Origin of the sequence: Nesterenkonia pannonica, from assembly GCF_019575955.1 — a bacterium.
GTDB lineage: Bacteria > Actinomycetota > Actinomycetes > Actinomycetales > Micrococcaceae > Nesterenkonia > Nesterenkonia pannonica.
This window is the reverse complement of sequence record NZ_CP080575.1, coordinates 594,459-700,063: the sequence shown is the minus strand read 5'-3', so window position 1 is coordinate 700,063 and position 105,605 is coordinate 594,459. Positions and strand designations below refer to the sequence as shown.

Annotated in this window: 123 protein-coding genes and 42 pseudogenes (2 of these 165 cut by a window edge); 46 read left to right on the top strand and 119 right to left on the bottom strand. The window is 66.3% G+C overall.

Translation table 11 applies throughout. The annotated features are described in order from the left end of the window. From modA to K0H76_RS05370, 3 genes and pseudogenes are all read right to left on the bottom strand, one after another. A pseudogene (gene modA, locus K0H76_RS05380) lies at nt 1–416 on the bottom strand (molybdate ABC transporter substrate-binding protein); it reaches 330 nt to the left of the window's first position. A gap of 7 nt (nt 417–423) precedes the next feature. After that, nucleotides 424–816, bottom strand: a complete 393-nt coding sequence (locus tag K0H76_RS05375; RefSeq protein WP_258934732.1) for a TOBE domain-containing protein — start codon at nt 814–816, stop codon at nt 424–426. Nucleotides 817–854: 38 nt separating this feature from the next. Next, nucleotides 855–1,157 (bottom strand): hypothetical protein, encoded by a 303-nt coding sequence (locus K0H76_RS05370; protein WP_258934731.1) that lies wholly within the window; start codon nt 1,155–1,157, stop codon nt 855–857. 41 nt (nt 1,158–1,198) lie between these two features. On the opposite strand from K0H76_RS05370, the gene K0H76_RS05365 reads away from it, so the two are divergent. Both K0H76_RS05365 and K0H76_RS05360 read left to right on the top strand, forming a co-directional pair. Then, a complete protein-coding gene (locus K0H76_RS05365; protein ID WP_258934730.1) occupies nt 1,199–1,654 on the top strand; it encodes a hypothetical protein in 456 nt (151 codons plus the stop codon). 202 nt (nt 1,655–1,856) lie between these two features. Continuing rightward, the gene (locus K0H76_RS05360) at nt 1,857–2,144 is read left to right on the top strand and encodes a hypothetical protein (protein ID WP_258934729.1); all 288 of its coding nucleotides are present in this window, start codon (nt 1,857–1,859) and stop codon (nt 2,142–2,144) included. Between the two features lie 77 nt (nt 2,145–2,221). Here K0H76_RS05360 and K0H76_RS05355 read toward each other — a convergent pair whose 3' ends face one another. From K0H76_RS05355 to K0H76_RS05345, 3 genes and pseudogenes are all read right to left on the bottom strand, one after another. Next, a complete protein-coding gene (locus K0H76_RS05355) occupies nt 2,222–2,677 on the bottom strand; it encodes a hypothetical protein (RefSeq protein WP_258934728.1) in 456 nt (151 codons plus the stop codon). Continuing rightward, nucleotides 2,674–2,913, bottom strand: coding sequence for a helix-turn-helix transcriptional regulator (locus K0H76_RS05350; protein WP_146339931.1), 240 nt, complete (start codon nt 2,911–2,913; stop codon nt 2,674–2,676). The genes K0H76_RS05355 and K0H76_RS05350 overlap by 4 nt, the downstream gene beginning before the upstream one ends. A 124-nt stretch (nt 2,914–3,037) precedes the next feature. After that, nucleotides 3,038–4,351: pseudogene (locus tag K0H76_RS05345) on the bottom strand (23S rRNA (adenine(2503)-C(2))-methyltransferase RlmN). A 92-nt stretch (nt 4,352–4,443) separates the two neighbouring features. Between K0H76_RS05345 and K0H76_RS05340 the strand changes: the two are divergent. The 6 genes from K0H76_RS05340 (at nt 4,444) to K0H76_RS05315 (ending at nt 7,638) form a co-directional block, all read left to right on the top strand. Next, nucleotides 4,444–5,277, top strand: a complete 834-nt coding sequence (locus K0H76_RS05340; RefSeq protein WP_258934727.1) for a type I restriction-modification system subunit M — start codon at nt 4,444–4,446, stop codon at nt 5,275–5,277. 44 nt (nt 5,278–5,321) lie between these two features. Next, nucleotides 5,322–5,969 carry an SAM-dependent methyltransferase gene (locus K0H76_RS05335; protein ID WP_258934726.1) on the top strand — a complete coding sequence of 216 codons (648 nt, stop codon included), beginning with the start codon at nt 5,322–5,324 and terminating at the stop codon, nt 5,967–5,969. Continuing rightward, nucleotides 5,966–6,904 (top strand): hypothetical protein, encoded by a 939-nt coding sequence (locus K0H76_RS05330; RefSeq protein ID WP_258934725.1) that lies wholly within the window; start codon nt 5,966–5,968, stop codon nt 6,902–6,904. Before K0H76_RS05335 ends, K0H76_RS05330 begins: the two co-directional genes overlap by 4 nt. Nucleotides 6,905–7,110: 206 nt before the next feature. Beyond that, nucleotides 7,111–7,242, top strand: coding sequence for a hypothetical protein (locus tag K0H76_RS05325; RefSeq protein WP_258934724.1), 132 nt, complete (start codon nt 7,111–7,113; stop codon nt 7,240–7,242). Between the two features lie 111 nt (nt 7,243–7,353). Continuing rightward, nucleotides 7,354–7,449, top strand: a complete 96-nt coding sequence (locus K0H76_RS05320; RefSeq protein WP_258934723.1) for a hypothetical protein — start codon at nt 7,354–7,356, stop codon at nt 7,447–7,449. 24 nt (nt 7,450–7,473) lie between these two features. Beyond that, nucleotides 7,474–7,638, top strand: a complete 165-nt coding sequence (locus K0H76_RS05315; RefSeq protein WP_258934722.1) for a hypothetical protein — start codon at nt 7,474–7,476, stop codon at nt 7,636–7,638. A 718-nt stretch (nt 7,639–8,356) separates the two neighbouring features. On the opposite strand, the gene K0H76_RS05310 is transcribed toward K0H76_RS05315, so the two are convergent. Both K0H76_RS05310 and K0H76_RS05305 read right to left on the bottom strand, forming a co-directional pair. Next, nucleotides 8,357–9,541 carry a DUF4143 domain-containing protein gene (locus K0H76_RS05310; protein WP_258934721.1) on the bottom strand — a complete coding sequence of 395 codons (1,185 nt, stop codon included), beginning with the start codon at nt 9,539–9,541 and terminating at the stop codon, nt 8,357–8,359. Continuing rightward, on the bottom strand, nt 9,538–9,660 hold the full coding sequence (locus tag K0H76_RS05305) for a hypothetical protein (protein ID WP_258934720.1): 123 nt from the start codon (nt 9,658–9,660) through the stop codon (nt 9,538–9,540). Before K0H76_RS05305 ends, K0H76_RS05310 begins: the two co-directional genes overlap by 4 nt. An 882-nt stretch (nt 9,661–10,542) precedes the next feature. Here K0H76_RS05305 and K0H76_RS05300 point away from each other — a divergent pair. From K0H76_RS05300 to K0H76_RS05285, 4 genes are all read left to right on the top strand, one after another. Next, entirely contained in the window at nt 10,543–11,379 is an 837-nt protein-coding gene (locus tag K0H76_RS05300; RefSeq protein WP_258934719.1) for a DUF4145 domain-containing protein, read from the top strand. Nucleotides 11,380–11,509: 130 nt separating this feature from the next. After that, nucleotides 11,510–11,803 (top strand): DEAD/DEAH box helicase family protein, encoded by a 294-nt coding sequence (locus K0H76_RS05295; protein ID WP_258934718.1) that lies wholly within the window; start codon nt 11,510–11,512, stop codon nt 11,801–11,803. A 153-nt stretch (nt 11,804–11,956) separates the two neighbouring features. Beyond that, a complete protein-coding gene (locus K0H76_RS05290) occupies nt 11,957–13,291 on the top strand; it encodes a DEAD/DEAH box helicase family protein (RefSeq protein ID WP_258934717.1) in 1,335 nt (444 codons plus the stop codon). Between the two features lie 289 nt (nt 13,292–13,580). After that, nucleotides 13,581–13,997 carry a hypothetical protein gene (locus K0H76_RS05285; protein WP_258934716.1) on the top strand — a complete coding sequence of 139 codons (417 nt, stop codon included), beginning with the start codon at nt 13,581–13,583 and terminating at the stop codon, nt 13,995–13,997. Here the strand turns inward: K0H76_RS05285 and K0H76_RS05280 are convergent. The 16 genes and pseudogenes from K0H76_RS05280 to K0H76_RS05205 form a co-directional block, all read right to left on the bottom strand. Further along, nucleotides 13,898–14,782: a siderophore-interacting protein gene (locus K0H76_RS05280; RefSeq protein WP_258934715.1), complete on the bottom strand. Its 885-nt coding sequence runs from the start codon at nt 14,780–14,782 to the stop codon at nt 13,898–13,900. The genes K0H76_RS05285 and K0H76_RS05280 overlap by 100 nt on opposite strands. Nucleotides 14,783–14,908: 126 nt before the next feature. Beyond that, a complete protein-coding gene (locus K0H76_RS05275) occupies nt 14,909–15,052 on the bottom strand; it encodes a hypothetical protein (RefSeq protein WP_258934714.1) in 144 nt (47 codons plus the stop codon). Continuing rightward, the gene (locus K0H76_RS05270; protein ID WP_258935338.1) at nt 15,052–15,540 is read right to left on the bottom strand and encodes a hypothetical protein; all 489 of its coding nucleotides are present in this window, start codon (nt 15,538–15,540) and stop codon (nt 15,052–15,054) included. The genes K0H76_RS05275 and K0H76_RS05270 overlap by 1 nt, the downstream gene beginning before the upstream one ends. A gap of 11 nt (nt 15,541–15,551) precedes the next feature. Then, nucleotides 15,552–15,740 carry an ABC transporter substrate-binding protein gene (locus K0H76_RS05265; RefSeq protein WP_258934713.1) on the bottom strand — a complete coding sequence of 63 codons (189 nt, stop codon included), beginning with the start codon at nt 15,738–15,740 and terminating at the stop codon, nt 15,552–15,554. Next, nucleotides 15,737–16,069, bottom strand: coding sequence for a hypothetical protein (locus tag K0H76_RS05260; RefSeq protein WP_258934712.1), 333 nt, complete (start codon nt 16,067–16,069; stop codon nt 15,737–15,739). The genes K0H76_RS05265 and K0H76_RS05260 overlap by 4 nt, the downstream gene beginning before the upstream one ends. Before the next feature lie 62 nt (nt 16,070–16,131). Then, nucleotides 16,132–16,951: pseudogene (locus K0H76_RS05255) on the bottom strand (ABC transporter ATP-binding protein). Further along, nucleotides 16,948–17,603 (bottom strand): annotated as a pseudogene (locus K0H76_RS05250) (iron chelate uptake ABC transporter family permease subunit). The pseudogenes K0H76_RS05255 and K0H76_RS05250 overlap by 4 nt, the downstream one beginning before the upstream one ends. A 17-nt stretch (nt 17,604–17,620) precedes the next feature. Further along, entirely contained in the window at nt 17,621–18,004 is a 384-nt protein-coding gene (locus K0H76_RS05245) for an iron chelate uptake ABC transporter family permease subunit (protein ID WP_258934711.1), read from the bottom strand. 61 nt (nt 18,005–18,065) lie between these two features. Further along, nucleotides 18,066–18,904 (bottom strand): annotated as a pseudogene (locus K0H76_RS05240) (iron chelate uptake ABC transporter family permease subunit). A 502-nt stretch (nt 18,905–19,406) separates the two neighbouring features. Next, nucleotides 19,407–19,526: an AraC family transcriptional regulator gene (locus tag K0H76_RS05235; protein ID WP_258934710.1), complete on the bottom strand. Its 120-nt coding sequence runs from the start codon at nt 19,524–19,526 to the stop codon at nt 19,407–19,409. A gap of 14 nt (nt 19,527–19,540) precedes the next feature. Continuing rightward, a complete protein-coding gene (locus K0H76_RS05230; protein WP_258934709.1) occupies nt 19,541–20,188 on the bottom strand; it encodes an AraC family transcriptional regulator in 648 nt (215 codons plus the stop codon). Nucleotides 20,189–20,198: 10 nt separating this feature from the next. After that, complete coding sequence (locus K0H76_RS05225; RefSeq protein ID WP_258934708.1) at nt 20,199–20,540, bottom strand: DUF202 domain-containing protein; 342 nt, start codon at nt 20,538–20,540, stop codon at nt 20,199–20,201. Between the two features lie 7 nt (nt 20,541–20,547). Beyond that, nucleotides 20,548–20,923 (bottom strand): annotated as a pseudogene (locus K0H76_RS05220) (DUF202 domain-containing protein). Then, nucleotides 20,910–21,119, bottom strand: a complete 210-nt coding sequence (locus K0H76_RS05215; protein WP_258934707.1) for a hypothetical protein — start codon at nt 21,117–21,119, stop codon at nt 20,910–20,912. Before K0H76_RS05215 ends, K0H76_RS05220 begins: the two are co-directional and overlap by 14 nt. A 46-nt stretch (nt 21,120–21,165) precedes the next feature. Next, entirely contained in the window at nt 21,166–21,720 is a 555-nt protein-coding gene (locus K0H76_RS05210; protein WP_258934706.1) for a sulfatase-like hydrolase/transferase, read from the bottom strand. Continuing rightward, nucleotides 21,717–22,412: a sulfatase-like hydrolase/transferase gene (locus tag K0H76_RS05205; protein ID WP_258934705.1), complete on the bottom strand. Its 696-nt coding sequence runs from the start codon at nt 22,410–22,412 to the stop codon at nt 21,717–21,719. Before K0H76_RS05205 ends, K0H76_RS05210 begins: the two co-directional genes overlap by 4 nt. A 399-nt stretch (nt 22,413–22,811) precedes the next feature. Between K0H76_RS05205 and K0H76_RS05200 the strand changes: the two genes are divergently transcribed. The 3 genes and pseudogenes from K0H76_RS05200 to K0H76_RS05190 all read left to right on the top strand — a co-directional run. Continuing rightward, nucleotides 22,812–23,036: an SUMF1/EgtB/PvdO family nonheme iron enzyme gene (locus tag K0H76_RS05200; RefSeq protein ID WP_258934704.1), complete on the top strand. Its 225-nt coding sequence runs from the start codon at nt 22,812–22,814 to the stop codon at nt 23,034–23,036. Then, nucleotides 23,030–23,284 (top strand): formylglycine-generating enzyme family protein, encoded by a 255-nt coding sequence (locus K0H76_RS05195; RefSeq protein WP_258934703.1) that lies wholly within the window; start codon nt 23,030–23,032, stop codon nt 23,282–23,284. Before K0H76_RS05200 ends, K0H76_RS05195 begins: the two co-directional genes overlap by 7 nt. Nucleotides 23,285–23,324: 40 nt before the next feature. Continuing rightward, a pseudogene (locus K0H76_RS05190) lies at nt 23,325–23,381 on the top strand (hypothetical protein); the annotation flags it as partial. Nucleotides 23,382–23,572: 191 nt separating this feature from the next. On the opposite strand, the gene K0H76_RS05185 reads toward K0H76_RS05190, so the two are convergent. The 6 genes and pseudogenes from K0H76_RS05185 to K0H76_RS05160 form a co-directional block, all read right to left on the bottom strand. Further along, on the bottom strand, nt 23,573–23,857 hold the full coding sequence (locus K0H76_RS05185) for an amidohydrolase family protein (protein WP_258934702.1): 285 nt from the start codon (nt 23,855–23,857) through the stop codon (nt 23,573–23,575). Between the two features lie 190 nt (nt 23,858–24,047). Continuing rightward, complete coding sequence (locus K0H76_RS05180; RefSeq protein ID WP_258935337.1) at nt 24,048–24,287, bottom strand: hypothetical protein; 240 nt, start codon at nt 24,285–24,287, stop codon at nt 24,048–24,050. A gap of 36 nt (nt 24,288–24,323) precedes the next feature. After that, a complete protein-coding gene (locus K0H76_RS05175; RefSeq protein WP_258934701.1) occupies nt 24,324–24,650 on the bottom strand; it encodes a hypothetical protein in 327 nt (108 codons plus the stop codon). A 645-nt stretch (nt 24,651–25,295) separates the two neighbouring features. Then, entirely contained in the window at nt 25,296–25,700 is a 405-nt protein-coding gene (locus K0H76_RS05170) for a DUF4143 domain-containing protein (RefSeq protein WP_258934700.1), read from the bottom strand. Further along, nucleotides 25,607–26,566, bottom strand: coding sequence for an AAA family ATPase (locus tag K0H76_RS05165; protein ID WP_258934699.1), 960 nt, complete (start codon nt 26,564–26,566; stop codon nt 25,607–25,609). Before K0H76_RS05165 ends, K0H76_RS05170 begins: the two co-directional genes overlap by 94 nt. Nucleotides 26,567–26,676: 110 nt before the next feature. After that, nucleotides 26,677–30,242 (bottom strand): annotated as a pseudogene (locus K0H76_RS05160) (bifunctional proline dehydrogenase/L-glutamate gamma-semialdehyde dehydrogenase). 89 nt (nt 30,243–30,331) lie between these two features. Here K0H76_RS05160 and K0H76_RS05155 point away from each other — a divergent pair. Further along, a pseudogene (locus K0H76_RS05155) lies at nt 30,332–30,844 on the top strand (LysR family transcriptional regulator); the annotation flags it as partial. 65 nt (nt 30,845–30,909) lie between these two features. Further along, nucleotides 30,910–31,230 (top strand): LysR substrate-binding domain-containing protein, encoded by a 321-nt coding sequence (locus K0H76_RS05150; RefSeq protein ID WP_258935336.1) that lies wholly within the window; start codon nt 30,910–30,912, stop codon nt 31,228–31,230. Nucleotides 31,231–31,252: 22 nt separating this feature from the next. On the opposite strand, the gene K0H76_RS05145 is transcribed toward K0H76_RS05150, so the two are convergent. From K0H76_RS05145 to K0H76_RS05135, 3 genes and pseudogenes are all read right to left on the bottom strand, one after another. After that, nucleotides 31,253–31,555 carry a hypothetical protein gene (locus K0H76_RS05145; RefSeq protein ID WP_258934698.1) on the bottom strand — a complete coding sequence of 101 codons (303 nt, stop codon included), beginning with the start codon at nt 31,553–31,555 and terminating at the stop codon, nt 31,253–31,255. Continuing rightward, on the bottom strand, nt 31,531–31,914 hold the full coding sequence (locus K0H76_RS05140; RefSeq protein WP_258935526.1) for a hypothetical protein: 384 nt from the start codon (nt 31,912–31,914) through the stop codon (nt 31,531–31,533). The genes K0H76_RS05145 and K0H76_RS05140 overlap by 25 nt, the downstream gene beginning before the upstream one ends. Nucleotides 31,915–32,092: 178 nt before the next feature. After that, nucleotides 32,093–32,287, bottom strand: a pseudogene (locus tag K0H76_RS05135) (alpha/beta hydrolase); the annotation flags it as partial. Nucleotides 32,288–32,764: 477 nt separating this feature from the next. Between K0H76_RS05135 and K0H76_RS05130 the strand changes: the two are divergent. Then, complete coding sequence (locus K0H76_RS05130) at nt 32,765–33,184, top strand: LysE family transporter (protein ID WP_258935335.1); 420 nt, start codon at nt 32,765–32,767, stop codon at nt 33,182–33,184. Nucleotides 33,185–33,236: 52 nt separating this feature from the next. Here the strand turns inward: K0H76_RS05130 and K0H76_RS05125 are convergent, their stop codons facing one another. The 5 genes and pseudogenes from K0H76_RS05125 to K0H76_RS05105 form a co-directional block, all read right to left on the bottom strand. Next, on the bottom strand, nt 33,237–33,878 hold the full coding sequence (locus tag K0H76_RS05125) for a DMT family transporter (RefSeq protein WP_258934697.1): 642 nt from the start codon (nt 33,876–33,878) through the stop codon (nt 33,237–33,239). Further along, nucleotides 33,782–34,144: a hypothetical protein gene (locus K0H76_RS05120; RefSeq protein ID WP_258934696.1), complete on the bottom strand. Its 363-nt coding sequence runs from the start codon at nt 34,142–34,144 to the stop codon at nt 33,782–33,784. The genes K0H76_RS05125 and K0H76_RS05120 overlap by 97 nt, the downstream gene beginning before the upstream one ends. Nucleotides 34,145–34,231: 87 nt before the next feature. Continuing rightward, a pseudogene (locus K0H76_RS05115) lies at nt 34,232–36,543 on the bottom strand (heavy metal translocating P-type ATPase). Continuing rightward, nucleotides 36,540–36,728, bottom strand: coding sequence for a heavy-metal-associated domain-containing protein (locus K0H76_RS05110; protein WP_258934695.1), 189 nt, complete (start codon nt 36,726–36,728; stop codon nt 36,540–36,542). The pseudogene K0H76_RS05115 and the gene K0H76_RS05110 overlap by 4 nt, the downstream one beginning before the upstream one ends. 168 nt (nt 36,729–36,896) lie before the next feature. Continuing rightward, nucleotides 36,897–37,319, bottom strand: coding sequence for a hypothetical protein (locus K0H76_RS05105; RefSeq protein ID WP_258934694.1), 423 nt, complete (start codon nt 37,317–37,319; stop codon nt 36,897–36,899). Nucleotides 37,320–37,530: 211 nt separating this feature from the next. Here K0H76_RS05105 and K0H76_RS05100 point away from each other — a divergent pair, with 211 nt between their 5' ends. Further along, entirely contained in the window at nt 37,531–37,764 is a 234-nt protein-coding gene (locus K0H76_RS05100) for a hypothetical protein (protein ID WP_258934693.1), read from the top strand. Between the two features lie 204 nt (nt 37,765–37,968). Here K0H76_RS05100 and K0H76_RS05095 read toward each other — a convergent pair whose 3' ends face one another. Continuing rightward, entirely contained in the window at nt 37,969–38,388 is a 420-nt protein-coding gene (locus K0H76_RS05095; RefSeq protein WP_258934692.1) for a hypothetical protein, read from the bottom strand. 169 nt (nt 38,389–38,557) lie between these two features. Between K0H76_RS05095 and K0H76_RS05090 the strand changes: the two genes are divergently transcribed. Beyond that, nucleotides 38,558–38,929, top strand: coding sequence for a winged helix-turn-helix domain-containing protein (locus K0H76_RS05090; RefSeq protein ID WP_258934691.1), 372 nt, complete (start codon nt 38,558–38,560; stop codon nt 38,927–38,929). Nucleotides 38,930–39,061: 132 nt separating this feature from the next. On the opposite strand, the pseudogene K0H76_RS05085 reads toward K0H76_RS05090, so the two are convergent. The 16 genes and pseudogenes from K0H76_RS05085 to K0H76_RS05010 all read right to left on the bottom strand — a co-directional run bounded on the left by K0H76_RS05085 (nt 39,062) and on the right by K0H76_RS05010 (nt 51,535). Beyond that, nucleotides 39,062–39,939 (bottom strand): annotated as a pseudogene (locus tag K0H76_RS05085) (hypothetical protein). A 218-nt stretch (nt 39,940–40,157) separates the two neighbouring features. Then, on the bottom strand, nt 40,158–41,741 hold the full coding sequence (locus K0H76_RS05080) for a BCCT family transporter (RefSeq protein WP_258934690.1): 1,584 nt from the start codon (nt 41,739–41,741) through the stop codon (nt 40,158–40,160). Between the two features lie 88 nt (nt 41,742–41,829). Continuing rightward, complete coding sequence (locus K0H76_RS05075) at nt 41,830–42,099, bottom strand: hypothetical protein (protein WP_258934689.1); 270 nt, start codon at nt 42,097–42,099, stop codon at nt 41,830–41,832. Nucleotides 42,100–42,236: 137 nt separating this feature from the next. Beyond that, a pseudogene (trmB, locus tag K0H76_RS05070) lies at nt 42,237–43,003 on the bottom strand (tRNA (guanosine(46)-N7)-methyltransferase TrmB). Further along, nucleotides 43,003–43,326, bottom strand: a complete 324-nt coding sequence (locus tag K0H76_RS05065) for a penicillin-binding transpeptidase domain-containing protein (protein WP_258934688.1) — start codon at nt 43,324–43,326, stop codon at nt 43,003–43,005. The pseudogene trmB and the gene K0H76_RS05065 overlap by 1 nt, the downstream one beginning before the upstream one ends. Before the next feature lie 117 nt (nt 43,327–43,443). Continuing rightward, nucleotides 43,444–43,776, bottom strand: a complete 333-nt coding sequence (locus K0H76_RS05060) for a penicillin-binding transpeptidase domain-containing protein (protein WP_258934687.1) — start codon at nt 43,774–43,776, stop codon at nt 43,444–43,446. A gap of 199 nt (nt 43,777–43,975) precedes the next feature. Then, nucleotides 43,976–44,917 carry a hypothetical protein gene (locus tag K0H76_RS05055; protein ID WP_258934686.1) on the bottom strand — a complete coding sequence of 314 codons (942 nt, stop codon included), beginning with the start codon at nt 44,915–44,917 and terminating at the stop codon, nt 43,976–43,978. A 58-nt stretch (nt 44,918–44,975) separates the two neighbouring features. Then, nucleotides 44,976–45,404 carry a helix-turn-helix transcriptional regulator gene (locus K0H76_RS05050; RefSeq protein WP_146339984.1) on the bottom strand — a complete coding sequence of 143 codons (429 nt, stop codon included), beginning with the start codon at nt 45,402–45,404 and terminating at the stop codon, nt 44,976–44,978. Between the two features lie 48 nt (nt 45,405–45,452). Then, nucleotides 45,453–46,369, bottom strand: a pseudogene (locus tag K0H76_RS05045) (DnaJ domain-containing protein); the annotation flags it as partial. A gap of 99 nt (nt 46,370–46,468) precedes the next feature. After that, the gene (locus K0H76_RS05040; RefSeq protein WP_258934685.1) at nt 46,469–46,975 is read right to left on the bottom strand and encodes a nucleotide exchange factor GrpE; all 507 of its coding nucleotides are present in this window, start codon (nt 46,973–46,975) and stop codon (nt 46,469–46,471) included. Nucleotides 46,976–46,994: 19 nt separating this feature from the next. Continuing rightward, complete coding sequence (locus K0H76_RS05035; RefSeq protein ID WP_258934684.1) at nt 46,995–47,264, bottom strand: hypothetical protein; 270 nt, start codon at nt 47,262–47,264, stop codon at nt 46,995–46,997. 11 nt (nt 47,265–47,275) lie between these two features. After that, nucleotides 47,276–48,675 (bottom strand): annotated as a pseudogene (locus K0H76_RS05030) (Hsp70 family protein). 116 nt (nt 48,676–48,791) lie between these two features. Then, nucleotides 48,792–49,142: pseudogene (locus K0H76_RS05025) on the bottom strand (Hsp70 family protein); the annotation flags it as partial. Between the two features lie 179 nt (nt 49,143–49,321). Continuing rightward, a complete protein-coding gene (locus K0H76_RS05020; RefSeq protein WP_258935334.1) occupies nt 49,322–49,783 on the bottom strand; it encodes a thioesterase family protein in 462 nt (153 codons plus the stop codon). Between the two features lie 207 nt (nt 49,784–49,990). Beyond that, nucleotides 49,991–50,719, bottom strand: a pseudogene (locus K0H76_RS05015) (3-hydroxyacyl-CoA dehydrogenase NAD-binding domain-containing protein); the annotation flags it as partial. After that, nucleotides 50,719–51,535: pseudogene (locus K0H76_RS05010) on the bottom strand (3-keto-5-aminohexanoate cleavage protein). The pseudogenes K0H76_RS05015 and K0H76_RS05010, both read right to left, overlap by 1 nt. A gap of 504 nt (nt 51,536–52,039) precedes the next feature. Here K0H76_RS05010 and K0H76_RS05005 point away from each other — a divergent pair. Next, a complete protein-coding gene (locus tag K0H76_RS05005) occupies nt 52,040–52,774 on the top strand; it encodes a LysR substrate-binding domain-containing protein (RefSeq protein WP_258934683.1) in 735 nt (244 codons plus the stop codon). A 119-nt stretch (nt 52,775–52,893) separates the two neighbouring features. Here K0H76_RS05005 and K0H76_RS05000 read toward each other — a convergent pair. The 9 genes and pseudogenes from K0H76_RS05000 to K0H76_RS04960 all read right to left on the bottom strand — a co-directional run. Then, nucleotides 52,894–53,528, bottom strand: a pseudogene (locus K0H76_RS05000) (aldehyde dehydrogenase family protein). 145 nt (nt 53,529–53,673) lie between these two features. Then, nucleotides 53,674–54,027 (bottom strand): annotated as a pseudogene (locus tag K0H76_RS04995) (aldehyde dehydrogenase family protein); the annotation flags it as partial. 56 nt (nt 54,028–54,083) lie between these two features. After that, on the bottom strand, nt 54,084–54,791 hold the full coding sequence (locus K0H76_RS04990) for a GntR family transcriptional regulator (RefSeq protein ID WP_258934682.1): 708 nt from the start codon (nt 54,789–54,791) through the stop codon (nt 54,084–54,086). Nucleotides 54,792–54,812: 21 nt separating this feature from the next. Next, nucleotides 54,813–55,031: a hypothetical protein gene (locus K0H76_RS04985; protein WP_258934681.1), complete on the bottom strand. Its 219-nt coding sequence runs from the start codon at nt 55,029–55,031 to the stop codon at nt 54,813–54,815. A gap of 8 nt (nt 55,032–55,039) precedes the next feature. Further along, entirely contained in the window at nt 55,040–55,495 is a 456-nt protein-coding gene (locus K0H76_RS04980; protein ID WP_258934680.1) for a heterodisulfide reductase-related iron-sulfur binding cluster, read from the bottom strand. 55 nt (nt 55,496–55,550) lie between these two features. Then, nucleotides 55,551–56,267: a (Fe-S)-binding protein gene (locus K0H76_RS04975; RefSeq protein ID WP_258935333.1), complete on the bottom strand. Its 717-nt coding sequence runs from the start codon at nt 56,265–56,267 to the stop codon at nt 55,551–55,553. Then, the gene (locus K0H76_RS04970; protein ID WP_258934679.1) at nt 56,189–56,791 is read right to left on the bottom strand and encodes a hypothetical protein; all 603 of its coding nucleotides are present in this window, start codon (nt 56,789–56,791) and stop codon (nt 56,189–56,191) included. Before K0H76_RS04970 ends, K0H76_RS04975 begins: the two co-directional genes overlap by 79 nt. Before the next feature lie 14 nt (nt 56,792–56,805). Next, on the bottom strand, nt 56,806–57,165 hold the full coding sequence (locus K0H76_RS04965) for a hypothetical protein (RefSeq protein WP_258935525.1): 360 nt from the start codon (nt 57,163–57,165) through the stop codon (nt 56,806–56,808). 104 nt (nt 57,166–57,269) lie between these two features. Continuing rightward, nucleotides 57,270–57,578 (bottom strand): annotated as a pseudogene (locus K0H76_RS04960) (FAD-dependent oxidoreductase); the annotation flags it as partial. Between the two features lie 226 nt (nt 57,579–57,804). On the opposite strand from K0H76_RS04960, the pseudogene K0H76_RS04955 reads away from it, so the two are divergent. Further along, a pseudogene (locus K0H76_RS04955) lies at nt 57,805–59,062 on the top strand (aminotransferase class III-fold pyridoxal phosphate-dependent enzyme). 126 nt (nt 59,063–59,188) lie between these two features. On the opposite strand, the gene K0H76_RS04950 reads toward K0H76_RS04955, so the two are convergent. Then, nucleotides 59,189–59,686: an SGNH/GDSL hydrolase family protein gene (locus K0H76_RS04950; RefSeq protein WP_258934678.1), complete on the bottom strand. Its 498-nt coding sequence runs from the start codon at nt 59,684–59,686 to the stop codon at nt 59,189–59,191. 348 nt (nt 59,687–60,034) lie between these two features. On the opposite strand from K0H76_RS04950, the gene K0H76_RS04945 reads away from it, so the two are divergent. The 3 genes from K0H76_RS04945 to K0H76_RS04935 all read left to right on the top strand — a co-directional run bounded on the left by K0H76_RS04945 (nt 60,035) and on the right by K0H76_RS04935 (nt 62,097). Further along, nucleotides 60,035–60,364: a response regulator gene (locus K0H76_RS04945; protein WP_258934677.1), complete on the top strand. Its 330-nt coding sequence runs from the start codon at nt 60,035–60,037 to the stop codon at nt 60,362–60,364. A 72-nt stretch (nt 60,365–60,436) separates the two neighbouring features. Then, on the top strand, nt 60,437–61,357 hold the full coding sequence (locus K0H76_RS04940) for a LytTR family transcriptional regulator (RefSeq protein WP_258935332.1): 921 nt from the start codon (nt 60,437–60,439) through the stop codon (nt 61,355–61,357). A 284-nt stretch (nt 61,358–61,641) separates the two neighbouring features. Further along, nucleotides 61,642–62,097 (top strand): ATP-binding protein, encoded by a 456-nt coding sequence (locus K0H76_RS04935; protein ID WP_258934676.1) that lies wholly within the window; start codon nt 61,642–61,644, stop codon nt 62,095–62,097. Here the strand turns inward: K0H76_RS04935 and glf are convergent. The 18 genes and pseudogenes from glf to K0H76_RS04845 form a co-directional block, all read right to left on the bottom strand. Continuing rightward, a pseudogene (glf, locus tag K0H76_RS04930) lies at nt 62,050–63,198 on the bottom strand (UDP-galactopyranose mutase). The gene K0H76_RS04935 and the pseudogene glf sit on opposite strands and share 48 nt — an antisense overlap. Continuing rightward, complete coding sequence (locus K0H76_RS04925; RefSeq protein WP_258934675.1) at nt 63,188–63,613, bottom strand: hypothetical protein; 426 nt, start codon at nt 63,611–63,613, stop codon at nt 63,188–63,190. Before K0H76_RS04925 ends, glf begins: the two are co-directional and overlap by 11 nt. Next, nucleotides 63,577–64,224 (bottom strand): glycosyltransferase family 2 protein, encoded by a 648-nt coding sequence (locus tag K0H76_RS04920; protein WP_258934674.1) that lies wholly within the window; start codon nt 64,222–64,224, stop codon nt 63,577–63,579. Before K0H76_RS04920 ends, K0H76_RS04925 begins: the two co-directional genes overlap by 37 nt. After that, on the bottom strand, nt 64,221–64,631 hold the full coding sequence (locus K0H76_RS04915; RefSeq protein WP_258934673.1) for a hypothetical protein: 411 nt from the start codon (nt 64,629–64,631) through the stop codon (nt 64,221–64,223). Before K0H76_RS04915 ends, K0H76_RS04920 begins: the two co-directional genes overlap by 4 nt. A 23-nt stretch (nt 64,632–64,654) precedes the next feature. Then, a complete protein-coding gene (locus K0H76_RS04910) occupies nt 64,655–65,014 on the bottom strand; it encodes a hypothetical protein (protein WP_258934672.1) in 360 nt (119 codons plus the stop codon). Then, nucleotides 65,011–65,214 (bottom strand): hypothetical protein, encoded by a 204-nt coding sequence (locus K0H76_RS04905; protein WP_258934671.1) that lies wholly within the window; start codon nt 65,212–65,214, stop codon nt 65,011–65,013. The genes K0H76_RS04910 and K0H76_RS04905 overlap by 4 nt, the downstream gene beginning before the upstream one ends. 159 nt (nt 65,215–65,373) lie before the next feature. Continuing rightward, entirely contained in the window at nt 65,374–65,610 is a 237-nt protein-coding gene (locus tag K0H76_RS04900; RefSeq protein WP_258935524.1) for a hypothetical protein, read from the bottom strand. Nucleotides 65,611–65,675: 65 nt separating this feature from the next. Next, nucleotides 65,676–65,729, bottom strand: a pseudogene (locus tag K0H76_RS04895) (hypothetical protein); the annotation flags it as partial. Between the two features lie 175 nt (nt 65,730–65,904). Continuing rightward, nucleotides 65,905–66,255, bottom strand: coding sequence for a glycoside hydrolase family 3 C-terminal domain-containing protein (locus K0H76_RS04890; RefSeq protein ID WP_258934670.1), 351 nt, complete (start codon nt 66,253–66,255; stop codon nt 65,905–65,907). A gap of 442 nt (nt 66,256–66,697) precedes the next feature. Further along, nucleotides 66,698–67,414: pseudogene (locus K0H76_RS04885) on the bottom strand (hypothetical protein); the annotation flags it as partial. A 69-nt stretch (nt 67,415–67,483) separates the two neighbouring features. Continuing rightward, the gene (locus K0H76_RS04880; RefSeq protein WP_258934669.1) at nt 67,484–67,849 is read right to left on the bottom strand and encodes a hypothetical protein; all 366 of its coding nucleotides are present in this window, start codon (nt 67,847–67,849) and stop codon (nt 67,484–67,486) included. Nucleotides 67,850–67,871: 22 nt separating this feature from the next. Beyond that, a complete protein-coding gene (locus tag K0H76_RS04875) occupies nt 67,872–68,354 on the bottom strand; it encodes a hypothetical protein (protein ID WP_258934668.1) in 483 nt (160 codons plus the stop codon). A 137-nt stretch (nt 68,355–68,491) separates the two neighbouring features. Then, nucleotides 68,492–68,734 carry a hypothetical protein gene (locus K0H76_RS04870; protein ID WP_258934667.1) on the bottom strand — a complete coding sequence of 81 codons (243 nt, stop codon included), beginning with the start codon at nt 68,732–68,734 and terminating at the stop codon, nt 68,492–68,494. 87 nt (nt 68,735–68,821) lie between these two features. Then, nucleotides 68,822–68,944: a hypothetical protein gene (locus tag K0H76_RS04865; RefSeq protein ID WP_258935523.1), complete on the bottom strand. Its 123-nt coding sequence runs from the start codon at nt 68,942–68,944 to the stop codon at nt 68,822–68,824. A gap of 15 nt (nt 68,945–68,959) precedes the next feature. Further along, nucleotides 68,960–69,061: pseudogene (locus K0H76_RS04860) on the bottom strand (fibronectin type III-like domain-contianing protein); the annotation flags it as partial. A 224-nt stretch (nt 69,062–69,285) separates the two neighbouring features. After that, nucleotides 69,286–69,699, bottom strand: a pseudogene (locus K0H76_RS04855) (glycoside hydrolase family 3 C-terminal domain-containing protein); the annotation flags it as partial. Beyond that, nucleotides 69,699–70,385: a glycoside hydrolase family 3 C-terminal domain-containing protein gene (locus tag K0H76_RS04850; RefSeq protein WP_258934666.1), complete on the bottom strand. Its 687-nt coding sequence runs from the start codon at nt 70,383–70,385 to the stop codon at nt 69,699–69,701. The pseudogene K0H76_RS04855 and the gene K0H76_RS04850, both read right to left, overlap by 1 nt. 285 nt (nt 70,386–70,670) lie before the next feature. Beyond that, nucleotides 70,671–71,798 (bottom strand): annotated as a pseudogene (locus K0H76_RS04845) (glutathione S-transferase C-terminal domain-containing protein). 79 nt (nt 71,799–71,877) lie between these two features. Between K0H76_RS04845 and K0H76_RS04840 the strand changes: the two are divergent. After that, nucleotides 71,878–72,717, top strand: a complete 840-nt coding sequence (locus tag K0H76_RS04840) for an SDR family oxidoreductase (protein ID WP_146340010.1) — start codon at nt 71,878–71,880, stop codon at nt 72,715–72,717. Between the two features lie 55 nt (nt 72,718–72,772). Here K0H76_RS04840 and K0H76_RS04835 read toward each other — a convergent pair whose 3' ends face one another. From K0H76_RS04835 to K0H76_RS04820, 4 genes are all read right to left on the bottom strand, one after another. Beyond that, nucleotides 72,773–73,210 carry a hypothetical protein gene (locus tag K0H76_RS04835; RefSeq protein ID WP_258934665.1) on the bottom strand — a complete coding sequence of 146 codons (438 nt, stop codon included), beginning with the start codon at nt 73,208–73,210 and terminating at the stop codon, nt 72,773–72,775. A gap of 39 nt (nt 73,211–73,249) precedes the next feature. Beyond that, nucleotides 73,250–73,474, bottom strand: a complete 225-nt coding sequence (locus tag K0H76_RS04830) for a mechanosensitive ion channel family protein (protein ID WP_258934664.1) — start codon at nt 73,472–73,474, stop codon at nt 73,250–73,252. Continuing rightward, nucleotides 73,450–73,629 carry a hypothetical protein gene (locus K0H76_RS04825; RefSeq protein ID WP_258934663.1) on the bottom strand — a complete coding sequence of 60 codons (180 nt, stop codon included), beginning with the start codon at nt 73,627–73,629 and terminating at the stop codon, nt 73,450–73,452. The genes K0H76_RS04830 and K0H76_RS04825 overlap by 25 nt, the downstream gene beginning before the upstream one ends. Before the next feature lie 292 nt (nt 73,630–73,921). Beyond that, on the bottom strand, nt 73,922–74,059 hold the full coding sequence (locus K0H76_RS04820; protein WP_258934662.1) for a hypothetical protein: 138 nt from the start codon (nt 74,057–74,059) through the stop codon (nt 73,922–73,924). A 164-nt stretch (nt 74,060–74,223) separates the two neighbouring features. On the opposite strand from K0H76_RS04820, the pseudogene hisD reads away from it, so the two are divergent. Continuing rightward, nucleotides 74,224–75,544, top strand: a pseudogene (gene hisD, locus K0H76_RS04815) (histidinol dehydrogenase). Here the strand turns inward: hisD and K0H76_RS04810 are convergent. Continuing rightward, complete coding sequence (locus K0H76_RS04810; protein ID WP_258935331.1) at nt 75,541–75,840, bottom strand: Rieske 2Fe-2S domain-containing protein; 300 nt, start codon at nt 75,838–75,840, stop codon at nt 75,541–75,543. The pseudogene hisD and the gene K0H76_RS04810 overlap by 4 nt on opposite strands. 64 nt (nt 75,841–75,904) lie before the next feature. Then, nucleotides 75,905–76,302: pseudogene (locus tag K0H76_RS04805) on the bottom strand (S4 domain-containing protein). A 432-nt stretch (nt 76,303–76,734) separates the two neighbouring features. Between K0H76_RS04805 and K0H76_RS04800 the strand changes: the two are divergent. From K0H76_RS04800 to K0H76_RS04790, 3 genes are all read left to right on the top strand, one after another. Beyond that, the gene (locus K0H76_RS04800) at nt 76,735–76,965 is read left to right on the top strand and encodes a hypothetical protein (RefSeq protein WP_258934661.1); all 231 of its coding nucleotides are present in this window, start codon (nt 76,735–76,737) and stop codon (nt 76,963–76,965) included. Nucleotides 76,966–76,969: 4 nt separating this feature from the next. Continuing rightward, complete coding sequence (locus K0H76_RS04795; RefSeq protein ID WP_258934660.1) at nt 76,970–77,152, top strand: SH3 domain-containing protein; 183 nt, start codon at nt 76,970–76,972, stop codon at nt 77,150–77,152. A 136-nt stretch (nt 77,153–77,288) separates the two neighbouring features. Beyond that, complete coding sequence (locus K0H76_RS04790) at nt 77,289–77,576, top strand: hypothetical protein (RefSeq protein ID WP_258934659.1); 288 nt, start codon at nt 77,289–77,291, stop codon at nt 77,574–77,576. 48 nt (nt 77,577–77,624) lie between these two features. Here the strand turns inward: K0H76_RS04790 and K0H76_RS04785 are convergent, their stop codons facing one another. Further along, nucleotides 77,625–78,263 (bottom strand): hypothetical protein, encoded by a 639-nt coding sequence (locus K0H76_RS04785; protein ID WP_258934658.1) that lies wholly within the window; start codon nt 78,261–78,263, stop codon nt 77,625–77,627. Nucleotides 78,264–78,356: 93 nt separating this feature from the next. Further along, entirely contained in the window at nt 78,357–78,737 is a 381-nt protein-coding gene (locus K0H76_RS04780) for a hypothetical protein (protein WP_258934657.1), read from the bottom strand. Between the two features lie 37 nt (nt 78,738–78,774). Between K0H76_RS04780 and K0H76_RS04775 the strand changes: the two are divergent. Both K0H76_RS04775 and K0H76_RS04770 read left to right on the top strand, forming a co-directional pair. Then, nucleotides 78,775–78,870 (top strand): annotated as a pseudogene (locus K0H76_RS04775) (transglycosylase family protein); the annotation flags it as partial. Between the two features lie 49 nt (nt 78,871–78,919). Next, a complete protein-coding gene (locus K0H76_RS04770) occupies nt 78,920–79,048 on the top strand; it encodes a hypothetical protein (protein WP_258935330.1) in 129 nt (42 codons plus the stop codon). Nucleotides 79,049–79,237: 189 nt separating this feature from the next. Here the strand turns inward: K0H76_RS04770 and K0H76_RS04765 are convergent, their stop codons facing one another. The 4 genes and pseudogenes from K0H76_RS04765 to K0H76_RS04750 form a co-directional block, all read right to left on the bottom strand. Further along, nucleotides 79,238–79,948 (bottom strand): hypothetical protein, encoded by a 711-nt coding sequence (locus K0H76_RS04765; protein WP_258934656.1) that lies wholly within the window; start codon nt 79,946–79,948, stop codon nt 79,238–79,240. Beyond that, nucleotides 79,945–80,706, bottom strand: a complete 762-nt coding sequence (locus K0H76_RS04760) for an AAA family ATPase (RefSeq protein ID WP_258934655.1) — start codon at nt 80,704–80,706, stop codon at nt 79,945–79,947. Before K0H76_RS04760 ends, K0H76_RS04765 begins: the two co-directional genes overlap by 4 nt. Next, the gene (locus K0H76_RS04755; protein WP_258934654.1) at nt 80,666–80,857 is read right to left on the bottom strand and encodes an ATP-binding cassette domain-containing protein; all 192 of its coding nucleotides are present in this window, start codon (nt 80,855–80,857) and stop codon (nt 80,666–80,668) included. The genes K0H76_RS04760 and K0H76_RS04755 overlap by 41 nt, the downstream gene beginning before the upstream one ends. 13 nt (nt 80,858–80,870) lie before the next feature. Then, nucleotides 80,871–81,230: pseudogene (locus K0H76_RS04750) on the bottom strand (GntR family transcriptional regulator). A 144-nt stretch (nt 81,231–81,374) separates the two neighbouring features. Between K0H76_RS04750 and K0H76_RS04745 the strand changes: the two are divergent. Then, nucleotides 81,375–82,201: pseudogene (locus tag K0H76_RS04745) on the top strand (HAD-IIA family hydrolase). On the opposite strand, the gene K0H76_RS04740 reads toward K0H76_RS04745, so the two are convergent. From K0H76_RS04740 to K0H76_RS04710, 7 genes and pseudogenes are all read right to left on the bottom strand, one after another. Beyond that, entirely contained in the window at nt 82,196–83,383 is a 1,188-nt protein-coding gene (locus tag K0H76_RS04740; protein ID WP_258934653.1) for an MMPL family transporter, read from the bottom strand. The pseudogene K0H76_RS04745 and the gene K0H76_RS04740 sit on opposite strands and share 6 nt — an antisense overlap. Continuing rightward, nucleotides 83,343–84,740, bottom strand: coding sequence for an MMPL family transporter (locus K0H76_RS04735; protein ID WP_258934652.1), 1,398 nt, complete (start codon nt 84,738–84,740; stop codon nt 83,343–83,345). Before K0H76_RS04735 ends, K0H76_RS04740 begins: the two co-directional genes overlap by 41 nt. A 79-nt stretch (nt 84,741–84,819) precedes the next feature. Continuing rightward, nucleotides 84,820–85,092, bottom strand: coding sequence for a hypothetical protein (locus K0H76_RS04730; protein WP_258934651.1), 273 nt, complete (start codon nt 85,090–85,092; stop codon nt 84,820–84,822). Beyond that, entirely contained in the window at nt 85,077–85,403 is a 327-nt protein-coding gene (locus tag K0H76_RS04725; protein ID WP_258934650.1) for a TetR/AcrR family transcriptional regulator, read from the bottom strand. The genes K0H76_RS04730 and K0H76_RS04725 overlap by 16 nt, the downstream gene beginning before the upstream one ends. Continuing rightward, nucleotides 85,400–86,365 carry an MMPL family transporter gene (locus K0H76_RS04720; protein ID WP_258934649.1) on the bottom strand — a complete coding sequence of 322 codons (966 nt, stop codon included), beginning with the start codon at nt 86,363–86,365 and terminating at the stop codon, nt 85,400–85,402. The genes K0H76_RS04725 and K0H76_RS04720 overlap by 4 nt, the downstream gene beginning before the upstream one ends. Next, a pseudogene (locus K0H76_RS04715) lies at nt 86,362–87,037 on the bottom strand (MMPL family transporter). The gene K0H76_RS04720 and the pseudogene K0H76_RS04715 overlap by 4 nt, the downstream one beginning before the upstream one ends. A gap of 465 nt (nt 87,038–87,502) precedes the next feature. Further along, complete coding sequence (locus tag K0H76_RS04710) at nt 87,503–88,168, bottom strand: hypothetical protein (RefSeq protein WP_258934648.1); 666 nt, start codon at nt 88,166–88,168, stop codon at nt 87,503–87,505. Nucleotides 88,169–88,400: 232 nt separating this feature from the next. On the opposite strand from K0H76_RS04710, the gene K0H76_RS04705 reads away from it, so the two are divergent. Then, on the top strand, nt 88,401–89,018 hold the full coding sequence (locus K0H76_RS04705) for a chorismate-binding protein (RefSeq protein ID WP_258934647.1): 618 nt from the start codon (nt 88,401–88,403) through the stop codon (nt 89,016–89,018). Beyond that, complete coding sequence (locus K0H76_RS04700) at nt 88,915–89,562, top strand: chorismate-binding protein (RefSeq protein WP_258934646.1); 648 nt, start codon at nt 88,915–88,917, stop codon at nt 89,560–89,562. The genes K0H76_RS04705 and K0H76_RS04700 overlap by 104 nt, the downstream gene beginning before the upstream one ends. Here the strand turns inward: K0H76_RS04700 and K0H76_RS04695 are convergent, their stop codons facing one another. The 3 genes and pseudogenes from K0H76_RS04695 to K0H76_RS04685 all read right to left on the bottom strand — a co-directional run bounded on the left by K0H76_RS04695 (nt 89,563) and on the right by K0H76_RS04685 (nt 92,198). Beyond that, the gene (locus K0H76_RS04695) at nt 89,563–90,417 is read right to left on the bottom strand and encodes a hypothetical protein (protein ID WP_258934645.1); all 855 of its coding nucleotides are present in this window, start codon (nt 90,415–90,417) and stop codon (nt 89,563–89,565) included. A gap of 1 nt (nt 90,418) precedes the next feature. Then, a pseudogene (gene cls / locus K0H76_RS04690) lies at nt 90,419–91,938 on the bottom strand (cardiolipin synthase). Continuing rightward, nucleotides 91,938–92,198, bottom strand: coding sequence for a hypothetical protein (locus K0H76_RS04685; RefSeq protein WP_258934644.1), 261 nt, complete (start codon nt 92,196–92,198; stop codon nt 91,938–91,940). The pseudogene cls and the gene K0H76_RS04685 overlap by 1 nt, the downstream one beginning before the upstream one ends. Before the next feature lie 262 nt (nt 92,199–92,460). Here K0H76_RS04685 and K0H76_RS04680 point away from each other — a divergent pair, with 262 nt between their 5' ends. Together K0H76_RS04680 and K0H76_RS04675 are read left to right on the top strand one after the other, a co-directional pair. Further along, nucleotides 92,461–92,649: an aminotransferase class IV gene (locus K0H76_RS04680; protein WP_258935329.1), complete on the top strand. Its 189-nt coding sequence runs from the start codon at nt 92,461–92,463 to the stop codon at nt 92,647–92,649. A 118-nt stretch (nt 92,650–92,767) separates the two neighbouring features. Beyond that, a complete protein-coding gene (locus tag K0H76_RS04675; RefSeq protein WP_258934643.1) occupies nt 92,768–92,974 on the top strand; it encodes a hypothetical protein in 207 nt (68 codons plus the stop codon). 25 nt (nt 92,975–92,999) lie between these two features. Here K0H76_RS04675 and K0H76_RS04670 read toward each other — a convergent pair. After that, nucleotides 93,000–93,807, bottom strand: a pseudogene (locus tag K0H76_RS04670) (carbon-nitrogen hydrolase family protein). A gap of 56 nt (nt 93,808–93,863) precedes the next feature. On the opposite strand from K0H76_RS04670, the gene K0H76_RS04665 reads away from it, so the two are divergent. After that, the gene (locus K0H76_RS04665; protein ID WP_146340071.1) at nt 93,864–94,136 is read left to right on the top strand and encodes a DUF4235 domain-containing protein; all 273 of its coding nucleotides are present in this window, start codon (nt 93,864–93,866) and stop codon (nt 94,134–94,136) included. Here K0H76_RS04665 and K0H76_RS04660 read toward each other — a convergent pair. The 12 genes and pseudogenes from K0H76_RS04660 to K0H76_RS04605 all read right to left on the bottom strand — a co-directional run bounded on the left by K0H76_RS04660 (nt 94,112) and on the right by K0H76_RS04605 (nt 101,375). Next, a complete protein-coding gene (locus K0H76_RS04660) occupies nt 94,112–94,357 on the bottom strand; it encodes a hypothetical protein (protein ID WP_258934642.1) in 246 nt (81 codons plus the stop codon). The genes K0H76_RS04665 and K0H76_RS04660 overlap by 25 nt on opposite strands. Nucleotides 94,358–94,406: 49 nt before the next feature. After that, nucleotides 94,407–94,810, bottom strand: a pseudogene (gene mnhG, locus K0H76_RS04655) (monovalent cation/H(+) antiporter subunit G). Further along, nucleotides 94,810–95,394, bottom strand: coding sequence for a monovalent cation/H+ antiporter complex subunit F (locus K0H76_RS04650; RefSeq protein WP_258934641.1), 585 nt, complete (start codon nt 95,392–95,394; stop codon nt 94,810–94,812). Before K0H76_RS04650 ends, mnhG begins: the two are co-directional and overlap by 1 nt. After that, complete coding sequence (locus K0H76_RS04645; RefSeq protein WP_258934640.1) at nt 95,391–96,236, bottom strand: Na+/H+ antiporter subunit E; 846 nt, start codon at nt 96,234–96,236, stop codon at nt 95,391–95,393. The genes K0H76_RS04650 and K0H76_RS04645 overlap by 4 nt, the downstream gene beginning before the upstream one ends. Nucleotides 96,237–96,320: 84 nt before the next feature. After that, nucleotides 96,321–97,792, bottom strand: a pseudogene (locus K0H76_RS04640) (Na+/H+ antiporter subunit D); the annotation flags it as partial. Nucleotides 97,793–97,978: 186 nt separating this feature from the next. Next, nucleotides 97,979–98,366 (bottom strand): annotated as a pseudogene (locus K0H76_RS04635) (Na(+)/H(+) antiporter subunit C); the annotation flags it as partial. Next, complete coding sequence (locus K0H76_RS04630) at nt 98,363–99,106, bottom strand: hypothetical protein (protein ID WP_258934639.1); 744 nt, start codon at nt 99,104–99,106, stop codon at nt 98,363–98,365. The gene K0H76_RS04630 and the pseudogene K0H76_RS04635, both read right to left, overlap by 4 nt. After that, complete coding sequence (locus K0H76_RS04625) at nt 99,046–99,411, bottom strand: hypothetical protein (RefSeq protein WP_258934638.1); 366 nt, start codon at nt 99,409–99,411, stop codon at nt 99,046–99,048. The genes K0H76_RS04630 and K0H76_RS04625 overlap by 61 nt, the downstream gene beginning before the upstream one ends. A 31-nt stretch (nt 99,412–99,442) precedes the next feature. Continuing rightward, the gene (locus K0H76_RS04620; RefSeq protein ID WP_258934637.1) at nt 99,443–99,571 is read right to left on the bottom strand and encodes a hypothetical protein; all 129 of its coding nucleotides are present in this window, start codon (nt 99,569–99,571) and stop codon (nt 99,443–99,445) included. Between the two features lie 5 nt (nt 99,572–99,576). Further along, complete coding sequence (locus K0H76_RS04615; protein WP_258934636.1) at nt 99,577–100,140, bottom strand: hypothetical protein; 564 nt, start codon at nt 100,138–100,140, stop codon at nt 99,577–99,579. After that, nucleotides 100,137–100,915: pseudogene (locus K0H76_RS04610) on the bottom strand (hypothetical protein). The gene K0H76_RS04615 and the pseudogene K0H76_RS04610 overlap by 4 nt, the downstream one beginning before the upstream one ends. 211 nt (nt 100,916–101,126) lie before the next feature. Further along, entirely contained in the window at nt 101,127–101,375 is a 249-nt protein-coding gene (locus K0H76_RS04605; protein WP_258934635.1) for a hypothetical protein, read from the bottom strand. A 36-nt stretch (nt 101,376–101,411) separates the two neighbouring features. On the opposite strand from K0H76_RS04605, the gene K0H76_RS04600 reads away from it, so the two are divergent. The 3 genes from K0H76_RS04600 (at nt 101,412) to K0H76_RS04590 (ending at nt 102,842) form a co-directional block, all read left to right on the top strand. Continuing rightward, nucleotides 101,412–101,813 carry a hypothetical protein gene (locus K0H76_RS04600; RefSeq protein ID WP_258934634.1) on the top strand — a complete coding sequence of 134 codons (402 nt, stop codon included), beginning with the start codon at nt 101,412–101,414 and terminating at the stop codon, nt 101,811–101,813. Nucleotides 101,814–101,916: 103 nt separating this feature from the next. Continuing rightward, nucleotides 101,917–102,432: a hypothetical protein gene (locus K0H76_RS04595; protein WP_258934633.1), complete on the top strand. Its 516-nt coding sequence runs from the start codon at nt 101,917–101,919 to the stop codon at nt 102,430–102,432. Nucleotides 102,433–102,437: 5 nt separating this feature from the next. Then, entirely contained in the window at nt 102,438–102,842 is a 405-nt protein-coding gene (locus tag K0H76_RS04590; RefSeq protein WP_258934632.1) for an MFS transporter, read from the top strand. Here K0H76_RS04590 and dcd read toward each other — a convergent pair. Continuing rightward, nucleotides 102,832–103,408, bottom strand: a pseudogene (gene dcd, locus K0H76_RS04585) (dCTP deaminase). The gene K0H76_RS04590 and the pseudogene dcd overlap by 11 nt on opposite strands. A 74-nt stretch (nt 103,409–103,482) precedes the next feature. Here dcd and K0H76_RS04580 point away from each other — a divergent pair. The 5 genes and pseudogenes from K0H76_RS04580 to K0H76_RS04560 all read left to right on the top strand — a co-directional run. Continuing rightward, nucleotides 103,483–103,677 (top strand): annotated as a pseudogene (locus K0H76_RS04580) (AEC family transporter); the annotation flags it as partial. An 88-nt stretch (nt 103,678–103,765) separates the two neighbouring features. Continuing rightward, complete coding sequence (locus K0H76_RS04575) at nt 103,766–104,638, top strand: AEC family transporter (protein WP_258934631.1); 873 nt, start codon at nt 103,766–103,768, stop codon at nt 104,636–104,638. Next, complete coding sequence (locus K0H76_RS04570) at nt 104,620–105,075, top strand: hypothetical protein (protein ID WP_258934630.1); 456 nt, start codon at nt 104,620–104,622, stop codon at nt 105,073–105,075. The genes K0H76_RS04575 and K0H76_RS04570 overlap by 19 nt, the downstream gene beginning before the upstream one ends. After that, on the top strand, nt 105,072–105,215 hold the full coding sequence (locus tag K0H76_RS04565) for a hypothetical protein (protein ID WP_258934629.1): 144 nt from the start codon (nt 105,072–105,074) through the stop codon (nt 105,213–105,215). The genes K0H76_RS04570 and K0H76_RS04565 overlap by 4 nt, the downstream gene beginning before the upstream one ends. Next, nucleotides 105,212–105,605 carry the beginning of an HAD-IC family P-type ATPase gene (locus K0H76_RS04560; RefSeq protein WP_258934628.1) on the top strand. It continues 1,580 nt past the right edge of the window, so the window shows 394 of its 1,974 coding nt (coding positions 1–394); it begins with the start codon at nt 105,212–105,214; the stop codon falls past the right edge of the window. The genes K0H76_RS04565 and K0H76_RS04560 overlap by 4 nt, the downstream gene beginning before the upstream one ends.

The following is a 105,605-nucleotide window of genomic DNA, read 5'->3' as shown; positions in this document are numbered from 1 at the left end:
GGCACCGCCTCCGCGCAGAGGACTGTATCCACCGTCGCGTCCGCAAGGTCTTCAAAGGTCTCCACCTCGGCGGGGTTTCCGGCAGGGACTGCGATCACCAAAGTGTTGGACGCGAAGAGCTCGGCGTTCCCGGCGAGGAGGCCGCTTTCGGCGGCCCGTTCCATGCTCTGCTCGTCTGCAGTCGCGAACACATCGGCGGGCGCACCGTGCTCCAGCTGCTCGACCAGGCCGGAGGACCCCGCGACGCTCAGCTCGACCTCGGTGCCGGTCTCCTGCGTGTACAGGCTCCCGATCTCTTCGAACGCTTCGTTGAGACTCGCAGCCGCGAACACCGTCACCGTGTCCTCATCCGAGGCCTGGGCGCAGCCCGTCAGAGCCAGGGCGGCCAGAGGCAGCAGAGCAGTTCGCCGCCTCATCCGCGCCTCAGGACCTTTCGACGCTGACATTCGTGGCCTTCATCGACGCGGTCGCCACGACTCCGGGTTCCAGGCCCAGGTCTCGGACGGCCTCCGTGCTGATGAGCGAGACGACGCGGTAGGGCCCGCACTGCAGCTCCACCTGGGACATGACGGCGTCGGAGGTCACCTGGGTGACCAGCCCTACGAACCGGTTGCGGGCCGAGGAGGCGCCCTCAGGGTGAGGAAGCTGGGCGCTGCGCCTTAAGCGTGAGAAGCGCGCGAGCTCCGCTCCGTCGACCACCTTCCTGCCGGCATCGTCGGTCAGCGCACTCAGGTCCCCTGATGAGATCCAACGCCTGAGGGTGTCGTCGCTGACGCCGAGGAACTGGGCGGCGTCACTGATCCGTATATGCGGCACGAATAAAGACTATCAGCCGCATATGCGGAGGTGACCCGTCAGAGGCAGAGGCCCTCGTCGGTGACACCCCTGCGGCAGAGATTCGTGGCCTCCACCTGAGTGAGCTCATAGCCGTCCGCACTCTCCTCAACGTAGATGAACAGGCGATCGCCCATCTGCGCGTCGTCCCGCAGGCCGGTGGTGTCGACGCGGTAGAAGTCCTCGCCATAGTCCTCCGGGGCAGAGATGACCGTCCAGTCAGGTCCTGCCTGCTCTCCGTCGTCGACATCCTGGATGTCAGCCCCTAGGGAGCGTTCGGCCACGCTTTCCGCGATCACCTGGGGGTCTTCAGTAAGCGGCACGTCGTCGATGTAGTTCGACGTGACATCGTCAGTTCCCCGAAGTGGCTGAGGTCCCCCTCGACCCAGCCATATCCGTCAGCGAGTTCGACCTCAGCCCACGTTCCGAAGTCGTCGTCACCAGGGCTATGACGTTCGCGGTAAGCCATGATGACCGCATCGGTGGGCTGCAGCCCGCCGACTACCTCAGCCTCACCGTCGGGTGCGGGCGCGGCGTAGACCTCCAGGGGCGCATCCTCCGGATCGAGTCCCGCGACGCCGAGCTCATCGCCCTCCTCCCCGTAGAACAGGGTTTCCGGCTCTCCATCGCCGGGCAGCTCCTCGTCGGGGACCCGCTCCGCACCGCCCTCCGGGTAGCCCTGCTCCTCAGGCGGCAGGTCACTGCGGTCCGGCGGCTCCTCTGCCTCGGCTTCGGTCGGCTCGGCCTCCGGCTCCTCGGTGACCGTCTCCGTCTCGGCTTAGCTCCTGAGTCTCCGGGGCCGGTGCGGCTGTCTCGGTGACGGTCTCCTGGGGCTCTTCGGGCTGGGCGGCCTCCTCGTCGGGTGCGCACGCGGCGAGCGTCACGACACTGACGACCCCGATCCCGGCGGTGATGCTTCGCGTCATACATTCCACCGTCCCACTCGAGCACCTCGGCCTCAATACCCCATGCCCCCGCATCCGATAGCGTGCAGACATGACACTGCTGGCTGCGAGCCCCTGATGCCCACCGCTGTGGAGACCCTGATGCTCGTCGCAGCGGTCGCGGCAGCAGGCTGGGCTCTGCTCGCGCTGGTCCTTCGAGCCAAGCACCTCAGCTTCGCCAACAAGTTCGCCCTGGGCGTCCTCAGTGTGATGCTGCCCCTTCTCGGACCTATGCTGACTCTGATCGTCGCCTATGAGAAGCCCAGTGAGCTCATCCCTATGCAGGAGCGGGAGGAGCAGCGGCTGCAGCGCATGCGCTCAGCGCAGCACAGCCCCACCGAGCAGGGCGCGCCCAGAGAGGACTGAGCCCTGGCACCGTCACTCGTCCTGATCAGAGCGCTCGGCCCTGCGAATCCTGTGCCGCTGGAGCTGCATCCACAGAGTCAGCACGAGACAGGAAAGAACCACTGCCCAGAGGACGAACGTCGAGTCAGTGGGCCGCGCGTCAGCGGCGATCCCTGCGTCGAAGATCGGGCGGTCAGCGAAGATGGGGCGCTCCACGCCACGAACAGCAGAGCCATCATCACGATGGTGCTCCACACGATGAGCTTGTCCCATGCGCTGTCGCGCAGCTTCGTGGGATCCACTCCGCGGCGCATGGAGTACCAGGCCGCCGCTGCTTCCGGGATGGCCATGGTGAGCAGCACCGCGAAGGAGGCGACAAAGTGCCCGACGCTCGCGAGCACGAGACTGACCACCAGTGCGACGAGGATGCCCAGAGTGTTGGCGAAGGTGGCAGATTCGCTGTAGACGGCGCGCTCGCGCTCGTCGAATCGTGACCCCTCACGGGTGTCGGCCAGCCTGGCGGCGGCCCGGTCGATCGCGTTCAGCTTGGTCACGGGTGATCCCCTTCAGTGGACGGCGCTCCGCCGAAGAGCTCTTCGACTGTGGATCCCAGCTCGGCTGCGATGCGCAGGGCGAGGTATACCGACGGCGCGTAATCACCGCGCTCCATGGCAATGACGGTTTGGCGGCTTACACCCGCCGCATTCGCCAGCTGAGCCTGAGTCAGCCCGCACGCCTTGCGCGCTGCCCGCACTCGCGGGGCAGCTTTCTCAGCGACCTGCGAAACCATGACTCCATGTAAAGCTTCTTTGACACCGCATGTCAAGAGACCTTGTCATTCGCAGAGGCTCGAAGGTGAGGGGCGCCGCCTGCTCCCGGCGCCTCCGGTCACCCCATCAGGGTGCCGCAGAGGCTCAGTCCTCGGCTGCGGCCAGCTGCCCGCACGCGCCGTCGATCTCCTTGCCGCGAGTGTCGCGCAGCGTCGTCGGGACCCCGGCGGCGTTGAGACGGCGGATGAACTCTCGCATGACGGCGGGCTCGGACGAGGTCCACACGGAGTTCGGCGTCGGATTCAGCGGGATCGGGTTCACGTGCACCCAGCCCCGCCCGCGGGCGTTGAGCTTCTTCGCCAGCAGATCGGCCCGCCACGGGTGGTCGTTCATGTCTTTGATCAGGGCGTACTCGATGCTGACGCGGCGGCCCGTGCGCTCGTAGTACTCATAAGCGGCGTCGATCGCCTCATCGGCCTTCCACCGGTCGTTCACGGGGATCAGCTCGTCCCGCAGCTCGTCATCCGGAGCGTGGAGGCTCAGGGCGAACGTGATGGGCAGATCCTCCGCGGCCAGCTTCCGGATCGCGGGCACCAGGCCCACGGTGGAGATCGTGATGCCGCGGGCGGACATGCCCAGCCCGTCGGGGCCGGAGAGACCATGCGCCGGACGGCGTTCATCACCCGCTTGTAGTTCGCCAGCGGCTCCCATGCCCATGAAGACGATGTTGCCGACCCGCTGCGGACCAGACCGATCCCCGTCTGCGGAGGCTGCCTGCCCCTGCTTCAGCGGCGAGATCTCGGAATCGGCGAAGTCGGTCTCCTCGCCCAGCCCGGCGTGGTCGACCTCCTCTGCGACCTCGGCCGCGTTGGGAGCGTCGAGCTCGCGGCGGCGATGACCCGGTTGGCCTGCACAATCTGGTCCACGATCTCGGCTGCGGACATGTTGCGGGTCAACCCGTTCTGGCCCGTGGCGCAGAAGGGCAGTTCATGCCGCATCCGCACTGGGATGAGATGCACAGCGTGATGCGGTTGCGATACCGCATCAGCACCGATTCCACCATCGCTCCGTCGAAGAGCCGCCACAGGAACTTGATGGTGGCGCCGTCGTCGGTCTTCAGCCGCCGAATCTCGGTGAGCAGCGGCGGCAGGAACTCCTCGACGAGCTTCTCCCTGTCAGCGGCCGGAAGGTCCGTCATCGCATCCGGATCTGCGGTGTAGTGCTGGAAGTAGTGGACGCTCAGCTGCTTGGCCCGAAATCCGGGCAGCCCCATCTCCTTGGCCTTGGCGATGCGTTCATCCAGGCCGAGGTCGGCCAAGTGCGTCGGCGGCTGCTTGATGCGCTTGGACTGGGCAAACTGCAGCTTGGGCCTGCCCTCGGCATCCAGGGCCTGGGTCCAGCCCTCGGCTTGGGGCGGACCTGGGGACGGGCGTCAGAAGTCTCAGACATCCTCGCCATTGTCCCACGGTCACGCGCTGGGGCTCCCCGCAGGCGGATGACCTTCGCGGTGGACGTTGCCGGTTAAGGTATCGCTAATGGTTACGGGTGACGTGCGCAGCAAGGTGGACCGGCTCTGGGATGCGTTTTGGTCCGGTGGTATATCGAACCCTCTAGAGGTGATCGAGCAGATTACCTATCTGCTGTTCATCCGCAGGCTGGATGAACTGCATTCTTTGAGACTCAAACGGGCCCAACGGACTGGCGAACCGGTGGAGAACCCGATCTTCTCCGCAGACCAGGATCATCTGCGCTGGTCGAAGCTGAAGGAGCTGGATCCAGGCACGATGCACCAGGTGATGGCGGAGGAGGTCTTCCCGTTCCTTCGTGCCTTGGGTGACAATCAGTCGTCGGCTGGGGCTTCCACGTATTCGGACCATATGCGGGATGCCCGGTTCACGGTGCCGACGGCTGCGCTGCTGGGCCGTGTGGTGGACATGGTGGATGGGATCCCTATGGAGAACAGGGATGCGACGGGTGACTTGTATGAGTACATGCTGTCGAAGATCGCGACGTCGGGCACGAATGGGCAGTTCCGGACGCCGCGGCACATCATCGAGACGATGGTGGCGATGATGGACCCGAAGCCTGGGGACCGGATTATTGACCCTGCGTGCGGTACGGCTGGTTTCTTGGTGAGCGCGGCTGATCACATTCGTGAGCATTACTCAGCGGAGCTGATGCGCCCGGAGAACCGTGAGCAGTTCCATGCGCAGATGTTCCATGGCTACGACTTTGATTCGACGATGCTGCGGATCGGGTCGATGAACATGATGCTGCACGGGGTGGAATCCCCGGATATCCGGTACCGGGATTCGTTGTCTGAGGGGGCTGTTGGGGAGTCTGAGGACTTCACGATGGTGCTGGCGAATCCACCGTTCGCCTAAGCAGCCTGGACTATGAGTCGACGTCGCAAGATCTGCTCTCGGTGGTGAAGACGAAGAAGACTGAGCTGCTGTTCATGGCATTGTTCCTGCGCCTGCTGGCTCCAGGTGGCCGGGCTGCGGTGATTGTGCCCGACGGTGTGCTGTTCAGTTCCTCTAAGGCGCATAAGAACCTGCGACGAACCTTGGTGGAGGACCAGAAATTGGAGGCTGTGGTGAAGCTTCCTTCGGGGGTGTTCAAGCCGTATGCCGGTGTGTCCACGGCGATCCTGTTCTTCACCAAGACCGATACCGCTGGCAGCGAGTCCTCCACAGACCAGGTGTGGTTCTACGACGTCGCGGCGGATGGTCTGAGCCTGGATGACAAGCGTCAGCCGCTGCTGGATGTGGAGAAGCTCGGACCCCACGCTGAGATCGACGATGCCGAGCACGCCAAGAACAATCTGCCGGATCTGGTCCGCAGGTGGCGGGAGAAGGACGACGCCGAGCGTGAGCGCGCCCGTACAGATCAGTCCTTCACTGTGCCGCGTGAGGAGGTCGCTTCGAACGATTACGACCTCTCCATCAACCGCTACAAGGAGGTCGCTTTCGAGGAGGAGGAGCACGAGGACCCGCTGGAGATTATCGCCGAGCTAGAGAAGCTCGACGAGGAAATCCGACAAGGCCTCGCCGACCTCAAGGAGACCCTGAAGTGAGCGGTGCTGCCGAAACGCTGCGCATTGGCGACGTACTCGAGGAGTTCAAGGAGACTTTCGGCGCTTCCACGGACGATGCTCCCGTCCTGACCCTGACGGAGCACAACGGCTTCGTTCCTCAAGAAGAACGCTTCAACAAGCGTCTCGCGACCACCGACGTTTCGAGGTACAAGGTCATCCGCCACGAAGACTTCGCTTTCAACCCATACCTGCTCTGGGCTGGTGCGCTCGCGCAGAATGATCGCTTCGACGTTGGGGTGATCTCTCCGCTGTACCCGACATTCCGCGTGCGAGACGGGTTCGATTCCTCGTACCTGCGCCACATCCTTCTGTCCCCCTCAATGGTTCAGAAGTTCGACACCATCGCATTCGGATCGGTTCCTCGGCGCAAGCGATCATCCGTCAAGGACTTCCTGAATCTCCAGCTTCCGGCGGTCCCACCCCTCCCGAACAACGCCGTATCGCCGCCATCCTCGACAAGGTCACAAGTCTCCGCTCAAGAGCTGACTCGGCACCGGAACTTTTCGATGCGCTCATCGTCGCGGAGTTTCGTAGACGATTCGCCTCTACAAAGAGGATCTCCCCTAGGAGATCTCGTCACAGTTCAAAGCGGCTCTACTCCCAGCCGCAAACAGCCTCACTATTACGGCGGATCTACTCCCTGGATCAAGACCGGAGAGGTGAGTGGAGTGATTAGTGAGACGGAGGAACACGTCACTGAAGCTGGAATCGAGGCCTCATCCCTACGGATTTTCCCTCCGGGATCTGTGGTCATCGCCATGTACGGACAAGGAAAGACACGCGGCCAAAGTGGGCTCCTGGCGATCCCTCAACGACGAACCAGGCCTGTGCAGTCATTCCTCCTAACGGCCATTTCGTCCCCGAGTTTCTTCACGCGCAACTCAAGATCGGCTATGACCGGCTTCGCGCCCTAGGCCAAGGCGGAACGCAACCGAACTTGAGTGCCAAGCTCGTCAAGAGCTTCCCAGTGTTAGTACCTCCACGGGAAGCGCAACAGCATTACGCCCACTGGCTTTCCACCCTGGAGCAACAGCGTGAACTGTACGTTCACAAGCGAACGGCCCTGAACACGGTAAGCGCCTCCCTACAGTCCCGCGCGTTCCGCGGCGAACTCTGACCCATGGCGGTCCCTGAATCAGACCTGAAGCTGATCGCCGCCTGGTGTGAAGAGCACACCCCTGAGTATGTTCGGGACCAGGTGTGGACCGACTACGACGTCACCCACGCGATGTGGACATCATGGGGTGCTTAAGCCGGACTGGATAGACCCGCAGAACCGCCCGACCATGCGGTTCCCCGTCGCCCTCTGCGGTACACCACCCGCACCGGGCTGTGGACCATCTACTGGCGGGACCGGAACCTGATGTTCCACCTCCACGGATCCTCCCGCCCCATCCTCAACGCCCGTGAAGTCCTTGCCTTCCTCGACGAACCCGACAGCGCCGTCTTCTGGGGATGAGTCAGGCGAAGAAAGAAGTGCCTCATGAGTGACACAATCCGCAGCTGGCCTCTGTACGCCGTCCTCGATCTCCGTGACCGTGATGGGGTGCACCTCGGGCCAGTCACCGAAGGCGACAAGTCGAGCATCGCATACCCCCACCCGAAGAGTTCTCATCGCTCCCTCTGCCCGACGAGATCCGTGACGTGATGAGCTTCTGGTTCAACGAACTGCAGCGCGAAGTCGAGGCAGCCAACGGCCGCGAACAACGGTGCTGTCCCCGTGTCGGCAGGCCGCATGGAATGGCGCCTGGTACTCCACAACAAAACCTCCGCATCGGGCCGCCCGACTTCACCCTCAGAGCTGAGACTGTCTGCCCCGACCCGCCTCGAATCAGCTCTCCTCGAGGCCCGCGCTGCGATAGATCGAACTAAGCCAACCATCTGCGGAGACGCTTACGCCTCTTATAGTGTCAACGGCCTTCAGCAGCGCCTGCGAAACCGGGGACAGCCTGCGAGACATACGAGGCAGGGCTCGAGCGATCGTCTCCATCTGCTCCAAATCTGAATCAGGAGCCCGCTGGTCGATTGTTCCAGGTCCGCAGCAAGCGTACGCAACTCCGCAGCGGGCACGTCCTGCCCCGTATCATTCGCAATAGCAACGAAAGCAGCAATATCCTGAGTCATCTGGTCCCAGCCCTGCTGAACCTTCGCCGCAGCAGACTCCAACCTCTCCGAGGGCCCCTGCAACGAATGTCGAGCTCGCTCAGCCCAGTTCAGCAGCTCGCGCGCGTTGGCCGTCTTCGACAACGGCTGCTGCGTAGTCGTCATCTGGAACCCGAGGCTTAGCTCCTCAAAAGACTCACCAAACTTGACGAGATCAGCCTCGAAGTTGGACTGAAGCTCTTCAATCGATTCCAGAACCTCCGCTAAATCTCGTGAATCCTCCGGCAGGGGCTCACCCCGTTGTCGGCAAGAGCACTTTGGGCCCGTTCATCCAGAATCCGAGCCAGACCCTCAGCGACGGTAGTAACGGCCGCGAGGTACTCCTGAGAGCCCCGGGGCTTTGCCCGCGCCTCCATCACCTCGATGAAGAACGTGCTGCGTACGCGGTCAAGGACAGGGTCACCGCTCGACTGCTCCCGGAAAGCCCTCGGAGGCGTCCAGATCACAGGCAGAACAAGGTTCGTCGCCTCTGATCGAAGTGGAACATTGGCACGAGCGGCAGCGTCACTGAACTGTACGAACTCTCGGCGGCACCATTCACTGCGGATGTAGGAAGGCGAGATGAATGGAATGAAGAGCGCGGAATCCGCCAGTTCCTTCTCGATCCGCGCCTCAAGATCGTCACCCCAATTCATAAAAGTTGCATCCCAAACGATTTTTGCTGACCATTCGTGCTCGACCTCGAGCACCTCACGGACGTCCTCTACAAACTGGGTGACCTTGCCCTCATAGAGTCCTTCGTTGTCCCGGTGCGCATAGCTGACGAAAATTTGGGTGTCTGAACTTGGTTGGTCATTCTCTGAATACAATGAGGAGCTAGGGCTCATTCCAACCTTTTCAACTTGTTCGGTGTTCGTTCGTTGTGAGTGAAGAGACTCGGGCATAGAAGTAGGCAGGCGGAGATTCTTCCACGCATCCACGTCACGGAGAGCTACCACAGGCAGCGACCACAAGTCCTCACCGAATTTCGCAGGAGAGCCTGCCGGAGAGATGACGAAACCGCGCGCGAAACGGTCAGGATACTGCTCACGGAAGTTTCGAATCCCGTTGAAATCCTGTGTGCGAGGTTTCAACGAGGACTTCATCTCGATGGCTGTGAGCGATCCGTCCGTTGCCTCGATAACAAGGTCGACTTCCTTCGTTCTGCCCTTCCGCGTATCGCGCCAGTGGTAAAGAGCCACACCCTGAGTCGACCACGTCAGATGCGCACGCAATTGCTGAGCAACGAATGCTTCGAAGAGGTGCCCTCGCTGATCGTCATCAAGCTGTTCATAAGACTGAGCAGCAAGCCACTCAGCACTGAGCGACGTATCAGCAGGATAGAGTTTCGCCGTCACACGAGATGACGTCTTGGACGAGCGCAGAAAGTTGGGAAGCTCATGAGTCAAGAACCGCCTCTCAATACATCGAGGTAGCGGTTGACGCTTCTGGGGTCGATCCCAAGCATGTCGGCAATGGTCTTCGCTTTGACCTCTTCGGCAGGCTTGCGGAGAACGTAATCCAGCACCCGTTTCGCATTCGTGAGGTCAAACCTCTCCCCGGGAGCACATCATCCGTGAGAATTGCCTCCACACCCGCCCGAATTCTGCTGGATCGCTGCCGACGCGCACTGCGGCTCTCATCGAGCCGGTTGTAGGGCATCCCACCTTCCCAGAGGCCCGCTTTCCACCACGACGGATCTTCGACCAGCGCATTGAGTTGGGGCTCTTGAGTAATCAACGCATCAACTACAGACCAAGGCCCAGCACCAGAGGACTGAGAATCCTCAAGAGAATGGATCTCGGCCTCAGTCAGAGGTTCGAGGCGAATACGCTGTGCTCGCCTCGCCAGAGGATCACTGCCCCGAATCCCTTCCGACCGATTTCGGCTGATCCCGTGAGAAGCCCGCTCAATTGGTCCTGTCGTTCATCGAGGAGGCGCTTTAGCGCCAACTGCAACTCGGGAGGAGCTGCGCTTCATCAATCGCAAAGGGCTCCGTGAGCGAACGAAGCCAACCGTCGATGTCGGTCTCCGCGGCGTTTCGCACTTCAGGATTCGTCAGTGACTGAACCGTATTGATGTGGCCACGCTCTCGGAGCGCCAACAGCAAGCTCGTCTTACCAATGGCTCGAGCACCCTCGAGAATCACGAGGACTGGTCCCGAAGGGCCTCGACAACGAAAGGCTCGATGAACCGATGCACATACGCCATGCGTAGAGGATCCCGCCAAACACCAAGAAAGTCAACACCTGATGCAAAGAGTTATCAACACACAATGCAGACTTTTAGCAGTGAAGACCACAACTCCAGTTCGCCACACATGGCCTAACCAGGCGGCTGCCAACGCTCACACCATGTCGGGCCGATCAGATAGCGTGAGCTGAGGATCACACCTGGCATTTAGGGAAGCGTGGCGGGGCCCAGCAACTTCGCGTTCATCGAGCAGGAATGGCCGCAGATCTACCAGTCGAGCCTGCGCGCCGAGGAGTACATCCGCACGGATCCGCGTGCCGCCTGCTTCCACGCCCGCTATGCCACCGAGCAGCTGATCCAGCACATCTACAACTGGGCCCGCCTTCCCGAGCCCTACCGCGACGACCTCGCCGCCCAAATCCACGCCGACGCCTTCGTCCAACGCGCTGGCCAGGCCATCGTCCAGAAGTTGAACCTCATTCGGAAGGTCGGCAACCAGGCCGTACACAGCCACAACCAGATCCGCCCGGACATCGCCCTGCAGGTTCTTCGCGACCTCCACTACGTCATGCTCTGGGGCGCCCAGCACTACTCAAGCGTCCCGCATCAAGTGCCCACCGCCGCGAGCTTCAACACTGAGATAGCTGCCAAAAGGCAGCCCATGCACTACGGAGACCTCCAGAAGCTCGCAATCAAGATCCAGAAAGAGCAGCAGAGCTATAAGGCGCAGCTCGAAGAGTCCGCCGCCAAGAACGCAGAGCTAGAAGCCGAGCTGGAAACGCTCCGTGCAGCCCACGCCGCCGCAGCGCAGAGCGAACAGGCCCAGCAGGCCACTGCGGTCTTTGACGAGCGTGACCCGGACGAGCGCAGCACCCGTCTCTACCAGATTGATGTGGACCTCAAGCTGCTGGGTGGCGCCTCGAAGGTCCCGATGTCGCCGACGCTGACGCAACCCGCGAACACCGGGTCACCGGCATGCCCGACGCCACCGGGGCATGCACCGCTACCGGCTTTGTGGACTACGTGCTGTGGTCAGATGACGGCCTGCCCCTAGCCGTCGTCGAGGCTAAACGCACCCTCCGCAAAGCAGAGGTGGGCCAGGAACAGGCCAAGCTCTACGCCGACGGGATCGAACGCGACTACGGTCAGCGCCCCTCATCTTCTACACCAACGGCTACCGGACCATGCTGTGGGATGACACCGCCTTCGGCCTCAAGGGATACCCGCCGCGCCGAGTCGACGGGTTCCTCACCAAAACCGACCTGCAGTGGCGCATCCGTTCCCGCACCGCCCGGAAGCCGCTGGCTGAGACCGCCATCAATGACAGCATCGCAGGTCGGCCATACCAAGAGAGGATGATTCGGAGTGTGGGCCAGCAGTTCGCCCAGATGCGACGCCGGTCCCTGCTGGTGATGGCCACCGGCACCGGCAAAACCCGTACCGTGATCGCCCTGGCCGATCAAATGATGCGAGCTTAGCTGGGCTAAACGAGTGCTGTTTCTGGCCGACCGCGTAGCCCTCGTGAACCAGGCAGTCGATGCCTTTCGGCAGAACCTGCCCGACGCTCCCCGATCAATCTCGTCACCGAGAAGAACACCGACGGTCGAGTCTTCGTCTGCACCTACCCGACCATGATGAACCTGCTGAAGCCCGAAGAGAGAATGTTCGGGCCTGGGTTCTTCGACCTGGTCATCGTGGACGAGGCACACCGTTCCATCTATGCCTCCTACAGGTCCCTCTTCGACTACTTCGACGCTCACCTCGTGGGACTCACAGCCACGCCAGTCGAAGACGTGCACCGCAGCACATTCGAGTTCTTCGGCCAGGAGAACGGCGTGCCCACCGACACCTACCCCCTCGAGGAAGCCATCGCGAAAGGATGGTTAGTTCCCTACATCCCTCGGGCCGCCGAAACGCAGTTCCTCAGCCACGGGATGCGGTACGACGAGATGTCCGAGGACGACCGAGAACAGTGGGAGGCCCTGGAATGGACGGATCCCGGCACCGACGAGGCGGGACTGATCCCCGAGGTGGTCCGCAAGCAGGACATGAACCGCAAGGTGCTCAACAGGGACACGAACAACAAAGTGCTGGCGACCCTCATGGAGGAAGGCATCCATGTGGTAAGCGGGGACGTGCTGGGCAAGACGATCATCTTCGCCCAGAACCAGGAGCACGCCTACGCCCTCTACGAGAGCTTCACTGAGCAGTACCCGCATTTGGGCGGCAACTTCGCACGAGTCATTACGCATGAGGTCGAGCGGGTCCAAGAGCTCATCAGAGATTTCTCAAAGCAGGACTCCGAACCGCAGATCGCCATCACCGTCGACATGCTCGACACCGGCATCGACGTCCCATCCGTGGTGAATCTGGTGTTCTTCAAGACCGTGTACTCCAAGGCCAAGTTCTGGCAGATGGTGGGCCGTGGCACACGGCTCTGTGAGAACCTCTTCGGTCCCGACCAGGACAAGGAGAACTTCCTCATCCTCGACTTCGGGGACAACCTCGCGTTCTTCGACGAAGACCGAGAAGAGAAGCCGCGTCCCCGCCCAAAGTCTCTCAGCGAACGTCTTTTCGAGTCACGTCTGCGCCTCCTGAACTCCCTGGATGAGGGGCCCGGCGCAGCCCTCTTAGCCGACCACCGAAAAACACTCCGGGAACATGTCCTGGAGAGCACACTGCAGCACCTGCGGGGCATGAACCCGGACTTTGTCCAAGTGCGTCCCCACCGAGAACTGCTCGTGCAGTACACCCCCGCAGCAAGTGGCGGCACATCAATGCGGCGGAAGTTCAGCAGCTCTCGCAGACGTTTGGTCCGCTTCCCTCAACCTCCGCCCAGGAGAAGGAGGAGGCAAAGAGCTTCGACTACACGATCCTTCAGGCCCAAACGGCGCAAGTGGAAGGCGATGCCGAACTGTTCGCTGCCCAGCGGAACAAGATCCAAGACATCGCCGAAGACCTTCTGACTCGCAGGAGCATCCCGGCGGTCGACCAGCACACACCGCTCCTTCAGGACCTTCAGGATGATGCCTGGTGGGCTGGGGCAGACTCCGTACGGCTGGAGAAGGTACGAACAACCCTGCGCAACATCGTCCACTATGTCGAGCCCCGAACATGGACGCCCGTCCACACGAACTTCGAGGACACCGACGTCACGGTCGCTGAGGCCTTCCTGAGGCATACAACGCCTAAGCAACAGACCTGGCCCGGTTCCGCCAGAAAGCGGAGCAGTTCCTTCAGAAGCACCTCAACCATGTGGCGCTGCAGCGTGTTCGGTTCAACCGGCAGCTCACTGCTCAGGACATCCAGGTCCTCGAGGAGATGCTGGTGGATTCGGGCGTCGGCACTCGGGAAGACGTCGAAGCTGCTGCCCAAGAGGCTGACGGTCTCGGCCTCTTCATCCGCAGAATCGTTGGCGTAGAGAGGGAGGTCGCCCGGGAGGCTTTCGCCCAGTTCATCCAGGGTGCAAACTTCTCTGCTGAACAGCTGCGGTTCATCGAGTTGATCGTGGACTACCTCTCAGTGAACGGCGCAATGAAGGCGGCTTCCCTCTACCAGTCGCCCTTCACGGACTACGCACCGAACGGGCCCGACGAAGTGCTCGGAGAAGATCGCGTGGACACCGTCGTCACGATCCTGGAGGACTTCCGGGACCGAGCCCTCGCCGCCTGAACACCTGATGTACGGTCACGCGCTGGGGCGACCCTGCTTCCAATAGCCCATGAACGAGACCTGCCCCGGAGAGGCCGATCTCCTTCACCAGGTGCCGCGCAGTCCGGTGATGACGCCGGACTCGCCGGCCAGCCACGCGTACTCGCGGAACCCCTCAGGCTCGGCGACCTCCCACACGGGGTCCTCAGGAGACAGCTCCCGGTAGTCCTTCGACGCAGCAGGCGCCCCGACGGGGACAGCCCCGGCGCCCAGGCAGCCCGGCGCGCCTCGAAGATGATGCTGCGGCGCCTGCCCCAGTCCTGCACCGCAGGGCCGAGCAGCTCGCCCAAGGGCGCACCATCCCGCGGAAGCCAGCGCACCACCACCCCCGAGGGCGGGTTGACCTCCAGCACATCATCGGCCGTGGGCACCTCGATATAGGCCTCGCCGAAGAACACTCGGGCCTCATCCGAGGCCGCCAGGGACTCCAAGATGGCGCAGATGGCGGGCGCGGCCGTCTCGTCCCCGGCGAGCATCACCTCACGAGCGGTCCCGGGGTTCCATTCGATGCCGCCGCTTACCTGCTCCGACCGGCGGTCAGGGCCGATGACGATCAGCTCATCGCCCACCGCCGCGGAAGCCGCCCAGGACGACGCTGGACCCATGCTGCCGTCGGGCTCCTCATGGAGAACGAAGTCCATATCCACTTCGCGGCTCAGGGGACGAGCCGCCCGGACCGTATAGGTGCGGATCGGGTTGCGCTCCTCCTCCGGAAGCTGCCGCCAGACGGTGTACCACTCCATCATCGGCCGGGCTTAGCTCATCGAAGAGGCCCAGCTCGGGGTAGGTGCCGTCGGGACACGGCAGGAACAGCTTGATCCGCTGGTCCCATGCGGGCACCGGATCGGCCGGAGCCGCCGCTGCCAGTCCGCTCACGGCAGAGGGACCGAAGTCGACAAGAGACTCCCTGTGACGGTGACGCGCACAAAGTGGGCGCTCAGGCGGGAGACCCGCGCCACCGTGGTGAGGTAGGCGCGGGTCGCGAACACAGCAGCCACGGCGGCGGGCGAGGGCATCAGTCCAGGTTCTCGACGGCCTCGGCGAGCTGCTCCGGCAGCTCGTCCAGCACCACGTCGATGCTCAGCGGGGAACCCGCGGAGAATGCCATGACGAGATCCCCGTCATCGGGCAGCAGCACCGCACGGTCCTCCTCGACGACGTCCAGGGAGGACAGCAGCGGGTCCTCCTCAAGCTCCTCAAGGGTGTAGCCGATGGGGAAGAGGACGGCGACCTCAGCGTCGAGCACCTCCACCTGCTCCTCGGAGACGTCGGCGAAGAAGCCCTGGTTGGGCTCCATGTCCGCGGCAGGGCCGTACATCTGGAAGCCGAGCTCCTCCATGACATCCCAGCGCATGTCCCCGCTGTAGCTCAGCCCGTAGGCCTCGCCGAACTTGGACCCGGTGACCGCCTCCACTCCGTCGAACTCCGGGTGCTCCTCGCGTGCGGCCGCGAAGCTCTCCTCAGTGTCGGCGACGAGCTGCTCACCCTCCTCCGAGAGGCCCAGGGCGTCGGCGATCAGCTGAGTGTGGCTCTCCCAGCCGGGGTTGAAGTTCTCCGCCCCTCAGGCCCGGAGACCGTCGGCGCGATCTCGGAGAGCCGGTTGTACTCGTCCTCCTCGTAGCCGGAGTTCACGTTGAGGATCAGGTCCGGCTCCATGGCCTGAATCTGCTCGTAGTCCAGCTCCTCGTCAGAGCGTGGGATCACCTCCGGATCACCTTCGATGAGGTCAGCGGCCCAGGGCCCCACGCCGTGGGTCTCCTCGCCGAAGCCGAGCCAGTCGTGCACAGCGATGGGCTCCACGCCAGTGCCAGCGCCACCTCAGCGTCGGACCAGCCGAGGGCGACGACGCGCAGCTCGCCGTCCTCCGGCAGCTCGACCTCTGTGGTGCCGTACATGTGCTCGGCCGTCGCCGTGCCTGTGCCGGCGCCCTCGTCGCCGGTCTCCTCAGCAGCGTCGGTGTCACCGCCGCCGCAGGCCGTCAGCGTCAGGGCCAGGGCCGCGACGCCGGCGATGAGCGGGTGAGCATTCTTCATGGGGTTCTCCTTCAAGGTGGCAGCCCGTGGTGCGCGGACCGGGTGATGCTGGGTGCGAAGCTTCAGGACAGGATCAGCGGGGCCGGGCGAACCGCAGCGGGAGCACGCGGGATGACGAGCGGGCGGCCGGTCTCAGGGTCTTCGATGATGCGGGCCTCGACCCCGAAGACGCTGCTGACCAGCTCCGAGGTGGCCACCTCGTGAGGGTGTCCCTGGGCGACGATGCGGCCCTCATGCATCGCCACCACGTGTGTGGCGTACCGCAGCGCCTGGTTCAGGTCGTGCAGCACGGCGACCATGGTGCGTCCCTGCTGCTGCAGGCGGGTGCACAGCTCCAGGACTTCGATCTGGTGCGCAATGTCCAAGAACGTGGTGGGCTCATCGAGCAGCAGAAGCGGGGTCTGCTGAGCCAGCGCCATAGCGATCCATACCCGTTGGCGCTGGCCCCGGAGAGCTCGTCGACGGGGCGTGAGGCCAGGTCCGCGGTGCCGGTCAGCTCCAGTGCCTCAGCCACGGCCCGCTCGTCCTCAGCGCTCCACCGGCGCAGCAGGCTCTGGTGCGGATGCCGCCCCGGGAGACCAGGTCGGCGACGACGATGCCGTCGGGAGCCGTGGAGGACTGGGGCAGCAGGCCGATGGTCCGCGCCAGCTCCTTGGCGGGCCGGGCGAGGATGGCCTGCCCGTCCAGGAGCACATGCCCGGCGGTGGGACGGATGAGCCGAGCCAGGCTCCGCAGCAGAGTCGACTTGCCGCAGGCGTTGGGCCCCATGATGACGGTGAAGGAGCCTTCCGGGATCTGCACGCTGAGATCCTCGAGCACGGCCCGCTGGTCGTATCCGGCACTGAGCTGCTCCGTCTCCAGGCGGTGGTGGGCTGCTGTCATGCCGTCCTCCTTCTGCTCATGCTGATGAGAAGCCAGACCAGGTATGCCCCGCCGAGGATCAGCGTCACGACGCCGACGGGAAGGTTGGTAAGCATCGGCTCCGTGCGCGCGACGGCGTCTGCGGCCGTCAGCAGCAGCGCACCCATCGCTGCGGCCGGGATGAGCTGGACGCTCCTGCGCCGGTCAGGCGAAGCGCCACCTGGGGAGCCACCAGCGCGATGAACGCGATCGGTCCCGCCCCGGCCGTCACCGCCGCCACCAGCAGCACACCGCAGACGAATTGGACCAGACGCACACGCTCGGCGCGGATCCCCAGAGCGGAGGCGGTGTCATCGCCCATCTCGATCAGGGTCATGTCGCGCGCATGCGCCAGCATCACAGGGAAGGTCACCGCACAGAGCGCCAGCAGAGGCGCTGCGTGCGCCCAGCCCACTGTGTTGACCGACCCGGCTCCCCAGCTGGCGACCGACATAGCCGTCTCAAGATCGAGCACCGTGACGAGGTAGGTGTTGAGCGCACCCAGGAAGATGCTGATGCCGATGCCCACGAGGATCAGGCGCATGCCCGTCGCACCCATGCCGCCGGCGCTGCGTCGGACCGCCAGCAGATAGACGGCGACGCCGGTGCCGAGTCCGCCGACGACGGCGGCGATGGGGGCGGTCCAGATGCTTAAGCGAGGCCGATGGAGGCCGCCACGAGCACCCCGGTGTAGGCGCCGGTGGAGAAGCCGATGATGTCCGGGCTGCCCAGGGGATTCCGGGTCTGGGATTGGAAGACTGCCCCGGCCACGGCGAGCGCGGCCCCGCCGACCAGGGTGAAGACCACTCGCGGGGCGCGCCAGTCGAGGATGACGCGTGCGGTGCCGTCGTCCGCCTGCCCGGTGAAGGCGGCGAGCGCTTCGGCGGCGCCCAGTGATGCGGATCCGCTGATGAGGTTCCACCAGCCGACGCCGGCGGCGACTGCCGTGACGATGAGGAGGACGACGAGGGTGCGCAGGTGCAGCCGTGCGCTTCGCCCGCCGCTGCGCAGCGTGAGCAGCCCGGGGACCGTCATCTGCTGGGTGGGATCGGACCCCGCATGCTGGTGGCGCGCGGGGCTCTCGGGGCGGCGGCGCTCACAGCTCTCTCACTGCCCTGCGTCGAGTCAGCCAGATCAGCATGGGCGCTCCGAGAAATGCGGTGACCACACCGGCAGGCAGCTCGGAGGGTGCGGCGACGCGCGCCAGAATGTCGGCCGCCAGCAGCAGAGCCGGAGCGGCCACCAGGCTCAGGGGCAGCAGCCACCGGTGATCGGGGCCCACGAGCATCCGCAGGGCGTGAGGACCAGCAGGCCGATGAAGCTCAGCGGCCCCGCTGCGGCGGTGGCCGCACCGCAGAGAAGCGTCACGGCAGCCAGACCGGCGAGCCGGGTCAGACCCGGGCGCGCTCCCAGGGCGGAGGCGGCGTCGTCGCCGAGCGCCAGGGCGTTGAGGGCCCGAGGAAGGGCCAGTGCGATCAGCAGCCCCACGGCGACGAAGGGCAGGATGGCTGTGACGTCTTCGCCGCCGCGGCCTTGGAGCGACCCGGCGGACCAGAAGCGCACCCGGTCGAAGACCTCGGGCATGGCCAGGGTGACGGCGAAGCTGATCCCGGAGAGGACGGCCCCGATGGCGACGCCTGTGAGCACGAGCTTGGCCGGGTTGGCCCCCATAGGCCCCGAGGTGCCGATGACGTAGACGGCGGCTGCCGTGACGAGGGCCCCGAGGACGGCGAGCCACACATGGCCGGTTCCGACGCTGGGCCCCATCACGGCGGAGCCGAAGACCACGGCCGTGTAGGCGCCTGCGTTGACGCCGAGCAGGCCGGGGTCCGCCAGAGGGTTGCGAGCCAGCGCCTGCATCACGACTCCTGCCGCACCAAGGGCGGCGCCCGCGGCGAGCGCCAAGGCCGTGCGCGGCAGGCGGCGCTCGAGCACGAGAAGCTCCGCGGTGCCCCGCGACTCCGGGGAAGCTCACCTGCGATCCACGCGCGCAGCGTCTCCGCGGTCTGGGCGGCGGGCAGATCGCCGGATCCGACGAAGAGGCTGAGGACGGCAAGACCTGCCAGCAGGGTCAGGCCCGCAGGAATCACGAGAACGCGCCCCGCACTGCGGGGGACGCGGCCTGCGTCTGCTGCTGGGCTGCAGCCCGAGGCGCAGCGGCTGCCGGAAGGGCCGGTGCGCGGCTCCGCAGAGGTGCGGTCTGGACGGACATGTTTCCTCAGTGATTAGAGAAGCTTCATATGGCCGAATGCGGCCTATGAATAAGCTACGAGGTCCACGGGCATGACGCAATCTATGCGCAGCGACTCAGCCTGTCGCATTTGCGACACACTCGGGGATTGTCGCATCAGAATCCGTCTCATTGACGGGCAGCAAGGTCAGGGAGGCTTATCTCATGCGGCGAATTCGGCGCACGGGCCGATGCGGGCGGCATTCGTCACCTGTGTCGGTCCTGAGGCCTCACTGACAGGCCCGGGGTCGCGCCGGTGACGCGCTTGAACGCAGAGATGAAGGCGCTCGCGGAGGAGAAGCCCACCTCTTCCGCAGTGTCCGTCACGCTGAAGCCGCCGGTCAGCAGCTCCTGGCTCGATGCACGCGCGCTTCCGCCCTCCAGCGGGCGTAGCCCACGCCCGTCTCCGCCTGGAAGCTGCGCGTCAGCGTGCGCGTACTGATGCCCAGCCGCTCTGCCCACTCGTGAGCTGAGGGCGCAGAGCGGACATCCTCCAGCACCGCCCGGGCTGCTGTGCGGGCAGGGTCCCTCGCCGGAAGGCGAAGGCTGACCTGCACCTCGGAAGGTCGGATCAGGTCCGGGACCACCGCCTGCGCCCGAGCGCGCTGCTCGTCGGTGAGGTCCTGCGAGTCGATGTGGTCGAGCAGACTGGTCAGCAGCGCAGTCATCGTCACTGCTGCGACGTCCCCAGGCATCGTCTCCACGGCTTCCGGGCTCAGAAGCACGGCACGATACAGCGTCCCGGCCCCGGCCCATCCGGAATGCTCAGTGCCCGCTGGGATCCACAGCCCGTCGGCACCGGCTACGGACCAGAGGCGAGACCCCACGGCGATGGTGGAGGCGCCGCGCGGGTTCCACAGCAGCTCGTGGAACGGGTGCGCGTGCGCCTTCCACTCCACTGGCCGCAGCAGCTCCTCACCCATGCCGCCGATGCTGAAGCCGATCTGATCCGACGCCTGCGGCTCCACGCCGCGCACCTCGACCCTCACCGACGGCACCTCACGGCGCCTCCCCGCTGAGCAGCAGGATCAGAGCTGCCAGGCCGATGCCCATCACTGCGGCCGTCAGCCCCAGAACCGAACGCACCGCCGCCGGGTAGCTCTCGTCGAGGATGCCGTGCACCGCTCGCCGGTAGCGTGCGCGCTCACCGACGAAGATGCCCAGGGCCACCAGGGAGCAGCCTCCCACCAGTGTGAGGACGGCCGCTCCCTGGTAGGGAATCCAGCGCAGCAGGAACCCGGCCAGGACAAGCAGGAGCAGCAGGGTGCGGTTCCAGGCCAGCAGCGTCCGCTCCGGCTGGACGCCGGGATCCTCATGCAGCGGGAGATCGGCGGAGCTCATCGGCGGCTCAGACCGCGATGATCCAGATCACCAGCAGAGCGGTGACCACAGCCACTCCCCGGCCAGCAGCGGTGCGATGAGCGGCACCGGAAGCGACCGGCGCCGCCTGAGGCTGCGCTCCACGTTCAGCCACCGGGCGAACGAGTAAGCCGCCAGCAGCATCCCGAGCACGAGAAGACTGGCGGCGAGCGCTGTCCGCAGAGTTCCCGGAATACGGCCTGGGTCAGCGCCTCCACCGCCACGCCTGCGGCGACCAGAGCCATGGCCGTCCGTATCCATGCCAGGAAGGTGCGCTCGTTGGCCAGCGTGAAGCGGGGGTCTGGGTCCTGCCCCTCCCCAGAATCCGCTGCTGCCACCCCGGAAGTGTGCTCATCGTGCCGGATCTGCGATCTTGCCGTGCTCCAAGGCTGACCAGAAGTCCCCGCGGACGTAGCGCTGCTCGGGTCCCGGCGCGAAGTCGAATGCTCGATGCTGCCCTGTGGCCAGCGCGCCGGCGACCAGCTGACGACGGCGCTGACTGGACAGAACATCATGCTCCAGCGATTCCAGGCCGTAGCGGCTGTGGAGCTCCTTGCGCATCAGCTCCAGCTGCTCTGCGTGCGCTGGGCTGCTTAAGCGAGGTTGGTCAGCTCCTCAGGATCCTCAGCCAGGTTGTACAGGTGGTCCGGGTCGCCTGGGCAGATGGAGAGCTTCCAGGTGCCCCGCACCAGCGTGAGGTGCGGCCGGTGGGTTCCCTCTGCCAAGTACTCGATAAGCACATCCCGGTCTGTGGGCCCCTCGGCAGTCTCCTGCTCGGCGAGGACGTGCAGGGGCGCCCCGGAAGCTCGGCCTCGCCCTGATCATCGAGGGCAAGTGCGCTGAGCGTCGGCGCGACGTCGAGCAGCGAAACATTCGTACTGAACCGGCCGCGCGGCACCAGCGCCTCGGGCCCCGTGATGATCATCGGCACCCTGGAGGACCTCTCATACGGGCTCATCTTGTACCAGAGGCCCTTCTCCCCGAGCATGTCGCCGTGGTCGGAGGTCACCATGATCACAGTGTTCTCGGCCAGGCCGAGGTACTCCAGCCGCTGGGTCACAGCAGCGATCTGATCATCGATGTAGCTGACCGCGGCGTAGTAGGCGCGACGGGCCCTGCGCACCTCGTCGGCTGAGGGGTCCCGCTTGTCGAACCCGCTCATGGCACGCAGCCGGTGGGTGTGCGGGTCGGCCTCGGCATCCGGAATCTCAGGGTGGGCAGGGTCAGGAATGTCGACATCGTCGAATCTGTCCCAGTGCTCCGCCGGGGCTCGTAGGGGTCGTGGGGGTGGATGTAGCTGGTGACCATCAGGAACGGCTGCTCCTGGCGGCCCTCGCGCCGGTGCCTCTGGTTGGCCCGCGCCCGATCGTTGAGGTGGCGCAGGGTCCGCCAGGTCACCTCGTCGTCGAAGTCCTGCTGCACCGTTGCTTTGGAAGCTCCTGCAGAGAAGACCGCATCAGCGTCGTGGTACCACTGCAGCTTCTCCTCCATGGGCAGGTTCCAGTCAGGAACCATGTCCAGATCGGCCGGATACACGTCCGTGGTGAGACGCTCTTCGAAGCCGTGGTGCTGGTCCGGTCCGATGAAGTGCATCCGTCCGATGAGGGCGGTGTGGTAGCCGGCCCGGCGCAGACGGTGGGCGAAGGTGGGCTCGGAGGTGGTGAAGTCATCGCCGTTGTCGTAGCAGCCGATCTCGCTGGGGAGCCGCCCGGTCATCATGGAGGCCCGGGACGGCGCACACAGCGGAGTGCTGCAGTAGGCGCGGTCAAAGACCGCCCCCTCTTGGGCCAGGGCGTCGATGGTGGGCGTTCGGGCTGCCTGGTCTCCATAGGCGCCCAGAGATTGGGCGGCCATCTGATCCGCCTGGATGACAACGATGTTCGGCCGTGCCGGGCACCCTCTTCAGGAGGGGACACAGTTCCGTTGTTGTGGCTGATCTGAGGACCGTCGCCCTGCGGGTATGCGGCATCAGACATACTGAGTCCCTCCTTCGGGAGATTGGGTTCGTCATAGCGCGGAGACGGCACGCCCATGTCGGGACGGGTCTCCAGCCCCTACAGTAGCTGTGCGAAGAAGTGTCGAGGTGGAGGTTACGGATGAGCGCCTGCTGCGGTCCTGCCCGCAACGAGGTCAGGGACGACCACGGCCCCGTGACGGCGTCCCGTGCCGCGGAGGACTCGGACATGGTGAAGCACCTTGCGTCCTCCGCGTCCGAGGATCTGCGGTTCGTCGGCCTGTCAGGGAAGCTTCCGCATGGGTTCGGAGGATGCGCTGGCCTACCCCGACGACGGGGAGGGCCCGGTGCGCACCGTGGAGATCGCGCCGTTCGCCGTGGCTGCCACCACCGTCACCGTGGCACAGTTCGCCGCGTTCGTCGCCGCCACGGGTCACACCACCGACGCGGAGAAGCACGGCGACTCACTCGTCTTCTCGGGACTGCTGACCGATGAGCTGAAGGCGTCCTCCCCGCCGTGGTAGGCGCGACCTGGTGGCGCCAAGTCGCCGGGGCCTCCTGGCTTCGGCCCGAAGGCCCGGGATCGGCAGCCCTGGGACGTGAGGATCACCCCGTCACCCATGTCTCTCAGCGCGATGCGGAGGCGTACGCCGCATGGGTCGGTGCACGCCTGCCCGCCGAAGCGGAATGGGAGTTCGCAGCCCGCGGCGGACTCGATCAGCAGCCGTTCCCTGGGGCTCTGTCCGGGAGCCCCACGGAGAGCCCCGCATGAACACCTTCCCGGAGAGTTCCCGGACCGGCCGGGAGCGGCGGTGGGCACCGTGCCCGCCGCCGCGTTCCCCGCCAACGGATACGGGCTGCACAACGTCACCGGCAACGTGTGGGAGTGGACATCCAGCCCCTGGTCGGAGACCGATCCTAGGCCGGTGGTGAGGGCGGAAGCTACATGTGCCACGCCTCCTACTGCCGCCGCTATCGGACCTCAGCCCGCACGGCCTCCACGTCCGACACCAGCCTCGGCCACACCGGCTTCCGTCTCGCCGTAGACCTCGGCTGACCCTTACAGCGCGTAGTGGGTGAAGCGGCCTCCCACCAGGGTCGCGGCCACCGGCATGGTGCGCAGCTCGTTCCGGTCACAGTCGAAGGGGCTCCGGCCGACAACGGCAAGGTCAGCGACGTCTCCCACCTGAACATCCGAGCGGCCCCGGGCTGAGGACCTCAGCGCGGTGCGGATGTCGATGCTCTGCTCCGGGTGCCAGGGCTGCCGGTCATCGCGGCTGCGGTGCACCGCAGAGGCCATGGCGAACCACGGGTCCAGCGGGGAGACAGGGGCGTCCGACCCCATACGCAGCTCGACCCCGCGTCGTGCAGGGACTTCAGGGCAAAGGCCCGATCAGTGCGGCCGCTCCAGTGCGTGTCGGCCACATCTCGGTCATCCATCGCATGCTCGGGCTGCACACTGGCGGCGAGGCCGAGCTCGGCGAAACGAGCCACATCCTCGTGCCGCAGCAGCTGGGCGTGCTCCACCGAACCCGTCATCCCCAGGGTCTCGAAGGCGTCGAGCACCCCGTGTTGGCCCGGTCGCCGATGGCGTGGATGGCTGCGCCGATGCCGGCGTCCCGCGCCCGCTGCATCAGGCCTCTCAGGTCCTCGATCGGGACCGACTCCATGCCGCAGGCGTGCGGGTGCGCTGGGTCCAGCCCTGGGTAGGGGTCCCAGCACCAGGCGGTGCGGGTGTTCAGGGAACCGTCGACCACCACTTTGAGCGGCCCCATGGTCACCAGACCGAGCCTGTCCAGGGGTCCCCGTCTTCACCCCGCGCGCGATCGCGCCGTCCAGCTTGTCCGGCCACACGGAGATCTCCACGCGCAGCCGGTCCACACCGTCGTCCACCCGCTGGGGCCAGAGCGTGATGTTCTCCGTGTTCTCAAACTCGACGATGCCGACCACTCCGCGGGCGGCGGCGGCTGGGCAGCGGCCCGGTACTGGTCCGAGGTGAGCTCGCCGGGGCTCTGAATCTTCTCCAGGGCGCCGAACCAGGCCTCCTCCCGGACCAGGCCGTCGGGATCTGCCCGGACGTCGAGCAGCCTCTCCGCCGCGCTGCTGATCCACGCGCAGTGCAGGTCCCCGGAGACCATGACCGCCGGAGCGCCCCTGCGGCCTCGTCGAGGTCCTCCTGGGAAGGCTCGTCCCCCACAGCCCGTCCCGGAACCCGTACCCGACCAGGGGCTTCCCATCCACGGGCTTCTCTGCGGCACGCACCAGCTCCAGCACCTCGGCCGCCGAGGCATGGGCAGACAGGTCCAGGCGCTGCTGCTGAGCCACCCACTGGGTGAAATGCACATGGTGGTCCCAGAGTCCCGGGACGAGGAACCGTCCTCCCAGGCTGTGCGTCTCAGCACCGGCAGCCTACTCGGACCCGGCCCTAAAGATGTCGACGACGACGCCGTCCTCGATCATCACATCGAAGGTTCCGTCCCGGTCGAGCAGCCGGGCGTCGGTGAGCATCAGCGAAGCAGGCACAGTGTCCTCTCAGGGTCAGTTGTTCGTGCGGGGCCGCGGGGCCAGTCAGAGGGAGACTTTCCGGAGAAGGTCTCTAGGGTCGTCCGAGGTCATCGCTCCCAGATTCACCGAGGTGATCACTCCCTTCTCATTCCTGTTCACCCGGACGCTACTAGGAAAACTCGAGGGCTCCTACTAGTAATTTGTGAGCGATTGCCCTCGAAAACGTTCACCAGCACCCTCGGATTCGTTCACATGTGATCCTGCCGCCCTTAGGACGCTCAGGACCAGAGCCTGTCGATGGGCATCACGTGAAGCCTGTCCTCGTAGGTGTAGGAGCGTGTGCCCATGCTCAGTGCTATTCCCGCGGCGAAACGGTCACCCACTGCCTCCCGCATCTTTCGGAGCCCGGCGAAGTCCTTGCCCGGGATCCGCTCAGAGGCCTTGACCTCGAAGGCCAACACGCGGCCGTCACTCAGCTCCAAGACGAAATCCACTTCCTCGTCATCACTGGTGCGCCAATGACCGAGCACATAGGGCTGCTCCAACCATGAAGCCTGCGTGCGGAGCTCCCCGACCACGAACGTCTCCATCAAGTGACCAAACTCGGTCTGCACCGTGGGATCCAGCGAGGCAAGCTTTTTGGCTCCAATGCGATGAAGATGAGCTGCCAGCCCTGAATCCACCACATGCACTTTGGGCTTACCTGTGCTTCTGGCACTGAGCGTCTTCCCCAAGCGGGAAGCCGGTGGACCAGGTAAAGGTCCTCCAGGAGACGAACATAGTTCTCGAGAGTCTCCCTGCTGATGCCCACACCCTCACCGACTTTGGACAGGTTGAGCACCTGAGCCGTCTGCCCGGCGAGTCGGTTCAGAATCTCCGCGAGGGCCTGCCGCTGACGCACCCGGAAGAGCTCCACCGCATCTCTTTCCACAGAGGTGCGGACATAGTCGTCGAACCAGCGAGCACGCGAAGCCTCCCGACGCTTTCGGGGAGTGGGCAGCCCTCCTGCGCACAGTCGCTCCACATACTCTTCACGACTGGTGGTGGAGTGAGGCTGGGCAGACACCGTCCCGCTCGGGTCCTCCAACAGGCCTTCGAGGAGCGACCTCTCTCGCCCCTCGATCTCACACTGGGCCAGCGGCCAAATAACCATCGAGTGGAGACGCCCCGTGAGCGCCTGGGCCGTGCGAGGCAGGGCGTCATGTCTCGTAGATCCCGTGAGCACAGCGGTGCCCGGTTCACTGCCCGTGCGGTTCAGCCGAGCCTTGATCGCATCCAGCACCTCAGGCAGGTGCTGGTACTCGTCGATGCACACCGGCGGGATCGGGACTTCAACAGCAGCTGAAGGGTTACGCGCCACCGCGTCTCGCACCTCGAGATTGTCGAGATCGATGACATCAGCCTGGTGCTCAGCTGCAAAATCATGCAGAACTGTGGACTTCCCGACTGAACGCGGTCCGTGCAGAGCAATGACCGGCTCCTCCTCAGAACGATCCTCCAACAGTCCCCTGATTCGACGGGGAACCAGACCCCTCTTACTCTCTGCCATACAGGGATACTAGCAAAACGCGAGGACCCCTACTAGGAAAACTCGAGGAGTTCTACTAGTAATTTTCGAGGAGCTCTACTAGGAAAACTCGAGGGCCCGCCTCGAGCTGCCTACTGCCCCTTCAGCCGCTCGGCCAGAGCCTTGAACTGGGAGCTGGAGTTGCCGAAGCGGTGAAGCGTCATCGAGACGGACTGCTCCTTCACCCAGTGGCGAATCTCCACGCGTCCTGACGCAGTGATCGGGTCATCCAGCAGGGCAATCTCGGGCCTGTGCGAGACAGCCTCCCAGACGCTGCGGCTGAGCGACCCCACGGCGCGGACGCGAGCCCCGAGGCCCTGGTCGTATCGCCCCTCGGCGAGCGCCGCGGCGAACTCGTCCTCCGTCTCGTTCTTCTCCACGTCGATGCCGAATGCCTTGGCGGCGAGCTTCACCGCGCGTCGGACCTCCTTCGACGCGTCCTTGTCCACCGAGACCACGGCCGATGCTCCGGCCCGGTGCCCGGCCAGCAGCGTGCGCAGAGCATGGTGGGGCTCGGCGTCCGCGCCCACACGCAGCACGACGCTGGTGGGGAGGTACCGGAAGATGTTCGCCTCGGAGCCCAAGCCTGTGGGGTCGGTGGGGGTCCCGAACTCTGCTTCCCATGCCTGCGCATCCGATGCGGCCGCGGCCTTCAGCCAGGCGAGACCGGCCTCGGTGAGCGCATTCTTCTCCGAGGCGCTGCGCAGAAGGTCTCCGGCCGCACCCGCGGGCATCGGCAGCTGGGCCGCTGAGGCGATGTCGGTGCTGTCGCTCCACCGGCCGAAGAGCATCACGTAGTTGGGTCCGCTTACCTTGGAGCCGAGCCCCACGGAGGACTTCTTCCATCCGCCGAACGGCTGCCGCTGCACGATCGCGCCGGTGATCCCTCGGTTCACGTAGGCGTTGCCGATCTGAACCTCATCGAGCCACCGCTCCACCTCGGAAATCTCCAGGGAGTGGATGCCGCCGGTGAGGCCGAACTCGACCTGGTTCTGCAGGGCGATGGCCTCGTCGAGGTCCTTAGCCTCCATCAGGCCCAGCACGGGGCCGAACACCTCGGTGAGGTGGAAGAAGCTTCCGGCTTGACCCCGGACTTGATGCCCGGGGACCAGAGCCGTCCGGTCTCGTCCAGCTGGCGGGGCTGCAGAAGCCATTCCTCGCCGGGTTCCAACGTGGTCAGGGCGCGCCGCAGCTTGTCGCTGGGGTCCTCGGTGAGCGGACCCACCGTCGCGGAGAGGTTCTGCGGCCAGTCCACCACCAAGGAGGAGGCGGCGTCGACGAGCTGGCGCCGGAACCGCTCGGAGCTGTAGACGCTGCCGACCAGGATGCCCAGTGAGGCCGCCGAGCACTTCTGCCCAGCATGCCCGAAGGCTGAGGTGACCAGGTCCGCCACGGCGAGGTCCCGGTCCGCCGCGGGGGTGACGACCAGGGCATCCTTGCCTGAGGTTTCGGCGTTGATGGTCAGCTCCGGCTTCCAGGAGCGGAACAGGGCCGCTGTCTCGGAGGCGCCGGTGAGAATGATGCGGTCAACCCCTCGTGCGAGACGAGAGCCCGGCCTGCGTCGCCCTCGTCCGGGTGCATGCCGAGCAGGACCTCCCTCGGCACTCCTGCGTCCCACAGGCATTCGAGGATCGCCATGGAGCAGTGGGGCGTCGGCTGGGGCGGCTTGTGGATCACAGCTGCCCCAGCAGCCAGGGCGGCCGCCGTGCCGCCGGTCGGGATGGCCAGCGGGAAGTTCCAGGGCGGAGTGATGAGCACCAGACGGTCCGGGGCGAAGGACGCCCCCTCCACCTGGTCCAGTTCAAGGGCCCGGTGAGCGTAGTAGCGCATGAAGTCGATCGCCTCGGAGATCTCCGGGTCGGACTGCGCCAGGGATTTGCCGACCTCAGCGGCCGCGATCGAGGCGAGGTGACCACGACGGGCCGCCATGATGTCAGCAGCCCGGTACAGAATCCCGGCACGCTCCGCCGCGGGCCGAGCGGCCCATTCGGCGCCGGCGGCCCGTGCGCCTGCCACGACGGCGTCGACGTCCGCAGCATCGATGACCATGCGGCACGGCCTGCTCCGCGAGCCACTGCGGGGTGGCCCTGGCCATGACCTGCTCGGTCCAGCGCTGGTTGGGCTCCAGGGCGGGGTTGGTGTCCGGCTCGTTGGCGAAGGGCGGCAGCTCAGCCGCGCCTGCCTCGCTCGCAGAAGGAACTCCTGCCTGCTCCTCAGCCAGCCGGCTCTGCGTGTGGTTCGGAGCCGGTGCGTCCTCGCCGTCGCGCTCCAGGAGCTCTCCCAGGGCGCTCACGGACGCACGGAAGCGGCTCTCCTCGCGGATGAACACGTCGCTGCCGCGTCCTGTGCCGTCCACACTGAGCTCAAAGATCCCGGACATGAAGTTCTCGCTCGCGGCGTTCTCCTCGAGTAAGCGCACCAAGTAGGAGACGGCCACGTCGAACTCCTCCGGCCGCACGGCCGGGACGTAGAGCAGCAGCTGGCCCACGTCCTCGCGCAGGGTCTGCTGCTGCTCGGCGGCCATGCCCTGCAGCATCTCGAACTCGAGCCTGGCTGTGACGCCGCGCCGTGCGCCCAGCAGGTGGGCGAAGGCAATGTCGAAGAGGTTCTGGTAAGCCACGCCGAGGCGGACGCCCCGCATGCGCTCTGCGGTCAGCAGCCAGTGCAGCACCCGCTTGTAGTTGGCGTCGCTGGCCTCCTTGGACTCGCAGGTGGCCACAGGCCAATCGTGGATGTCGCCGTGCACCCGCTCCATGGCCAGGTTGGCACCCTTGACCAGGCGGATCTTGATGCCGGCGCCGCTGGCGTCGACTCGCTCATTGGCGAACGCGGTGAGCTCCTGGACGGCGCCGAGAGCATCCGGCAGGTAGGCCTGAATGACGATGCCGCCCTCGTAGTGCTTCATCTCCGGTCGTGAGCAGCCGCTTGAAGACCTCGATGGTCAGGCGCAGGTCCCCGTACTCCTCCATGTCCAGGTTGATGAACTTGGATCCCGCCGGGGCCGCAGCGGCCTCGCTGTAGAGCGGCACGAGCCGGGAGGTCACGTAGTCCACGGTCTCCTCGAAGCCCCACATGCTGATCTGGCTGGCGATGGAGCTGGCCTTGATCGAGACGTAGTCGACATCGTCGCGCCGCAGCAGCCGGACGGTGTCCTCGAGGTGCTTGTCGGCCTCCTGCTCGCCGAGCACCGCCTCTCCGAGCAGGTTGATGTTGAGCCGGTTGCCGTCCTTCCTGATCTTGGCGACGGCCTTGCCGAACTGCTTGTCGCGAGCGTCGACGACCATGTGCCCGACCATCGATCGCATCCTTCGGCGCGCAGCAGGCACGACGACCTGCGGCAGGGCCGTGCCCAGTGCCGACCCGGCGCGGATCTGCGCCAGCTCCAGGGCGTCGAGAGTGTCGGGCGCGAGCCCGCCGAGGTCCTTCAGAGCGGACGCCGCCGCCTTGGTGTCTTCGGTGCGGATCACGCGGTCCACGAACCCGACGGTGAAGTCAGGCCGGTGGGATGCGAGAGGACTGCGGAGAGAGTCTTGGCGGCCTTGTGGGGCTCGGCGCCGACAGCCTGGGTGCGCTGGAGCCAGCGGCGGACCTGCTCAACGGCCTCGCCTGCCAGGGCGTCCAGCTCGGTGCGGGTCTCTTCGAACGTGATCTCACTCATAGCATCAAGAGTAGGCACCCCTGCGCCGCTTTTCGACAGAACCGAAAGGTCCTTCCCGGTGGTGTCGGACAATCAGTAACATCGACGTCATGCTCAACCTCCACAGGCTCCGCCTGCTGCACGCGTTCAGGCTGCGCGGAACCGTCTCCGCCGCTGCGGCTGCGATGGGGCTGAGCCCCTCCACCGTGTCGCAGCAGCTCAGCCAGCTGGAGCTTGAGACCGGAGCCGAGCTCTTCCACCGCGGCGGCAGGTCCCTGCGGCTCACCCACGCAGGGCTGAGGCTGGCTGAGCACGCACAGGCGATGCTCGACCTCCAGGACGAGGCGATGCGCTCCCTCTCCGCAGGCGAGCCCGAGCTCTCAGGCGTCCTTCGCCTCTCAGTGTTCCAGTCCGTCGCCCTGGCGCTGGCGCCCCAAGCGCTGAGCAGCATGAAGGCCGACCACCCCGGGCTGCGCGTCGAGATGGTCCAGGCTCCGCCCGAGCGGGCGCTGTTCGACCTGGCCGGGCGCCGGCATGATCTGGTGGTCGCTGAGCAGTACCCGGGAGTCAGCAGACCGCGTCAGCCCGAGTTCGACATCGAGGAGCTGGGAAGCGACCGGCTGTGGCTCGTGGTCCCGGAGCAGCTTGCAGGCATCGAGCCGGAGGACCTGGACGCCTACCCTGGGTCATGGAGCCTGCGGGAACCGCCTCCCGCGAATGGTGCCTCCAACAGTGCCGCTCCCTGGGCTTCGAGCCTGACGTCCGCTTCACCACCGATGACCTCACCTCGCACCTGCGGCTCATACGCGCCGGGCTGGCGGTGGGGCTCCTGCCGCAGCTTCTGCTCACCGATCAGGACACCGCCGGCACAGCCCTGCTGCCGCTTCCCGACGCGCCCGCGCGCACCATCTACACCACGGCACGCCGCGCATCGGCAGAGACTCCGGCCGCTCAGGCGTGCCGGGCAGCCATCCGTGAGGCGTTTCTGAAGGCCTCTCCGCAGACCTAGAGCCGGGCCCGCTCGCCTCTGCTCAGCGGAGCTCGCCGCCGCGGTCAGCGACCATCTCGCGCAGGTGCGTGAAGGTCCGGCCGGAGGCGATGCCGTCGTGCTCGAATTCGTTGGTCACCCACCCTTGGGAGCTGCCGATCCGGCTCAGCGTGTCCAGTGAGAGGCCTGCATCGACGAACATGTCGTCGTAGTAGACGGCGGCGGCCACCGGAACTTCGTTGGCGGCCAGCCGATCCAGGTCGTAGAGGGGCGTCCAGTCCTGCTTCTGGTGCAGCGCCTCCACGGCAGGACGAAGCGGCTTCAGCGCGCGGATATCCTCGAACATCCAGGGAACGACATCTCCCCGGTGAGCAGCAGCGGCCGTGCGTCCTCCCGGAACTGAGGCCTGCGGCTCCTCTCCGCCTGGGCGGCCCACGCGGTGGGGCCGGAGTCAGCGTCCGCGTAGATGGCCTCCTGCAGCGTCCAGTACAGGACGCGTCCGGCCTGCGAGGTCTGGATCTGGACCTCCTCGAGGAAGCCCTCCGCGAGCCGCCCGGGCCGGGCGAAGGCCGTCTCAAGCAGCCAGTGCATGCGCTCGAAGCCCGGCTTCATGCCGAAGTCCTGGCCCAGGGACTGAAGGCGGCGGACCGTCAGAGCGTCCCCGTCGGGCAGGCGCACATCCTGTTGGGCGAGCACGTCGGCCACCGCTGCGAGGGTCTCGACGTCCTGGGGTAGCGGCTGTAGTACTCATGGGTCTTGGCCTCCACCCGCGGGAAGGTCCGCGCGTACACCTCAGATGCCTGGGGAGGCGTGCCGGGCACTCCCCGGTGATGTAGCAGGCCGTCAGCGCTTCGGGGTGCATCGACAGGTACGTGAGAGTCAGGAAGCCTCCGTAGGACTGCCCCAGGGTTGCCCACCGGCGGCCGCCGAAGAGGGTGCTGCGGACGTGCTCGAGGTCTCGGACGATGGAGTCTGCGCGGAACAGGGACAGGTGCTCGGCTCCCGCCTCGGCGTCGCCGCGGGCCGAGACGTCTTCAGCCTCCAGCGGGGTGGAGCGTCCTGTGCCGCGCTGGTCCACCAGCACGATGCGGTAATGCGCCAGCGCTTCCTCGATCCAGGAGCCGGGACGGGTCGGACGAGGATTCGCGCCCCGGGCCCGCCCTGAAGGAACAGCAGCAGCGGCAGGTCCTCGCGCCGCTTCTCCGGTCCCACCAGCTCCCGGACGAACAGGTCGATGTCCTCCCCGTCGGGGCTCGACCAGTCCAGCGGCACTCTCAGCGTGTGCTCCTCAACCCACATTCCCGGCATGGGATAGCCCATCGTTCTGCTCCTTCAACGGTCTGCCGATGCTCCTGGGGTGAACCCTAAGCCACGTCCGCGGCGACGGACCGACGCCGAGGCTCATCGGCCCGGGCGAGCATGCGTGGTCGCACCGCTTCGAGGAAGTACATTCATCGAATGTCGTTTCTGTCGCTGATCGCCTTCATCCTCGCTTAGCGCGGGCACCCCAGGGCCGAACAACGCCATCGCGCTGGCGTCCGGGGCCAACTATGGGCTGCGTCGAACGGTGCCGTGCATCGCCGGGGTGAACGTGGGGTTCCCGCTGATGATCATCCTGGTGGGGATGGGGCTCGGCGGGGTCCTCGCCCAGTGGCCGTTCGTGCTGGACATACTGCGTCCCATCGGCGTGGTCTACCTGCTGTGGCTGGCATGGAACATCGCCGCGGCTCCGACGCACGTCCAACCCGGCACGCAGGGCAGGCCTCCGGGCTTTGTGAAGATGGCGCTCTTTCAGCTGGTCAACCCGAAGGCCTGGACCTTGGTGATCGCGGCCCTGTCGACCTACACGGGGTTCTGGGGCTCGTTCTTCGCCGAGGTGGTGGTCATCGCGCTGTTCGCGATGGTCTTCGGCGCCCCCTGCACCACAGCGTGGGCCGTGATGGGGGTGGGCGTAAGCCGCATCATCAGCAGGTAAGCCCACATGCGCGTGTTCAACGTGGTCATGGCGCTGCTGCTGGTGGCGTCCCTCATCCCCGCATTCGTGGAGATCTGGGAGTCCGCACAGCCGCTTCTTGCCTGACCCGGCGATTGGCGGAGAGGACGGAGGCGCACCAGGCGTAAGCGATGATGAGGCCGCAGCCGAGCAGCTGCCAGACGGTGGGGATCCGCCCGAAGATGATCACATCGAGCACCACGGCGAATACGGCGCTGAGCAGCATCAGGGTTGAGGAGGTCACCTCCGTGATGCCGGTCATGGCAATGTTGAAGCTCAGGTACGTGATGACCTGCCCGACGAGTGCGAGAGCGGCGAACCACGCCCAGCCCTCCCATCCTGCGGGCATGACCAGACGGCCGGTGCCCGCCGCAGCGGCCAGGCTCACCAGGCCCGCCGAGAGGCAGACCACCGCCAGCACGGTGAACGGGGCCGGACGGACAGTGCGCGGGGCGGTGCGCCGGATGATGGCCAGGTACGCCGCGTAGCAGACGCTTAGCTGCCAGACCGGCTGCGACCCCGCCCCAGTTGAGCGCCTCGTCCCCGAAGGCGCCCGCGGCAAACGCCACCCCAGCAGCATCATCGGAACGATCCACAGCAGCGAGCGCATGGGCCGTACGCCTTCGACTGCCCATGCCAGCAGCGGCAGAACCACCAGCTGGATGTTGATGAGCACGGTGGCGATGCCGCGCCGATGACGACGATGGAGGTGTTGTAGAACGCGTAGTCGGCGCCGATGGCGATGCCTCCGATGACAGCGCCCAGCAGCGTGCGCCGCGGCAGGGCGGCCGCACGGTCCACGCGTCGCAGCTCCCACAGGGCGAAGGGCAGCAGCATGGGGCAGGCCAGCAGGCAGCGCCAGGCGGCCACGCTCATCGGCTCCGAATCGATGGCGGCGATCATCGCGGCGGACGCCGCCAGCGCGAACGTACCGACCAGCATCAGCAGCACACCGCGCCCCGGGGAAATCACCCCGGAAGTCTATTGCTCCTGCGCCTGCCGATCAGCCCGCGACGAGTGAGACCCTCTTCACACAGCTGAGAATCGGCGCAGGCGCAGGGAGTTCGCCACGACGCTCAGGAGCTGAGCACCATCGCGGCACCGGCGAGCATCGGGCTGAGCAGCCCCAGGGCGGCCAGAGGCAGCGCCGCCGTGTTGTAGAGGAACGCCCAGAAGAGATTCTCGCGAATGGTCCGCAGGGTGCGGCGGGCCAGCTTCAGGGACTCTCCGACGCTGCGCAGGTCACCTCGGATGATGGTGATGTCCGCCGCATCGATGGCCACGTCGGTGCCGGTCCCCATGGCCACGCCGAGATCCGCTTGGGCCAGGGCCGCGGCGTCGTTCACACCATCGCCCACCATGGCCACGCGGCTGCCCTCCGACTGCAGCCGCCTGATCGCAGCCACCTTGTCCTGGGGCATCGCCTCAGCGAGCACCTCGTCGATGCCCACCTCGTCGGCGACTCGTCGGGCAGCCCCTTCGTTGTCTCCGGTGAGCAGCAGCACCGCACCCCCTGCGCCTTCAGCTGCGACACCGCCTCGGCACTGGTGGGCTTCACCGCGTCAGCAACGATCGCCACACCGGCGAGCACACCGTCGACCGTGACGAGCACGGGGTGCTGCCGCCTGCCTCGGCCGCCGCAGCGAGCTGTCCGATGCCGCCGGGGATGCCCATCCCCTGCGATTCGATGAGGGCGCGTCGCCCCACCATCACGCGCCGGGCAGCGCCGTCGGCGCCGAGGACTTCGCCGCTCACTCCATGGCCCTCGTGGTTGGTGAATGCTTCCACCGCAGGGAGGGTTCCGGCGCGCGAGCCGTGGGCCTCGCGGGCCGCGTTCGTCACCGCTCGGGCCACGGGGTGCTCCGAGTAGGACTCCAGCGCCCCGGCCAGACGCAGCACCTCGGGCTCCGAGAAGCCTTCGGCGACGTGGAGCGCGTTCATGTGCATCGCACCCGTGGTGACCGTTCCGGTCTTGTCGAGCAGCACCGCATCCAGCCGGCGGGAGGACTCGAGCACCTCCGGCCCCTTGATGAGGATGCCTCGCTGCGCGCCGCGCCCGGTGCCCACAAGCAGGGCGGTCGGCGTGGCCAGCCCCAGGGCGCATGGGCAGGCAATGATCAGAACAGCCACGGCCGCGGTGAACGCCGCCTCCCCGAGGCGCCGAGGACCAGCCAGCTGATCAGGGTGATCAGCGCGAGCAGCAGCACTGCGGGGACGAAGACGCCGGAGACGCGATCGGCCAGCCTCTGCACCGCAGCTTTGCCGGACTGCGCCTCCTCCACCAGTTTGGCCATCTGGGCGAGCTGGGTGTCGCCGCCGACCCGGTCCGCCCGGATCAGCAGTTTACCGGAGGCGTTGACCGTGGCGCCGACGACGGCGTCGCCCTCTGCGACCTGCACCGGCACCGACTCTCCTGTGAGCATCGACATGTCGACCGCGGAGGCACCGCTGAGCACCGTGCCGTCGGTGGCGATCTTCTCTCCCGGGCGGACGACGAACTCGTCCCCCACGGCCAGGCTGCTGGCCGGGGCCTGGACCTCCGCCCCCGCGCATGAGGGTGACCTCCTTGGCGCCCAGATTCAGCAGTGAGCGCAGGGCCTGTCCGGCCTGGGACTTCGCGCGCTTCTCGAGGTACCGGCCCAGGAGCAGGAACGCGGTGACGGCCGCGGCCACTTCGAAGTAGACGTGGTAGGCACCGTGGGTGCCGCCGCTTAGCCCAGATGGGAGTGTCGAAGAGGACGAACTCGTGGCGCAGCTGGGGATCCCGGCGGCGCCGAAGAGCATGGCGTACAGGGACCACCCCAGCGCGGCGAGGGTTCCTATCGAGATGAGGGTGTCCATGGTGGCAGTCGCGCTGCGTGCGCTGAGCGCCGCAGCCCGGTGGAAGGGCCACCCGGCCCACAGCACCACCGGCGCAGTGAGCGCCAGGGAGGCCCAGGCCCAGTAGTCGAACTGGGAGGCGGGAACCATGGCCCACAGCACCACCGGCACGGAGAGCACCGATGCGATGATGAGCCGCAGCCGCAGAGACCTCATGTCCCTGCGCGACCCGTCGCTCTCCTGCCCGACCCCGCTCTGCGGGGGCGCTCAGCGGTGTAGCCCGCCTTCTCCACCGTGGTGATCAGCTGGCTGACGAAGTCTTCTCGGACATCGTCAGCTCCACCAGAGATCCATGCCTTCTCCGTCGCATAGTTGACGTGCGCGGTCACGCCGTCGATCTTGTTCAGCTTCTTCTCCACCCGCTGGGCGCAGGCCGCGCAGGTCATCCCGCCGATGGCCAGCTCGATCCGTTCGCCCTCGGCGGGCGCATCCGTCGTCTGCTCCTTCAGGCGGCCGGTCATGCTGCCCGCACCGCCGTGTAGCCTACCTCCTCGACGGCCGCCTCAACCGCTGCGTCTGCGACGGGCGCGTCGGGCTGCGGGGTCACCTCGAGGCGTCCGGAGGATGCGCTGACGCGGACCTCGGCGATGCCGTCGACGTCCTCCAGCTCCTCACGCACTGCGGTCTCGCAGTGCGCGCACGACATTCCGTCACTGTGTACACCTGTGGGCTGGTCATACGCTCTCAAACGTCAGGCCGTCGCGCGGTGTTCCCTCTGCGACGGAAGAGCGGCCCCGGCTCCCGAGATCGGGGCCGAAGGCCGCTCACCGTTCCCTTATCGCACCTGACAGAGGAGGTCTCGGACGAGGATCACTCAGTGATCGTGGTCATCCTCGTGGTCGTGATCATGGCCATCATCGTCGTGGCCGTGATCGTCGTCATCGTGGTCTTCGTCGTGATCATGGTCGTCATCGCCGTGTCCGTGATCGTCCTCCTCGTGGTCCTCGTCGTAGTCGGAGGACACACCCTCGACGGGGCGGCCGTCGATGACGATGATCTCGTTGGGCTCGAAGTCGAACTCAGCGGTGGTGATCACTTCGCCCTCGGTCAGGTCCAGGAGGTGGATCTCCTGGCTGTCCGGGTCCGTGACGTAGACGAGGTCATCGTGGGCACGGATGGCCGGACGCGGCTCCTGCCAATCCTCCGGCTCGGTCCACTCGTCGATGACGTCGATGTGCTCCAGGTGCTCGCCAGTCTCCGGGTCGATGATGTGGAGCTGGCCGTCCTCGGTCAGCACCAGCGCCTCGCCGTCGGGGCCGCGCTGCAGGTTCCGGAAGTTATAGGGGAATCCACGTTGACGGTCGAGATGTCGCCGGACTCCGTGTTGACCAGGGCCACCTCGGTCATCGGCTCCTCGCCGTCCTGATCCGTGCGGTAGTCGCCCAGGAAGATGGGAGAGCCCTCCGAGGGAACAGGTTTCCGATGCGGGAGTAGTCCTCGCCGGTGTCATGCTTCTCGAACTGCTCGCCGTCCCAGACCAGGACGCCGTCCTCACAGCCGACCGCAATGACCCCTCCGGCCCGGCCGCCTCGCCGTGGACGCCGGGGCAGTTCTCGTTCCGATCCATCTCCTCGCCGTCAGCGTCGAGGAAACGCGCACCCGAGCGGTCCTCGAGAGTTTCGAAGCGTGAGCCGTCCTCGAGCACCACGGCCACACCATGGTGCTCGCCTTCGCTCTCGTAGCTCTCGGTCTCCAGGCTCTCTGCCTCGACGTCCAGCTCCGCCAGGTCGAAGGAGCGGTACTCCCCGTTCCGTCGAAGAACAGGGTGCCGATGCCGTCGTGGGAGACGACGTGGGCGGGCGTGTCCCCGTCCACCGTGACATCCGAGAGATAGGGCTCGGTGGTGTAGTAGTGGTTGTGCTCGCCGTGCGGCTCTCCCCAGGTGCTTAAGCGTCCAGGAGGCGGAAGCTGCTGCCCTCAGTCAGGAAGGCATGCCGGCCGTCCCCGGCCTCGTTGATCCGGAGGAACCCGTCGGCGTCGAACTCGTCGATGACGTCCAGGGAGACGCCGTCGAGGACTGCCGCGCCTCCGTCATAGGTGACGGCCACGCGCGGCTCAGCGCCGCTAAACCTCCTGCTGCTCACGCTCGGAGGGGTCAATGTCGTCCTCCCCCTCGGCGTCAGCATCAGCGTCGTCGTCAGCGTCCGCAGCTCCCCCGCCTCATCGGCGCCGGTGTCCTCCGCAGCGGCGTTCTGGTCTGCGTCGTTCTGCTCTTCAGCCTCCTCGCCGTTCTCCCCGGCGCAGGCGCTCAGCGCCAGGGCGGAGACAAGGGCAAGAGATGTCAAGGTCTTCGATGCGGTGTTCATGCGAATCATTATCATCACAAGGTCCCACTCATCGCAAATCGTTCTCAATAACGAGTCGTGCTCCGAATCGTGAAAACTCGGCAACACCTGCTTTACACCGCCGACAAGGGCGAGAAACGGCGCCCCATAGCCTGACTGCGGAGCCGCAGCCGCTGCCCCGAACCCCTGCATGAGGCGAACGCTGCTTCTCTCCGCAGACAAGAGACCCCAAGGCGGTGATCGTGGAACCCCGGCCGAAGTCATCGCAGACGATCAGTTCCTGCGCGTGAAGACCGCCAGCGGCGTCGTGGAGATGACGACGAACACGGTCACCCTTCCGGGGTGCCCGCCGATCCGGCTCGCCCCGGGACCCATGGCCGTCATGCGGGTGCTGGCTCGGGCGCAGGGCGCAGTCATTTCGCGCGAGCATCTCATGCGCATGCTGCCCCAGTGCGGCTCTGCGCACGGCTTGGAGATGTGGATCTCTCGCCTGCGGCACGCACTTCCGGAGGCCGCAGTGGTCCAGACCGTGGTCAAACGGGGCTACCGACTGGCCCTCTGAACAGGTGCGGGGCCGAGGCTGCTGCCCCGGCCCCGCACCTCAGAACGGCTCGATCAGCCGTTGACCCAGGATTCGACCGTGTCGGCGTTCTCCTCAACCCAATCGGCAGCGAGGTCCTCGACGTCGACGTCCTCATCCTCGTCCTGAAGCATCGCCTCCTCGATGTCCTCCAGGGGATCTCGAACTCCTCCAGCATGGCCACGAACTCGGGGGCCTCGTCCCGCAGGTCAGTGTGGGCTGCCGTCCAGCCGGAGAGCTCAGGGCTGGCGCAGTCCTGCTGCCCCCGTCGAAGCAGTCCTCGTTGTACTCGTTGGGCTCGTCGAGCTGCACGAGGTCGAGCTGGCTGAACAGCCAGTGCGGCTGGTAGAAGAAGAAGAGGATGGGCTCCTCGTCGCTGTAGTGGCTCTCCACCTCGGCGATCAGCGCCGCCTCGGAGGACGTCAGGTGCTCCAGATCGAGGTCGAAGCCCTCGAGGCGCTCCGCATTGTGCTCGGTGGTGACCCAGTAAGCCTCGGCGTCGTAGAGCGTGTTGCCGACGGCATCGGCATACTCCGAATCGGAGAGCTGGTCCACGGATTCCAGCCCGGAGAGCTCGCCTTCGGCGGCATACTCGGGGATGAACCACCCTGGGCAGCACCGCCGTAGACCTCGGAGACGATCTCGACGGTGTCCTCGTTCTCCTCCGCGAAGCCTTCGTGGTTGGGCATGATCACGTCGACGAGCAGGTCGACGTCGCCGGAGCCGAGCCCTGTCCAGCCCACGGCGGGGTCGAACTGCGTGGTGCTGACATCAGAGATGCCGAGCTCCGGGTAGTCCTCGATGATCTGGGTGATGACTGCACCCTGGAATTCGGAGGCGAGCCAGTTGAACTCTCCGAGCTCAAGGGTGATGCCGTCGGCGGCCTCGGCATCCTCGCCGGATTCTCCGGCGTCGCCGCAGGCGCTGAGCGCCAGCCCGGAGGCCAGGGCCAAGGATGTCAGGGCAGTAAGGCGTGCAGTATTTGTGCGCATTGTTGAAATTCCTTCATCAGGTGGTCTTCGAGCATGGGCGTGCGAATGTCAGCGAGGACGTCGCTACGGCTCGCGGCCCCACCATCCGATGGCGTCAGGCTCCCAGGAGTCGTTCTCCCACCCGGCGGCGCGGTTCGGAGCACACTTGCGTGGACGGTTCGCCGGAGGCAGAGGCTTACGCCTCTGCGTCAGCAGTATCAGTGTCGCGGTCATACGATTCAGCTCCGCGGCGTCTCTGCATCCGGAGCGCCCTCGCCCTCCGGCTCCTTGGGGTCAGAGTCCTGCTCGGCGATGATCGCCTTGAACTCGCCGGTGGCAGGATCCCAGCCGTCGCCCCATTCGCCCGTCCTGTAGTTGTAGTCGACCGGCTCACCGTCCGCATTGGTGCGCTGGTACCAGTCGGTGTAGGCGGAGTCGGCGGAGTCGATGACAGCCCCGGCGCCCTGGCCGGGCTCGCTGGGCACCACTTCAAGAGCAAAGTTGTCCCCGTAGCGGTCCACGCCGTCGATCACGGCGTTGCGCATCGCCCGGTCGGCGTAGCGCAGCCGGATCGCTCGGGGTCGGTCCGAAGCTCGCTGAACCAGGCGACGATGATGAGAAGGATGATCACTGCGAAGGGAGCAGCGGTGATGATGACCAGCTGCTGCAGGCCTTCCAGGGCAGACTCGTCTCCGAGCAGGAGCATGACCAGCGCGATGCCGGTCATCACCAGCCCCAGAAGACGACGATGATCGAGCGGGGTTCTGGCTTCCCTTGGAGGACAGCATGCCCATGACGGTCGAGGCAGAGTCCAGTGCGGTGATCGCAAAGACGAGCAGCACCGCAATGCTGAGGAGCGGAACCCAGGCCGCGAGCGCGGGCAGGTTCTCTACCACGGTGTAGAAGACTTCCGGCGGGGCCAGAGCAAGGTTCCCGTCCGCGTCGTCCTCGAACCCGGGATAGCCCTCGCTGCGCATCCACATCGCGGTGCCGCCCAGCACCCCGTAGGAGATGACCAGCAGCAGGGTGGGAATGGTGATCACACCCAGGACGAACTGGCGGATGGTGCGGCCGCGGGAGATGCGGGCGATGAAGATTCCGACGAACGGCGACCAGGAGATCCACCAGGCCCAGTAGTAGACGGTCCACCACGACTGGAACTCCTGCGTCTCTTCGCCCCAGGACGCCGAGCGGCTCATCATGTCAGGCAGGTTTCCGAGGTAGGACATCAGCCCGGACGGGAGCAGGTTGGCCAGGAAGAGGGTCGGCCCTGCGATGAAGACCAGGGCCACGACCCCCAGGGTCAGCACGATATTGATGTTCGAGAGGTAGCGGATGCCGCGTGCGACGCCCGATACGGCAGAGAGGATGAATCCGACGGCGAGCACGGCGATGATGACGATGAGTGCCGTATTTCCGGTCTCACCCCACCCGGTCACAATGGTCACGCCCTGCTGGACCTGCATCGTGGCGATGCCGACGGTGGCAGCCGTGCCGAAGAGCGTGGCGACGATCGCGAAGATGTCGACGATCTGTCCCGCGAAGCCTTCGGTGCGCCGCTTGCCGAAGAGCGTCTCGAAGATCGAGGACATCAGAAGCACCCGCCCGCGGCGGTAGGCGGCGTACGCGACGGCGCCGCCCACCAGGGCGTAGATCGCCCAGGCGTGGAAGCCCCAGTGGTAGAAGGTCTGCCCCAGCGAGTAGTGCAGGGCCTCTGTGGTTTCGGCCTCGTTGGTCATCGGCGGCGGGTCGGTGTAGTAGTCGAGGGGCTCTGATGGGCCGAAGAAGAGCACTCCGATCCCCAGTCCGGCGGCGAAGAGCATGGATATCCACGCGAAGGTGGAGAATTCCGGCTCCTCGTCGTCCTTGCCCAGGGGATGCGCCCGTAGGACGAGAAGGCCAGTATCAGCATCACCACGAGGATGATGGCCGCAGTGATGTTGAACAGCCAGGAGACGTTGTAGGTGACCCAGGTGAATGCTGCGTCGGCAACGGAGGCGACCTGGGCCGGGGCGGTGAGCCCCAGATGACGAACGCTACGGTGAGCGCTCCGGCGATGATGAGGACAAGCTTGTCCACGCTGTACCAGCGTCGCTGCTCGTCGATGCCGATGCCTGGCACCAGCGCCGGGTGGGTGTCGTGAGGGTAGTTCGGGCGCCTGTAGTCGAGCGTTCTCAGCATCCCGCCTGCACGGCGTGCTTCAGCTCCTAGGCGTCCCCGCCTGCTGGGGTCGGTATTATGCGGTTTTTGTCCGACATTGTGCTTCTGACCTCAAGTGCGTGTGATTCTGAAATTTCATCCGGGGCTTCAGCCCCTGACTATACACAGACACGTGTGAACGTCAGATCAAATGACTTTCTCCCTGCCGCGCCTGCCTTGGCTTCGAAATCGGTCAGCACACGCCCGGCGAAGCGCGGCGCCCATCCGGCGTGCTCGTTGGCGAAATCGGGCGATTCGGTGAGGACTCGCCGCATCTGGACCGCATAGTGCGGCCAGTCGGTGGCCAGGCGGATACGGCCTTCGGGCCGCAGCGCGCGGGCGGCTTTGGCGGTGAAGGACGGCTGGATGAGCCGCCGTTTGTTGTGCTTCTTCTTGTGCCAGGGGTCGGGGAAGAAGATCCACAGTTCGTCCAGGTAGGCCGTGGGGATCAGATTGTCGAGCAGCTCCACCGCGTCGAGGCAGGCGACGCGGACGTTGGTGAGCCCTTCGCGGCGCACCCGCGCGGCCAGCTGGGCGGCTCCGGGCCTGTAGACCTCTGCGGCGATGAAGTCCCGGTGGGGTTGGCCACGGCTGCGGCGGCTACGGCCTCGCCGGAGCCGGATCCGATCTCCACGGTCAGGCTCCCGCCTGAGTCGACACTGTGGCTGCGGCCGAACTCCTCCTGCCAGTCGATGGTGAACCCTTCGGCCACGGAGGTGTCCCGGCTTCCGGCCGGAACATCGAGCAGCTCTCGCCCCAGCGCTGCGTCCCAGGCGCGCTGGTAGCTGGGCTTGAGCTGGTTGGAGCGGCGGACGAAGGAGAGCGGGCGGCGGTAGTGCTGCGGCGACGGCTCGGACGCGGGATCGGGTGCGGAAGTCTGTGGCATCAGTCGTCGAGGATATCCTGCGCGCCGACGAGGAACTCCCGCAGCAGTGGCCCGTTGTCCGTTGAGCCCCACTCTCCCTCCTCGAGGAAGATCGCTACAGCCAGGTCTCCTTGGAATCCGATGACCCAGGTGTGCGGCAGGTCCTCCCCGGACTCGGCGGTGCCTGTCTTGGCGTACACACGCGCGCCGGGGATGGGGTCGAGGAAGTCCAGCGTGCCGTACGAGACGGTGCCCGCCATCAGCGCCTGCATCTGGGCGCCCTCATCCTCGGTCAGGCCCGGTCCCGCATCGTCGTCCGGCTCCCTGAGCCTTCCACCAGCCATGGGTGGACGGTCCGAGCATCGGCGATGGACGCGGCCACGGCCGCCATGCCGAGGGCGGAGGTCTGGACTGTTCCTTGGCCGAAGAGGTTTGCGGCGTGCTCGTTGAGCTCGGCGTCCTCAGGAACGGTGCCTTTGATGGTTAAGCAGGCCGATGCCCACATCGTTGTTGATGCCGAGGTCCATTGCGGCCTGCCGCAGGTCCGCTGAGCTGACCTCGTCATGGGACGCCGCGAACACGGTGTTGCAGGAGTGGGCGACGGCCTCTGCGAAGGTGATGCTTCCGGTCTCGTCGTATCCTGCGACGTTGCGGAACTCCTGGCCGTGCACGGTCACGCTGGTGGGACAGCTGATGGTCGAGTCCGCGCTGAGACCGTCTCTGAGCATGGCCAGTGAGGACACCATCTTGAAGGTGGACCCCGGCGCATAGGCCGATTGGGTGGCCGCCTCCACAGCCGACTCATCGGGGCTGTGGCTGGCCGACGCGAGGATCCCCCGTCGGAGGGTCGGACGGCCACGATTCCTGCGGTGGTGTCCTGGTCTGCGGCAATGTCCTGCGCGAGATTCTGCAGACGCGGGAGGAGGCTGGTGCTCACGTCTCCTCCGGCCTCCGGCTCAGTGGAGAAGAGAGTCTCCTCCCCGCGGTAGATCCTCACTCCGGGGTGCCCCGCAGGGTCTGCTCGTGGACGGCCTGCAGGCCCGACGTGCCCACCGTCTGTCCGACCTGCAGCGTGGGATCCTCCTCCAGGTGCTCGGCCGTCACGGGGCCGACCCGGCCCAGCAGCAGCGGGGCGAAGTCCGGACTGTCGGCCAAGGACATCTGCGACTCCTGCCAATGCACCCCGGGATGTCCTCCACATCGTCGACCGTCACATGCCCCCTCGCGGCGCACGGTGATGGCCTCGACGAAGGCCTCATCGCCGTAGGCCTCGACCTGCTCGGCGTAGGATGCGGCATCGATGCCGACAGCGTCGGCCAGCTGACGGGCCGACGCCTCCAGCTCGTCGTCCTCATCCGCTCCGAACTGGGTCTTGTCCACGCCCAGGATCACCACGTCGCGGTTGTAGACCATCGCGCGGCCCTCACCGTCCATGATCCGTCCCCGGTCGGCTGCGGCGGTGCTGACGCCGATCTCCTCGTGCCCCTGATACTCCGGAAGGAAGAGGTCGTACTCTCCGTCCAGATACCAGGTCTCAGACTCCTCGTGGTATGTCAGAGCGGCTTCGGTGACGTAGTCCCACTCCTCGTCCTCGACGCCGAGGGCCTCGAGGTCCCAGGCATGGAGGTAGGTGACGACCGCACTCGGAGCCCGCGGGGACTCCTCGGGCGGAACATCGAGCTCCGTCTCCTGGACCTCGACCTGCACGGACAGCTCGTCGAGGGAGTCATGCAGCCGATCGGCGGCGGTGTTCAGGGACTGGAGATCGCCCGAGGCGAGCGGCACGCCTTCGAGGTCTCCCTGCTGAAGAGCGTCGGCGAGCCGCTCGGCCGCCGGGCCGAGGCTCTCAGCCGGATCAGGCTCCTCCGAGCAGGCCGACAGCAGCGCAGCTGCGGCCGCGGCGAGCAGTGGAAGTCGTCCCCACGAAAGTTTCACCTGACCAGTATGGGCCAACGGACGAACATGCCGGCGCACCGTTGCGGGGCGTCGGGGGCTACGCCGAGCGGCGGAAGAGGACTATCTCGCGGCTGGCGGGGCGGGGCCGCTGCCCTCGGGCCATGGTGACGACGTCGCCGTGGGGCCCGACGGCGAAGACCCTGGACCCTCCGCTGCGCTGGATCTCTCTGAGCTGGTTCTGCAGCTCAGCGACTTCGTCCTCGAGCTCTTCGACGTGGTTCTGGAGCGCGATGATCCGCCGGATCCCCTCCAGCGAGACTCCTTCTTGGGAGAGCTGCTGAATCTGGCGGAGCTGGTCGATGTCGTAGGCAGAGTATCTGCGGTGGCGGCCTCCTTGACGCTTGGGCGTGACCAGGCCCATGCGGTCGTACTGCCGCAGGGTCTGAGGGTGCATGTCGGCCAGTTCGGCCGCGACGGATATGACGAAGAAGGGCGCGTGACGGTTGGACCTCGCATGCGGGGGCATCGAAGGCTCAGGCCTCACAGCGCCGCCCTCCCTCCAGACCGGACCGGGGTCGATGCCGGATGTGGCGTCCTGATATGCCCTGACCGCTTCCATCGCCTCGTCGGGCAGGTCCTTGGGCACCGCCACATCGACGACGACCAGCATGTCGCCCTGATGCTTCTTGGTTCTGATCCCTTGGCCTTTGAGCCTCAGGGTTCGACCTGAGGAGGTGCTTACCGGGATGCGGATCCGGACCTTCTCTCCGTGGACCGTCGGGACTTCTGCGGTGGCGCCGAGGACAGCTTCGTCGAAGCTCACGGGCAGGTGGATGCGGATGTTGTCGCCGTCGCGCTCATAGAAGGGATGCGCGGTGATGGAGACCTCGACAAGAAGATCTCCGCTGCCGCCGGGGCCCTGAGAGCCTTTGCCTTTGACCCGGACCTTCTGCCCTCTTTGACGCCCGGAGGAATCCGGACATCGATCACGCTGCCGTTGGGCTCGCGGAGCCCGACAGTGGTGCCGCGCACGGCACCTTTGAACGAGATGGTGGTCTTCGCGGTGCGGTCCGCCCCCTTCGGGGCGGCTCCGGCACTGCCGAAGCGTCCGCCGAAGAGGTCCTCGAAGCCGCCGCCGCCGGAGAATGTCCCGGCACCGCCGCTGCGGCCGAATCTGTCTCCGAAGAGCCCGCCGAACATGTCTTCGAAGCCGCCTGCTGAGCCCGGTCCGGCACCGCCGGAAAAGCGGGCGCCGGAGCCCATGGCGCGGATCTGGTCGTACTCGCGCCGCTTCTCCGGATCAGACAGAACCGTGTGCGCTTCAGAGATGTCCTTGAACCGCTGCTCAGCGCTGGGGTCGTCCGGATTCTTGTCCGGATGGTTCTCGCGGGCGAGCCGACGATATGCCTTCTTGATCTCTTCGGCCGTGGCGTCCTTGGAGACGCCCAATACTTTGTAGAAATCCTTTTCGAGCCACTCCTGCGAAGCCATCAGGCGCCTCCTCTCTGCTGTACGGGGTCTTCAGCTGAGCTCCCATACCCGATCAGCGGATGAGCCGCTGTGGGGGCGGGCTGCTCAGCTGCGATCGGCTCATTCCGAGCCGGAGCTGACGATCACCTGAGCTGCGCGCAGCAGCCGATCGCCGATGCGGTAGCCGGAGCGGACGACGACTGCGACGTGCTCAGCCTCAATCTCATCGCTGGCCTGCTGCATGATCGCCTCATGCTCGTTGGGGTCGAAGGGAATGCCCACTTCGCCGACCCGCTCGAGGCCCTGCTGAGCCAGGACGGTCTCCAGGCGCTCCGCAATGTGTGCGAACGGACCCTCCTGGAGCTCTCCGGCCTGACGCGCTCCGGAGATGTCGTCCAGGACCGGCATGAGCTCGGAGATGAACTGGCCCTTGACCCGCTCCTTCTCCGATGACCGGTCACGGTCCACGCGCCGCCGGTAGTTCTGGTACTCGGCGGTGACGCGGCGGAGGTCCTCCTCCAGCTCAGCCTCGCGGCTGTAGCCGGACTCTTCGAGCATCTCCTCCGCAGCCTCGATGCGCTCTGCGGGCTCGGTCTCGACTCCGCCGGCGACCTCGTCGAGGCCCACTTCGCGCAGCTCCGGGTCCTCAGCGAGCTCCGGGTTCTCGGCGAGGGGTCGGGCTGAGTGCCCTCCTGGCCTGCCGCCTCCTGGTGAGCCTGCTGGATCTCTTCGGCGCCCTGCGGCGCGTCCCGGAGAATCCGTTCGGCTTCAGCCAGGGGTCTGCCGCCGGGTCGGCGGCCGCGGCCTGCTCGTCGTCGAAGCCTCCCTGGCCCTCGGCCTGCTGACCGTCGGAGGGTGCGGGGTTCTCCGGAATGCCGTCTTCGCCCTTTTCGGGGTTGAACTGGTCCTTAGCCATGCAGGCTCTCCTTACTTGTTCTCGGACTCGGAGGACTCGTCCTCGTCGACCACTTCAGCGTCGACGATGTCCTCGTCCTCCTGGCCGGGAGCATCCGCCCCTGGTGCGCCCTCAGCGCCTGCTTCGGCGCCCTGGGCGTAGAGGGCTTCGCCGATCTTGCCCTGCGAAGCCTGGAGCTTCTCGAACGCGGCCTTGATCTCGTCGTCGTTGTCCTCGCCCTCGAGCGCCTTCTTCACGGCGTCCACGTCGGCCTGAACCTCGTTCTTAACGTCCTCCGGCAGCTTCTCGTCGTTCTCCTTGATCAGCTTGTCGACGGAGTAGGCGGCGGACTCTGCCGCGTTGCGCTGCTCGGCAGCCTCGCGGCGCTTCTTGTCCTCCTCGGCGTGAGCCTCGGCGTCGGCCACCATGCGCTCGATGTCCTCCTTCTCCAGGGAGGTGCCGCCGGTGATCTTCATCGACTGCTCGGTGCCGGTGCCCTTGTCCTTGGCGGACACGTGGACGATGCCGTTGGCGTCGATGTCGAAGGTGACCTCGATCTGCGGCATGCCGCGCGGTGCGGGGGCGATGCCCGTGAGCTCGAACGTGCCCAGTGGCTTGTTGTCACGGGTGAACTCGCGCTCGCCCTGGAAGACCTGGATGGCCACGGAGGGCTGGTTGTCCTCCGCCGTCGAGAACACCTCGGACTTCTTCGTGGGGATGGCGGTGTTGCGCTCGATGAGCTTGGTCATGACGCCGCCCTTGGTCTCGATGCCGAGCGACAGGGGCGTGACGTCGATGAGCAGCACGTCTTTGCGCTCACCGGAGAGGACGCTTACCTGCAGTGCGGCACCCATGGCCACCACCTCGTCCGGGTTCACGGTCTTGTTCGCGTCCTTGCCGGAGAGCTGCTTGACGAGATCTGCGACTGCGGGCATACGCGTCGAGCCTCCGACGAGGATGACGTGGTCGATCTCGCTGATCTTCACGCCGCTTCGGTGATCGCATCGTTGAACGGCTTCTTGGTGCGCTCGAGCAGGTCCGAGGTCATGTCCTCGAACTTGGCGCGGGAGAGGGTCTCGTTCACGTGCACCGGGACGCCGTCGTTCTGGGTGGCGTAGGGGATGTTGATGGTGGCGGAGGAGGCGGAGGAGAGCTCCTTCTTCGCACGCTCAGCCTCCTCCTTCAGGCGAGGCACGGCGATGGAGTCCTTGGAGAGGTCAACGCCCTCCTTCTGCTTCACCTGCTGAACGAGCCAGTCCATGATGCGCTGGTCCCAGTCGTCGCCGCCGAGCCTGTTGTCGCTTATGGTGGAGCGCACCTGGATGGTGGAGAAGTCGTCCTCGTCCTTGGCCACCTCGAGCAGGGACACGTCGAATGTGCCGCCGCCGAGGTCGAAGACGAGAATGAGCTCTTCCTCGTTGCCCTTGTCCAGCCCGTACGCGAGAGCTGCTGCGGTGGGCTCGTTGACGATGCGGGAGACGTTGAGGCTGCGATCTCGCCTGCCTCCTTGGTCGCCTGACGCTCGGCGTCGTTGAAGTATGCGGGGACGGTGATGACGGCGTCCGTCACGTCCTCGCCGAGGTAGGACTCGGCGTCGTGCTTGAGCTTCATCAGCGTGCGGGCGCTGATCTCCTGCGGGGTGTACTTCTTCTCGTCGACCTCGGTGCTCCAGTCAGTGCCCATGTGGCGCTTGATGGAGGCGTATGTGCGGTCCGGGTTGGAGACGGCCTGACGGCGGGCGACCTCGCCCACGAGGACCTCGCCGGACTTGGAGAAGCCGACGACGGAGGGGGTGGTGCGCGCACCCTCGGCGTTTGCGATGACGGCGGGCTCGCCGCCCTCCAGCACGGAGACCACGGAGTTGGTGGTACCCAGATCGATTCCTACTGCACGTGCCATGTGCGGGCTCCTTTCGAAGAGACTCAACCATGTATTGAGCGGTACGAGCTCAAGTTTTCATCCCGGGAATGGGAGTGTCAACTCGACTTGAGCCGACCCGACTCAACTTTGCTCTGACACGAACGGAACGCCGTGCCTCGCGGGTTTATTTCCCACGCACAGGTCCGGCCAGGACCACCTCACATGCGCACTGCTCTGCCGACCCAATCCGGCTTACCGCTCCCGCACATCGCCATACGCTTCCGCACCTCGCTGGGGAAAGGCTGAGCGCCTGCAGGCTCCCCGCCCACGTGCACGCCGAGCATCTCCTCGGTCGCCACGAGGCGGCCGGAGTCGTCGTGCATCTCATGGGCGAGGTGGAGCTTGCGGTCCCCTGTGCCGACGATCGCTGTGCGGACAGCGACCCCGGCACCCTGCGGCACCTCCTGGAGGTACCGCACGTGGGCCTCGACGGTGTACAGGGAAGCACCCTCGCGCTGCCGGTAGGCGGCATCCATCCCGAGGACCTCCATCGCCTGGTCGGTGGCAAAGCCGAAGACCAGCACGTAGTAGGCCTCTGATAGATGCCCGTTGTAGTCGATCCACTCCTCACGGACCGCCGTGCGGTACTCAGGAAGGTCCACGGCGCATCCCTCAATCATGCGACGCAGGGCGATGATCCCGCGGTCCCGCTCCTGCATCAGCTCGGTGACAGGACGAGCATCTTCGACCGCGCAGCCATCCACCACGTCGTCCCGCAGCCGCTCCGTGAGCTCAGGAGCGTCCAGTCGCGTCCACGGCGACTTCAGGGACGGCCCGAAATGGTCCAGCATGTGCGCCATGCCGCCCTCACCGCTTGCAAGATGGAAGGTGAGCATGGGCCCCTGGAATGGCCAGCGAAGCCCGGGACCCTCGGTGATGGATCGGTCGATCTGCTCCACCGTGGCCTCACCGTTGTCCACCATGTGCAGGGCTTCCCGCCACAGGGCCTCCTGGAGCCGGTTGGCGATGAAGCCGGGCACCTCACGGTCCATGGTGATCACAGATTTGCCGATGCGCTCGTAGAAGTCAGCCGCCCACTGGACCGCCTCAGCGGAGGTGCGCTCACCTCCGACCACCTCCACCAGGGGAATCAGGTAGGGCGGGTTGAAAGGATGGCCCACGACGAACCGCTCCGGACGCTCAGCGTTCAGCGCCATCTCCGTCATCGAGTATCCGGAGGTGGAGGAGCCGATGACGATGCCCGGATCCGACGCAGCGTCGAGCCTTGCCAGCAGCTGCTGCTTGAGCTGCAGCACCTCCGGCGCCGACTCCTGAACGAACTGGACGCCTTCGAGGGCCTCGCTGAGGTCTGTGTGGAAGCTGAGGCCCTCCCGAGAAGCGTCCTCGTGCAGCCCCAGCTCGGTCAGCGCGGGCCAGGCGGCGTCGATCAGCTAACGAAGCTTGGCCTCGGCCTCCGGGGACGGGTCCCAGGCTTTGACCCGGAAGCCCCGCGCCAGAAAGTATGCAGCCCAGCTTACACCGATGGTTCCGGCGCCGGCGCAGCACACGGCGGTGACCTCATCAGGGGCGGGAGAGCCTTCTGGGGTGCGAGTCATCAGTGCACCTCCAGCCCGAGCATCTCGCGCGCCTCATTCGGCGACGCGACCTTCCGGCCGAGTGAGTCGACGATTCTGCTAACCTCTGCGGTGAGCTGTGCGTTGGTTGCCTTGACGCCCTTGCGCAGGTAGAGGTTGTCCTCGAGCCCCACGCGCACGTGTCCGCCGAGAAGCACCGACTGGGCCACCCACGGAAGCTGATTGCGGCCTATGGCGAAGCTGGTCCACTCCACACCTTCTGGCACCATGTTCACCATGGCGCCGAGCAGTCCCGGATCGGCGGGGCGCCGTAGGGGATGCCCATGCACAGCTGGTACATGGGCGGGTCGGCCAGGAGGCCTTCATGAAAGAGGGTGTTGGCGAACCACAGATTGCCGGTGTCGAAGAGCTCCAGCTCCGGCTTCACGCCGAGCTCCCTGATCCGAGCGGCGCCCTGCCTGATCATCTCGGGGTGCCCACGTAGATCTGGCTGCCGTCGCCGAAGTTGAGGGTTCCGCAGTCCAGGGTGCAGATCTCCGGTCGGATGACCTCCACATGCTTGAGCCGCTCCAACCCGGAGACGAGGTCGGTCCCCTCGACACGGCCCAGGCTCTCCGCAGGACTGGAGGGGTCGATGGCGAGGTCTCCGCCCATGCCTGCCGTGAGGTTGATGACCGGATCCACGTCGGATGCACGGAGGCGAGCCACCACCTCTTCGTAGAACGCTGTCTCGCGAGAACCCTGCGTCGTCTCGGGGTCGCGGACGTGAATGTGGATCACCGAGGCACCTGCTCGGGCAGCTTCGATGCCTGATTCGGCGATCTGCTGAGGCGTCACGGGAACGTGCTCGGATCTGCTTAAGCAGTGTCGCTTGCGCCGGTGAGCGCACACGTGAGGATGGTGGGCTTGGGCATGGCGGCTCCTCCTTCAGGATGGGAATGGGGTCCCGGCCCATCGTTCCGACAGACTGAAACATGCACAAGCAAACTTTTCGCACGTACTGTCAAACATTGCTTTACAGTAGTGGGATGCCCAGCTTCGACCCCGACGTAGGCCGCCTGCGCACTTTTCTCGCCGTCGTCGCCGAAGAGTCGATCAGTGCGGCCGCAGACAATCTGCGCATCAGCCGAGCGGCCGCGAGCCAGCAGATGCAGGCGCTGCAGAGGGAGACGGGGCTGACCCTGCTGGAGCGGCGCGGGAGAGGCATCGCCGTGACGGCATTTACCACAGCTCTCGGTCCGGGCAGAGCGGCTGCTGCGAGAAGCCGGGCAGCTGCAGGGCCTGGCAGCGGACCTGCGGCAGGGACGCACCGGATCCCTGCTCATCTCGCACTTCGTGTCGGTGGGAGTCGCATGGATCCCGGCTCTGGTGGCCGCGATCTCCTCGGAGTTTCCGGAGCTGCGCATTACGATGCGCCTCTGGGATCTGGAGGAGGCGGCCGCTTGGGAGCCGGACGCGGAGATATTCGTCCGGCACCCGGACGTGGCGGACCGTGCCGGCTACCGCACGACGGAGCTGATGCAGGACTCCTATGCAGCCGTGCTCCCCGCCGGGCATCGCCTCGCTGGGCGAGAGCGCATCGGGCTGGAGGACCTGCGCGGCGAAGTGTGGGTCGACAACGACTACACGCGCGGGCCCAACCGCAAGATCCTTATGCAGGCCTGCGCCGGGGTGGGCCTGGCACCCGACTTCAGGATCGAGACGCAGGACTATGCCGCCGCCGTCGCATGCGTGGAGGCCGGAGTCGGCATCACGGTGATGCCGCAGCTGTCCTGGCAGACCGTCGCCGGCATGGTGAGCGGGGTGCAGGCGCTCCCGCTGGACGAGCCCGGCCTGCACCGCGTGCTGGCCGTGCGCACAAGGAGGCGTCGGACAGCGCTCCCGCCGTCCGACGCCTCCTTGAGCTGCTGCAGGCCAGAGTCAGCCAGCAGCCTTAGGCAGCGCGGCTACATCGCGATCCCGATGTACTTGGTCTCCAGGAACTCCTCGATGCCGGTGTCGCCGCCCTCGCGGCCCAGTCCCGACTCCTTGATCCCGCCGAAGGGCGCCGCCGGGTTGGAGACAGCCCCTGATTGATCCCGACCATGCCCGACTCCACCTGCTCGGCCACCCGCAGGGCCCGGTTCAGACTTTCGGTGAAGACGTAGTTGACCAAGCCGTACTCGGTGTCGTTGACCCGGTCGATGACCTCCTTCTCATCGTCGAACGGCGTCAGCGGGGCCACCGGTCCGAAGATCTCCTCGGACCACATGCGCGCGCTCTCGGGAACGCCGGTCAGCACCGTCGGCGGGTAGAAGTACCCTCACCCGCGGTGGCTCCCCACCGAGGACGACCTTCGCCCCGGACTTCACGGCGTCCTCCACGAGCTCAGCCACCTTGTCGCGCTGACGCGCGTCGACCATGGGGCCGACAGCGGTCTCCTCATCGACTCCGCGGCCCGTCTTCATCCGCCCGAGACGCTCCGCGAGCTTCTGGGAGAACTCGTCCATCACCTGGGAGTGGACGAAGATGCGATTGGCCGCCGTGCACGCCTCCCCTGAGTTGCGCATCTTCGCCAGCACAGCGCCCTCGACCGCCTTGTCCAGGTCAGCGTCCTCGAAGACCACGAACGCCGCGTTGCCGCCGAGCTCCATCGAGGTGCGAAGGACCTTCTCGGAGCACTGCTCCAGAAGTCTGCGGCCGACGGGGTGGATCCGGTGAAGCTGAGCTTGCGGGCGATGCCCGAACGGATGAGCGGCTCGACCACCTCGCCTGCGGAGGAGGTGACCAGAATGTTGACCACTCCGGCCGGGACCCCAGCCTCGCGAAGAATGTCGGCGAGCGCCAGCATGGACAGCGGCGTCAGCTCGGCTTACTTCAGCACACTGGTGCAGCTTAGGCGGCGATGGCGGGGCCGAGCTTGCGGGTGCCCATCGCGAGGGGAAGTTCCAGGGGTGATGAGGATCGAGGCCCGACCGCCTGCTTGTGGATGAGGAACCGCGACCCTCCGCGGGGGCCGTCTGGTATCCGCCGCTGATGCGCGTGGCCTCTTCGGCGAAGTGCCGGAAGAACTCGGCGGCGTAGTTCACCTCGCCGTACGACTCAGCCAGCGGTTTGCCCATCTCCAGGGTCATCAGAAGGGCCAGGTCGTCCTTGCGCTCATGCATGAGCCGGAACGCGTTCATCAGCATCTCGGCGCGCTCACGGGGAGGCGTGCGCTCGAAGCCCTTCTGCGCCGCCTCGGCCGCCTTCAGCGCGTCCCAGCCGTCCTCGGGGAAGCATTCGCCGCACGGGTCAGCACTCTGCCCGTGGAGGGTCGAACACCTCGAGAGTGCGCCCTCCCCGCGCATCCCGCCACTCACCGTCGATGAAGAGCTGGGTGGGGGCGGCCTGGACGACTTCGTTCTCACGGTCGGCTGTGATCGGTACGCTCATGCGGGGGTCTCCTGAGGGGTGATGTCGGGTGCTGGCACGGTGTCGAGGAAGCGCAGGCGAGCGCTCTCCAGATGCTGCTCCAGCCAGAGGCGCCATCGGTCGTCGCCGGTCTGGAGCATCCTGGGAGCGCCGCGTGGTCCTCTGCGCTCACTGCCAGATTCTCTCCGGGGTGGGGGTTCAGTGTGAAGAGCGCAGCCAGGGTCGGCTCGAACAGGTGCCACACGGCCTGGAGCCGCTTGCCGCCGCCGATCTGCAGGACTGAGCGGTGAAAGTTCAGGTCCGCTTCGGCGAAGGCGGGCTGGTCCCCGCGCAGGGCCGCAGCCTTCATCTCCGCGGCCCTCTGCTCCAAGGGAGCCCAGTCGGCCTCTGCGGCGAGCCCAGACTCGATCGCAGTCCTTTCGGCCATGTGCCGAATGGCGAAGATCTCGTCGACGTCCTGCCGGGCGATCTGGGCGACACGGTGGCCCTGACGGGCGGAGTAGATGATGCCTTCGTGCTCCAGCTCCTTCAGCGCGTCGCGCACCGGGCCCCGGCTGACCCCGTACTGCTGGGCCAGACGGGACTCGACCAGGTGTGCGTGCGGAGGAAGGTCCCCGGCGAGGACTTGGAGCCTGAGCTGCCGGGCAAGCCGAGCGCCCAGCGGCGGCGATGCCAGCAGCGCTGCGGGTTCGAGGGTCACCGGCCTGCACCTGCCATCAGCTCAGCCAGGTGCAGGGAGGAGCATCCGCCAAGTCGTCGAGCTGCACCCGACAGGACATTCCGTCGGCGAGCACCACGCAGCGGGGGCGTCCTCACGCCCCTGCTGCGCGCGCAGGGCCGGCAGAAGGTACGTTTCGGCCACCGCCACCGAGGTCTCGTAGTGCCCCTTCTCCATGCCGAAGTTCCCCGCGAGTCCGCAGCACCCCGACACCTTGGTCACGACGGCGCCTACTTCTCCAGGAGCATCTGGTCAGCGTCCCAGCCGATGATCGACTCCTGATGGCAGTGCGGCTGGGCCACCACGTCGACCCCTGACAGGTCAGGCAGCTCGATGCGGCCCTCCTCGAGCAGCCGGGCGAGCAGCTCGGAGAACGTGAGAACGCCGTCGGCGACCACGCCCGCGGCGGGAGCATCCGTCAGCTCACGGGCATCGGAGCGGAGGGTGGCCAGGCAGCTGGGCTCCATGCCGATCACCGGAACACCTGAGCTCACGTAGGGCTCGAGCATCTCCACGGCCTCTTCGATGCGCGCCCTCGCCTGGTCCAGCTGGCCGGTGGTGATCCACGGCAGGCCGCAGCATCCCTTCTTCTGGATGACGTGGGCATTGAGGCCCTGGGACCGAAGGAACTCGAGGGCGGCGTGGCCGGACTGGGGAAGAAGTGGTCGGTGAACGAGTCCGCCCACACGTAGACGTCCGCCGGGGCGGCGAGCGCGCCCGACTTCTTCCTCTCCGCGGCCTTCAGCGTCCTGCGGGCGAAGGCTGCCACCCCGCGCCGCTGATCGATGCCCGCCGCCCACTTGACCAGCGCTGCGACCGGCGGAATGCGCATGCTGAGGTTGGCCAGCGGCGCCGCGGGGCTGTGAGCGCCGCCCACTGGGGCAGGCGGCCCATCGCATAGTGGCTGCGCGGCCGCAGACGCCGCTTGGGACGTCCTTCTGCGTCGCGGTCGTAGGTCTGGTGGAGCGCTTCGGCCTTGTAGGCGGCCATGTCGACCCCGGCGGGGCAGTCCGAGGCGCATCCTTTGCAGGACAGGCACAGATCCAGGGCTTCGTGCACGGCCGGGTCGGCCAGGCCATGCACCAGGGAGCCGTCCATAGCCTCCTGGAGAATGCGGCCGCGGCCGCGCGTGGAGTCCTTCTCCTCCCGGGTGGCCATATAGCTGGGGCACATGACCCCGGCGGCCTTGGGCGCCACACAGCGGCCCACGCCTGAGCAGCGGTGCACCGCTGCGCCGAGGTCGCCGGCGTCGTGCGTCATCCGCATACCGGGGAAGGGCAGGCTGACTTTCGGCTGTGTCGGCTTCAGGCTCTCGAACGGTGAGGCGATGCCGACCCGCTCACTGCCTCGCGGTTCCGGGGAGGCGATGATTCCGGGGTTCAGCAGGTTCTGCGGGTCGCAGATCTCCTTCGCCTGGGCAAAGAGGTCCAGCGACTCAGCCTCGTACATGGTCGGCAGCAGCTCCGAACGGACCCGTCCGTCGCCGTGCTCGCCCGACAGTGAGCCCCGTAGACGGCCAGGCGCTCGGCGCAGGCGGCGAGGAACTCCCGGAAGACTCCGGTGCTGCCGGGGTCGCCGTGCTGGAAGGGGAAGTCGATGCGGCAATGGATGCATCCGTCGCCGAAGTGGCCGTAGGGGTAGCCCTGCAGCCCGAACTCCACCATCAGACCCTCGAACTCACGCATCCAGCTGCCCAGATGCTCAGGAGGAACCGCCGCGTCCTCCCACCCCGAATGCGCCGGAGTCTCGAGGCTGATCCCCGCCAGGCCCGCCCCGTCCTCGCGGATCTTCCAGAGGGCGGCAGCCTCTCGCGGATCGTCGATCGCGCGATGGCCGACGGCTTCGGAGGCCGTGCGGACCGCGTCGAGGACGCTGCCCGCACCGTCGCCGGCAGCCTCCACGAACAGCCAGGACTCCCCTCGGGGAAGGGCGGGGACGCGCTTGCCTACCCCGCGCACCAGCGCCACCAGTCGGGAGTCCATGCCCTCGCAGGCGATCAGGCGGCCGTCGCCAGCGGCGGGATGTGCGGCACAGCGTCGGCTGCTTCCGCCACCGAGGGGAATCCCAGAACCATCAGGCGCCTGCCCGGGTCGTCCTGGACCAGGTTCACCGTGGCCTCCAGAATCGTCCCCAGAGTGCCCTCCGAGCCTGCCATGAACCGCTCCACTCGGCCCCGGTTCTCCGGAAGCAGGTGCTCAAGGCTGTAGCCGGAGACCTGCCTGGCGAACTGGCCGAAGCGCGTGCGGATATGCCCAAGGTTCTCCTCGGCGAGCTCCAGCAGCCGCACGGCCGTCCGGCCCTGGGCGCCGCCCACCCGCGCATCGAAGCTGCCGATCTCCCCGTTGCCGAACAGCACGGTCGCGGCCTCGATGTTGTCCGCGGTGCGCCCATAGCCCAGGGCCCGGAGCCGCAGGCGTTGTTGCCGATCATGCCGCCGATGGTGCAGCGGGAATGGGTGGACGGATCGGGGCCGAACCTCAGTCCGTGAGGCGCCGCGGCCCGCTGCAGATCCGCGTGCACCACACCGGGCTGCACGGTGGCCGTTCCCAGCTCGGGGTCGATGCTGACGATCTGCTTCAGATCGCGCAGGTCAAGAACGATGCCCTCCCCACCGCGTTGCCAAGCGATGGAGGTGCCAGCACCGCGCATCGTCAGCGGAACGCCCAGCTCCGTCGCGACCTGATGGGCTGCGTGCACCTCGTCGATGTGCTGAGGACGAGCGACCGCCTGGGGCAGCACGCGGTAGAGGCTCGCGTCCGCTGCGTACATGCCGCGGGTCAGGGGCGAATCGTCCGCGCTGGGAATCCCTGCCCGGTGCAGGTGGTGGAGGAGCTCGGACGAAGCGTGCGCGCCTGCGGACGCGACGGCAGGTGCACTCACCAGTGAGCCTCCTGATCGGTGGGGAAAGCCTGTGCACGAAACTGTTAACAGTTTACGGGTGGTGCTACCGTAGCACCGCACGACCCCTTTCCCCGCGTTTATTGAGGAGCCGAACATGGCGCAGCTCTCGCCCCAGCTCAAGCAGGCCACCCCCGTCGTCGCCGACCGCGGCGAGGGCGTATGGATCTACGACGAAGCAGGGAACAAGCACCTGGACTTCACTGCGGGGATCGGCGTGACCTCCACAGGACACTGCCACCCCAAAGTCGTGGCCGCAGCGCAGGAGCAGGTCGGGAGCCTGATCCATGGCCAGTACACGACCATCATGCATAAGCCGCTCCAGCGTCTCACCGCGGCGCTCGGTGAGGTGCTGCCTGCCGGGCTGGACTCCATCTTCTTCTCAAACTCGGGCTCGGAGGCCGCAGAGGCCGCCCTGCGCCTGGCCCGCCAGGCCACGGGACGGCCCAACATCGTGGTCTTCCAGGGAGGCTTCCACGGCCGGACCGTGGGTGCGGCCTCCATGACCACCTCGGGCACCAAGTTCAAGGCCGGGTTCTCTCCGCTGATGCCCGGTGTGGTCGTCTCTCCTTCCCGAACCCTGCCCACTACCGGCACTACGGCTGGGACGCGGAGCAGGCCACGGACTTCGCGCTGCGCGAGCTGGACCTCGTCCTGCAGACTCAGTCCCACCCGGCCGACACGGCCGCGTTCCTCGTCGAGCCGGTGCTGGGTGAGGAGGCTACGTCCCCGGCAATGAGCGGTTCTTCGCCGGGCTGCGCGAGAGGGCCGACCGGCACGGAATCCTGCTGGTGGTCGACGAGGTCCAGACCGGCTTCGGCCGGACCGGCGCCTTCTGGGGCCAGGAGCACTTCGGCCTCACCCCCGACATCCAGATGTTCGCCAAAGGAATCGCATCAGGCTTCCCGATCTCAGGGATCGCAGCCTCCGAGGCTGTCATGTCCAAGGCATGGCCGGGCTCGCAGGGCGGCACGTACAGGGCCAACGCCGTCGCCTGCGCAGCGGCGGTCGCCACCCTGGAGGTCATCCAGGAGGAGGGCCTGGTGGCCAACGCCGCGGCCCGGGGCGCCCAGCTCAAAGCAGGACTGGAGGAGATTGCAGAGAAGTTCGACGCCGTCACTGCGGTGCACGGACTCGGCCTGATGCTCGCCGTGGAATTCACCGACAAGGACGGGGAGCCGGACGGCGCCGCCGCCTCCAGAGCTCACCAGCATGCGGCCAAGAACGGGCTGCTGCTGCTGACCAACGGCATGCACGGTCAGAACGTCCGCTTCATCCCAGCCCTGGTCGTGAGCGAGGACGAAGTGAATCACGCCCTGAGCCTGTGGGAGGAGACCCTCAGCGCTGTCCTGTGAGCTGCGGGCCTCCGGGTCACCAGACCCTTGAGGTGAGCGTGGGGTACTTCGCGTCGAGGTGGTCCCCGCTGGATCTGCGTGTGATCCGGCGGCGCACCCACGGAGCCAGGTAGTCCCTGGTCCAGGTCAGCTCGTCGTAGACCTGCCGGTGGAGCGCCGCAGGCGCTTCTCCTCCATCTCCGGCTCGTCGATCTCGTCGGGCTCGCCCAGGACGCGAAGGACCTCCTTGGCCATCACGATGTGCCCCTCGATGGACAGGTGCAGCCGATCCGCGTCCCAGTACCGCCAGTCCTGGAGGTGCTTCATGTGCCAGAAGTCGACGAGGTCCAGGCCGAGATCGGATGCGATCTTGCGCACCGCTTCGTTGTAGATGGCGGTCCGTCCGCGGGTGGCCCTGAACATGGGAGCTTTCCCGGAGTCGAAGCCGGTGAACAGCAGGACCCGGGCACCGGTGTCGGCAAGCCGCTCCGCAGCCCAGCGGTAGCGCTGCATCAGAGCGTCCAGGTTCACCGCGGGCCGCAGGATGTCATTGCCGCCGGCATACATCGTCACCAGGCTGGGGTTGAGCGAGACAGCGGCGTCGAGCTGCCCGTCAATGACCTGCTCCAGCTTCCGACCGCGCACAGCCAGATTGGCGTACCCCAGGAGGGTCGTTGCTGATCAGCTGCGCTGCGACCCGGTCCGCCCATCCGCGCACCCCATTGGGGCTCGAGGGATCGATGTCCCCCACTCCTTCGGTGAACGAGTCTCCGACGGCGACGAACCGCCAAGCTGAACGGTCCGCTCAGCTCATCCTTCGCTGACATTGGTCCTCCCCTGTATCGACAATGCCGCCACTGTATCCTCCCCGCGCTCGGCTGCGGCATGGCCTCGGAGGGCGCGCTCCTCACCCCGAACTTCGGGGCACGCTGTGTAGTAGTCTGACCGGGTTCCATAGCCGTATGTGCGTGAGCCCACACAGGAGGACCGGAGGTGGAGGGACCCGTACGCGTCGCCGTGGTCGACGATGAGGAAGCCTCAGCGACGAACCTCCGGCAGCATCTCAAGCACGCGGAGAAGCTCACCGGCGCGGCTCTGGACGTCACGGTCTTCCGCTCGGGCGACGAGCTGACCCGGCCCTACAGGCCGGGCTGCGATCTCATCTTCATGGATGTGCAGATGCCCGGGCTCGACGGCTTCGAGACGGCGCATCGGATCCGCAGCCTCGATGAGGACGTGACCATCGTCTTCGTCACCCATATGGCGCAGCAGGCCATCCAGGATACGAAGTGGGCGCCGTCAACTATCTGGTCAAACCGGTGAAGCACTTCGCCGTGGCCCACGAGGTCCGCAGGGCCCTCGAACGGCGTCAGCAGCCGGCACGGAGCATTCGTGATGCTGAACACCGCCGAGGGTACCGCACGCGTGGACACGGCCTCCGTCCTCTACCTGGAGAGCGACAGGCACCGCATCACCGTGCACGCTCTTGACAGGAAGTACGTCCTCAGCGGCACTCTCAAAGCGTTCGAGGCCGAACTCGCCGGACAGGGATTCCACCGATCGAGCAGCAGCTACCTCGTCAATCTCGACCACGTGGTCGCGGTGGAGGGCCCACGGTGCACCGTGCGCAGCGGGGCGGAGCTGCCGATCTCGCGCTCGGCGCCGGGCCTTCCTGGAGGCCTTCTCCGACCACGTGAGGAACCGGCTGTGACCGACGCAGTGGCCGCGGACATTCCCCGCCTGCTGACAGCGTTCGCCGAATGGAGCGCATGCCTGCTGTACATCCTGCTGCTCAGGCCGCGGCAGCGTGGTCTGCGGCTGGTCCTCCTGGCGTGCGGCGCTCTGATCGTCCTGATCGCAGTGCACGAAGCCGCGGACAGGCTGCCCGTGGCTCTGTGGACCCCGGGAATGCTCGTGGCAGTGGCGGTCATGCACCAGTTCATCAGCGCGGGCGCCCGCACACAGCCGGTGGCGACGGGGTACCTGCTGGCGCGCGCATTCGTGCTGGCGGAGCTCGTGGCCTCGCTGCACTGGCAGCTGCACGTCTTCTTCGCACGTGAGGCCGAATGGTGGGTGACCGCGCTGATGGCCGCAGCCGTGTTCGGCGCAGCATTCGGCGCGGCCTACGCCGTGGAGCGGCGGATGTTCAGCCGAGGCGCCCCGGATGTGGAGGTACGAGCTCTCGCCGCAGCCGTCGCAGTTGCCGCGGTCACGTTCCTCATGAGCAATCTCAGCTTCGTCGCCGCAGCGACGCCGTTCAGCGCCGCGACGGCCACCGATGTCCTCTACGTCCGCACGCTGGTCGATCTTGCTTAAGCTATGCGGCGCTCCTCGCTCTGCACGCGCAGCGTCAGGAGCTGGGGCAGCCGGCGCGATGTCGAAGCCATGAAGCAGCTCGTGCGCTCCCAGCACGAGCAGTACCTGCAGTCCAAGCGCAACATGGATGCGGTCAATCGGAAGTACCACGACCTGAAGCACTACGTGACTGCCTTCCGCTCCGAGACCGACCCCGAGTCAAAGCCCGCTACCTCGACAGACTCGAAGAGAGCATCAGCGGATACGGTGAGCAGGTCGAGACCGGCAACAGCATTCTCGACGCCGTGCTCGCCGCCAAGCTCACCGAGGCCGCCGAGCAGGGTGTGGAGATCACCACGGTGGCGCAGGGGCAGCTGCTGGACTTCATGGAGCCGCTGGACCTCTCGGCCCTCTTCGGCAACGCCCTGGACAATGCCCTGCGTGCCGCCTCGCAGGTCCGGGCGGCCGACCAGCGGCTCGTGCGCGTCGGCGTCATGCGCCGAGACGGCTTTGCGGTGATCTCCTCCGAGAACACGTTCGAGGGGTCCATCGACATCGACGGCGATCTTCCCCGGTCCACCAAGCACGACCGCGCCGAGCACGGCTACGGCCTGCGGAACATCAGGCAGATCGCCGAGGACTACGGCGGGGTAGCCACCTTCTCCGCTGAGAACGGGTGGTTCACCCTCACCGCTGTGCTCCCTCTGCCCGGCTCAGGCGAGCATGGCAGCCACAGCAGTGTCGGTGGACACCAGGGCTGATGCGATCGCCATGTGCATGTCCAGGTACTGGTAGCTGCCCAGCCTTCCGCCGAAGATCACGCCCCGCTCCGCCTCAGCCATCTGGCGATACCGGCCGAGTCGTGGCGGTCCTCGGGGCCGCTGACCGGGTAGTACGGCTCATCGCCGGGCCCAGCGAACCGCGAGTGCTCACGTGCGATGACCGTGGCATCCAGGGATACCAGTCCCTTTCGGGATGGAAGTGCCTGAACTCATGGATACGGGTGAAGGGAACGTCCTGGTCCGCATAGTTCATCACAGCCGTCCCCTGGTAATCGCCCGTCTCCAGCACCTCCTGCTGGAAGTCCAGGGTCCGCCACGTCAGCTCCCCGCCTCGAAGTCGAAGTACGCGTCGATGGGACCCGTATAGACCACCGGCACCTGGCCGACCACGGCGTCCTTGGACAGGGCATGGCCCGGGGCCAGAAAATCTGTCTCCGTCCGCACGGTGATGCGGGGATGATCCGCCATCCTGCTGAGCCAGGCCGCGTACCCGTCCGTGGCAGGCCCTCGTACTGGTCGCTGAAGTATCGCGCATCGTAGGTGTAGCGCACCGGCAGGCGGCGAATCACCGACGCAGGAAGATCCCGCGGGTCCGTCTGCCACTGCTTGGCCGTGTACCCCTGGATGAAGGCTTCGTACAGAGGTCGACCGATGAGGGCGACTCCTGCTCGTCAGGTTCTGCGGCGAACGGCCCTGCATCTCCGCCGCCTGCTCCCGGATCAGCTCCCTGGCGGAATCGGGGCCGTGCGCGGCGCGGAAGAACTGGTTGATGGTGGCCAGAGTGATGGGCATGGGGTAGACCTCGCCCCTGTGCACCGTCTGAACTCTGTGGGTGTAGTCGTTGAATCGGGTGAAGCGGGTGACGTAGTCCCAGACGCGCTGGTTGGAGGTGTGGAAGATGTGCGAGCCGTACCGGTGCACTTCGATGCCCGTCGACGGCTCCGTCTCCGAATGTGCGTTGCCGCCGATATGGTCACGCCGCTCCACCACGGTCACGTCCGCGCCCCAGCGGGCCGCGGCCTGCTCCGCCACGGTCAGGCCGAAGAGGCCTGAGCCCACCACAACAAGGTCAGTCATCAGTTGAAACCATAGGCCCAATGGGCGGTGCGGTAGGCGGCCAGGGACGTCCTTCTCCCCACGCACCCGGGAGTGTGGCCAGCACACCGACCGTGGAACGCCGCAGCCGTCGGTGCAGGGCAGGGTCCGCACGCCGCATCTCGCTCCAGAGCCCGGCCCGCTGGGTGAGCCGGTCGGAGGTCCCCGCCCGGAGCGCCATGGTGGAGGTGACAGCGGTGATGATGCCCAAGTAGTGGGACAGATACCGTTCGAGGCGCGGCGGTATGTCCTGCACCCCGCGCACCTGGGTGAGGTGGTGGAGCATCAGCCGGTTCACACGGAGCTGCTGGTCGAGCCGGGAGATCATCACCGCCTCGTTGACGGACTGGTCCGACCGTCCGATCAGGTACCTGTAGAGGTCAGCATCGACGTAGCGCATGCGCCGCACGTGCGTGAGGGGACGAAGGCGAAGAGGTTGTCCACATAGAAGGTGTGCCGCGGAAGGGTCAGGCCTGCTCGGCGCAGCACCTCGGTCCTATAGGTCAGCGCGTGCATCAGGAGGTACTGCCAGGGTCTGAACCGTTGGACCTCCTCCCAGCCGAAGTCGCGGCCCAGGGGCATCACGCTGCCGTACCGGACCGCGGCCCGCCGCTTTCTGCCGACCTTCTCGTACACGTAGTTGGTGACGAACAGATCCACCTCACGCCGCTGGCGGATGCTGGCACGCAGCTCATCCAGCAGCGCCGCGTAGGCACCCCGGTCCAGCCAGTCGTCAGAGTCCACCACCTTCAGATATTCGCCTCGGGCATGAGCGACCCCGGTATTGATGGCACCGCCGTGCCCGGCGTTCGCCTGACGAATGACGCGCACGGTCTCTGGGTGATGCGCCGCGAACTGCTCCGCCGCCGCGGCCGTGGAATCGGTCGAGCCGTCGTCGATGACGATGACTTCGACATCGGCGGCCTCCCCGTCGGGAACGAGGCTCTTCAGGCACCGGAGCAGATAGTCCTGTGCGTTGTAGCTGGGAACAACGAGGCTCAGTGTCTTCACTGCTTCTGCGCGGTCCCCTCCTCAGGGCTGCGGCCCTGCTCCTGCTCCGGGGCCCCACCCTCCGTCGAAGCGGCCGCCACCGCGGAGGCCTGGGCGGCCGGGCTGGTCTCGATCATATCCTCTGCATCGCTGCCAGGGGCCTCCGGCACGTGGCGGAAGATCAACTTGAAGATAGGGAAGAAGACCCAGAACTGGATGGCCGCGTTGATGATCATCGTGACCACATCGGCAGTGGTCTCACCTGCGGCGCCCCATTCGAGGTTCACGATGAAGAAGTCATACAGCGGGGCCCGATAAAGGCCCTGAGCAGCGGCGGCCGCGAACGTGATGATCACGTAGGCAATGGCGTACCACATGCCAGCCCACCAGATGCTTGAGTTGGACCGGAAGGTCACGCTTCGCTGCATGAAGAAGTTGATGACCTGTGCGATCAGAATCGTGATCTGAACGGCCAGGAAGTATCCCAGCCCCCGGCCCCGCCGTCGGAAAACCCGCCGCCGGGGTAGTCGAAGATGTAGAACGGCGAGCCGTCCGGGTTCTCTCCGACCTGCAGCACTTGGAAGTCGCGGTCGACCAGCGGCGTGAAGCTGAAGGCCCACCGGAAAATGGGCATCAGGGCCAGCTGCAGGGCTGTCACACCGTTGCTGATCACAAAGAACATGATGAACTGCGCAAGCGTGGTGTGCCGCTCGTAGAAGACCGCCCACCGGGCGACGGTGCGGCGCCACAGCGAAGGCACTGGGGCCTGATGGTCCTCCTGCTGAGATCCTTGGGCAGGCTGCTGCGTCACGATGAGCGCTCCTTCGTCTCAGTGGCTGGGCCGCTCGCTGCGGACTCTGCTGCGCGGCGGAACGCCCGGGAGGTGCGGCGGCTTGATGCCTTGTGCAGAACGGTCTGCTTCGCCAGGTAGGCGAGGCCTGTCACGTGCCGACCGTTGAGCACGGTGACGAGCTGCTCGGCCATCCTGATGCTCATCAGACCGCCGCTCATCTTCGCCAGCCCCTCACCGGCATACCGGTGAGGAAGAGCAGGTTCAGGTCCGGCTGTCCCTTGGACTCTGAACGTGCAAGCATCCTCTGCAGCACCGCCCCCGCGAGGTCGTCCGATCGGGCTGCGCACGGCGCAGCTCGCCGAGAGGGTGGTTGAGCGTCAGGGGATCCTTCGCGGCGTCCGGCTCACCGGCGGCGCCTGACCCTGGGCGACCCGAACCTGAGCGACCAGATCCTGAAGCTCCTCTGCGGCCCCGGTTCCGCGCTCAACGGTGCCGACCACCTCCACCGTCTGCTCCGCCGCGGTGTCGTCGGCATGGCGGCCCACGATGACCGCCCACTGGCCCGACTCCGTCTCCCACCGTCGGACGGACGCGTCCCAGTGGCGAAAGGCCATGCTGCCCAGGGGACGCGGACAGTGCGTGTCTCCCCTGGCTCAAGGTGCACCTTGTCGAACCCTGCCAGCTGCCGCTCCGGACGCAGAACGCCGGAGTCGCCGCGCCGTGAGACGTACACCTGGACCACCTCGGCGCCAGCACGATCGCCGGTGTTGGTCACCGTGCACTCCGCCGCATGCTCATCGGCGCTCAGACCCACGAGGTCGAAGCTCGTGTAGCTCAGGCCAAAGCCGAAGGGAAGCGCAGGCTGTATGCCTGAGCTGGTGTGCCACCGGTACCCGACCAGCGGACCCTCAAGTACTCGACCGTGGGATCCTCGACGGGAATCGGTAAGCCGTCGCAGTGTCCTCGATCGACGTGGGGTAGGTCTCCGCCAGACGGCCGGAGGGGTTCGTGCGGCCCGTCAGCACATCGAGCACCCCTTCTGCCCCGGCCTGGCCCGACAAATAGCTGTGGACCACCGCAGAGGTCTGGGGCATCCACCCGACCTCTACGGCGGAGCCGCCGGAGAGGACGACGACGATGGGGGTGCCCGCTGCGGTGAGTTCGTCCAGCAGCTGCAGCTGATTCGCGGGCAGGCGCATATGCTCCCTGTCGAGCCCTTCGGACTCGCTCATCTCGTCGAGCCCGAGCCACAGCAGCACGGTCTCCGCCTCGGAGGCCAGTGCTGCCGCCTCTACGACGAGGGCCGCACTGTGCTCGCCGTCCCGGCGGAACCCCTGAGCCGTTCCCGACCTCCAGACCGGAGGTCGCAGCTGCCTCAGCGCCTGTGGTCAGGCGCGTGGGGTTCACCAGGGAGGAGCCTGCGCCCTGGTAGCGGGGAGCCAGGGCGAAGTCTCCGACGAGGGCGACCCGCGCGCCCTCCCTCAGGGAAGGATGGGCGCCGTCTCGGCGCTGCCGGCATCTGCTTAGCTCGTTCTTCAGCAGCACCGCCGACTCTGCTGCCGCTGTCCGGGCGAGGCGATGGTGGGCCTCTGCGTCGACAGCAGGCTGCGGCGTGATGCTTCGCTGAAGAGACTCAGTCAGACGCACCATCTCGTCGGCCCGGGCGTCGAGATCCTCCTGGGCAAGCGTGCCTTGGGACAGAGCCTCCAGCAGCTGCTTCACTGAGTCCCACCCCGGCGAAGGCATCTCCAGGGTCCCGCCGGACCGCGCTGCGGCGACCGCCTCATTGCTGCCGCCCCAGTCAGAGACCACGGCGCCGGAGAAGCCCCACTGCTGCCGAAGCACGTCGTTCAGGAGATACGCGCTCTCGTGCGCATAGGTCCCGTTGACCCGGTTGTAGCTGGACATGATAGTCCGCGGCCGCCCCTCGCGCACGGCGATCTCGAAGCCTGCGAGATAGATCTCGTGCAGAGTCCTCTCGTCGACCACGGAGTCCCCGATCATCCGCAGGGTCTCCTGGCTGTTCGCGGCGAAGTGCTTGGGGCATGCTGCCGGTCCGGCCGATTCGATGCCGCGGACGTACGCGGCGGCGAACCGGCCGGACAGGAGCGGATCCTCGGAGAAGTACTCGAAATTCCTGCCGCACAGCGGAGACCGTTTGATGTTCAGTCCCGGTCCCAGCACGACGTCGACTCCCAGTGCGACTGCCTCAGCCCCCAGGGCCGCCCCGATCCTCTCGCCCAGCTGGGGTCCCAACTGTTCGCGACCGTCGCCGCAGTGGGGAAGCAGGTGGTAAGCTCGGAGGCGTGCTGCCCGAGATGGTCCCCCTCCCCGACCTGCCGACGGATGCCGTGCGGGCCGTCGGAGAGGACCAGGGAGCGCAGCCCCGCCTTGGGATTTCCCGGGTCTGCCACACATTCTCGCCGCTGAGCAGAGCGGCCTTCTCGAGTGCCGACAGAAGCTCGGTCGTCGTGCTGGGAGTCGGCATCAGGCAGCCGCCTCCGACCCGCTGCCGTGGCGGCGCACCCGACGGATGACCCAGATCAGTCCGACGACCCACAGGAGGCCCAGGAGGGCAGTGGCCACCCATCGGATAATCTCCCATGCTGCTGGCGTGTAGCTCATCTCCGCGCCCGGGCCGAACCCGTTCATGGCGTTGGAGTTGGCCACGGTGAAGAGGACGTTGTGGGATGCGCTGCGGATATTGCTCACCCCGTGCGCGCTCTCCGTGTCCTCGAACTGCTTCATCGGGGCGAAGACCAGCTGGTGGTCCGTCTTAAGCCTCGATGGACTGGTCAGGCGACATGTAGCCGTAGAGGTTGAAGTCCGTGATGACGACCCTCGGAAGCCCACTCGTCGCGGAGCACATCGTGCATCAGCTCCGGGAGCCGCCTGCCCATGTGGCACCGATCCGGTTGAACGAGCTCATCATCGCGGAGGCCGAGACCTCCGTCTGCTCGTGGGCGCCGTCCTCGTCCGGGATGAAGTCCATCGGCGCGCCGGAGTCCTTGACCACCGTTTCGAACGGGCGCAGGTAGATCTCACGGATAGCCTGCTCAGGCGCCCACGTGGCGATGCCGTTGTCTACCCGGTAAGCCTCCTGATCGTTCATCGCATAGTGCTTGGTGTAGGCATAGAGGCCGCGGCTGGCTGCCCCGGAGACCGCCTCAGCGCCGAGGATGCCTGAGATGACCGGGTCCTCCGAGTAGTACTCGAAGTTTCGGCCCGCGAACGGGGAGCGGTGCAGGTTCACACCCGGCGCGTACCAGCCCGAGACGTCCATGTGCAGGGCCTCCTCGCCGAGCATCTCGCCCATGCGGTAGACGATGTCCTTGTTCCACGCAGCAGCGATGAGCACCGCTGAGGGTAGGCAGCGTAAGCGAAGTCATCATTGATGAATGAGGTGAACCCGTGGGGTCCGTCGATGTCGTTGGTGCGAGGCTTCGCGATGGAGGATCGCCTCCGTGTTGTACGCGCCATTGAGGAGCATCTCCGTCATCTCGTCGATGCTGAGCTGGTCCAGCAGCTCCTCCCACTGGGGTCGTCGTAGTCGAGCCCGCGCATGTCGATCAGGCTCAGACCGTTGTCCTCACCCGTGGTAAGCATGTCCTCGTCGGATGCCTCTGCGGCGGCTTCCGCGTCGTAGTGCTGGTACCCCTCGATAATGTAGTCGTCCGCCACCTGGTCGCTCTCGTCGGGAGCTGTGGGGAATGTGCCCTCAAAGTCCTCGCGGCTCATCACGTGCGCACCCTCGCCGTCGGCGCTTCCGTCGAAGTGCTGGGAGACGTCGTCGAAGCGGTTCGTCGCCGCCTGCTCATCGCCGGATCAGGGGTTCTCCTGGTCGAAGACGACAGTCTCGCCGACCTCGTACTCGATGGGCTCGATGCCTTCGGCCATGCTGTGCGAATCCGTCTGCAGCTTCAGCTCGTAGGTGCCCTCGTCGAGCACCCACGCCTCTGCGTCTTCGTGGTCGTAGGAGGCCATGTCCTCCACGGGAAGCTCGACGGTGACCGTCTCCGACTCCCCGGGCTCCAGCAGGCCGGTCTTGGCGAAGTCGCCGAGCACCACGTGGGCCTTCTCGATCTCACCGGGTGTGTAGGGGCCGTGTAGTACAGCTGGACGACGTCGCGGCCTGCGGCGTCGCCGGTGTTGGTGACCTCCACCTCAGCTTCGAAGGTGCCGTCCGTCTCCGGCTCCGCGCTTGAGGTAAGCTCCCACTCGAAGTCGGTGTAGCTCAGGCCGTGGCCGAACGGGTAGACCACTGCGTCGTCGTAGTCGATGAACCCTTCCTCCGCCGCCGTCTCGTAGTAGCGGTAGCCGTGGTAGATGCCCTCCTCGAGCTCCACGAAGTACGCATTGTTCTGCATCGCCGCGTGGGACGGCTGGCGCAGGGTCGAGGCATTGTCCTCGTCGATGTTGGTGTACTGCCACTGGCCGAAGTTCGCGAATGTGGGGTCCTGCGTGAAGTCGCGCGCCCAGAGGTCCACGGTGCGCCCGGAAGGGCTCACCTCGCCGGTGAGGATCTCGCCCAGCGCGTTGAACCCGGTCTCACCCGGGGCGCCGGTCCACAGCACAGCGTCCACGTCCTCATCGTCCTCGAGCTCGCCGAGCTCCATGATGTTGGAGGAGTTGATGACCACCACGACCGTGTCGAAGTTCTCCTGAGCGAGTTCGAGAGTCTCCTGCTCGTCGACGTTGAGCATCAGCTCGTGCTGCCCGTCGAAGTAGTTGTCGTCCCAGCCCTCCATGTCGGTGGCGAGGTCGCCGCCCTCTCCCCACCGCGGCCGAAGACGACCACAGCGGCGTCCTCGTATTCTTCGAAGGAGTCGAGGGCATCGTCCGAGTAGTCCCCAGCGGGCATCTCGCCCACGGCGTACTCCGACTCATCCGGCTCATCCATGACGATGTCTGTGCGCGGGGCGTCCTCGGCGAAGCCCTGGAGCTCCTCGTAGACGGTCTCGTTGATGTCGAATCCGGCGTACTCCAGTCCGCCGCGCACGTTGACCGCCGTAGAGACATCCACTGAGCCCGAGCCTGAGCCGCCGTAGACCGGCTCCGCCGCGGTCCGGCCCATCAGCGTCACGGCTCCGGCCTCGATGGGCAGCGCGTCGTCGCTGTTCTTCAGCAGCGTGATGCCCTCCGCGGCGATCTCCTGGACAAGCTCGGAGGCCGCGTCGCGGGTCTCCTCCACGGAGTCGTAGGAGGCCTTGCTGTACTCGAGGTCCCACTCCTCGGCGTCCTCGGTGTTCTCCACCTCCCACGTCCCCGTGCCCAGCTGGGATGCGACCCAGTTGTGGAACGTGGCGATGGCGATGTTTGCACCCAGAATGATGATCAGCGCCACGGCGAGGACCGGCGCCCAGATCCAGAGGAACTTTCTGTTCGTCATCGGACGGCGGCTCTTCTTCTGAGGCGCATCCATGCGGCGGTGCCGCGTCAGGAGTCTGTTCTTCCACGACTACTCCTTTGTAGATCGGACTGTGAACCAGGAGCAGGGCCCCTGTGATGCAAGCAACATCCATTGCACCTCAGGGCACAGTCGGACCGGGCGCCCAATGCATAATTCGTCGATCCTGACCAATAATCGGTCAGCTGCTGCAGGCGCCCTGTGCGTCGCGCACTGAGAAGGGGCCGCAGGCATCCTCGCCTGCGGCCCCTTCTCAGCACTGCCGACTCAGGAGTGGAGCGGGTTCGCGCCCGGAGGCTGCTCCTCCGGGGCGACTGGACCCGGGGCCGAGGCGCCTTCGGCGAACGGTGCGCCGCCCAGGTTCTCGCGTCCGTGATCCGAGAGCCACGAGCTCATCTCCGGGCCCTTCGGCACGATCTGAGTGGGGTTGATGTCCTCGTGGACCTCGTAGTAATGGGCCTTGATCTGGTCGAAGTCGACGGTGTCGCCGAAGCCGGGGTCTGAAAGAGGTCCCGGGCATAGCCCCAGAGGTTGGGCATCTCGGCGAGCTTGTTCCGGTTGCACTTGAAATGCCCGTGGTAGACGGGGTCGAAGCGGACAAGCGTGGTGAACAGACGCACGTCGGCCTCTGTGATGTGGTCCCCATGAGGTAGCGGCGCGCGGCCAGACGCTCCTCCAACCAGTCCAGAGTCTCGAACAGCCGGTCATGGGCCTCGTCGTAGGCCTTCTGGGAGTAAGCGAACCCTGCCCAGTACACGCCGTTGTTCACCTCGGTGAAGATCCGCCTGATCACCGGGAGCATCTCGTCGATGAGCTCATCGGGGATCAGGTTCGGCGCACCCTCGCGATGATGCTCCGACCACTGCGTGGAGAGGTCGAAGGTCAGCTGCGGGTAGTTGTTCGTCACGACTCCGCCGCTGGGAATGTCCACCAGAGTAGCACGGTGATGCCGCGCGGATACTCCGGGAAGCGGGCGAAGTAGTTCTCCTGCAGACGCTGGGTGCCCAGGACGGGGTCCCGGCCGTCCTCGTCGAGGTCGAATGTCCACGAACGCACATCGTGCACGGGTCCAGGCGTCCCCAGGGACAGCACGTCCTCCAGGCCGAGAAGCCGTCGAATGATGATGGTGCGGTGCGCCCAGGGGCAGGCCCGCGCGGCGACCAGGCGGTACCTTCCGGGCTCGACCGGCCACGCCTGCGCATCAGCGGTCAGGCCTCCGATCCTCGGATCCCCGATCTTCGAGGACTCCTCCTCCGGGGCCGAGCTCACGGCGTCAGGATCACGGACCACACGGTCCTCGATGTAGTTGGTGTCCCGGGTGAACTCACCGCCGGTGACGTATGCGCCTTTGGTGGAATGCTCGGTTCCGAACGTCTCCTGCTTGTCCTCAGCCACAGCTGCTCTCCTCGCCTCGGGCGCCGCCTGACGGCGGCCTGTTCGCCCACCACCTAGCCGAGGCCACTACGATGGACCTATGGCATCCCATACCGCACTCGTCACAGGTTCAACCGCCGGTCTGGGGGCAGAATTCGCCCGCCAGCTGGCCTCGCAGGGGTACGGAGTGGTGCTTGTCGCTCGTCGGGAGGACAAGCTCACCGAGCAGGCCGAGCACCTGCGCCGCCGCTATGACACCGACGCCGAGACCATCGTCGCGGATCTGATGACCGAAGACGGTGTCGCTGCCGTGCAGGAACGCCTCAGCGACGAATCGAACCCTGTTCACGTGCTGGTGAACAACGCCGGGCACGGGTTGGGAGAGCCGTTCATCGAAAGCAGCCTGGATGCCGAGCGCGGGCTGGTGCGGCTGCACGTCCAGACCACCATGGAGCTGACCCACACGGCCCTGCGCCACATGGTGGCACGGCGCGGGGGCCGCATCATCAACGTCGCCTCGGTCGCCGCCTTCACCCCCACCGGCACCTACTCCGCGGCCAAGGCGTGGATGCTGAACTTCTCCAAGGCCCTTCACCAGCAGCACAAGCACGACGGCGTGCTCATCACCGCCGTCTGTCCGGGGCTGGTCCGCACCGAGTTCCACGAGCGCGGCGGAATCCACATCGCAGGCGCGAAGAAATGGATGTGGCTCGAGCCCGACGACGTGGTGCGCCAGGCGCTGACCGACAACGCCCAGGGCGCAGCCCAGTCGGTGCCCTCGGCCCACTACCGCGCACTGACCACCGGCCTGCGGTTCGTGCCGGACCGGGTGGTCCACTGGGTCACGGAGCGCGGAGTCGGAATCCCTGGGCAGGACAGCTCTGAGGAGAGCACGGACGAGTCGGAGAAGGACTCATCCCCGCGCGCCGACCGATCCTGAGCTCCTGGGGAGGCCGGGACAGGCCCCGCCCGATGAGCAGATGGGCCGCTACTCCTTATGCTGGTCCTCCTGGCGCTCTTTGCGCTCGCGGTAGGCGTCCTCTCCAGGTCCGACCAGGTCCCTGCTGCGCTGAACGGCGCTGATCGACCCGGTGAACAGCCCCACGCCCTCGCTGGGGGTGGGGAGCCGACTGGATCTCCGGCGCCGTCTCGCTCCGGCTGCTGTCCGGCACTGCGGTGAGCGCCTCCTCGCTGCTGTAGAGCATCCTTTGGGTGAGCAGCGCGTACGGGTGCTCAGTGCGGATGAAGCTGACGAGATCCTCACGGATCAGGCACCGCAGGTCCCACAGATCCGCGGAGTTGCGGGCAGATACGACCACACGGGCCTGCACGTGGCCCTCCGTGGCCTCGGTCAGCTGCAGGTTGTACGTATCGCCGTCCCACAGCTCACTGGCGCCCACGGTCTCCTTCAGACGCTGCCGCAGGGCGTCCATCGGCACCCTCCAGTCCACATCGAGGCTCGACGGTGCCCATCAGCTCAGTGCCCACGCGGGTCCAGTTCTCGAAGGGGTCGCGACGAAGTGCGCGCTGGGGTAGATGAATCTGCGCCCGTCCCATGACTTCACCACGACGGCCGAGAGCGTGATCTCCTCGACGTTGCCGAAGTTTCCCTCGATGACGATCACGTCGCCCACTCTGATTGAGTCTGTGAAGGCCAGCTGGATCCCGGCGATCACGTTCGACAGGGTGGACTGCATGGCCAGGCCTGCCACCACAGAGACCACACCTGCTGAGGCCAGCACACCGGCGCCCAGACCCGCAGATTCTCGTTGAGCAGCAGCACGGCGGCCACGGCGACGGTGATGATGATCGCAGCAAGGATCCTGCCGATGAGGTCCACCTGGGTCTGCACGCGCCGGCCTCGACGGTCCTCCGGGTCGGGCTCGTCCTCCCCACATATTTGGAGAGGATGATCGCCTTGACCACCTGGACGGCCCTGAGCGCCCACCACGCCACGCTGACGATGAACGCGATGAGCAGGGCCACGTAGACGGGGCCCTGCCACCATGCGTCAAGGGCGAAGTAGACGCTCAGGGCAGAGCCGGAGAAGAGCAGCACGCAGAACAGAGGCAGCCGCGTTCGGCTGACCGCCCGTCGGACGGCGGGCTTTCTGCGGAAGATCTGCTTGAAGACCGCGTGGATCGTCAGCGTGACAACAGCGGCGAAGAGCGCGACGATCGATGCGCCGAGCAGCACCCCATGAGAGGTCCCGCCTCGGAGACGATCTGTTCGAACTGCTCGGGGACGTGCTCCTCCATCTGGGTGACGGCCTCGTCGAGCACATCGGGCTCGCCGCCTTCGCCGGGCGCAGCCCCGCAGAGGTCAGGTTCGGATCGGCATTCAGCATGGCTGCATCCTGCCACGGCGCTGTCGCTGGCGGAAAGAACACACGAATGCTGGAACAATGATTCTGATCACCCCGCCCTGCCACGTCCCAGGAGATTCGTTGCTGACCCTCAAAGACCTGCGCGGCACCGCCGTCTCATCGCTGACGCTCAGCCCCGACTCCGAGCTGCTCCCGCGCGTAAGCACGGACATCACCGGCACCACGGACGCTGTGGCGCCCATTCTGCAGGAGGTGCGCACGCGCGGGACCGCAGCCATGATGGACTTCGCGGAACGCTTCGACGGGGTCAGGCCCAGTGCCCTGAGGGTCCCCGCGGAGGTGCTCGCAGAGGCTGCAGCAGCCCTTGACCCCCAGATCCGGGAGGCCCTGGAGACTGCCATCGCCCGAACCCGGGAGGTGCACTCCGCTCAGCTGCCCGCCGCCTCCGTGATCACCCCGGGGCCCGACGCCAGGGTCACCAACCGGTGGGTGCCGATGGCGCGCGTGGGACTCTATGTGCCGGGCGGCCAGGCGGTGTACCCGTCGTCAGTGGTGATGAACGTGGTTCCGGCCCAAGTGGCGGGCGTCGAATCCCTGGTGATCGCCTCTCCGCCCCAGAAGGATTCCGGGGGTGGCCGCACCCCACGATCCTCGCGGCGGCGCACCTGCTGGGCGTCGATGAGGTGTACGCGGCCGGAGGCGCCCAGGCGATCGCGATGCTGGCCTACGGGGCGCGCAGCGAGGCGGGCGAGCTCGACTGCCCCCGGTCAGCTTCATCACCGGGCCGGGCAACATCTTCGTCGCGACGGCCAAACGGGCCGTCCAGGGCGCGGTGGGCATCGATTCCGAGTAAGCCCGACCGAGATCATGGTGCTGGCCGACGAGACGGCCCCGGCCCACCTGATCGCAGCCGACCTCATCTCTCAGGCCGAGCACGATGAGCTCGCCGCCGCCGTGCTGGTCACCCCCTCGGAGAGCCTGGCCCAGCGCGTGATCGAGCACGTGGAGACGCGCGCCGCGGTCACGAAGCATGCCGAGCGTGTCCGCTCCTCGCTGACAGGCTCGCAGTCTGCGGTGCTGGTGGTGGATGACCTGGACGCCGCGATCGCGGTGGCCAACGCCTACGGCGCCGAGCACCTTGAGATCATGACGGGCGACGACGCCCGGGTAGCGGAGCGGATCACTGAGGTAAGCGCGATCTTCGTGGGCCCCTACACGCCCGTCTCCCTGGGCGACTACTGCGCCGGGTCGAACCACATTCTGCCCACCGGCGGCGCGGCGCGCTATTCCTCAGGGCTCAACGTCACGGCGTTCATGCGGTCCCAGCAGGTGGTCCACTACGGCAGAGAGGGTCTGGGCATGGTCAGCGCCCACGTGCGGCGCCTCGCCGACGAGGAGGGCTGCGGCGCACGGCGACGCAGTGGACGCCCGCTTCGGCTAAGCCTGGGCCGACTCCGGGTGCGGGGTGCCGGGGTGAAGGTAGAGGACGCCGTCCTCCACCGTGACCAGGTGAGTCCTGACCGGCTCGAGCGCCGGAGGAGTCTCCGGCACGCCCGTCTTCAGGCAGAAGCCGGAGGCGTGCATGGGGCACTCCAGCACACCCTCCTCGACGAAGCCGTCCGAGAGCGAGACAGCCTCGTGGGAGCATTCGTCGTCGAGGCCGTAGTAGCCTCCCTCGGCCGCGTGCACCACCGCAATGTCTTCGCCGTAGCCGGTGTCCTTGCCCGAAGCGAGCATCACCTCGTAAGCGGGCAGCTGGTCGGCAGGTCCTAGAGCAACTTTGTCAGACATGCGCGACAGTCTACTGATCCGGGCCGTACCTCTTGGTGTATCCGCGAAGCAGCTCCAGTTGGCGGCGTTCCTTCTTGGAGAGTAGGCCGGTGCCTCTCTCACGCCGGGGCAGACCCACATCCCGCGGCCTGATCTGCTCCGGCGAGTGGTCGCGGTACGCCTGATGCGCGACAGGCGCTCCCACTCGTTTGGCGTGGGTGTGCACAGCCTCGAGGATCACTGTGTAGCCGGGCCTGGAAATGTGGACATAGGTGCCGGGGTGATCTTCAGCGCGGGCTTGGCCGCCTCACCGCCGATCTTGACCTTCCCGGCACGGCACGCCTCGGTGGCTGCGGACCGGGTCTTGAAGACCCGAACTGACCACAGCCACGCGTCCAGACGAACAGGCGAGACAGGTCCCTCAGTCATAGTGATCCAGTGTACTGAGAGGGCGCCGGGCAGAGAGAAGCCCCGGTCCGGCTGCGTGAGGGGACGCTTAAGAATCTTAAGCCCGGGGCTGAATCACTCGCACCTTGAAGAGGCACTCTCTATATTCGGCGGCAGACCTTGACGGGACCCCCTGTTTTCACTGGGCATTCGCTGTGAGTCTGTCAGCCCGCCGAGCCCCGTTTCTAGGCAGACGCACAGGCAACCACATGAATGCCGCCTTTCTGACCTTAAACCTGTGCTTGAGCTGTGAATCGCATGAACGCGCGGGCTCTCATTACGCTGGCGGCGATTGCCGGGGGCTGTGCTTCCCATCGCGCACCTGATCCCTCAGCAGTCGAACGGGCTTCCGCCGCGGCACCTGCCAGCGGCGGAAGGCCCGTGCATCGGGTGCCCAAGAGTGAGGAAAAGACTGTGACTGCCCAGAAGAAGCTGGCTCCGGCCATCATCGGAACGCTGGCGGCCGGAGCCGTGGTGCCGCTGAGCGCTGCCGGAGCGTCCGCCCACACCGATGCCCCAAGCAGCGGGCGGGACCCCAACACCTCAGCTCGTCTCAGTTCAGCACTCCCCAGCTGGCCGGGACGTCACTCTCAGGGGCATCGAATTGCGCGTTCCTGCTTCAAAACCGACGTCCCGCACCGATGACAGCGTGAACGAGCGCCTGCGGGTCACCCAGCCTCTGAACGTCCGAAGCGGCCCCGGTATGCAGCACCCCGTGGTGGACGGGATGTTCACCGGAACTGAGGTCACCGCCACGGGCCGCAGCGGCAAGTGGGTCCAGTTCGAGCGCAGCGGCCGCAGCGTGTGGTCCCACGGCGACTACTTGGAGTAAGTGGCGAAGCAAGGGCCGCGAGCACCTCCTCGAACGCTCCCTCCAGCAGCTCCTCAAGCACCGGTGAGCGCCTGCGCGTCACCACGCCCCTGAACGCCCGGAGCGGCCCAGGGTGCAGCACCCGGTGCTCCAGGGCATGCCCGCTGGCACTCAGATCACCGTGACCGACCGCAGGGGCGATTGGGTCCATTTCAGCCGCAACGGTCAGGAAGTGTGGTCCAACAGCTTCTACATGGCACCGGTCGGCGGCCAATCCTCGGCTTCGGCGTCCGAGGACGCCTCGGCCCCCGCCAGCTCTCGGGACAGCTCCGGCGGAGACACGGCGACGAGTTCGCAGGGCACACGCTCGCAGAGCTCCCGGCCCCCTCCCGAGCTCGGGATCGGGATCAGGATCAGGATCAGGATCGGGATCGGGATCGGGTGAATCCTCGCAGAGCTCAGGCCAGGCGCGGTCAGCATCGCGCGACGACGCTCAGACGGGATCGTCTGCTCCTGCATCGCCCCAGAGGGAGACGGACAGTGGGAGCTCCAGCTCCGGGTCCTCCGACTCTTCCCGCTCCTCCTCGGAGTCGTCCGAGCAGGGACGCAGCGCAAGCTCCTCCGCAGACGGCTCATCCTCCGCTTCACGGTCGTCCGGATCGAGCTCGAACTCATCTTCATCGTCCTCGTCCAGCGATGAGACCGCCAGCTCCAGCGCCTCCCTGGGGACGGCGACGACCACGACCACGCAGAATCTGCGCTCCGGAGCCAGGCTGAACCACGGCGTCGTGCGAACTGTCGCACCCCAGACCGAGCTGGATATCCTGAACGAGACAGACCACTGGGTCCAGATCAGGCACCAGGGCACCACAGGATGGTTGGCGAAGTCCCTCCTGGAGCTCCCCGGCACAGAAGACGCCACGTCCTCCGAATCAGACGAGGACTCCAGCACTCCGAGCACCGGCGCAGGCACATCGAGCTCCTCCGCTGCAGACGACGCTCCCAGCCGAGATGACTCGAGCGTGACTGACCCCTCAGCATCGGAGAGCCCCGCCAGCGGACCGACGGCAAGCACAACAGCGGCGCTGAACTTCCGCTCCGGTCCCAGCACCCAGCACGGCGTGATCAGCACCCTTTCCCGAGGAACGGATGTGACGGTCCTTCAGCAGAGCTCCGGCTGGGCTCAGGTTCAGCACAGCGGCCGAACCGGATGGCTATCCACTGCTTACCTGAGCGGACTGGACTCCAGCTCCTCCTCATCCAGCGACAGCACCGGGCAGAGCAGCAGTTCGAGCTCAGGTTCGAGCACATCCGGATCGAGCGGCTCCAGCACCTCCAGCTCAAGCGGCTCTGGATCGAGCGACTCCGAAGGTTCAAGCAGCTCTGGTTCCAACGACTCAGACAGCTCGGGCGGGTCAAGCAGCTCCGGCTCCTCAGACTCGAGCAGCTCCGGTTCCAGCGAGTCCAGCACCTCCGGCTCGTCGGAGTCGACCGCATCCGGATCGAACGAGTCGAGCGCGTCCGGATCCAGCAGCTCCGGCACGAGCTCCTCCGGGAGCTCGAGCGGCAGCACGGCCCCCGCCCGGCAGGGGCCCAGCAGCGGCATGCACCGCCAGTCCCCGCACGGCCCGTACAGCCGGGCATGGGACGAGCTGGCGCAGTGCGAGTCCTCCGGCAACTGGTCGATCAACACCGGCAACGGCTACTACGGGGGCCTGCAGTTCTCCCAGCAGTCCTGGGAGTGGGTCGGCGGCACCGGTACCCCACGAGGCATCCCGCGCTGAGCAGATCAACCGCGCCTACGCGCTCTACCAGCGTCAGGGCTGGGGCGCGTGGCCCTCCTGCTCACGGCAGCTCGGACTCCAGGGCAGCCCCGGCGGCTACGGCGACAGCTACTTCGCCGAGCACGGTCGGTAGAGGCGCCGACAAACTCACAGCGAATGTTCAGGGTTTTGGGGCATCCCTTCAAGGTGGGCCCCTACATTAGTAAGCACCTCATCAAGGTGCGAGTGATTCAAACCCCAGTAGGCTATCAAGCGTCCCCCTCACGCAGCCGACTCGGGGTTTTCTCATGCGCTGCTGCTGCGCGGCAGGCGGCGCCCGCCACTAGGCGGCCGGAATGCGGCGGATCACCAGCCAGTTCGCTCCCGTCATCACCAGGGCTCCAAGCGTCAGCCAGCCTGTCCACGTCAGAGCGTTCTGCTCAACGACCCAGCTGAACACGGCACCCCAGCCGCCCGCCGCGGTGATCCCGGCACCGCCGACCAGCAGAACCACGGCGGCCAGCCCGTAGACGATGAGCATCCTCGCCGTGCCCAGCCGACGATAGAGCATCGGCGCCAACAAGCCGTTCATCATGAGGAACATGGTCGTTGCAGCGATCACCAGCCCCAGTCCCCACGCTCCGGCGGGCTCCATGAGGTCAGGGATCGCCAGCATGGATTGCCCGGTGCCGAACGTGTCCGTCAGCTGCTCCAGGCCGATCACTGCGGCGACGAGCGCACCGGCAGTCAGTGAGGACGCGGCGAACACGAGGACAAGCCCTGCCAGTGTGACCCTCCGGCTGTAGCTGAGGCTCAGCGCGTGCGGCACCCCGTAGGCCCCAGCCATGGCTGCTGTGACGACGAGCGCTCCGATCACGGCGCCGTAGACGCCGCCCACATTGCCCCCACCGGGCATCTGCTCATTCTGCAGCTGCAGCCGGGAGACGATCCCCAGCTGAATGATGTACGCGATGGGCAGCACCATCAAGGTCATCGTGATGACGTTGCTCTTCGGCAGCAGGTGCAGCCGCGCTGCAGCGATGATGCGCTTCATGCTCCGTTCTCCTTTCCGCTCGAGGTCTGCTCCCGGGTGGTGAGATGCACCACCAGATCCTGCAGGCCCACAGGAAGCACGTCGACGTCCAGCTCGGCCGCCCGTCGGCGCTCCGCGTCGCTGAGCGCACGCTCGACTGTGACGCGGACGGTTCTTCCCATCTCTTCGCGAGTGAGGACCTCACGATCACCCGCGATCAGCGCGACAGCATCATCCCTTCCGACCAGGGTGACGGCACGTTCGCGGATGTCGTCGGCGGCCTCATGAAGCATCACCTGCCCGTGGTCGATGAGCACCACATTCTCGATCAGATGCGCGATCTCATCGATGAGATGGGAGGAGACGACGATGGTCCGAGGGTGCTCGGTGTAGTCCTCCAGCAGGGCCCGGTAGAACTGACTGCGCGCCACCGGGTCCAGCCCCACATAGGGCTCGTCGAAGAGTGTGAGCTCAGCACGGGAGGCGATGCCGGTGATCACTCCGACAGCAGACCTCTGGCCGTGGGACATCTTCTTGATCTTGGTCTTCTCCGGGACCTGGAATTCGTGGATCAGACGCTCGGCCAGGTCCCAGTCCCACCGTGGAAAGGCATCCGCCGCCGCCCTGAATGCGTGCACCGCGCGAATGTCGTCCAGGTATTGCTGGGATTCGCGGATGAAGCAGATCTTGGGAAGGATCCCCTCATTCTCGTGAGGATGCTCGCCGAAGATCCGCACTTCACCCGCAGTGGCATACTCCTGGCCCGTGGCGATGGACATGAGTGGACTTCCCTGCGCCGTTGCGGCCCAGCAGCCCGTGCACCTGCCCCGCCGCCAGGTCCAGATCGACGTCACGGAGAGCATGGGCCTTTCCGTAGGTCCGTGTCAGTCCTCGTGCGCTCACTGCGACGCCCTCGTATGGCTCCGCCATAGCCGCTCCTCCTCTACTCGTGACGCTGCGCTCGCTCGCGCAGCAGCTCGATCAGCTGGTCATCTGTCATGCCGAGGTGCCTGGCCTCAGCCACCATCGGGTCCACGTAGTCATGGGCGAAGCTCCGACGCCGCTCGGAGCGGAGAATGTCGCGCGCGCCGTCGGCGACGAACATCCCCAGTCCGCGGCGCTTGACGAGGACCCCCGGTCGACCAGGAGGTTGATGCCCTTGGCCGCCGTTGCCGGGTTGATGCGGTGGAAGGCCGCCAGCTCATTCGTTGAGGGCGCGCTCGCCCTCGGCCAGGGATCCGTCAAGCACGGAAGCCTCAACCTGCTCCGCAATCTGCACGAACAGCGGACGTCCTTCTTCCACCCATTCACCGCCTCAGGAGGTCGTGGTCATCGGCTCAGCGCCTCCGCACCACAGCTTCAATGGTTAGTTACCTAACTAATGAACCATGGATCCCGAGGGTCGTCAACCCTGTCGCCCTCTTCCGCCGCCCCATAGGATGAGGCCATGGAGCGAGATGCGAACATCGAATGCTGGCTGACCGATATGGACGGGGTCCTCGTGCGGGAGTACGAGGCTCTCCCCGGCGCGGCCGAGCTGCTGGAGCAGTGGCGCCGCCGAGACCTCCCTATCTCGTCCTCACCAACAACTCGATCTACACCGCGCGCGATCTCTCCGCTCGGCTGAGGAACTCAGGGCTGGTGGTCCCCGAGGACCGCATCTGGACGTCGGCGCTGGCGACTGCGACCTTCCTTGCACAGCAGGTAGGCGGGGAGGCCAACGCGGCAGGCACCTGCTACGTCGTGGGCGAGACCGGGCTGACCACGGCGCTTCACGAAGTCGGCTTCATCATGACCGAGACCGACCCCGACTACGTAGTCGTCGGCGAGACCCGCAACTACAGCTTCGAAGCAATCACCAGGGCAGTGCGCCTCATCAACGGCGGGGCAAAGTTCATCGTCACCAACCCGGATGCCACAGGCCCTTCGCCCGAAGGGGTCATGCCAGCCACAGGCGCCATCGCCTCGCTGATCTCCAAGGCGACCGGCCGGGATCCATATGTGGTCGGCAAGCCGAACCCGATGATGTTCCGCTCTGCGCTCAACCGGCTCGGCGCCCACTCGATGAACACGGCCATGATCGGCGACCGGATGGACACCGACATCGTCGCCGGGATGGAAGCCGGAATGTACACCGTGCTGGTCATGACCGGGGTCTCATCGCAGGCGAGCGTGGCCGACTACCCCTTCCGCCCCAACCGGATCATCGACGGCGTGCATGAGCTCGTCGAAGACCCTCTCCTGAGAACGGAGCAGGACCCGGACGACTCATAGCTGCGAGGCGCCCTGCCGCTCGAGCTTCGCACCCTCCACGTCGACGTCGGGCAGGAGCCTGTCCAGCCAGCGCGGCAGCCACCAGGCGGCCCGCCCGACGAGCGTGAGCACCGCCGGAACCAGCAGCAGGCGCACCACGAAGGCGTCGAGCAGCACGCCGACGGCGAGCCCCAGTCCGATGGAGGCGACCATCGGGTCCGGGGTGAAGATGAAGTAAGCGAACACGGAGCCCATGATCAGCGCCGCCGCGATCACCACCGAACGGCCTGCCAGCAGCCCTTGACGGACCGCCAGGCGCGCCTCCGTGCCGTGGGCGTAGAACTCGCGCATTCCGGAGCCGGTGAACAGCTGGTAGTCCATCGCGAGCCCGAACAGGATTCCGACCATGATGATGGGCAGGAACGTGAGGATCGGACCGGGCTCGGTCACTCCGAAGAGCTCGCCGAACCACCCCCACTGGAAGACGGCCACCACGACGCCGACTGCCGCCGCGAACGAGCCGACGAACCCGAGGGTTGCCACCACCGGCAGCACCAGTGAGCGGAACACCATGATCATCAGCAGCAGCGAGAGGCCCACCACCACCAGCAGGTAGAGCGGCAGAGCGTCTGCGATGACGCCGGAGACATCGATATTGGCGGCCGTGATGCCGGCGACTGACAGCTCCACACCGTCGATGCCGCTTCCTGCCAGAGGGTCTCCGTCGCGGAATTCATAGACCAGAGCCTCCGTCGAGGCCGCTGCGGGCCCCTCCTCCGGGATCACTTGGAAGACGGCCGCAGTGTGCTCGTCGTTGAGAGCCGCAGGCACGGCTGCCGCGATGTCGTCATGGTCCGAAAGAACCCCGGCGACGTCAATCTGATAGTCGGTCGCCTCCTCCTCACTGAGCCCTTCAGGAAGGTCAGCGAGGACTGCCAGGGGACCATTCATGCCTTGGCCGAACGCCTCCTCGGTCTCGGCATAGGCCATGTAGGCCGTGGAGTCGGCGGCTTCCGAGCTCGCGTCGGGAAGCCCCAGGCGCAGGTCGGCCGCAGGCACAGCAAGGATCCCCAGCCCCACCAGGGACAGCGCGGCGATCCCCAGCGCCTTCCGCCCGGACATGGGTGATACGACCTGCTGGGAGCTGTCGGGCGCAGCGCCCTCACGTTCGTGCTGGGCAGCGGCAGAATCGGCGCCGCTCACCGCGCGCCGCTCCTGCCGGCTGAGGATCCTCTCCCCACCAACGAGAGCATGGCGGGGTCATCGTCACGGCCATCAGCACAGCGATGACGACGCAGGCAGCCGCCACGGTGCCCATGAGACCGAGGAACCCGAGCCCCGTCGTGTTCAGCGCGAGGAGCGCGATCACCACGGTGGCGCCTGCGAAGACCACGGCATTTCCAGCTGTTCCGACGGCCAGGCCGATGGAGTCTCGGACGCCCATCCCGCTCTTGAGCTGCCGTCGGTGTCGGTGCAGGATGAACAGGGCATAGTCGATGCCGACGGCCAGCCCGAGCATCAGACCCAGGATCGGCGTCACCGACATCATCTCGACTGCGCCGGAGAGCGACATCGCACCGGCCACGCCGATTCCGACGCCGACCAGTGCGTTCAGCAGCGGCAGCCCGGCACCCACGAAGGTGCCCAGCATGATCAGCAGCACCAGGGCCGCGACCATCAGGCCGATCACTTCGGCCACGCTGAACAGGTGGGGCATCTCCTGGGAGAGCTCCGAGGACGGCAGGATCTCCACGCCGTCGATGCTTACTGAGGTGAGCTGCTCATCGACGGCGGAGAGCTCCTCGAGCCCCATGTTGGCGAATGAGTCGGAGAGGCTCACCATCATGACGGCGACGTCCTCGTCCTCGGACACCAGCGCAAGCTCCTCGGTGAGCTCGAGCATGGCCTCGCCTCGATCCAGCTCGGCCTCTCCGTCTGCGAGCTCCTCCTCAGCATCTTCGATCTCGACGAGGGCTTCGTCGAGCTCCTCCTGGGCCGCGTCGAGCTCCTGCTGCTGGGTCTCGAGCTCCGGTGCGGCGGCATCGTAGTAGCCTCCCGCCTCTGCCTCGGCCACGGCGGCGTCCAGCTGCTCCTGGACGGCGTCCAGCTCGTCGCGGCCCTCGTCCACCTCGGCCCGCGCAGACTCCAGTTCATCGGCGCCGGACTCCAGTTCGTCCCTGCCTTCTGCCAGCTCATCCCGCCCCTCAGCCATGTCAGACTCCGCGGCGAAGGGATCCGTCACCTCAGCAACAGCGTCCCGCTCCTCAAGCTCGTCGACGAGCGCAGCGACCTCCTGCTCCTGCGCCTCCGAGAAGGCGGAGCCGTCCTCAGTCCTGAGCACGGCGCTGGCACTGTCGCCGCCTGCGTCGGGAAGCTCCTCCGCCAGGCGATCGGCCACTTCAGTGGTCTCCAGATCAGGCAGTGTGATCTGGTCTGTCAGGTTCCCTCCGAATGCGAGGAAGGATGCTGCGGCCAGCGCGAGCAGGGCGAGCCAGGCGGCGATGACGGTCTTAGCGCGGCGCGCGGCGAGCAGCCCGAGCCGAAAGAGGAGCTTTGCCATGCCACGAGCATAAACGGGACGCCGCGTCTCATAAGAACGAATCGAGACGCAGGGACTCGAAAGTGATGAACTTCACACTCTATGGGGCCAGTGCGCCGTTCAGCAGGATGTCGATCAGATTCCTCATCCATTCCGGATCCGGCTCGCCGACGGTGATCATGCGCAGCACCACCGGTCCCATCAGCGCCGAGGCGAGCATCGAAGGCTCCACGCTGTCGCGCAGGTGGTAAGCCTCTGCCGCGGCCCTGAAGCGCTCAGCGAGGTAGGTGTTGGCCCACGGCTCCGCCTCGGCCATGAGCGCCTGAGTCTCCGGCCCCGCAGTCACCATGGCCGCCATCAGGCTGCGCACCATCGTCGGCACGTCGTCGCCCCGGTCCCCTCGTCCAACCAGGCGTGCAGGTCAGCCCGGAGATCCCCAGTATCCGGGACAGGGTCGAAGTCGAGCCTCAGATAGCCCGTCAGCAGCGCCTCCAGGACTACCGCAGCCTTGTTCTGCCACCACCGGTAGATCGTCTGCTTGCCCACGCAAGCCTCGGCCGCGATGCCCTCGACCGTGACCTCCTCGTACGGAAACCGCTGCTCGTCAAGGAGACGGGCGACCGCCTCCATGACGGATCGGTGCGAGCTTTCGCTGCGCGGACGCCCTCTCTTCGTGCTCGTCATATGCGCACCTCCTCCCGCTCTGCCGCCTCGGAGCCGCTCGGGCGCGGCTCCGGCTCGATCAGCCGTGCGCCTTCGACGTCGATGTCCGGAAGCACACGGTCCAGCCACGCGGGCATCCACCAGGCGGCGGGACCCAGCAGGGTCAGCACGGTAAGCACCAGCACCACACGCACCACGAACGCGTCCAGCAGCACGCCCACCGCCAGGCCCAGGCCGATGGAGGCGATCATCGGATCGGGAGTGAAGATGAACCCGGCGAACACCGAGGTCATGATCAGAGCGCAGGCGGTGACCACGGCCCGGCCCGCATGCAGACCGCGACGCACGGCCAGCCGCGCGGGCACGCCTTTCGCATAGGCCTCGCGCATGCCCGAGGCGGTGAAGAGCTGATAGTCCATCGCCAGGCCGAACAGGATGCCGACCATGAGGATCGGCAGCATGGTCATGATCGGTCCGGGTCTGCCGAGTTCGAGGATCTCAGCGCCCCAGCCCCACTGGAAGACGGCCACGACGATGCCCACCGACGCCGCGAGCGATCCCACGAAGCCCAGTGTGGCCACCACCGGCAGCAGAAGCGATCGGAACACCATGATCATCAGCAGCAGGCACAGGCCGATGACCAGGGCGAGGTACAGCGGCATGGCGTCCGAAATGATGTCGGAGATGTCGATCTCCGCTGCGGTCACACCGGCCACGGAGATCTCTTCGACTCCCTGCCCCTCCACGGGGTTCGAGTCCCGCAGCAGGTGGACGAGGTTCTGAGTCGACTCTGCCGCGGGGCCCTCCTGCGGAATGAGCTGGTAGGCGGCCATGGTGTTCTCATCGTTCATCGCAATGGGGACCACCGTCTCCACCTGCTCCAGGCTGCCCAGCTCCTCCGCCACGTCGAGCTGCGTCTGCCCCGCCTCCAGGTCCTCCATACCGGCGGGGAAGTCGGAGACCACGAGCAGCGGACCGTTCATGCCTTGGCCGAACGCGTCCTCGATGGCGATGTAGGCCTGGTGCGCCGCGGTGTCCTCCGCCTCCAGTAGGCGTCGGGGAACGCAAGCCGGATGTCCGTGGTAAACAGGGCGAGCACGACCAGCGCCGCGATGCTCACCGCTCCGTAGAGCAGCGAGCGGCCCACGGATATGGGCTCGGAGATACGGCTCTCAGCGCTGCCCTGGGACGTCCAGTCAGCACCGATGTAGCGGCGCTCGCGCGGACTCAGGATCCGTCGTCCGGCCAGACGCAGAAGCGCAGGAATGATCGTGGTGGCGAGCATCACCGCGACGACGACGCAGAAGGCTGCCACCGAGCCCATCATCGCGAGCATCGGGATGCCGGTGACGTTGAGCGCCAGCAGCGCGATGACATTGGTGATGCCTGCGAAGAGCACCGCGTTGCCGGCGGTGCCGTTGGCCAGCCCGATGGATTCGTGCAGCTCGGCACCCCTTGAGCTGCTCGCGGTGGCGGTGAATGATGAACAGCGCATAGTCCAGGCCGACGGCCAGTCCGAGCATCAGCCCCAGAATCGGTGTGATGCTGTTCATCTCGATGAACCCGGAGAGGGAGATCGCCGCGGGGACCGCAATGCCGACGCCCAGGATCGCCGAGAGCAGGGGCAGCCCCGCGCCCACAAAAGTGCCCAGCATGATGAAGAGCACCAGTCCGGCCACCAGAAGACCCACTGCCTCGGCGAACCCGAAGAGCGGGGCACCTCCATGGAGAGGTCACCCCGGGCAGCACGTCCAGGCCGTCGATGTCCGCGCCGGTCAGCTCATCGGAGACAGCAGCCAGGGCCTCGGTGCCCACCTGCTCCATCGGCACGTCGAAGCCCACCATCAGCACCGCGACGCCTTCGTCCTCGGAGAGCAGCTGGAACTCCTCGTTCAGCTCCAGCTGACGCTCGGCCTGATCCAGCTCCTGCTCCGCGTCGCCCGACTCCAGCTCCTCGCGCTGCTCCGCGAGCTCCTCCTCACCCTCTTCGATCTCGGTGAGCGCCTCCTCAGCGGCGTCGAGCTCCTCCTGCTGAGCCTCCAGCGGCTCCAGCGCCTGGAGCTGGGCCTGAGCCTCCAGGAGCTCGCTGCGCTGAGCTGCGATCTCCGCACGCTGAGCGTTCAGCTCCGCCTCCTGCTGAGACCACGTGCCATCAGCCAGAGCCTGCTCCACCTGTGCGTCCAGCTCGGCGTCGGCGGCATCCAGCTCCGCCAGTCCGGCTTCCACCTCCTGGCGCTGCTCCTCGGCCTCCTCAGGTGTGATGCGGCGTCATCCCACGCCTGGTCCACCTCCGCCTGAGCCTCTTCGAGACCTTCGCGGTCGAGCCCGTCGAGCTGCTCACGCGCCTGGTCGAGCTCGGCCTCAGCCTCATCCAGCTGCTCCTGGCCGTCCTCCAGCTCGGCGCGCCCCTTCTGAAGCTCCTCCTCGGCCTCGGCCAGGTCCTCCTGCGCCGCCCACGGGTCGGTGATCTCGTCGATGACGTCATGTGACTCCACCTCGGCGATGAGATCCTCGACAGCCTCACGCTGCTCCTCAGTGATCGCCGAGCCGTCCTCGCTGCGCACCACAGCCGTGACGGAGCCGCCCCCAGCATCGGGGAGCTCGTCGGCCAGCCGGTCGGCGACCTCGGAGGTCTCCAGGTCCGGCATCGAGATCTGGTCAGTCAGCTGCCCGCCGAAGTAGGCGAACGCAGTTGCGGCCAGCACAAGCATCGCGAACCAGAACGCCAGGACCGACTTCGCCCTCCGTGCCGCGAAGAGACCCAGCCTGTAGAGAAGACGTGCCATCAATACCCTTCGAAAGTCATCGCTGCAGACCAGATCTGCCAGAACATATTGTGCCCGGCTCGTCTCGTTTCGGCAGACGCGACCCTGAACCCCGTCATGAACCTGCGCGGCCCCCGTGCGCGCAGAATAGGATGGCCCGCATGCCTGACCGCGCCTTCGCCCTGTTCGAGGCGCTGAGCCGTCAGCTTCCCCGGGGCCGCGGGCCTTCCTCGACTCCTCGGACGCGGCGCATATGCCTGCCTCGAGCGGGCGCCGAAGCCTGCTCGCCTTCGGCACGGAGACCGCCGCGCCGTCCGCCGAGGAGCTGCCCGCATGGCTCGAGAGCGTCTGGCCCGGTGGGGCGGACTGGTTCGGCATGATCGAGTACGAGCTCACCGGATACTTCTTCAGAGCCGAGCGGAGCGTGATCGTCGACCACAGCACCGGCGGCCTCGAGATCCGAGGAGAGCCCGGCTGGCATGAGCTGGTCGAGGCAGCCGTCGCAGATCTCGTCGTCGAGGAGCCTCAGAGCATCACTCCCGTCCTGACCGACCTCTGCGTCCGGGACTCCCGCGCGGAGTACCTCAGCAAGGTGGCTGCGGCGAAGGAGGAGATCCGCCGCGGGAACTCCTACGAGGTATGCCTGACCACTGCGGTCTGCGGGACCCTCCATGGAGACGCGATGAGTGCCTACCGTCGGCTCCGGTCCGCGAACCGAGCGCCGTTCACCCAGCTGCTGATCCTTCCCGAAGCCGACGGAGGCACAGTTGAGGTGCTGTCGACCTCACCGGAGCGATTTCTCAGCGTCGCCCCGGACGGCACCATGCGCTCGGAGCCGATCAAGGGCACGCGCCCCGGGGCTCCACCCTGAGAGTGATGCCGCTCTGCTCGAGGAGCTGCGGACAGACCCCAAGGACCGGGCGGAGAACATCATGATCGCAGACCTCGTCCGCAACGACCTGTCCAGGCATTCGCAGGCCGGAACGCTCCGCACGGAACGCCTGTGCGCTGTGGAGAGCTACCCGACGGTGCACCAGATGGTCTCGACGATCAGCGCCCGGCTGGCGCCCGGCGCATCGCGCGCGGCCGCGGTGCTGGCCGCCTTCCCGCCGGGGTCAATGACCGGTGCGCCGAAGATCTCGACGATGGAGATTCTTCGCCGCTTGGAGGGCGGAAGCCGAGGGCCCTATGCGGGAGCCGCCGGGTACTTCGGCTCCGACGGCAGCTGCGACCTCTCCGTGCTGATCCGCACGGCGGTGCTGCGCCGCGACCCGGGCAGCGAGTCGGCCTCGTTCCATCTGGGAGTCGGAGGGGCCATCACCTCGGACTCTGTCGCTGAGCGCGAATGGGATGAGGTGCTGGTGAAGGCTCGCGGCGTGCTCGGCGCCCTGGGAGCCAGCTTCCCGGAGCGCTAGCTAGCCCGCGAGATGATCCTGGATCTTGTCCTCCTGGGCGTCCAGCAGGTCCACGAAGGTGCTCCGGTCCATATTGACGGCGCTGAGCATGACGGTGTTGGGCCCCACGTCGGCGGTGGCTGAGAACACATCGATCTCCGCAGCGTCGTCGCCGTCGCTCATCGTGATGGTCAGGCTCATTCCGGTGAAGAGCTCATCATCGCTGGGCTCCAGGGGCTCGACGCTGATGGTGTCGCCGCCGCGCTCCAGATCGTCCTCGCAGGATGCCGCGAGATCCTCCCAGAGCTCCGCGGTCTCTCGGGAAGTGTCCGCCGGGTAGGCCAGTGCCCAGACCACCAGCGTCTCCGTGGCAGCGTCCTCGGCATCGCCGTCGTCCTCGCCCGTCGTGCGCTGGTACTCATGGGCAAGTCCCTCCTGAGCCTCCTCGCCCACGAGGTCCACATTGATGGTGTCCAGAGCGGAGGCGCATTCGGATTCGCCGAAGGCATCGGCGTAGGCGGTCGATTCCACTGCGAGCTCTTCGGTGAACCAGTCGAGTCCTGTATGGGTGGAGTGCCCGGTGGGCGTCTCCGGCAGCTCGCCGGACGTGAGGAGGATCTCCGTCATCTCCTCGCCGCTGAAGGGCTCGGGCTCGCTCGGCTCGTCGCCCTCCGCCGGGCTCTCCTCATCCGGACTGTCGGTGGTGCCCTCGGTGACCTCGGCGGTGGGCTCGGGAGTCTCCTCCTCGCCGTTCGGGGTCTCCTCGTCGCCGCAGGCGCTGAGGAGACAGACCGCCGAAGCGGCGGCGACAGCACTCACCGTCCGTGAGAAGCTGTGGGCTGGTCGAGGCACGCGCACCAGGGTAATGGAAAACACGTCACTGCAGTGCAGCTGTGAGCCGACTCACATTGTCGAGGTATCGCGTGGCCAGGCTCCGTCCCGCCCATGCCTCGGCGGTCACCTCCGAGGATATGGCGAAATATTGCGCCAGAATCTGGTCGAACGCCCTGACAGTCTCCTCGTCGACCACCATCAGCGTCACCTCGAGATTCAGCGTGAAGGACCGCATGTCCATGTTGGAGGAGCCGAGGACGGCGGTATCACGGTCGATGACCATGAACTTCGAATGCAGCACATCGGGCGCGGGGTACCTGAGAATTCGCACTCCGGCTTCCAGCAGCGCCTGGTAGTAGGACTGCTGGGCGTGCTGCACCAGCAGCTGATCAGCCTTCTCCGTGACGAGGACGACGACATCCACGTTCCGGTACGAGGCGTTCGTCAGGGCGTAGAGGAGGGAGTCGTCGGGGACGAGGTACGGAGTGCAGACCACGATCCGGTGGGTGGCCTGATAGATGAGGTCGTTGAAGAGCCGAAGGTTGTTCTCATCGGGAAAGCCGGGGCCGGAGGGCACCACCTGGGCCAGTGAGCCGCCGCGGGCTGCCTCGTCGGCTTCGATGTCGACCATCAGGGGTGGCCGTGGCGGGTGAGAGCCAGGTTCTCGTCCGACTCTGCGTACCAGTCGGTGGCGAACACGATGTCCAACCCTGAGACTGCCGGGCCGGTGATCCTCGCGTTGAGCTCCACCCAGTGTCTGCCCAGGCGTCGGGAGGTTCTGCGCAGGTACTGAGACTCGATCAGGTTGGCGCTGCCGGTGAAGGCCGTGTGCCCGTCGACGACGACGATCTTGCGGTGATTGCGCAGATCGGGCCGAGAGAACCGCAGGCGGAAGGGTCGGATGGGCAGCACACGGTGCCAGTTGAAGTGATCGGGCCACCGGCGCCCTGCCATGCGGAGCCGCCGCACCAGTCTGCGGTAGCCGTTGGTGCGCATGCTTCCCACATGATCGTAGAGAAGCCTGACCGTCACGCCACGGGCTGCTGCACGCTCCAAGGCATCAAGGACCTTGCGGCGGTGTCGTCAGCTCCGATGATGTAGAAGAGCACGTGGACGTACTGCTCCGCCTCATCGATGACGTCCGCCAACTGGTCGAAGTAGTCGTCATAGTCGGAGATCAGGTCGATGCTGTTTCCGTCCTGCACAGGAAGGCCCCAGATTTCGGTTCAGCGCAGCCGTGCCGCCGAGCTGCTCGTCGAGGTCACGCAGCTGGTCCGAGAGGTCCATGCCCCGCGTGGCCTTCAGCACCTCTTCGTTGATCCTCGCCTGACGACGCTGCCGCCGGGCTGAGAGTTTGGCGCTGCCGATCAGCAGGAACAGCGGCAGCGCGAGCGCCGGGATGAAGAAGATCGCGATGAGCCAGGCCATGGCAGTCTGCGGACGCCTGTTCTCCGGGATGAAGCCGAGCACGGCCAGGCGGACGCCCACTTCTACGGCGAGGATGAGCGCCACCGCCCACGTGGGGAAGTTTTCGATCCCCAATCCGCTCAAAGGCCACAGCATCATCCCAACAATACGACCATTCCTCCCCGACGGGAGCAGACTGCGCGCGACAGAGTACGCTGGTCCCTATGGCTGAGCACTTTCAGGACAGCTCCGTGTCCGCCGTGGCTGTCCGCATCGACCCTGAGCACCCCGAGGGCTTCCTCTTCGACCCCCACCAGCCGCAGCTGCGCGTCACTGATCTCGGCGCCGTCCGCGGCGACGGAATCTTCGAGACGATGCTGGTCCGCGAAGGCCACGTGCGGAAGTTCGACGCGCATCTGGCTCGCCTGCAGCGATCAGCAGACATCACCGATATCGGCATTCCTCCGGCCGAGTCGTGGCGGGCTGCCGTTCGTCGCGGCCTTGACGAGTTCGAGGCCCGCGGAGGCCTTCCCGCAGAGGTGACGGTACGGCTCTCCGCGACTCGCGGCGTGGACGGTGAGCCCGCAAGCGATGACCCTCTCTTCGCCGGGACGTACTGGGCGCTGCTGACCCCGTGCCTGAGGAAACCATCGCCAAGCGCTTCTCCCCATCTCCGTGATGCTGCTGGATCGCGGGTACGACGCGGACCTGGCCGACCGCGCGCCGTGGCTGCTGCTGGGGGCGAAGACGCTCTCGTACGCAGTCAACATGGCCGCGCTGCGGCATGCGAAGGCCAACGGCCACAACGACGCCATCTTCGTCACCCCGCGCGAGCAGGTCCTCGAGGGCCTGTCTCGTCTGTGCTGATGCTGAAGAAGAATCCGGCCGACCCGGAGCGCCCGCGGCTCATCACCCCCATCCTCGAAGCCGGAATCCTTCCGGGGACCACGCAGGGCGCGATCTTCGCGGCTGCGAAGCGCCAGGGGTGGGAGCTGGGCTACGGTCCGCTGACCCCCAGGACCTCTACGACGCAGACCACGTGTGGCTGGTCGGATCGGTGGCACTGGCCAAGCCGATTGAGCTCATCGAGGATCAGGTCGGAGCCCAGCACCGCCTGAGCACCGACGAGCACTGGACCCAGAAGCTCAACGAGTTCCTGGACGAGGACCTCCCGGTCCAGCACCCCTCCTGACCGGACGCGGCTCCAACGTCCGGCGTCAGCTCAGGTCGCGAGCATTCTGCAGGACGGGGATCCGCTTCCGCGCCTCCTGAACGTCAGCGGGATCGATGTCTACGATCAGCAGTTCGGGTCCTTCGTAAGCCTCAGCGATCACACTCCCGGTCGGCGAGACCACCAGGAGTGCCCACACCGGTCGGCGCGGCCATGCGCTCCTCCAGGTCTGTCCCTTCGGGCAGCGCCTGCCCGCAGGCGATGATGAACTGCGTCGAGTCCAGGGCCCTGGCGGTGACGAGCGTCTTCCACTGCGCGACTTTGCCCGGGCCGGACTGCCATGAGGCGGGCAGGATGGTCGCTGATGCACCGCGGCGCGCGTAATGCTGGAAGAGGTGGGAAACCTCACGTCGTAGCAGGTGGCGAAGCCGACGGTCGCGCCGCTGACCTTGACGGTGACGGGCTCAGCGCCGGGCTGGACGGTCTGGGACTCTTGGAATCCGAACGCGTCGTAGAGGTGGATCTTGTCGTAGCTGACCTTCAGCTGCTCACCGTCGCTGATGAGCAGGGTGTTGGTGACGCGCTCAGCTCCTTCTTCACTGGGCTGGCCGGGGTGAACATCCCGACCACCACGACCACCCCGTGCTCCTCCGCGATCTTCTCGACCTGTTGGGCGAACCAGCCGTCGAGCGGCTCGGCGATCTCCTTCAGGGGTTGCCGAAGGCCGCTGGGCGGCCTCCGGAAGACGACCAGCTCGGCCCCTGGGCGGCGGCATCCGCGGTCCATTCGGCGATGAGGTCCAGGTTCTGCTGAACCTCGGCCCCGGTAGTGACCTGTGCGACAGCGATCCTCATGCGCCCATCCTACGGAGCACCGGAAATCTCCAGGAACCGCGCGGTAGGCTGAGCGCATGGACAAGCTGATTGAAAAGGGCATGACCACAGCCATCTCCCTGGGCGCAGGGCTGGTCGCCACGAAGATCTTCGACCTGGCGTGGAGGCAGATCACCGGCGAGAACCCGCCGAAGGACGACGAGATCGACGCCGTCGACATCAAGCGGGCGCTGGTGTTCGGCATCACCTCAGCTGCCGTGAGCGGCGCCGTGCAGGTCCTCTCCCAGCGGGGCGCCAAAGCCGCCACCCGCAAGGTGCGGGGCGGCTACGGCCGCCGAAGCGAAGTGTGATCAGAGCTTCTTAGCAGGACGGTCGCCGGTCGACGCAGCGTGGCGTGGCTCTTTCTGCCATTCCCGTCACGGCCCAGCAGGTAGGCGATGCCGATCGCAGAGACGACCGCGGCACCGAAGGCGAAGTAAGCCGTCACGCCGGGCTCCGTCTCCATCAGGCTCATGATGCTGGCTGTGACCGTGAGGATCGTGATGAGGCCCAGACCAATTTTGAGGATCATAGGTCCAGCCTAAGACTAATCAGGCCTCCGCGGGGATCGAAATGTCCGGTCACGTCTCGGGGCCGTGCTCCGGTCCCCTCAGCTCCCGGCGCACACTGCCGTGACGGGACAGCCGGTCCACCGTCAGGGCCAGCTCATCGTGAGTGAGCAGATCCGTGCGCAGATGCTTCGTCCGATAGCCGCGCGCCCCACCACATGGGCGCTCACCGGCGCGGTGAGAAGCATCAGCGACCAGACCAGAAGGCATATCGCCAGCCAGGACCATGACCTCCACATGATGCCTGCCGAGAGCAGCATCATCAGCAGGCCCAGCACCTGGGGCTTCGTGGCAGCGTGCATGCGCGAGTGGAGGTCCGGGAACCGAACCAGCCCCACACCGGCGGCCAAGGACATCAGGCCGCCGATAACCATGAAGACCGCCGCCGTCCCGTCGAGCACCTCACCCCAATCCATCAGCGATCACCTTCGCTTCCCGTGCCATCATCCTGCCGCAGACTCTCATCCTGGCTCTGATCGTCACCGCGCGCACGGGGCCGGTAGCCGGACCGCGTGAGATGGGTGAACCAAGCGGTGGTCTCATCCTCCTCAGGCTCGTCCTCCTCAGACCCGTCAGGGGCCGGACGCGGATACGAGCGAGCGCCCGGGACTTCCACGGTGTGCTGCTCCGTGGCCTCCTCATGCAGCCGGTTCTCGTCCTGAATGTCAGGCGGAGTGGTGTCTGCAGGCACGCCCGGGTCCCCACCTGAGGCACCTCCCTGTGCCGGGCTCCCCCTCGGGGTGCGCACCACCACGTACCGCGCCAGCGCCACTGCGCCCAAGAACCCGATCACGGCAGTGACGACGACGAAGATGATGTGATCCTGATGCCGGTTGTAGGCCATATCGGTCAGCATCACGGACGCGACCACGATCAGGATGACGTCCAGGCTGATCACCCGATCGAGCACGCTGGGACCGCGGTAGGCACGGCACACCGCGCCGATGAGCGCGGCGGCGAGGAGCCCCTGCGTGATCCAGTAGGCGTAGTCGAGCATCATGGCTTGCCCTTCCGGCGAGGCGTCCTGCCGCTCATGTCGGACAGGTAGGCTCCGCCGCGGCCGAGGACCCTGATATCGGCGGACTGGCTGGCGATCGGTGACTCTCGCTCTGTCTTGGAGAGCCCGGCCACGCGTCCGAGACGCTTCTCCGCCTTCACACCGGCCAGGTCAGACCGGGTGCCGAGCACCCGAATCAGCAGCGCCTCCGTGGCCAGGGCGTCCTGCCTCACGCGTTCGGCGTCCGCATCGTCAGCCACATTGAGCACATGCAGGTAGAGCGTGGCCGTGGTGCGATCCACGTCGATGACGACTGACCCCGGCACCAGGGCCAGGGAGTGGGCGGTCAGGGTGACCAGCAGATCATCGTGGCTGCGCAGCTGGACCGAGGTGAGCGAGTTGCGGACCCGAGGGCCCTTGACCACCGCGATCCAGGAGACCTCGAAGCTGGCCAGAACCATCTTGCCCAAGAATCGCACGAGAAACACCACGCCCCACACCGGGTTGATGCGTCCCGTGCCGCGAAGCGGCGGCAGATAGAACACCCGCACAAGGATGGTCCCGTAGATCAGGCCGATGATGAACGTGCCAGCATCGAAGGACTGCCAGAGCGACATCAGATCACACCCAGCACAAGGATCAGAGGCAGCTCCATCCGAAGAGGTGTGCGCGGTCTCCTCATTCTGCACCTCCTTCGTCCACATCGGCGCCGTCCTGGTCGTCGCGCATATCGGGCTGCACCGAGGTGTCGATGGGGCGTGCTCATCGGCGCCGCCGTCCTGGGGATCCGGATCCAGGTCCAAACTCTCCGTGAACTCCTCCAGATCCCCGCGGACCGAATCCACCTGCGCTTCGCCCAGTACCGCATCAAGTAGGGAGTCCTCTCGTACATGTCCTGGGCCGCGGCGCTGAATAGTCCATCAGCGGTAAGCGAAGACCGTGAAGGCCAAAGACACTCCCACCAGAAGCGCCGTGGGCCCCACCATGGAGGCAGGCAGAAGCCGCTTGTTGGCCGCCCGGGCGTGAGTCAGGGTCTTCGGCCTCAGCAGCCGAGGCGTGTTCTCGGCGTCCTCAGCGCGGCGCCAGAACGACTTGGACCATATGCGCGCCACCGCCAGCAGAGTCAGCAGGCTGGTGAGCGCGGAGGCCACCACGAGCGTCCACGTGATCCACGTGTTCTCAGCGATGCCGTAGGCCATCATCCCGACCTTGCCGATGAAGCCGCTGAAGGGCGGAATGCTTAAGCCAGGTTCAGGGCGGGAAGGAGGAACAGGACGGCGAGCACGGGAGAGATCTTCGCAAGCGAGCCGAGGCGGTCGACGTTGGAGGTCCCGGCGCGACGTTCGATGAGGCCCGTCACGAGGAAGAGGGTGGTCTGGATCGTGATGTGGTGGGCTACGTAGAAGATGGTGGCCGCCATCCCGATGATGCTCGTCAGGCTCAGCCCGAACACCAGGTAGCCGATGTGGCTGATCAGGGTGAACGAGAGCATCCGCTTGATGTCAGCCTGGGCGAGGGCCCCGAGTATCCCCACGATCATCGTCAGCGCGGCCACGATCATCAGCGCGGTGTTGATCCGGTCCCCGGGGAACAGCAGGGTCTCGGTCGGATCATGGCGTAGATCCCCACTTTGGTGAGCAGGTAGGCGAAGACGGCAGTGACCGGCGCGGCGCTGTGGGGTACGAGTCCGGCAGCCAGAACGCGAGCGGGAAGACGGCCGCCTTGATGCCGAGCGCGATCAGCAGCATCACGTGGAGGACGAGCTGAGTCCCGGGCGGCAGCTCATTGATCTTCAGCGCGAGGTCTGCCAGGTTCACCGTGCCGGTGGCCGCGTAGAACAGCCCGATGACGATGAGGAAGAGGGAGGAGGAGACGATCGAGACCACCACATAGGTGACGCCTGCCCGGATGCGCGACTCACCTCCCCCGAGGGTCAGCAGCACGTAGGAGGCGGTGAGGAAGATCTCGAAGCCTACGTAGAGGTTGAACAGGTCCCCTGCCAGGAATGCGTTGGACACTCCGGCCACCAGGATCAGGTAGGCGGGGTAGAAGATGCTGACGGGGCCCGAATCGTTCTTCTCCTCTGCGGCGCCCTGACCCACGGCGTAGAGGAGCACTGCCAACGTGATGATGGAGGAGGTGACCAGCATCAGCGCGGCGAAGCGGTCGATGACCATGGCGATGCCGAAGGGAGTAAGCCATCCCGCAAGGTGCACCGCGTAGGTCCCCCGTCCCAGACCTGGCTCAGCAGCGCGCTCTCCAGGATGAGCACTGCGATGAGGGTGCCGATGGTGATCGACTTCTGCAGCGACTGATTGCGGTAGAAGGCGAACGCGAAGGCGGCACCGAAGAACAGGATGAGCACCGCCAGCGGCGTCAGGGCGAGAAAGTCCAGCTCCATCAGCGCTCACCCCTGCGCCTGAGACGGTCCGCCCGGCGGCGACGGTCGCCCTCTGAGCGCACATCGGGGTCGCTTTCTCCGGCCCGAACTCCGCGGCTTCAGGGGTGTCCCTGGCCTCGCGGGAGACTGGGCGCACAGAGCCGGTGTTGGGGTCCTCGTGCTCGGCGAACTCGGAGGTCTCGAGACGACCTCGGCGTCCTCCTCAGGGTCGTACGCTCCGACGGCCGCGGCGACGCGGCGGTCCTCCTCGTCATCGGTGAGCTCGTCCTGCCGCGCCAGCACCCAGGACCGGTAGATCAGCGCGAGCATGAACGCCACTGTGGCGAATCCGATCACGATGGCTGTGAGCAGCAGAGCCTGCGGCAGAGGGTCGAGGTACTCACCAGCGTCCACGCCCTCCTCATACAGGGGCCCTGCCCGCGCGGCCAGCCGTCATCAGCACCAGCAGGTTGGCGCCGTTGGACATCAGGATGATGCCGAGGAGCACCCGTGTCAGGGAGCGCTCAAGCATCAGGTAGAGGCCGATCGCGAACATGGCGCCCATCACGATCAGCAGCGTCAGATTGATGGTCATCGGGCCACTCCCATCGACGTGCGGGAGTGGCTGCTGTGGCCGATGTCGGACTCGATGTTCTCCTGCTCGCTGCGCACATCGATCTCAGAGCCCAGCGACCGAAGCACATCCACGATGAGGCCGATGACCACCAGGTAGACGCCCACGTCGAACAGCAGCGCTGAGACGAAGTGGTGCTCCCCGATGAGGGGCAGCTGGAAGTCCACGACGAACGACTGGAATGCCTGACCGCCCGCGAACAGGGAAGGACTCCGGTGAAGCACGCGATGGCCAGCCCCCATCCCATCAGCGCCCCGGCCGAGAAGGGGATGGCGGCCTCCAGCTCGTAGCGTCCGCCCGCCAGATAGCGCAGGACGAAGGCGAGGCCCGCGAGGAGGCCTCCTGCGAATCCGCCGCCCGGGGTGTTGTGCCCGGCGAGCAGCAGGTAGACGGAGATGAGGATGATGGGGTGGAACATCAGGCGCGTGATCACCTCGAAGATGATCGAACGGTGCTCGGGCGCCAGGGTTCTGCTTAGCCACCAGCCATGCCTCACGCGCCACCGTGGAGAAGGAGCGCGCCACCTGGATCTCCTTGACCTGGCGAGTGGAGAGCTCCCGGTCGGAGAGGATGCGTCCCACGGAGCCCGTCGGGACCTCGTGCAGGCTCCGCCGCCGGACGTCTCGCCGCTTGACGAAGATCAGGCTCGCGACGCCCGTGGCTGCGGCGGCGATGACGGTGATCTCGCCGAAGGTGTCCACACACGGATGTCGACCAGCGTCACATTGACGATGTTCGCCCCGTGGCCGATGTCGTAGCTCATCCATGGGTACTCGACACTGATGGGCTCGGCCACTCGCCCGCCCATGGCCACGGCCGCCGCCACCATGATGAGGAGGCCGAAGTAGGCGCCCAGCGCCGCCCGGCCCAGTTTGAAGCGGGTGGGGTTCTGCGTCCACACCCGAGCAGGAAGGCTGCGCAGGGCCAGGACGAAGGAGACCAGAATGATCGACTCGACCAGCAGCAGGGTCAGCGCCAGATCCGGCGCACCTTGGATCGCGAACATGCTGGCGATCCCCAGCCGCACAGGCCCATCATCAGAACGGCCATAAAGCGTTTGGGGGCCAGCACCGCGCCGACGCCCCAGCAATGATCAGGGCGCCCAGTCCAGCCTGGATCGGCTGCTCGGCAATGATCCAGTGCTCGGGCATCTGGTGCTCAGTCACCAGCATCAGAACCCCAGGGACGACCGTCGCCACTCCGAAGATGATGGACAGGTACCAGCCGAGGAGCCGCGCTGCGTCTTTGAGGTCACCCACGCGGCCACGTCGTCGAGCGACCGCAGCACCAGTCGATACATCCGTTCCGAGTCCAAAGGCGCAGGAACGGCCCGCTGCGGGTTCAGCGAGCGGCCGATGAGCCAGAAGATTCCCAGTCCCGCACCCCAGGTGAGGACGGAGAGGCCGAGCACCGGGGTCACCCCGTGCCACAGCGCCAGATACGTGGGAGGAATGTCCGCGTCGGTAGGCGCGAAGGATTCCGCGAACGGAACGACCATCGCTTGGATCGGGGCAGGCCATACGGCGAACAGCAGAGTGGCGCCGGTAAGGAGCATCGGCGCTGCCAGGAATACCGGCTCAGGTCTGCCGTGGAACTCAGTGGGCTTCAGCTCATGGCCGTACCCGTCCCTCTTGGCTGCGAACGCGCCCCACAGGAAGCGCAGCGAGTACGCGACCGTCAGCGCCGAGGCGACCGAGACACCGGCCAGCACCGCCCACCCGGCCGGACCGCTCACCTCCGCATAGCCGTAGAGGGACTCGAAGACAACCTCTTTGGCGACGAAGCCGAACAGCGGCGGCAGCCGCCATGGACGCCGCTGCGATCACGGCGGCAGCCAGGAGCGTGCGCTGGCGGCGGCCGACGCCGGAGAGGACTCTGAGGTCTCGTGTGCTTAGCCTTATGGTCGATGATGCCGACGATCATGAACAGAGAGGCCTTGAAGAGGCCGTGGGCCAGAAGCATGGCCACGCCCGCCAGCGCGGCGTCGCGGGTGCCCAGGCCGCTGACCATCACCAGGAAGCCCAGCTGGGAGACGGTGCCGTAGGCGAGGATGAGCTTGATGTCAGTCTGCCGAAGAGCTCTGTAGGCGCCGATGAGCATCGTCGCCAGGCCCAGGCCCAGCACCAGGGGCAGCCAGAGCGCCCCCTCATGGAAGCCTTCGGCCAGGCGCGCCACCAGGTACACGCCCGCCTTCACCATCGCGGCGGCGTGCAGGTAGGCGGAGACCGGGGTGGGAGCGGCCATGGCAGAGGGCAGCCAGAAGTGGAAGGGCACCAGAGCCGACTTCGACAGCGCCCCGACCAGGATCAGAGCGGCAGCGCCGTCCGCTGCCCACTCTCCCGAGAGCTCGCCTCCTGCCGCCACAATCTCGGAGAGCCGGTAGGTTCCGCCAACTGGCCCAGCCACAGCAGTCCGATGAGCATGGCCAACCCGCCGAATGTGGTCACCACCAGGGCCTGGACCGCTGACCTGCGGGCGAAGACCCGGTGGCCGGAGTAGCCGATAAGCATGAAGGACAGGACAGTCGTGAGCTCCCAGAAGACGAAGAGCAGCACAATGTCGTCCGAGAGCACCAGCCCCAGCATCGCCACCGCAAAGGCGAACAGCTGAGCCGCCAGCGCGCCTTGGAGCCGCTCCCCCTCGGGGAAGTACCGGGCGCAGTAGAGCATGACCAGGGCCCCGACGCCAGTGATGAGAAGCACCAGTGCATAGCTGAGCGCGTCAGGCGCAGCGCGATCTCGATGCCCAGCTGAGGAATCCACTCGTAGGTCTCGGTGCGCGGGGAGTCAGGACCGCACCGCCGTAGGAGAGGGCCACGACGAAGACGCCGCCGAGGATCCCGGCCAGCACGTAGAAGACTTTCCGCCCCACCACCGCGAACAGAGCCGGTGCTGCGATGCTCGCTGCAGAGAGCGCAGCAAGCATCAATAGCATGTAGCGCCCTTTCGGCGGGAGAATGGAGAAGTTCACGTCATGTTATCAGCGCCCGTGTACTATCCGACTGTGATGAGCACCTCACCGACAGGGCCCCGATCTGCGGCGACATCCTCATCAGAGCGCAGCGAAGGGCCCGCGCAGCCGCTGAGCCGAAAGCTGGTGGCCTACTGGTCCATGTGGTCCTGGGGGAACTCCACGGTGTCAGCCGTGATGACCACATTCGTCTTCGGCACCTACATCACCTCCGAAGCCTTCGGCCCCGGTGACCGAGGCGCCCAGTACCTGGCGGTCGCCACAGCGGCGGTAAGCGCGATCGTCGCGCTGACGGCGCCGGTGATCGGACAGAGGACGGACAAAGCAGGGCGCCGCCGCCTCTGGCTGACCCTGAACACCATCATGGTGGTCACGATGGTGGCCGCGTGCTTCTTCGTCCGCCCGGAGGAGGGTATCTCCTCCTGGGCGTCACGCTGATGGCGCTCATGGGGATCTTCGACGAATTCGCGAACCTCAACTACAACGCCATGATCACGGACATCAGCGATCACAGCCGCATGGGCAGGGTCTCGAGGATCGGATGGGGCGCCGGTTACCTCGGCGGGATTGTGCTGCTGCTGATCGTCTATGTCGGGCTGATCGCTGGGGAGCCCCGCACTGGTTCGGCCTGGGCGAGGAGGACGCGATCAACATCCGCAGCGTCGCCCTGCTCGCCGCAGCCTGGCACCTCATCTTCGCCCTGCCGCTGCTGCTGACGAAGATCCCCACCGCCGACCAGGACCACGTCGAGGAGAAGGTCACCGTCGCCGAGTCCTACCGGCGGCTCTTCCGGGTGCTCGCGGGGCTGTGGCGCCACGACCGCAATACGCTGTGGTTCCTGCTCTCCTCCGCCATCTACCGGGACGGCCTCTCCGCCATCTTCACCTGGGGTGCGGTCCTGGGCGTGCACGTCTACCAGATCGAGGATGCTGACATCCCGTTCACCCAGATCGTAAGCAGCGTCCTGCTCTTCGGAATCGCCGGAAATGTCGTGGCCGCGCTGGGCGCGTTCAGCCAAGCGGCTGGCTCGATGACAGGATCGGCCCGCGCCGTGTGATCTCGATGAGCATCATCAGCCTGCTGAGCATTGCGATCCTTCTCTGGGTCATGATTCAGCCCCGTCAGATAGGCCCGGCCGCGATCACCCCAGTGGAGGCGTTCTGGCTGTTCGGACTGCTGCTGTGCCTGTTCGTCGGACCGGCTCAGGCGTCCTCGCGCGCGTTCCTCGGCCGTCTGGCGCCCCCTGCACGGGCCGGAGAGCTCTTCGGGCTCTACGCCACCGCAGGACAGGGCATGTCATTCCTCACGCCCGCACTCATCGGAGCTCTGATTGCTCTGGTCGGCGGGCAGGTGATGGCGATACCAGGCATCGTCATCGTGCTCGGGACTGGGCTGGTCCTGCTTCTCACCCTGGTTCGAGACCCTCAGGGCCCGGCCTACATGACCGAGCATAAGCTCAGGCGATGATGGTCCGGTGGAAGTTTTCGTGGCTGCGCGAGGCGGTGGGGCCTCGCTGCCCCTGGTAGCGGGACTGGTGGGCGCCCGCGCCGTACCCGTGCTCCGCCGGTGAGGTCAGCCGGAAGAAGCACAGCTGGCCGATCTTGGAGCCCGGCCAGAGCTTGATCGGCAGGGTAGCCATGTTCGACAGCTCAAGGGTGACCTGCCCGGAGAAGCCGGGGTCGATGAAGCCGGCCGTGGAGTGCGTCAGCAGGCCGAGCCTTCCCAGCGAGGATTTGCCCTCCAGGCGCGCGGCGATGTCGTCCGGCAGCGTGACCGTCTCGTAGGTGGCGCCGAGGACGAACTCGCCCGGGTGAAGGATGAAGGGCTCGTCCGGGTCCACCTCCACCAGACGGGTCAGGTCAGGCTGAGGCTCGGAGGGGTCGATGTGCGCATACTTGTGGTTGTCGAAGAGCCTGAACATGCGCTCGAGCCGCACATCCACGCTCGACGGCTGGATGAGGAGGTCTCAAGGGATCCAGCCGAACACGGCCAGCGTCGAGCTCGGCCCGAATGTCGCGATCTGAGAGCAGCACGCAGACAAACTACCAGGCGAGCCCTCGGCGTAGGCTGTGGGGCGGACGAGGCGAACGATGCCGGAGGGTTCAGTATGGGTGCGGTGCTTCAGGGCTTCACCGTCATCTGGATCATCATCGTGGTGGGCTTCGCCATCGGCCGCTGGGGCCTGCTGGGGCCCGACGCGAGGCTCATCCTCTCCAGGCTCACCTTCTTCGTGGCCTCGCCGTGCCTTCTGTTCACCACGATCTCAGCCTCACCGATTGCTGAGGTGCTCGGGCCCCAGTTCGCCGTGGCAGCCCTGAGCGCCTTCGCCACCCTGGGGTCTTTCTCCTGCTGGGCACGGTGCTTCTGCGCGGCCGCAGGGCTCGGAGCTGATGATCGCAGGGATGGGCGCCTCCCTGGTGAACGCGGCGAACCTCGGCTTCCCGATCGCCGAGTATGTCCTGGGCGATGTTCGGCTGGCCGCACCCATCGTCATGTTCCAGCTCGCCTGCTACGCACCCCTGTACGTCATGGTGATGGATCAGCTGACCCGACGAGAGCGATCAGGCCCGGAGGATCGCCCCGTCCACCCCCGGCTCGCGGTTCTCCGCTCGGCCGGAATGTCGATGCTGAACCCTGTGATCGTCGCGTCCATGCTCGGCCTGCTCTTCTCGTGGCAGGGGTGGTCGTTCCCGGAGCCTGTCAGCGAAGCGATAGAGCTGCTGGCGGGGGCATCCATCCCGCTGATGCTGCTGGCCTTCGGACTGTCGCTGGTGGGCGTGAAGCCCTTGAACAAGGAGGGCGGACGACGTCGGGACGCGACGCTCGCCTCCGGCATCAAGCTGCTGGTGCATCCGGCGATCGCCTTCCTCATCGCCTACTTCCTCTTCGGGCTGGAGGGAACATGCTTCTGGCCGCCGTCATCATGGGCTCGCTCTCCACCGCGCAGAACGTGCTGGTCACCGCCGTGCGCTACCGATCGGGTGAGAACATCGCCCGCGACACAGTGCTGGTCACCACGGTCCTCGGCATTCCGTCGATGGTGCTCATCGCCCTGCTGCTCGCCTGAATCTCCTGCCCAGGCCTTACCCTATTCCGGTGACCTCCGCACCACCGCCCCCACCGAACGAGCAGCACGGCGAGGCTGCAGACGCGCCCATATGGGAGCAGCCGCACCGCCCTGCGCGCGGAGATCAGGCAGGGGCTCGAACGGTCGAAGCTTCGTGGCTGGGGCTGGCTCGCGGCTGTGCTCATCGCCGTGGTAAGCACTGTGATTGCCGTCTGGCAGGTCAATGAGCAGGTCTACACCCCGGAGAGCGCCGCCGAGGACTATTGGGAGGCCCTGCAGGTAAGCCGAGGCAGAGTCGCGCTGGGACATGTGGAGCAGCGGCCGGAGTTCCTGTCCGAGGAAGACCTGGACCATGTGCTGCTCAACAGGGACCCGCTGGCTCGCAGCGCAGAGCTGATGGAGGCTTCCCAGCTGACGGTGGCCGAGGAGGAGGGCGAGGCCGCCGCCCAGGTGGACTTCGTGCTCGGAGACGACAGCCACAGCACCAGCCTGCCCGTGGAGCGCACGGGAACGACCTGGGGCTTCTTCGACGAGTACAGCATCGATTCGAGCGCGATGACGTGGTTCGAGATCGACGTGCCGGGGGCTCCGCAGGGCGGGATCAGGCAGGTCAGCGTCAATGGGACTCCGTGAATCTCGACGGCGAGACCGCACGGCTCTCCGCCTTCGCGCCCGCCGCAGCAGAGGTGGAGGTGGACTCCCAGTGGCTCATCAGGCGGGCCCAGCACGCCGTGACCGCCCAGGAGGACCCCAGGAGCAGTAAGCCGGAGTGACGCTCGATCTTGAGGCCAGCGACGATGCCGCCGAGGTGCTCCGCAGCGAGCTCGCGGAGTACTTCGAGGGCTGCGAGCAGGAGGTTCTGATGCCCTCAGGGTGCCCGGTCGGGACGTCCACCCCTCACAGTGTGGATCCCGACAGCATCAGCTGGAGCTTCCCGGACCCGGAGGACTTCGAGCTCAGCTTCGACGCCGACGGGTGGAGCGTGGACCATGGTGAGCTGACCGCGGACGTGAGCTTCGAGGCGGTGCACTACTTCGACGGAACTCAGATCAGCGAGACCGAGACGGTTCCCTTCGCCCTGGACATCACGGTGGGCGCCAGCGGAGAGGACCTCATCGTGTCCGTCAGCAGCTCCGAGGGCGGCAGGGCGTTGACCAGGAGTC

What these genes read in the sequence shown, in the direction of transcription:
- K0H76_RS04710 (WP_258934648.1), bottom strand. Translation starts at nt 88,168, where the DNA reads ATGGCACGTCTTCTCTACAGGCTGGGTCTCTTCGCGGCACGGAGGGCG.
- K0H76_RS05075 (WP_258934689.1), bottom strand. Translation starts at nt 42,099, where the DNA reads ATGCTGAGAACGCTCGACTACAGGCGCCCGAACTACCCTCACGACACC.
- K0H76_RS04685 (WP_258934644.1), bottom strand. Translation starts at nt 92,198, where the DNA reads ATGCGCGTCGAACTTCCGCACGTGGCCTTCGCGGACCAGCATCGTCTC.
- K0H76_RS04725 (WP_258934650.1), bottom strand. Translation starts at nt 85,403, where the DNA reads ATGACGAGCACGAAGAGAGGGCGTCCGCGCAGCGAAAGCTCGCACCGA.
- K0H76_RS04810 (WP_258935331.1), bottom strand. Translation starts at nt 75,840, where the DNA reads ATGCTCGCTTCGGGCAAGGACACCGGCTACGGCGAAGACATTGCGGTG.
- K0H76_RS05280 (WP_258934715.1), bottom strand. Translation starts at nt 14,782, where the DNA reads ATGATGGAGTGGTACACCGTCTGGCGGCAGCTTCCGGAGGAGGAGCGC.
- K0H76_RS04870 (WP_258934667.1), bottom strand. Translation starts at nt 68,734, where the DNA reads ATGAGCCGCGAGGACTTTGAGGGCACATTCCCCACAGCTCCCGACGAG.
- K0H76_RS05260 (WP_258934712.1), bottom strand. Translation starts at nt 16,069, where the DNA reads ATGAAGAATGCTCACCCGCTCATCGCCGGCGTCGCGGCCCTGGCCCTG.
- K0H76_RS05065 (WP_258934688.1), bottom strand. Translation starts at nt 43,326, where the DNA reads ATGGCTGGTGGAAGGCTCAGGGAGCCGGACGACGATGCGGGACCGGGC.
- K0H76_RS04680 (WP_258935329.1), top strand. Translation starts at nt 92,461, where the DNA reads ATGCTGCTGGATCGCGGGTACGACGCGGACCTGGCCGACCGCGCGCCG.
- K0H76_RS04765 (WP_258934656.1), bottom strand. Translation starts at nt 79,948, where the DNA reads ATGAAGCGCATCATCGCTGCAGCGCGGCTGCACCTGCTGCCGAAGAGC.
- K0H76_RS04970 (WP_258934679.1), bottom strand. Translation starts at nt 56,791, where the DNA reads ATGGACTCCCGACTGGTGGCGCTGGTGCGCGGGGTAGGCAAGCGCGTC.
- K0H76_RS04925 (WP_258934675.1), bottom strand. Translation starts at nt 63,613, where the DNA reads ATGCGCTACGTCGATGCTGACCTCTACAGGTACCTGATCGGACGGTCG.
- K0H76_RS05325 (WP_258934724.1), top strand. Translation starts at nt 7,111, where the DNA reads ATGGCGGTCCCTGAATCAGACCTGAAGCTGATCGCCGCCTGGTGTGAA.
- K0H76_RS05200 (WP_258934704.1), top strand. Translation starts at nt 22,812, where the DNA reads ATGGGTTCGGAGGATGCGCTGGCCTACCCCGACGACGGGGAGGGCCCG.
- K0H76_RS05215 (WP_258934707.1), bottom strand. Translation starts at nt 21,119, where the DNA reads ATGCGCAAGGAGCTCCACAGCCGCTACGGCCTGGAATCGCTGGAGCAT.
- K0H76_RS04835 (WP_258934665.1), bottom strand. Translation starts at nt 73,210, where the DNA reads ATGGACGCCCTGCGGCAGCGTCTGAAGGAGACCGTGGGCGCCAGTGAG.
- K0H76_RS05205 (WP_258934705.1), bottom strand. Translation starts at nt 22,412, where the DNA reads ATGGCCGCCCAATCTCTGGGCGCCTATGGAGACCAGGCAGCCCGAACG.
- K0H76_RS05080 (WP_258934690.1), bottom strand. Translation starts at nt 41,741, where the DNA reads ATGCTCTTCGCCGCCGGACTGGGGATCGGAGTGCTCTTCTTCGGCCCA.
- K0H76_RS04625 (WP_258934638.1), bottom strand. Translation starts at nt 99,411, where the DNA reads ATGTTCGCGATCCAAGGTGCGCCGGATCTGGCGCTGACCCTGCTGCTG.
- K0H76_RS05095 (WP_258934692.1), bottom strand. Translation starts at nt 38,388, where the DNA reads ATGAACACCGCATCGAAGACCTTGACATCTCTTGCCCTTGTCTCCGCC.
- K0H76_RS04575 (WP_258934631.1), top strand. Translation starts at nt 103,766, where the DNA reads ATGATCGCAGGGATGGGCGCCTCCCTGGTGAACGCGGCGAACCTCGGC.
- K0H76_RS04665 (WP_146340071.1), top strand. Translation starts at nt 93,864, where the DNA reads ATGGACAAGCTGATTGAAAAGGGCATGACCACAGCCATCTCCCTGGGC.
- K0H76_RS05145 (WP_258934698.1), bottom strand. Translation starts at nt 31,555, where the DNA reads ATGTTCGAGGATATCCGCGCGCTGAAGCCGCTTCGTCCTGCCGTGGAG.
- K0H76_RS05090 (WP_258934691.1), top strand. Translation starts at nt 38,558, where the DNA reads ATGAGGCGAACGCTGCTTCTCTCCGCAGACAAGAGACCCCAAGGCGGT.
- K0H76_RS05120 (WP_258934696.1), bottom strand. Translation starts at nt 34,144, where the DNA reads ATGCTGGTCGGTACGTTCGCGCTGGCGGCGTCCGCCGCGATGATCGCC.
- K0H76_RS05315 (WP_258934722.1), top strand. Translation starts at nt 7,474, where the DNA reads ATGAGTGACACAATCCGCAGCTGGCCTCTGTACGCCGTCCTCGATCTC.
- K0H76_RS04780 (WP_258934657.1), bottom strand. Translation starts at nt 78,737, where the DNA reads ATGCCGCTGCTGGGCCCCTGCCGGGCGGGGGCCGTGCTGCCGCTCGAG.
- K0H76_RS04720 (WP_258934649.1), bottom strand. Translation starts at nt 86,365, where the DNA reads ATGAACGGTCCGCTGCTCGTGGTCTCCGACTTCCCCGCCGGTATGGAG.
- K0H76_RS04840 (WP_146340010.1), top strand. Translation starts at nt 71,878, where the DNA reads ATGGCATCCCATACCGCACTCGTCACAGGTTCAACCGCCGGTCTGGGG.
- K0H76_RS05275 (WP_258934714.1), bottom strand. Translation starts at nt 15,052, where the DNA reads ATGCCCTCGCCCGCCGCCGTGGCTGCTGTGTTCGCGACCCGCGCCTAC.
- K0H76_RS05295 (WP_258934718.1), top strand. Translation starts at nt 11,510, where the DNA reads ATGCTGTGGGATGACACCGCCTTCGGCCTCAAGGGATACCCGCCGCGC.
- K0H76_RS05165 (WP_258934699.1), bottom strand. Translation starts at nt 26,566, where the DNA reads ATGGCAGAGAGTAAGAGGGGTCTGGTTCCCCGTCGAATCAGGGGACTG.
- K0H76_RS05050 (WP_146339984.1), bottom strand. Translation starts at nt 45,404, where the DNA reads ATGCCCCCGCATGCGAGGTCCAACCGTCACGCGCCCTTCTTCGTCATA.
- K0H76_RS04760 (WP_258934655.1), bottom strand. Translation starts at nt 80,706, where the DNA reads ATGTCCATCGCCACGGGCCAGGAGTATGCCACTGCGGGTGAAGTGCGG.
- K0H76_RS04900 (WP_258935524.1), bottom strand. Translation starts at nt 65,610, where the DNA reads ATGGCCTTTCGCCACTGGGACGCGTCCGTCCGACGGTGGGAGACGGAG.
- K0H76_RS05245 (WP_258934711.1), bottom strand. Translation starts at nt 18,004, where the DNA reads ATGACGGTCCCCGGGCTGCTCACGCTGCGCAGCGGCGGGCGAAGCGCA.
- K0H76_RS04600 (WP_258934634.1), top strand. Translation starts at nt 101,412, where the DNA reads ATGAGCACCTCACCGACAGGGCCCCGATCTGCGGCGACATCCTCATCA.
- K0H76_RS05035 (WP_258934684.1), bottom strand. Translation starts at nt 47,264, where the DNA reads ATGGCTAAGGACCAGTTCAACCCCGAAAAGGGCGAAGACGGCATTCCG.
- K0H76_RS05210 (WP_258934706.1), bottom strand. Translation starts at nt 21,720, where the DNA reads ATGAGCGGGTTCGACAAGCGGGACCCCTCAGCCGACGAGGTGCGCAGG.
- K0H76_RS04905 (WP_258934671.1), bottom strand. Translation starts at nt 65,214, where the DNA reads ATGAGCGGCGGTCTGATGAGCATCAGGATGGCCGAGCAGCTCGTCACC.
- K0H76_RS05320 (WP_258934723.1), top strand. Translation starts at nt 7,354, where the DNA reads ATGTTCCACCTCCACGGATCCTCCCGCCCCATCCTCAACGCCCGTGAA.
- K0H76_RS04730 (WP_258934651.1), bottom strand. Translation starts at nt 85,092, where the DNA reads ATGGTGCGCAGCCTGATGGCGGCCATGGTGACTGCGGGGCCGGAGACT.
- K0H76_RS04790 (WP_258934659.1), top strand. Translation starts at nt 77,289, where the DNA reads ATGCCCGCTGGCACTCAGATCACCGTGACCGACCGCAGGGGCGATTGG.
- K0H76_RS04650 (WP_258934641.1), bottom strand. Translation starts at nt 95,394, where the DNA reads ATGATGCTCGACTACGCCTACTGGATCACGCAGGGGCTCCTCGCCGCC.
- K0H76_RS05350 (WP_146339931.1), bottom strand. Translation starts at nt 2,913, where the DNA reads ATGGTTTCGCAGGTCGCTGAGAAAGCTGCCCCGCGAGTGCGGGCAGCG.
- K0H76_RS04660 (WP_258934642.1), bottom strand. Translation starts at nt 94,357, where the DNA reads ATGATCCTCAAAATTGGTCTGGGCCTCATCACGATCCTCACGGTCACA.
- K0H76_RS04755 (WP_258934654.1), bottom strand. Translation starts at nt 80,857, where the DNA reads ATGGCGGAGCCATACGAGGGCGTCGCAGTGAGCGCACGAGGACTGACA.
- K0H76_RS05150 (WP_258935336.1), top strand. Translation starts at nt 30,910, where the DNA reads ATGGAGCCTGCGGGAACCGCCTCCCGCGAATGGTGCCTCCAACAGTGC.
- K0H76_RS04830 (WP_258934664.1), bottom strand. Translation starts at nt 73,474, where the DNA reads ATGCAGTCCACCCTGTCGAACGTGATCGCCGGGATCCAGCTGGCCTTC.
- K0H76_RS05225 (WP_258934708.1), bottom strand. Translation starts at nt 20,540, where the DNA reads ATGAGCTCCGCCGATCTCCCGCTGCATGAGGATCCCGGCGTCCAGCCG.
- K0H76_RS05290 (WP_258934717.1), top strand. Translation starts at nt 11,957, where the DNA reads ATGATGAACCTGCTGAAGCCCGAAGAGAGAATGTTCGGGCCTGGGTTC.
- K0H76_RS04850 (WP_258934666.1), bottom strand. Translation starts at nt 70,385, where the DNA reads ATGACGAACAGAAAGTTCCTCTGGATCTGGGCGCCGGTCCTCGCCGTG.
- K0H76_RS04590 (WP_258934632.1), top strand. Translation starts at nt 102,438, where the DNA reads ATGAGCATCATCAGCCTGCTGAGCATTGCGATCCTTCTCTGGGTCATG.
- K0H76_RS04940 (WP_258935332.1), top strand. Translation starts at nt 60,437, where the DNA reads ATGCTGAACACCGCCGAGGGTACCGCACGCGTGGACACGGCCTCCGTC.
- K0H76_RS04735 (WP_258934652.1), bottom strand. Translation starts at nt 84,740, where the DNA reads ATGGCAAAGCTCCTCTTTCGGCTCGGGCTGCTCGCCGCGCGCCGCGCT.
- K0H76_RS05100 (WP_258934693.1), top strand. Translation starts at nt 37,531, where the DNA reads ATGCTTCTCGAACTGCTCGCCGTCCCAGACCAGGACGCCGTCCTCACA.
- K0H76_RS05110 (WP_258934695.1), bottom strand. Translation starts at nt 36,728, where the DNA reads ATGTCGTGCGCGCACTGCGAGACCGCAGTGCGTGAGGAGCTGGAGGAC.
- K0H76_RS04705 (WP_258934647.1), top strand. Translation starts at nt 88,401, where the DNA reads ATGCCTGCCTCGAGCGGGCGCCGAAGCCTGCTCGCCTTCGGCACGGAG.
- K0H76_RS04915 (WP_258934673.1), bottom strand. Translation starts at nt 64,631, where the DNA reads ATGCAGCGAAGCGTGACCTTCCGGTCCAACTCAAGCATCTGGTGGGCT.
- K0H76_RS04595 (WP_258934633.1), top strand. Translation starts at nt 101,917, where the DNA reads ATGGGGCGCCGGTTACCTCGGCGGGATTGTGCTGCTGCTGATCGTCTA.
- K0H76_RS05175 (WP_258934701.1), bottom strand. Translation starts at nt 24,650, where the DNA reads ATGGTCTCCGGGGACCTGCACTGCGCGTGGATCAGCAGCGCGGCGGAG.
- K0H76_RS05180 (WP_258935337.1), bottom strand. Translation starts at nt 24,287, where the DNA reads ATGGGGCCGCTCAAAGTGGTGGTCGACGGTTCCCTGAACACCCGCACC.
- K0H76_RS05185 (WP_258934702.1), bottom strand. Translation starts at nt 23,857, where the DNA reads ATGGGGTCGGACGCCCCTGTCTCCCCGCTGGACCCGTGGTTCGCCATG.
- K0H76_RS05020 (WP_258935334.1), bottom strand. Translation starts at nt 49,783, where the DNA reads ATGATTGAGGGATGCGCCGTGGACCTTCCTGAGTACCGCACGGCGGTC.
- K0H76_RS05360 (WP_258934729.1), top strand. Translation starts at nt 1,857, where the DNA reads ATGCCCACCGCTGTGGAGACCCTGATGCTCGTCGCAGCGGTCGCGGCA.